Origin of the sequence: Legionella cardiaca, assembly GCF_029026145.1 — a bacterium.
GTDB lineage: Bacteria > Pseudomonadota > Gammaproteobacteria > Legionellales > Legionellaceae > Tatlockia > Tatlockia cardiaca.
Genome location: NZ_CP119078.1, coordinates 2,120,072 through 2,235,414, shown reverse-complemented (window position 1 = coordinate 2,235,414; position 115,343 = coordinate 2,120,072). Strand labels below are relative to the sequence as shown.

Sequence of the window (115,343 nt, the reverse complement as noted above, 5' to 3'; positions counted from 1 at the left end):
ACGCAGAAGGAAATACCCCTTTACTGCTAGCAACTCGCACACGTAATTTTGAGGCAATGACGTTTTTACTTAAAGCCGGAGTTAACATTCATGCAAAAAATAATAACGAGGATACGGTTGCTACAATAACCACACTTAGCTGTTTTCCAGATACTTTGCGAGAACAAATTCTGCAAGCTCATCAAATAGATCCGCATGAATTTTTATATAGACGCAGACTTTATTTTATTTTTGGAGGAGAAAAGTTGAATGAAGTACTCGCATTTCCACAAGCAAAAATAAAACTAGGTTCTGGCGGAGTTGAGGAAGGAATGAGTATTTTGCATTCTTATCTTAAAGATTTTCTTGCTGAGAAACGCCCTGATTTATTTGGGCAATTCCAGCCATTATTAAAAGTCATGGAGAATTTTAAATCCTACTATACCCCAGCGCATATCTTATCCAGCTTAAAATTTAATGGACTTGTGTTTCAATCAACTGGTTTTCAAGGACACGCAATTCTTGCAACGTTAAAAAATCTAGAAGATGGTAGTGTGAAATTATCACTTGCTGAACGCGGTGCAAGAGTTGGAAATGCCCCTTTCCATCATTCAAAAAATAAACGGTTTGCTTCATTGAGAACGATTATAATTCCTAAAGGGAAACTGGAAGAAATTGTGAACCTTCTTTTTACTGCAAAAGATGAATCGCTCGGTGTGGCTATGGATATCCTCTTTAAGAAAATTCCAATGATTCTTGAACAGCCTTATAAATTTTTAAATATTTATCAAAAGAAATTTGTAGATATTTGTTTTTATAGTAATCCTAAAACAGGATTGTATGAGCAATTTATTGATATTTTGGGAACAGAGAGTAAATTATTTTATAAGCAATTTGAGCGCTATGTCCGTGAGAAAGAATTACAAAAATACGAAATATTTTGGCAAAAAAATCTTAAAGATGGCGACGTTGTGTCAAATCCCATTATTGTTGAGGCCCGTCACTTAATTGCGAAAAGAGAGGAAGAAATAAAAATAATGCAGCATAGTTAGTACTGTATAATTTTCCATAAATGCAATCGGTTTAATATTTTGTTAATAAAATTTGCATAAAATACGGACTTTAAGATGAATTTTTGATTATTTTGTTAAACACATATAGGTGAATTATGCAATTTGAAGGCAAGATGGAAAGCAGTTACAACGCATATTGGAATGGGGTTGTGGTGAGAACTTATAAAGCAATTAAATCTTATTACCAATCTGGTAATCAAGGTTTTTTTAAGGATACTTTCCCTATTACTCATCTGGTAAATAAATACTGTGACAGTGCGGAGTCAATACTTGGCAACCTTGCTCGACAAATGCCGGATATCGATGATGCCAAATACGCTAAAGATTATCTAGATCAGACAAAAACTGCTATTGTCGCAGATTTGAAAAAATTTAAAGCAAATTTAACTAATCAAGAAGCCCTTGCAAGAGTTACTCAACTTTTAAATAAACTTACTCCTGAACCAGTTGCTATTCAGCACACAGTTGATCAAACAGGTCACATGATACCTGCGTTTACTCAGAGTAATTCAGTACCCGCTTCTGTGAGTTCAACTATCGATAATGAATGGAACAAGATGATGTTTGCATTAGACCAGCAACATGTCTACGATGCTTTTGATATCAATCAACTCTATGTTAATCATGCTTCCAACGTTGAATCTAACGAAACAATGATGGAATTTACTTCAATGATGTAAAAATTTCATGCATGAGCATATTGAATGTTCATGCATGAATTAGTCAAATTCTTTTTTTAGGGCGGAAGAGAGTTGAGGAAAGCGAAATTGGTAGCCTGCTTCAGGAAGCCTTTTACCGACAACTCGTTGCCCTTGTAAAAGTAAACAGTCCCCCATTTCGCCAAATAACATACGGATAATCAATGCCGGTGTTCTGAGCCACAAAGGACGATTCATTGCTTGGGCCAGAGTCTTGGCAAACTCTGCCTGACTAACTGGATTAGGTGCAGTGACATTAAATTCACCAGTTAATTGTGGATTGTTAAGTAAAAAAAGATAAGCCTGAATAACATCTTCAATATGTACCCAGGAAATAACCTGTTGACCATTGCCAATAATGCTACCTAATCCTAAATAAAAACTTGGCGCTAATTTCTTTAGCATGCCTTTCCCTTTTTTTAGCACTACACCAAAACGTGTGATGGTTACTTTCATTCCATGTTCAAGAGCAGGTTGTAGCGCTTCTTGCCATTTTATTCCTATCTCGCTCATAAAATCAGTTGGATGCGCAAAATTGATAGGCGTATTTTCATCAAAAGTTTGCGAGTCTCCATTTTTTTGTAAACCATAAATTCCCACTGCATTCGCACAATAAAAATGAGGTTTAGCATTTTGGGCAACTGCCCAAGTGATTAATGATGTAGTAGTGTTCACGCGTGAATCAATAAGTAATTGTTTTACTTTATGATTCCAACGTGAGTCGCCAATATTATGGCCGCTGAGATTAATGATGGCATCATAGTTGGATGCGTTCAGATCAGGTAAAGTATCCCAGGTAGTTTGAGTTACGTTGGCAGAGAAATTTTGCTGTAACTTTTTTGTAGATCGTCCTAAAACTGTAATCTTGTTATTAGGCAGTAAAGCATTAACTAACTCATGGCCAATAAATCCTGAAGCTCCAGCAATTAAAATGTTCATATCAGTATCCTTGATGTCGAAGGCTTAAATGGACGGCATCAGCCAAGGAGGTTAGATGAAATGATGATTGTAGACTATTATTTAATGCTTGAATTGACAAGCGTCTGGAGGCGCTCATGAATTCTTTTTTCATTGGGCTGGCTTTTTTCCAGGCATCTTCAAAGGACTCATAGGGAGCAGGGTTAAGGTGAAGTATTTCGGCAACTTGTTGTTGCAGAGCGCCAATGCGTGTGGGATTGCCATCTGCTATGTTATAAATTGATGTGTGATTTGTTTTCATGACAAGCTGCAAGACAATATTAACCAAATCACCAATATAGATGTGATTGGTGTAGGGAGCTTGGTCTGGAATGATAAGGGGCGTTTGTGCAATTGCCGCTTGCAGCGGAATACGATCGGGCCCATAAATGCCAGCAATACGTAACATCAGTGCAGGAATTGATTGTTGTTGACAGAAGGATAGCCATTGTTTTTCTGCATCAAGTCGCCGCTGTTGTCGTAGACTATGGATATTGCAATGGGAATCTTCATCCACCCATGCCCCTTGATGATCACCATAAACCCCACTTGAGCCAAAATAAATAACCTTCGTAACTGAGTGAAGATTATTGGTTAAAAATTGCTGTAACCCGTTATCTTTCTCCTGATCGCCGATTGGAGGGATGAGATAGTAAATTATCGTATCAGATTTTTCCCATATAAAGGGCTCAGCAATGTCGCGACAAAGATGATTGACTCCGGGTAATTCAAAGGCTTTATCTATATGACGAGATATTGTACTGACTTGCTGTTGTTTGTTAGCTAAATGGCAGGCAAGATGGTAACCACAATAGCCATAACCTACGATCAAATGGTGCATAATTTTATTCCTGGGTATTGAAACGACATAGGTTCTGATAATCACATTGTTGACAAATTGCAGGGCTACCTGGTTGTGGCGGGCTATGCCCTTTAAGGAATTCATGTGCTAATTCATTTAATTGATCCTGCCAATGTTGTCGTAGTTCAGTCCAACTTTGTCCTTTTTTTAAGGTACTTATTCCGGATACAGCCAGTTTATCTTCACTGAGCCCCTTTGGAGTCAATTGACCAGCTTTTAGTTGCGTAAATAATAGTGTGTTAATGGTGTCGTCGAGGAGAGCATAGAGCAACAATTGAGGTTCCTTCGGACGCTCCTCATTCCATGGAAGACTTTGTGGCAAACTGGTTTTGTAATCAATAACCCATTTTTGACCATTTTCCATTTTGTCTAATCTATCAACTCGTACCTTAAAATCCATGTCACCTAAATTAATTGTAAAAGCTTGTTCTATTGCTTCAACCGTGAATGGTGGGCGTTGTCGCTCCCAATCCAGGCAAGCATGCACTAACTGTTTCAGGCGATCCAATTCAACTTCCTGTATTAGCTCAGAAAAAGAGTAGCTTCTTTGAGTAATAATTGGTTCTAAAGCAACCTTAATTGCATTTTCGATATGTGCATTTAATTGCGACTCATTAAGTTGCAAAAGGTACGCTTGAGTTTTTAATGTGCCCCATAATAATTCCATGACTTTATGAATTAGTTGTCCCCTTTCTTTGGCGTCAGGGCCATCGGCAGCTGCGACTGATGATTTGGCATGCAAACGATGAGCAGCAAAAGCACGAAAGGGGCATTTGGCTTGATTGGCTAAAATTGCTGTTCCGCCAACGATCCTTTCTTCGGAGATAAGCGGTAGCGAATAGTTTTCTGAAAAACATTCTAATTTAGAATGTTGCAAAGGCGTACTCTGTTCTCGTCTTGAGAAAGACATAAACTCCGCAATTAAGGGGCTTGCCATATTCGGTTTATCATCGCTTAATTGGGGATAGCTAAAAATAGTAAGATCACTGGCATTTTGTAAACGAGTCAGTGTTTTTTCCGCGAGATAAAGCTCTCTGGTTGGATCTGCGTGGGGCATAAGATATTCACGCTGTAAGGATACTGGGATGAAAGCCGAGAGTTTGGCATTTTTAGGTAAGCATTGATCAGTTAAACCTGTAACCCATAAACTTTCAAACGTACAACCAGATGCTTCAAGCAGGCCTAAAATTTGTATTGGAGTCGATGATTTTTGTGCCTGGAAAATGATCGATTCCGCTAACTCTTTAAAGGCAGTAAGTGCGTCGGTTTTATTCATCCGTTCTGTAATCAATGCAAATTGTTTAAATTCATCAAACAGCATCAAGAAGCGCTGATAGCATTGGTACATTTCTGAATTTAAAGAACGCTCTCCAGGAAAGCCTAACGTTAGAAGTCTTTCATAAAAATGTCGAATCCAAGTCTCTACACTTGCTTCTTCGGGATAACTCACTATCTTTTGCAGCAAATTAGCAAGCTTAGGTGCTTTGCTTTTTAATGCCTGGATAAAGGTCAACTGTGAAAAATGTGTTTCTTTTAGTGTGGCGTTATTCTCCATAAACTCTGCTCTGGCTAATAATTCTGTTTGAGAATAAGCAAGATAAGGCGAGTGAAGTAATAAACGAGCCTGGTGAAGATTTAATATTTTCCCATCCAGATAAAGCCACTCAAGAGCATGAGCTACTAAAGGATATTCGGCTAATGGTTTCCCCAGAGAAATATTGAATTGCGTTGGAGAAATATGACGTTGTAAATTGCGTTGTAATATTGAGGATTGCGCCTGTAAATCAGGTATGACAACGCCAATGCGTGTTTTCCCTTTATCCAGACACTCCTGTAACCAATATAAAAGCTGTTCATATTCATCTATTTCATTTTGCGCGGCATAATGATAAACACGATTTTGTTTTTTACTTAAATCATAATGATAGTTCTTACAGTCTTGGGCAGATAAATAGTGTTGTAACTTTTTTTGTTGGGGTGTGTAGTCATCAAAACATGCCCAAATTATTGTTTTACTGTCGAAACTATTTTTTTGCGCACATAAATAAGGCACTAGCTGAACTTCAGTTATTGCTCCAAGTCGCTGCAATTCTTGAGTTAGCTGTTGAACCCACTGTTGGAAACGTCGGGTTTGCTGGGTATAAGCAAAAGCGGGATGATCAAAATCAAGCAGCCATAAATGACTTCGAGTCCACGCCTCTTCAACTGCTTGTAATAAGCCACGATTCACGGTTACTTCAGATGACAGAATTTGCCGCCATAAATGATGTAATTGCTGAGTGGTTAATAGAATAGGGTGCGAAGCAAGCGCCTCGCGATGACAAAACTTTTGGAAAGAATTCAATAAAAAAGCACTATAAGGCAAGCAGCTTGGTTTTTCTTGAACGGTTTGGGGGAATGCATGTAAAAAATCCTTTAACAATTCATTACTTAGGCGATTATTGGGGGTAATAACGACAGCACCTGCCTGCATTAATTTTAGAAGTTCGTCTTTATTCATGGGTTACATCAGTATTATTTTTATTTGTTTGTTTTTTTCCTACTGCAACAAGCCCTGGCCAAAAACGTTTATTGAAATAGAGAGAAGCCAAGCCTGTTAAGGGGATAACCCATATGCCGAGAGTAATAGCTAGCGTCAACAAAATGGTCCCATAAAAGATAAAATAGTCCTGCCAATGTTGAAAACGGAGAATTAGCGACGAATCATTAAAATAATAGTGAGCAAAGAGCAAAAAACTTAAGAGTATAAGCATGAAGCAGGCAATCAACATCCCAATTAAAAAAGAACGTATTCCTGAGCCTTTTTGAGCTAAAATTTTCCCGAAGATGCTGCCTATTAAAATACCAAGAATTATGGAAACAAGTAATGCAGGTAAAAGTGGAATAAGGTTGCTGTCTTTTATAGATAACAAGGTATATTTAGTAAATAAGAGTAATAATAAATTAAAAACAATAAAAAAAATAACAGCAGCAAATCGGGGTGGCATGGATACTTGTTTATGTTCACTAGTCATCATGTTCATCACTTATTAAAGGATGTGTACCCAGTAATTACTTTCTGAGGAAGTTCAGGGACCTAAATGGGTACGTTGCCTTGCGTATTTTGAATGTAGTATGTCGTAAACTAAATGTCCACGCAAATACATTGCTGCAAATCCTGCTGCAATTGCAAGCCATAATCCGGCTAGTATGAAGCTATAAAACAGAGTAAATAGGAAATTAGCAAATATTTGTTGGAAATTATTATCTTTAAGAAGAAGTAAGCCCACATTATAAAACGGCAATGCTACAATCACCATTAAAAATCCATAGAGAAAGGCTTTCCTGCGATAAGGCTTTTTACTATGTATAATTAGCTTTCCAAAAATTGCACCAAAGCAACTGGCAATTACCACGGCCAAAAAAATCGCTTTAAATAGAGGTAAAAAAGGACCTGCACCCAATAAATGAAGAATAACATCAATAATGCAGGTCACAATAACAGCCAGCAAAGCAAAATAAATTGCTGCAAGTAAACGTGGGTTAGAAATAGTAAGGGCTTTATCTTCATGACTCATGATAGAACTCCTCATAAACAAGTATTTAAACCAGCCCTATGATTGCTTTTATGGGTCCAATCAAACACGATCCTTCTTATAATTTTAGACCATATTTGTGGTTGAGAAATAAGCCTGGACGGTTGTGTTAGGTCATTCTTCACTAGGTTCGGAATAAAAGTCGTCATATTTTTCTGAACAACTCATCGATTTTTTTATAGTTATACTCTTTATATGTAGTGGCAAATTATTTATGTACAAAAAACTGACGATACCTCAGACTCGAATGACGAAAGGAACCGTTTTGAATTTTTTAAGGATTGTTTTTCCTATTAATTAACCTTAAAAAGCTGCAATTTGAAGACGTTGACTCTTATTGATTTGTTGTTAAAATTATGCACATTAAGTTTTTATTTTAAATGCAATGGGCGCGTACTATCAAGAAAATGAAATAGATAGAGGAGAAGAGAGTCATTCAGGCCATATTGTTTTTAAAAAAGCCAAAATCAAATCGACCAATAAAAAAGTTATTTTTAAGCTAAACAAATATAATGTGCCTTTTTTATCCTTATACGAAGTTGCCTTAAGTGATGTACTCGATCTATTTTTAGGATCTTACTTAACCCCAAAACAAACATTGGTTAGGAACGATAGGGGTGAGATTATTGGTTTAACCTCTGATCATTTTTGCTATTCCGTTGCTCTTCGTGAAACACTGGAGTCTAATTTTTATTCTCTTGCCTATGATGTTAAAACCGGACGGTTGTTAACAGACTCAAAAAAACGAGAAAAGGCGGAAGATATTCCCATCTATTTTTTTAATGAATTTGCTCCAGGTTTTTTTGCCGACTTATATAAAGCTTCTAAAGAAGGCCAATTTGATTTGGATATGGATTCTTTAGCGAACGTTTTATGTAGCTCTTATACATTAGAAGAGGATGATTTACACAAAGGGAACTGGGGATTTTATATAGTAGAAAAGTCGGGGCGTAAGTGTGTTGTATTTTTTAAAATCGATAATGATCTTTTGATGTCCGATAGCGTTATTTCACATTATGACTCTCGAATTTTAAATTGGGGGCATGGTGAACACGCATTTAAAATTACTGCGCGAGATTTAAGAGCATTTCCTAAACTACAAGACTCTAGTAACCATTATTGGCCAACTAGTAGACGTTACTTTGTCAACTATAGTGATCCTAAAGTTTATGCGAGCTCAGCTGAAATTGAAGCCTTTGTTGAGCTTGGTAAATCTCCTAAGTTTCAACAGGCAAAGTGGAAAGCATGGTATAAACATATTCTTATTCAGTCTTCAATGATCAATGCATGCTTAGCAAATTCTCTTAATGAGATGGACGCGAATGAAAGGGCACAAATTGCCTTAATTTCTCAAGCAACTATCGCTCGTCTTTCTTATTTGAAAGCTGTTCTTTTTTCATTACCTGAATTTCGCAACTATGTGAAAACAGCAAACCATCAAACGGTATTAGAAGAGATCCAATGCAGTTTTAAAGGATCACAGAGTGCAGATTTATTTGAAAATATTAATGAACAAATGAAACAGTATCAGGACTTATGTCGATTACCTGAAGGAGGTTTTGTAGAGGGGGATACACCACTTCATGCCGCTATTCGCCTAGGTGATTATCGTTATCATGAAACATGGGGGCATTTTAAAGAATTTGCCAATCAAACTAATGCAAACCATGAAAGTCCCCTTGATATTGCGATGAAATTAGCACAAAACAAAGTAAAGAGCGACCTTCAATTTAAAATAGAGGATGTCAGACAACATCCTCTATTCATTGCTAAACATTTATTGGCTGGTGGGGTGAATAAGACCGCGAGTTATAGAGAGTTTTTATCTCAGCATCCAAAAGTCAAGGTTATGTCTTATCGCTTTTGCACATCTTACTTAGATAAATCAAAAAAAGCGCAGACAGCTGAAGATTTAATTGAGATACTGCGTGATCTTGGTGAAGACTCAAGCTTTAGTCTTAAAATGAAAAAAGAGATTTCTGTTAGTTGTCTACGCTATTTTCTTAAAAATAAAAAGCACAACACTTCTTTGAGAGTACAACTCACCAAATTATATCAAGCTCTAAATGGAGATCATGGCAAAGAACCCAGACCGGAATTGCAGTTTATTAGGCAATTGCGAAGTACGCTTTGGATAGTACGAATTATTCGAGGATTATTAGGAGGAACAAGTACACAAGTTCAGCTGAATGAAATCATTGATAATACCAAAAAGAAAATCCCTCCATCTCCTGCAACTTCCTGCTGTTCCTGCTTTTTTGTAACAAATAAACGTAGTCGCGTTCCTGACTTATTTTCTTCAGAATCAGAAGTTGCCTTTAATCTTTAATCTATTAAAGATACTATCTGTGGGAGTCTTAACATTTTTTGGGAAATGATTAATGTTAATCTTGTCGAATGTAATTGCACGACTCCGGTTTTTATTTCTATTTATTGTTTTAGTATTATTTTGTTTTTCAAAAGCGGTTAGTGCGCAATTTGGATTAGGGCAATTAGATGAGTTTGTCCTTTTTGTTGTTATTATTTATAGCTTGGTTATCATTGGAGATAGGGCCAAAATATTTCTGCTTGTTTTATTCTTTCTTGCAGGGCTAGAACTACTCTTTTTATTTCTCAGTGTGCTGTTTGCTTTTCCCATTTTGCAGGTAATTAAAGCTTTTTTTATTATGCTTTATTTTGCATTGATGGTAGCAGCATGTTTACGTTATACCTTCGCTGATAAAACGATTGATATAACCACGTTATTTGGTTCATTATCAGCCTATTTGTTTATAGGATTAGCTTATGCTTATCTTTATTTATGGTTAAGTTTTCTTGATCCCAACGCCTTTACGAATATTAAATATGACGCTGATGCTATCTATTATTCATTTATTACATTAACAACGGTGGGTTTTGGAGATATTGTTCCTAAAAAACCTATCGCACAAACTTTTTCATGGATGGAGTCTTTTATTGGTCAAGCGTACCTTGCAATTATCATGGCGCAATTAGTAGGTCGTTATATGGCTGGCAAGTTAAACAGGTAGGATGAAAGTTAATGGCAAACCAAAGTGAAAAAAGCTGTATCATTGATTCAATCGTAAAAAAAGAAGAGAAGGCTTATATTGTCTTTGAAAATAAGCAGTTTATTGCTTTTTTAGATCATCGTCCTTTATTTCCTGGACATACTTTGTTAGCTCCTAAGGAGCATTTCCAAACCCTTTATGATTTGCCAACCGTCATGGTAGCGCCTTTTTTTCAGTTAGTGCAATCTATTGGCAGGGCTGTTGAGCTGGCGATGAAGGCGCAAGGAAGCTTCATTGCAATGAATAATATCGTTAGCCAAAGTATACCGCATTTACATGCGCATATTGTACCAAGAAATAAAGGAGATGGATTAAAAGGATTTTTTTGGCCACGAACAAAATACCAAAATGAGGAACATATGTTAGAAATACAAGAAAAAATAAGGTGTTATTTCGGGGAAAATATCTAAGTTAAAGTTTCGAACTGAACTTTGAATTGAAAAAATTGTTTAACCTTATTAAGCTATTGATCCCGCCGAACTTATTAAATAAGGAAGTTTTATGACAACAATGGCTAAGGGGCAAATTTGTTGGAATGAATTAGCAACATCTGATGTTAAGAAAGCTAAGGATTTCTACGGTAAAGTGTTTGGTTGGCAGTTTATAGACCATGATATGGGCGAAATGACTTATACCATTGCTAAAGCTCAGGATAAGGAATTTGCAGGGATATGGACCATACCTGAAGAGCAACGTGCGCACATTCCTCCTCATTGGATGGCTTATATTTTAGTTTCAGATGTTGCTTCTGCATTAGAAAATGCCAAACGTCACGGCGCAAATGTAATTAAAGAGGTAACCCAAGCGGGAGACATGGGGCATTTTGCTATTATTACTGATCCCACAGGTGCGTACATTGCTCTTTGGGAACCCACAAAAAAATAATAAATTCCTGAGATAGATTGTCAATTCATTCCTCCTGGAGCAAAGGACGAATTGTCAATCTATAAAATACACTGAGGAAAGGGATGATTAAGCTGATAATGTTTTTGTGGATTCAGGTTCCTTCCTACTCAGCTCGCCTTTTTCACCACAATTAAATTCTTTTGGGTTTTTAAGATAGGCGTCAACATCGGCTTTTGTTCCTTGCACAAAAGTTCCCTTACCATCAGAATAAATTCTATGATCTATTGCTGCATTATAGGCGTCAAATCCTTGACCTTTTTTGGCTTGATCTTGAAAAAACGCCACGGCATCCTCTGGCGAGTCAAACTCAAACCTCATTGTACCTTCTGAGTCTACACTGGCATCTTTGCCTGTTTTTTTCTTATAATCATCAAGCATCATTTGGGCGTTTGGCGTCTTTTTCCCCACTTGATAAGTTTCTTGAGGTTTTGCTTCCTCTAAAATTTTAGGATTAGCAAGGATATTATCCTTATATGCATCCATAAGGGCTTTATAGCGTTTTTCTTCCTCTTCATTGCGTTTTTTTAAGTGGTGTAACTCTTTAAGCTCATTCAATTCTTTTGCCATTTGCTCTTTTAATTTATCTTGTGGTGTGCCCATTTTAAACTCCAGTGAGATCTCGAAACGACAAGAAGCAATTAGAAATTATTTATATCATACTTTTTTTTCTTCTTACTATTTTCGCATTTTATTTACTGTTTGTTTGCAATTTAAAAAGATACACTAAGTATAGGAAATCTTTATCTCTAGTCGCTCCGCCATGACAGTTTTCTTGTTTAGAACTTGAGCTTTAAACAACAGCCATTTTGCTTATTGACGGTTAGAACGGCAAAACACTTGTTCAGTACAAAAAAAAAATTTTCTATTTGTTAAAAATTAAGAATCCCTTAATTATTTGTATATACAATGAGCCATTTGTAATTTTATTTGGCTTTTATATGAAGATAAATAATGCTTCTTTTGATTTACTAAAGATTTTTGAAAAGGCGTTAAATAAAAAAGTTACGATTCATTATGTTCGAGCTTCTGATGTTGATGCTTATTCTCATGTGCGATTGCATCAGGATGAGCGTTTAGATTTTTACGCTGAAACACTTGCTTCGATCTTTATTAGCTATCCACGTGCCTATAATTATGAGCTATTGTTAAATTGGCAAATTTTAGAGACTTACCGCATCCTTAACACCGCATTGGCTTCTACTTTAGTTGACGAGACAGTAAAGCTTGAACTGTTAACATTTAAAAACAGGCTTGAGAAAACTCCTTATCTTAAGTCATTGCTATACTGCATTGAAATGAAAATTATTGTTCCGTCCTTAGTTTGTTCTGGTCATGGTACTTGGTATCAAAATGATGGTTTTATTGATCTTAAAGCAATTAATAGTACGGTGATGCTTGTATCGGGTTCTGGTGCCAGCCTTAGTGATTCTTTGGCTACTGATCTGGAAAATGACCAATTTAATCCGACAGAAGTGACGGTGGTGAAAAAAGAAGATGATGAGCAGCCTGTAGACAATATTAATCCATATCCAAGATTTTTCGGTGCATATACTACTGCACAACAAGTTCCTGATCTGTGTCTTATTCGAGGAAGTAATTTGCCAGTGCCTCGTGTGATAGAACCACTTACTGGTAGAACGGTATTGGATTTGAATACGTTGCAAACAAGTAAAAATTATTTCTCATTATCTACTGTATTAAAACACTTTGGTAATAGAGGCAGCCTCATTTCATGGGCTGGTTGTACTGGGGTGCGAGATGATGATGGTAATAAATCAGGAGAATTTTTAGGCTATCGTTGGGCTAAGAAGCAGGAAGTACTCGGTAAAAGAAAGCGTCAGCAGAAAAATCAGGATGGGGTGTTACCAGAAGAAAATCATACCGAACAAGAGCAAGAAAATAAAGAAAGTCCTGCAGTACAGACTAAAACAACGACTAGTGAACCTGGTATTAATGAGTTTGGTACCAGGTTCTATAATCCTTAGGAGTCAGGTGTTGTATTTTCGTCTTTATCACTAAGTCTAAGCTCAAGCCACATAGCGTTTAAAACTGCGAAGGTACAGGCCAATCCTGTACCTAATATCCACGAAAAATACCACATAAAATGTCTCCTAATACGCTGTATGCTCGTTAATTTGAATAGAGGATGCCGTAACCTTACCACGTAATACCCGATATACCCAGGAGGTATAAATTACAACAATTGGTAAAAAAATAGCTGTAGCTAACAACATAATAAATAAAGTAAATTGACTGGATGAGCTATCCCAAACAATCAAGCTGTGATTTGGATAAGATGAAGAGGGGAGGATAAAAGGAAATAAACTAAGACCTACAGTGGCAATAATTCCTGTGACTGAGAGTGCACTGCAGATAAAGGCTAGAAGTGCTCTTTTCGTCAGTAATATAGCTAATAAGGCCGCAATAATGCTTCCTATTGGTGCCAGTAAGGTTAGCGGGTAAATTTCATAATTCATAAACCACGCTTTGCTTTGAGAAACCACAATTTTGAAAAGAGGATTTGAAGGACCATTATGGGCAAGATTGCCAACAATGCTATAGCCATTTATTGCAGAATAAAGCCAAAATCCTGCCAGACAGAAAATCAGAATGCTTAAAAAAGCGCAAGTTTTTGCAGCAATAATTGCTCGTTTTTGAATGTAACCTTCCGTTTTTAGATTAATAAAAAAGGCTCCATGCATTGCTAACATAATGACTGATAGTAAACCGCAGAGCAGTGCGAAAGGATTCAATAACTGCAAAAAGGTCCCTGTATAGAATGGTCGTAAACTATCATCAAAATGAAAAGGAACCCCTTGCAAAACATTACCAACAGCAACCCCAAATATTAAAGCGGGAATAAAACCACTAATAAACAAGGCAAGATCCCAAAGTTGACGCCATCTGGCGTGAGGTAATTTGGAGCGATATTTAAAACCAACCGGGCGTAAAATTAAAGCAAGCAACACAACAAGCATTGCCAGGTAAAACCCGGAAAAAGAGAGCGCATACAGAGCAGGCCAAGCAGCAAAGATAGCACCTCCACCCAAAATAAACCAAACTTGATTACCTTCCCACACTGGACCGACTGTGTTGATTATAATACGTCTTTCAAGATCAGTTTTGGTGAGCCAGGGCAGCCACATTGCTACGCCTAAATCGAAGCCATCCATCACTGCAAAACCAATGAGCAAAACACCTAATAATGCCCACCAGATAATACGTAAGGTTTCATAATCTAAAGGCATAATATTTCCTCCTTAGTGGGCTAGGCCATCGGGGCCTAGACGAACGTATTTGACCATCAAATAAATTTCAACAATAGCTAAAATTGTGTAAAAGATGACGAAACCGGAAAGTGATGTTAAAACCTGTGAGGCATTTACTGAGGAGGTACCTAGCGCAGTTGGGAGTACTCCTTGGACTGCCCAAGGCTGACGTCCATATTCTGCAATAATCCATCCCAGTTCAGCTGCAAGCCAGGGTAGGGGGAGTGACCAAAAGGCAAGATGGAGATACCAATTTGTTGTATGTAGTTTTCTTCTTATGGATAAATAAAAGCCAATTGCAAATAATAAAATGAAGAAAAAGCCACAAGCGACCATAATACGGAATGAAAAGAATAGGGGTTTTACGTGAGGAGCCAAATCATTTGCAGCCTTATTAATTTGCTCTTCACTGGCGTCTACCACATTCTCGGTATATTTTTTTAATAACAGACCATACCCCAGATAATTACCATGGGCTGTAAAATCATTTTTAGCTTGAGCGTCCAAAGGATTTTGCTTAAGGCGTACTAATGCGTCATAGGCGAGCATTCCCTCACGAATTTTTTCCTTCCCTTGCTCTATAAGTTCTACAATACCTTCTAATTGTTCATCGAAAGAGCGTGTTGCAATTATTCCCAAGACCCAAGGAATTTCAATCGCAAAATCAGTTTTCATGGTTTTCTCATTGGGAATCCCAATCAGTGTTAAGCCTGCAGGAGCTTTTTCGGTATGCCACATGGCCTCAATGGCTGCCAATTTCATTTTTTGGTTAGTATTGGCTACATAGCCACTTTCATCGCCCAAGACTACAACAGATAAAGCTGAAGCTAAACCAAAAGAAACTGCTACAGTCATGGAGCGCTTGGCAAAAGCTTGATTACGCCCGCGTAAAAGGAAATAAGCACTAAGCGATAAAACAAAAATGGCTCCTGTAACATAGCCAGCACTAATTGTATGGACGAATTTTGCTTGGGCAACAGGATTAAACATAACATCTGCAAAGCTACTTACTTCCATACGCATCGTCTGATAATCAAACCTTGCGCCTACGGGATTTTGCATCCAGCCGTTTGCGATAAGAATCCATAGTGCCGATAAATTTGTCCCCAGGGCAAGAAGCCAGGTACAAGAAAGATGTTGTAACTTGGTGAGTTTATCCCAGCCGAAAAAGAACAAACCCACAAAAGTAGCCTCTAAAAAAAAGGCCATTAAGCCTTCAAGGGCTAAAGGTGCACCAAATACATCGCCCACATAGTGCGAATAGTAGGCCCAGTTAGTTCCAAATTGAAACTCCATTGTTAAACCTGTCGCAACGCCTAGCGCAAAATTAATCCCAAATAAAATTCCCCAGTATTTAACCATTTGACGCCAAATCTCACGGCCAGTCATGACGTAAACCGTTTCCATGATTGCCAGTAAAATAGATAAACCTAACGTTAAAGGGACAAATAGAAAATGATAAAGCGCGGTTAATGCAAACTGGAGACGGGATAAATCAACCACATCACTGCCTGGAATCATAGATCACCTCACATGGCTGGAGTAACAAATTGAAAATCAATTTTTAGTTCGAGTTGCTGTCATATCAGAGTGCAAACTAGAACCCAACAACCATTGTTGTGTATTTTTTACAGGTTTTTGTACATCCTTGAAACAAATGAACCATAGAAGAAAAAATAAGGTGAATTTGACGGATAATGTTAAAAGAATATCACGAGTCAGGGGTTTCATAGTTGCTGTCCGGTAAACATGCCATTGTATTTTAACGCAAATTCAGCGATTAAACTAGTAAATATCATCATTTAAGTACTATTTAAAATACGGCAAGTTTAGGCATGCTTTTATCATTTATTGCTCTTGATGGCGCTGAATTAAACAGCTTCTAAAATAGCAGCAACCCCCATACCTCCTGCTGTGCAGATTGAAATAAGACCTCTTCCTTTTCCATTTTGATGTAAAATTTTAGCAAGGTTGCTGACGATGCGAGTCCCTGTCGCCGCAAAAGGATGACCGAGGGCTAAACTACCCCCTTTAATATTCATTTGCTCTCTATTAATTGAACCTAATGCACCGTTACGTTTGAGAACTTTTTTGCAGTATTCCTCTGACTCCCAGGCTTTTAATGTGCAAAGAACTTGACCTGCAAATGCTTCGTGGATTTCATAGAAGTCAAAATCCTGAAGTTCTAATTTATTCCGTTTCAACAGCTCGTTGACTGCAAATGTTGGAGCCATTAGTAAACCTTCACCATGTACAAAATCTACAGCGGCTACTTGCGCATCGACAAAACGAGCAAGAAGGGGGTAACCATACTGACTTGCAATTTCTTCACTGACTAAATAAATAGCCGAGGAGCCATCTGTAAGCGGAGTACTATTGCCTGCTGTTAAACTACCTGCACCGCTGGTATCAAAAGCTGGTTTTAATTTTGCCAATTTTTCAATTGTTGTATCAGGACGTAATATTCCATCACGTTTCAAACCCATATATTCAAAAACAAGATCGTCATAAAATCCTTCTTCATAAGCCTTGGAGGCCGTTTGATGACTTGCCAAGGCTAATTTATCTTGCTCAAGTCGTGAAACATGCCATTCTTTGACCATTTTTTCTGTATGTTCTCCCATTGATAACCCTGTACGTGGCTCAACAACAGAGGGAACTTCTGGTTTTAAATCCTTCAGGCGAAAGGCGGCAATCGATTTTAATTTTTCTAAGAAATTTTTTGCCTGATTTAAGTTAATGAGTTTACGGGCGAAACTTCTACGAAACATGACAGGTACGTCGCTATTGGTATCTACACCAGCAGCAATACCATCATCAATTTGATAATTGGCAATTTTAAGGGCAATTTGCAAAGTAGTTTCCAAACTAGTACCGCAGGCTCGTTGTAAAGTATAAGCTGGCGTATGGGGATTAAGCTTAGTTCCCAAGATACTCTCACGGGCCAAGTTCCAGTTAAAAGAACTATTGATAACAGCCCCTAAACCCACATCACCTACAAGCCTGTCTTCAAGTTTCATTTTTTTTACCAATGCTTGCAGTGAAGCAGTCATTAACTCTTGGGTGGAAACTTGTTTATAAACGGTCATGGATTTAGCAAAGGGAGTACGCATACCCCCAGCCACATAAACTGGTCTTGTTTTCATCAAGATGTCCTTATCTTCCATTAGACAATAGTCAAATAATTCACACGGTATTTTAAGCTTTGACGAAAAGCAAGTCTTTTAGGAACGGTTTCTGCACGCAGAGGGTTTGGACCTCAATTCAAAACCGGACTGATGCTTAAAAAGTATTTTATTTGCTATAGGATAAAATCATGAAAAAATCGTCTAAATTCTCTTCAAAAAAGCAAACCAAAGAAAAAGTCAAAAAAGATGACTAGAAAATATTTCCGGTGGTCGCTTTACCCCGAGAGATAATCGTGGATTTGATGATCGCGATAATCACCCCATGATAAATCAATTGATTATTCGCCTACAAAAAAAATTTAGTAGTAAGATAGAGTTTGACTTGAGGTATTTTCTCTAACGGTCTGCTTGCCTATTTTTAAGTTTACCCTTAATAAAATTCACATTTAGGGATTGATCCAGAACAAACTACTTCCTCATAAGAAAGATTGGATTGGGGCGGTTGTATATCGCCTAAAATAAGATTGATACTTTCGGACGAATAAATGCGTCTAGGATTACTCGGAGCAAATAAACCATTAGCAAAAAAGATTTTATGATACTCTGGATCTTCAGGATTACCGTAATCAAAAACAATAGGTTGTTTGCCATAGGCTACCTGTAACTGAGCGGCTATATAAGCCTCTAAAATCTGTGTTTGTTCCTTATTCAAATCGCTACGATCAAAACGTCCAGAAACAAGATAAACCTGTAAAAATTTTTCTCGTTGACATAAGTAGCCTGCATAGAAAACGGAGCCATCGTAATCTTTTTCCACCAAAGCTAAAGATGGATGCCCTGATCTATCCTTCCAATTTAAGAAGGGATGCACAGATTTACTGAAACTATCTTCTAAGCCGTAATAGCCATACTCTTTTTGATAGGCATTTTTAACTCCCAATGCCAAAATAAAATCTGTTCTTAGAACCCAGATGCGTTTTTCCAAAGGTTGCAAAGGGAAATTGACCTGTTGAATATTTTGAAATCCTGGATTTATATTGCCTTCATCATCGTAGCTGTATTTAGGTTTAATGGGCGGAATATTCTTGGCAATATAGTGCTCAGCATCGGCATAATGTAAATGCTTTAAAGCATTTTGTCCTGCTTTTATAATTAATTTTTCATTGTAAATTCGACAAATCTTACTTTTAGGAAAGGGTGTATCTGAAAAAAAAAGTGCGGAATCGTCATCATCCTGCTTTCCTGGAAAGGTATCATAAAAATGAACCGCCTGCTTACCGTAGGTTTGTCTTAGTTTTAAAGAAAGATAGCTTTCAACAATTAATTGCTGTTCGGTTAATAAAGGAGCAGTGTTTTCGGCAGTTCTTTCATAACGATTAAAACGCCCCGAAGATAGAAATACTTCTAAATAAGTGAAACGCTGACAAATAAACCCGGCGTAAAGAACTCCTCCATCATATAGATGATGAGGGATTGCCAATGAAGGATGCCCATATCTATCATCCCAATTAATAAACTGATGATTTTTGTCATCAAAGGCATTTTTTAAACCTTGGTATCCATACTCCTGGTACGCATTTTTAATCCCAGTGACAAATAGGAGGTCACTTCTTAGGACAAATAAACGTTTTTCATGGATATCAAGAGGTGTTTTAATTTCTTCTATAGCTTGAAATGCAGGATTTACTCCCGTTTCATTAACATAAGTGTACTTTGAAGGAACCGCGTCGATATATTTTTGAATGTAAGACTTTAAAATAAACTCAAGATAGACGAAATCCACTTGGCCGTTAGGGTTTACTATTTTCATGGTTACAGCTCTTTTATCAGACACTCGCCCAAACTTTGCTTAGTTTTGTGTGGAGTGGATCAATAGCAGGCTGCCTTATAACTACAGGCGATTACTATTAAGATTGTTTAAAGCGCTTATTGGCAGGAAGCCAGTGTTTAATACACCTGGACACTGATGTTGGTGGCTGATAAGTAGATTAGCGCTGATTCCCTATCTTTTCTGCCCAACCTGGAGAACAGTGCCAGGTGACGCATCATAGAATATCTAAGGTTTTGTTGGTCCATAATTTATATTTTCCGCAACAAAAATGCTGCTTCAGGAGTAATTATGAACAGTATGTCTGTTTATTTAAGTCAAAGTCAATAGTATCTGAGATCTACAAAGAATATAACCAGGCGTCCTAAAGAGGGATCGAATATTATTCGATATTTGCAATTCTTTAATTGGTCTGGTTAATTATTTTGAATAATTTTTGCCTCAGCATCTTTTTTCATCACAATAATCGTAATACGACGATTGCCAGGATTTAAGGGATTTTTCTTATCAAGCAAGACCGTTGAAGCGTAACCAATCACTTGAACAACTTTATCTTCAGGTATCCCTGCCTTGACTAGCGCCCGCCTTGCTGTATTGGCACGCTGTGTTGATAATTCCCAATTGCTTTGGTTCAAATCTTCTGGATTATGGTAGGGGTGGGCATCCGTATGACCCTGGATACTAATTTTATTAGGGACATTGTTTAAAATTTTTGCTATTTTGTCGAGAGCCTGTAGCATCTCAGGATCAATTTCATCGCTCCCAATACCAAACATGGGCTTATTTTTATTATCAATTAATTGAATGCGCAGGCCCTCAGAAACCACATCCATCAGCAGACGATTCTTTAACTCAGCTAAGGCCGGATCGCTTGTAATGGTTGATAGTACCTTTTCTTTTAATTGTTCTAATTGCTGCACTTCTTTTTTTTCTGCGATACTTTGATCTCCCGCTCGAACTTGGCCATCTTTTTGTTTGAGATCAGTACCACCACCATTCACTGTTTTCTTTCTGGCTCCCATGCTATCACCGCCAATAAGAGCAATTCGTAATGGTTGCTTAAAATACTCAGCTAAACCATCTTTTTGTGCCTTATTAAGCGAAGCAATAAGCCACATTAATAAGAAAAAGGCCATCATGGCAGTTACAAAGTCGGCATAAGCAATCTTCCACGAACCCCCATGATGACCGTTATGATGTTTATTAGTTTTTTTAATAATTACCAAATTTTTGTCATTCATATTAATTCTCTAAGCAGCTTCAGGGGCTTCCTGTTTGACAGGCTTTATTTCGTCATTTAGTTCGTTAAAGGAGGGTCTTGCTGTGGAGAATAAAACTTTGCGCCCAAATTCAGTAGCAATAATTGGTGGATAATTATGAGCGCTGGCCAATAAGGTAACTTTTATGCAGTTTAACATTAAGATAGATTCATTGGCGCGTTGCTCTAAAGTGGTGGCAAGTGGACCAATAAAACCATACCCTAATAAAATACCTAAAAATGTTCCAACCAAGGCTTGAGCGATTAGCACACCTAATTCAGAGGGCGGTAAATTAATTGATTCCATTGAATGCACAACCCCAAGAACTGCTGCAACAATCCCGAATGCTGGCATGCTATCGGCCAATTTAGTGATCGCATTAATGGGGATGGCTTCCTCTTGATGATAGGTTTCAATTTCACTTTCCATTAGTGACTCAAGTTGGAAAGGTTGCATGTTAGAGGTAATCATTAAACGAAGATAATCACAAATAAATTCAACAAGATGAGGTTTGGCTAAGATGCGCGGATAATTGCTAAAAACAGGACTGGCCGCTGGGTCTTCAATATCGGCTTCTAGCGACATAAAACCCTCTTGACGTCCTTTATTAAGCAATGCGTAAGAAAGACCTAGTAAATCTTTATATAAAATTTTAGAAGATTTTGGACTAATAAATAGCCCGGGGATGGCTTTGCCAATTGCTTTTAAAACATTCAAACTATTACCTACAACCAACGAGCCAATAGCTGCACCAGCAATAATTAAAAATTCAACTGGTTGAATAATTGCTGCCAGATGACCTCCAGCTAAAGCAAATCCACCAAAAACTGAAGCTAGTATTATGAGATATCCTAACAAAATGAGCATTTACGTTCCTATAAGTAGAGCAAAATATAAAAAACAAAGCGTTCTTATATAAGAACGCTTAAACCTTTTATGTTTATTTCAAATAGTCATGAACAACTCGTCCATAAGGTAATGTTAAATCTGAAACGAAATGAACACCACTAATGACTTTTTTGACTGGTAGTTTGGCCACGGGTGCCAATGCGTGATGAAACAGTTCAATTTGGGCGGGTCCCGTCCAGGCACCTTTTATTGTTATATCTTGCAGATGATATTCAACTAACTCACAGATACGTGTTGTGCCATCAACATGAGGGATTATTTTTAATAGATAAGTTGGAGCACCCAAGGCTTCGGCCACTTTTTTAGAATCCAATGTTTTATATTTATACCCCATGGTGAGCGTAGCAATACGACTTTGACCATAATCCAGAGTACCTAAAAGCGTTTCTTTTTCTACCTTAAGAGAGGGTTGCGCAAGCTTTTTAGGAAACCCCCAAATTTCACGACCACCTGCTATTGGTGGATGATCATCAAGATACATTGCATGCGTATATCCACCTTCTTTGCCTTGATAACGAACGGGAATAACCTGGCCTGACTCTGTGTAATCACCAAAACCAGTAGAGTCTGGCATGCGAATCACTTCGAATTTTACTACGGGTTCAGTGACCTCTAGTGGGGCTGGTACTATTTCACGAAGCAAATCAATATCAGTTTCGTAGGTAATAATCAGATATTCACGATTTATAAACCGATAGGGACCATGCGGGTAAGAAGGACTACAAAAAGGCATAGCAAATGCATTTTCTTTAATTTCTGATTCCTTCATTATTTAAAACTCCTGTATTTGATATAAATTTATCAGATCATATAATTCTAAGTCATTAAATCTTAGATTAACTCATGCAAAAAAGTACTAGTTTTAAAAACTAGTACTTTAACTTTTCATGAGTTATTGCATGAACCAACCATGTGAAACAATTAGAGATTGTCCCGTCAATGCGTTTGATTCAAAGGAAGCAAAAAATAAGGCTGTTTCGGCTACATCATCTATAGTAGTGAATTCACCATCTACAGTTTCCTTAAGCATTATCTTTTTGATAACGTCTTCTTCACTCATGTGTAATTCTTGCGCTTGTTCTGGAATTTGCTTATCTACAAGGGGGGTGCGAACAAACCCCGGGCAAATCACATTGGCTCTTACGCCGTAAGCTGCTCCTTCTTTCGCAACAACTTTGCAAAGACCAATTAAACCGTGCTTAGCTGTCACATAAGGTGCCTTTAAGACAGACGCTTCTTTGGAGTGAACAGAGCCCATGTAAATAATACTGCCGCCTTTTTTGGCAGAATACATATGTTTGAGGCAGGCTTTTGTTGTGAGAAAGGCTCCATCCAGGTGAATGGCCAGCATTTTTTTCCAATCAGAAAAGGGTAATTTATCCACAGAGTTAATAATTTGAATCCCGGCATTACTAACTAAAGTATCAACACCACCGAAATTGCTGACTACTTTATCCACACCCGTATTGACTTGTTCTTCATCGGTGACATTCATTTCTACAGCCATGGCTTGACCACCCTTAGACTGGATTTCTTCAGCGGCTTCTTGAGCTTGAGAGAGATTAAGGTCCGCTATAGCTACCTTTGCGCCTTCGCGGGCATAAACCAGGGCAATTTCTTTGCCGATTCCACTGGCAGCACCAGTCACAATTGCTACTTTATTTTTTAATCGCATGGCTACATTCCTTGTATAGTTTTTTATTCAGTATAACAGTGAGTTTTCCATTTTGCCTCAATAACTTCATAGTAGTCCTATAATCAAGACAAAATGGAATGATGTGAATCTAGAGATGGTTATTTGAGGCATTAGTAATAATAGTAATAGCCATTTCGATAATACCAATTTCTCCTATCTTGTTCTCGACCTATTTGATTACCGATTAATGCACCAGCTCCTGCACCAATAGCAGTTCCTAATGCATCACCACCACTAACCGCATAACCAATACCTGCGCCTGCAGCAGCACCAGTTGCAGTACCAACTTGAGTAGCGGTACAAGAAACTAATCCGGTGGTCGATAACCCCAAGAAAAACATAACAGAAATGAATCTTTTCATGGTTAAGCTCCTCTTGATAGTTGTTCCTTCACTAGAGATATTAGTACAAAAAAAGATCATTTGCTTGAAAATTAATCAGTTGTAATAACCACTATCTATAGGAAAAATTTTATTTATATTGCAGCTGTCAGTGAGAGGCTCGAGATGACGTGAGATGCTCGGGATGACATAGCAAGCATAGTAATCTGCTTGCTATGCTTATTTACCCTGGTTTATCGATGTTATCTACATAGTCATTAGCATCTATTCCGGCCAATAGCCGCGGCATGTTATTTTGGGATTAAAGAAAATTAATTCTTTGGGATGGATTAAGCGCGATGATGTGCTGAGGTATGGCATTTAAAAATGCCTTGCGATCTTTCTGGATTAAAAAACACAAAAAATGTTTAGAGAGGTCTACTTGTATTGCAGATTTTCAGGAGGTGTTAGTCTCTTCCAGCTAAAAATAAATGGAATTATTTTCTTTCTTTTATTTCATTTTGGAATAAAACGAGAGAATTATTGAATAAAAGATAGTAAGCATCACTAGGATGCACAAATGTAGGTTGATCACCTACATTTGTGAAGCGAATAATCCTGATTAACGCACTACGTTTTTTACTCCAGTACCCACTGCTTTAACAGTTTTTGCTCCGGCATTAACCACATAACCTGTACCAGTTGCGACGCCTGTCCCCACTGTTTTGACTACCTTTGTTCCCGTTGTTGCTACATAGCCCACACTCGTGCCGACGGCTTCTCCTCCCGCTCTAAGTGCTCCGCAATTGGTTAAACCAAATGTTAGTATACTAAGAGTAAAAACCATCAATAGTTGTTTTCTCATTGCAGTTCCCTCCACATCGATCCATGTTGAACTATTTATTAAATATAGTACAAAATGTGTTCATTTTGGGGCTATAGACAATGATTAGGCATCATTCTCTCATTTTAAAGAAGCAACGAGAAGTTCATAATGTCGTATTATTTGATGAGGCGTTTTGATGTTATGAAAAAAAACCGATCACTAGCTTTCTGCTTTCAAGATAATAAAATGAATATCACATTTATTCAGTGTCTGAGTTTTTTTGAGAATTACAGCGTCCATAAAGATCATCAATTCGCACAATGTCATCTTCACCTAAATAGGAACCTGATTGTATTTCAATCAATTCCAATGGCAAAATTCCTGGATTTTCCAGAGAATGAATTGTACCCACAGGAATATAAGTGGATTCGTTTTCAGTTAACAAGAATGTTTTGTTACCTTTGGTAACCTTGGCAGAACCAGAAATTAAAACCCAGTGTTCTGCTCTATGATGATGAAGTTGGGTTGAGATTTTTTCTCCCGGTTTGATAGTTATATGTTTAACTTGGTAGCGTTTGCCCCGCTCAAGAGAATCAAATTTGCCCCAAGGTCGATATACTTCGCGATGCACAATCGCTTCACTGCGTTTATCCTCAGTTAATTTTTCCACAATTTGCTTCACTTTATGGACGGAAATTTTATCTGCTATTAATAGTGCGTCTTTTGTGTTCACAACAACTATATCCTTTAATCCTACTGCCACTACCAGTTTATCTTCAGAGTGAACATAAGTATCAGTCGTATCTACATTTACCACCTCACCCACATGCACATTTCCTTGTAGATCTTTTTCTGAGATAGACCAAAGGGAAGACCAATTGCCAATGTCACTCCAATCCACTTCCATCGGGACGACAACAGCATTGGTTGTTTTTTCCATTACAGCATAATCCACAGATTCAGATGGGCAGTTTAAAAAGCTTTCTTTATCAACATAGAGAAAGTCTCGGTTTTTCACAGCCCCATTAACTGCTTTGACACAGTTGATATAAATATCCTCTCGATATTTTTTTAACTCATGAAGATAGTCACGAGCAGTAAACATAAAAATTCCACTATTCCAATAGTAGTTCCCAGTTTCTAAAAATGTCTGCGCTGTTTTTAAATCAGGTTTTTCAGTAAAGCCCACTATTTTGATGATCTCATCATTATTTTTTTCTTTGGGTGCATGGATATATCCATAACCAATTTCTGGTTTATCAGGGGGTATACCAAAAGTTACTAATCTACCATTTTCAGCGTAAGGCAAACCTTTTTCTAGAGCCTGTTGAAATTGCTTTTCGTCCATAATGATATGATCGGCGGGGAGTACAAGCAGGGTAGGATTATCCTCTGATTGCAAAGATAGTAATGCTGCTAATGTAATTGATGGCGCCGTTCCTCGTCCCTCGGGTTCAAGAATAATTGTGCTCTCAGAAAGATTTATTTCCCTTAGCTGTTCTGCGGCGAGGAAACGATGTTCTTCATTACAAAGTACCATAGGGAGCTGATGACTTAATTCATTTAAGCGAGTAATGGTTGCTTGTAGCATAGTTTGGGAACCATAAAGCTTTAAGAATTGCTTAGGGTATAATTTACGAGATAATGGCCATAGACGGCTACCGCAACCACCCGCCAGGATTATAGGTAGTATCATTTCAAACCTCCATATTATACCTGTTTAGGATGTTGCTCGAAAATTACTCTTTAGGTTTGAAGATGCTGAGACACTTTAAAATCATCAGGGACTTTAAATTTTCAAGAATAAAACCAACGTGCAACATCAGTAATTATTATAGGCTATACTCAATAGAGCAAAAAATGACCAAAAAAATCCCACATGACGGAAAAATTAACCATTCTAATTTCTGCTGATACTTATCCTCCCGATATTAATGGGGCAGCACGGTTTGGAGGGCGTTTAGCTGAGGGTTTATTGAAATTAGGTCATAAAGTGCATGTCATTGCTCCTCGTAGCAGCCCAGGAGAGAGTTTTACAGGCAACAAAAATGGAATAATAGAACATCGTCTAAGATCGCATGCAATACCTACACATCTTTCATTTCGTATGTGTTTTCCCTGGCAAATTAAAAATGAAATACGCAAAATTTTTGATAAAGTGAAACCTGATGTGGTTCATGTCCAATGTCATTTCATGATTGGTCGATATGTAATCAATGAAGCAATTCGTCGTCGAATACCCATCGTAGCCACAAACCATGTCATGCCAGAAAATGTCACTCCTTACGTTCCTTTGCCTAATATTTTTATTAAATTACTGGTGAAGTATTTATGGCATGATGCGTATAAAGTCCTAAAGAAAGTAACCATTATTACCACACCTACCGATTTGGCAACAGAAACCTTCACTAAAAAATTAAAGTTACCAGGAATAGTAACTGTTTCAAATGGGATTAATTCAAGTATTTATGAGCTAAAACCTGATGAATGTATTGAAAAGCCTGCATATCCAATTGTTCTTTTCGTTGGAAGGTTAGCTAAAGAGAAACATATTGATGAACTTATTAAGGCTATCGCTAAAACTAAACCGTCACTGAACGTACATGCTGAAATAGTTGGAGAAGGTGAAATCCTTGAAAAATTGAAAAAACTGGCTGCTTCTTTAAATGTTTCTGGGCGTATTCATTTTTTAGGAGCGATTTCTGATGAGAAGTTACGAAAAGTTTACCTTAGAGCCACACTATTTTGTATGCCAGGAACAGCCGAATTACAATCTTTGGCTACTCTAGAGGCTATGTCAGCGTCATTACCTGTCATTTTGGCCGATGCCTTGGCGCTACCTCATTTAGTCATCGAAGGCAAAAATGGTTATCTTTTCCAGCCAGGAAATACTAATGAGCTGGCAAAAAAAATTAATAAAATATTAGTATTACCAGAGGATGAACGGTTAAAAATGGGAAGGGAGGGGCATGCAATGGCGAAAAAGCATGATATCCAAAAAACATTGTCAACTTTTGAGTTACTTTACGTAAAGGGCCTTAATACAAAAGCTAGTGAAAGCTAAAAACAAGTTTTAATGGTAATTGTTTATTTTTCAAGCCAACTATTTACCATTTTGATATCATCTATAGATAAAGTTCCTAGATTCTTTTTAAATTTTAGTATTTCTATAATGTAATTAAATCTATCTTTATTCAGTTCAATCTGGGAATGTATCAATCTATCTTGTTGATTGATAACTTGCATTAAATCAGTTGCTCCTAAGGCGTAGCGCTCTTTCAATCTATTCAACGAATTTTGATTCGATGCAATAGTTTGTTGATCACTCTTTATTTTGTGAATATCAGATAAAATTCTTAGGTAATTTTGCTTAACTGAATAGGTAGTTTTCCGGCAGGAGGCGTCTAGCTGCTGTTCTGCTATGCGAAAAAGGTATTGTGCTTTCTTGGTATTGGCAGCAACTAATCCTCCAGAATAAATAGGTACATTGATATTCACCGCGGCTGCCAGATTATTTACTCTACTTGAACCTGCTGCCACAAGCAGGCTACCGTTTTGAATATGAAAGGGTAACACATCATAGTAAACTTCTACATTCGCATTGGGGAGATGTCCTGCAAATGCCTGTTTAATTCGTTCTCTCGCGGCTTTAACCCGTAATTGGTTAGTTTTTATACTCCAGTTTTGTCTAACTGCTGCATCAACCCAATTCTGTAAATTGCCAGGTTTAAGATTTTCTCTAGGAAAATTATCTTTTAAGCGAGCTAAATAGGGATATTCTATAGCACTAATCTCTGCTAAATGTAATTTCTGCTCTGCCAGTTCTGATTGTGCAGTGATATAGTTTGATTCGGCAAGACTAAATGCAGACATTGCCATATCTAAATCATTCCGATTCGCTTTACCAATACGATATTTCTCCTTTACTTGTGACAGTTGTTTGGCCATAGTAATTTTATTGGATTTATAGTAATTAAGATTATTTTCATAATACAAAGTATTAAAATAAGCCTCCGCCACTCGTACGATGAGATCTTGAAATTTTGCATTTAAATTGGCACTGGCAATTTGATAGGATAATTTCGAAGCAGATAAACGCTTAAAATTTGCCCAATTAAAAACGGGTTGAGTAAGTGACAGGCGATTATCAAAGGCCTTTATTTTATTATTTCTAGGAAAAAGGCCGCTTGAAACCATGGCTCCCGAACTCGATTGTTTATCTCCCAGGACTTGTGACGTAAATCCAACATGAGGTAATAAAAGGGATTGATCAATACCGATATTTGCTTTAGATACTAAAGTTTTTAGGACTTCATTTTGATAAATAGGTTCATTAACAAGCGCTTGTTGAAATACTTCCATTAAATCTGCTGACCAACTTCCTCTACCGAATAAAAAAATTATAATTATTATAAATTTTTTTATGACTAATTTGGATAATTTGCTCAATACAATGTCCATTTTAAGCTAACAATATGATGAAGTGTCTTGCCATAGATTGAATTTAACGGGCAAATCGCCGCTGCATCTTGCCCTACCGAACGTAAATAATGAATGCTGATGACTATAACATATCTACTGAACTCTTCCATCCTCGAAATAAGAAAACCCTAATCCAAGGTTTTGCGGTAAAAATGATGACTAACAAAAATAACGATAAAGGTAAAGATGAGCAAAGGCCACAGATTGGGCCAGATATTGGTTAGACTTGCATCCTTCAGCATGATGTCGCTGGTTATTCGCAGAAAGTAAGTAGAAGGGAACAAATGGCCTATCCATTGAGCCCATTCTGGCATCGCTGCAAATGGAAACATAAATCCTGAAAGAAGAAGAGCCGGCAGGGCGTAAGTATTTGCAATATTTGCGGCCTGAAACTGTGATTTAGATATGCTTGAAGTCAGGATTCCAACTCCTAGATTAGCGATAAAGAATGGGAATGCGACTAGCGTTAATAGCCAAAAGCTACCATAAAATGGCACATGAAATAGCCATCGCGAAATAACCAAAATTAGGAAAAATAAAATATACCCTAAGACTATGTTGGGGATAATTTTACCAAAAATAACTTCCAATGGATGAATCGGTGTGATGAGTAGCATTTCCATTGTGCCTGTTTCATATTCCGTGGTAATGGAAATAGCAGTAAGCATGGTGAGCGATATAGTTATAACAGAAACTAGTAATCCCGGAAGAGTGTGGTACTGTGCTTTTGCGGCAGGATTATATTTGGCATGTGTATCAACAGTAAAAACAGGGTCTTTTGATTTTAGATACTGAATAGGACCTACCGCATCATGGCGAAGAGCTTCCTCAACAATTCGCTGAGTAGCATGAAATGCATTTCCGACCACCATAGGATCAGTTGCCTCACCTTCCAGCAAAAGATGCGGCTTCTTTTTCTTGATAAGATCGCGAGAAAAATTTTCAGGTATGTAAAGGATGAATTTTATTTTACCCACGTCCATTAATTTTTCTGCTTCATGCTCATCGGCAGTAATCGTTTTAATATCAAAGTACCCGGAATTTTTAAAGGACTGGATAATACTATTGGTAAATTGAGATGAATCCTTGGCTACAACAATAGAAGGAAGGTTCCTGGCGTCGGTGTTTATAATGTAACCAAATAAAATAACCTGAATTAAAGGAATTAAAATAAGAAAAAAATAGGTATTAGCATCTCGCATCATTGCGATGAATTCTTTCTTTTGTATGGCAAAAAGTCGTAATGTGATATCGCTTATATTAGACATGCAATCCCTTAGTCAGATATTCAGTTGAATTGATCAGTACCCATCCTATGACTTTTAGTCAACCATATAAAGGCATCGTCTAATACGGGTTCAATTTTTTTCCAAGAAAAATCGGGACTACTCCTAAAAGGTTCAATAGCATGTTCGAGAGCAACAGGATCTTTACCACTAACATGCAATGAATCGAAATGTATAATTACTTGATCCACACCTGGTATATTTTCTAACTGCTTCTCCAAAATAACAACATTGTCTCCTCTAACTTGCCAAGTGGATAAATTAACCCGATTTATAATTTCACTGATTTTACCATCCATAATCATTTCGCCATCGCACATATAAGCAATTCGATGACAACGCTCGACTTCATCCATGTTATGAGAGCTGAGTAATATTGTAATTCCTTCAGACGATAAACGGCGCATCAGCCGCAAAAATTTTTGCCTTGAGTCAGGGTCAACATTGGCTGTGGGTTCATCAAGTAATAATAGAAGGGGATTATGAATAATAGCGGCAGCAAGAGCGAGGCGTTGTTTCCATCCCCCTGACAGAGTTCCTGCTATTTGGTTTCTATGGGAATCTAGCTCGAGTTGATGCATTACTACTTCAATGCGTTCAGCGCGGTTTGCTACACCATATAATTCCGCTGCGAGTCGAATATTTTGATAGATAGTCAATTGTTTGTATAAACTAAAAAACTGAGGAATATAGCCCATGCGTTTTTTTATTCTGGCGGTTTCTGTGCGAATGTCGTAGCCGAGGCAAGTTCCAAAGCCTTCATCGGGTGTTAACAAACCGCATAGCATCCTTAAAACGGTAGTTTTTCCTGAGCCATTTGGGCCTAAAAATCCAAAAATTTCTCCTTTCCTAACTTTTAACGTGACATTTTTTACAGTGGGTATGCCGGAGAAACTTTTACATAAATTATTCGCATCAATGATTAAATTTGATTCTTCCATAGGCGATTTCCTAATTATTCAATGTAATGCTAACAGGCTGGCCGGGATGGATTATGGAAAATACTGCATCTAAATCGGGTTTTGCCTCCACGCGAAAAACCAGTTTTTGTCTTTCTTCAATACTGTATATGACAGGTGGTGTATATTCGACTCTATCAGCAATATAACTGATTTTAGCTTTAATGGGTGTTTTACTGGCATCAAAGCTAACATTCACTACTTGATTAATTTTTATGCGTCCAAGCAAATTTTGGGGCACAAAAAAGATAATTTTAACTTGTTTAGGATCAAGTAATGACAATACAGGGCTATCAGCCTGTAGGTTTTCACCTACCGTATAAAAAGTATTATGAACAAGGGCATCGACAGGAGCAGTAACTGTTTTTTGACTCATTTCCCACAGGATTTCTTTTTCATTGGCCTGTACTGAAATCAATCTTGCTTCAGCTACTTTTTTATCTTCGAGAGCTTGCTCGTAGGCAGATTTTCCATTTTCAAATTCTTCTTTTGAAATAATGTCTTTTTTTAATAACATTGTATTTCTAAGATTATTTTTTTTTTGTAATTCAAAATAGAGGTTCGCTTTTTGCAACTGATTAGTCGCTTCTTGAATCTTTGCCTTCGCAATCGCCAACTTTTGATTGGATGGAGACAATTCTAAAGTAAATAAAATTTGTCCTGCTTGTACTTTCATTCCTGGTATTACGTTTAAAGATTTAAGCGTTCCTGCAAATAAAGATGAGAGGTAAATGTACCGTCCCTCAACGTATCCAGGCATACTAATTATCGGTTGTTGATTACAACCACTTAATCCTAATGTTAATAACACAAAAAAAATCACAGAAAAGCTGAAGAGCAAATTTTTAAATGTTATTAAAATGTGTTGAGGTCTCGTCATATTCTCAAGGGTTCTCCATATAGATGGGTATACTTGACGCTGAGATACGTTTTAATTCTATGATAAATATAGCTTATCTTTATTAAATGCTCTCTCAACCACAGTGATTCTTGCTCAATAATGAGGCCAGCGCTGTATAGAATCAACTGTATTAAGAAAACTAGGGATCATGATCTTTTTCTGATTTATGGATGCAAAATTCATGACAAGGACAGAGTAAAAACGGTGTTTCTTCAGGAAAATTAAAATTAATGCACTATAATAATTCAGTAATAGGCAATTAATGGAACGCCTTTTCAATAAAATTTTTTGAATTTTCAAGTGATTGGATTTTTTTCTGCAATGTAGAGGATATTTACTTGAATAATCATAGTTTAAATAGCCCCATGTCATGCGTTAAATATAAAAATTTATGTGAAATTCTTGATTTTCGAAATACAAATCTCCCTGATGTAATCGCCTATCGCTTCTTAGAGGATGGTATTCATGCCAAGACACTGACCTCAAAAGAGCTCTACTTAGAAGTCAACAAGTTAGCCAATCTTATCAGTGGGTATATTAAACCCCAGGATCGAGTAATTTTGGCGGCAAAGCCTGGCTTGGAATACATCATCGGATTTTTTGCATGTTTACGAGCCGGTGCAATTGCGGTTCCTGTTTTCCCCCCAGCCAATACTCAGATGGCTTTTCGCTTATTCCATATTATTCAAGATGCAAATCCAAGTCTCATGCTATGTGATAAAACTACGACAGGAGCGTTAAAGAAGGGAATAATTGCGAATCGCTTTCTGCCATCGAAATTTAAAAGGATGGCAGGCTTGAATGAAACCTATATCAATTTATTTGATATGCTAAGAAAAGCGCATATCCCTCTTGTGTCAACAGAACAGCGTAAAAAATATCCTGCACAACTGGCTCGGGCCAATCATCGTTCTCCACAAGATATCGCCTTTCTGCAATATACCTCAGGTTCAACAGGAAACCCTAAAGGAGTCATTTTAACGCATGGTAATCTGCTCAATAATGTAGAAATTATAAAAACTGCAATGAGTCATACCGAAGACAGTCATGTTTTTTCATGGCTTCCTCCTTATCATGATTTAGGATTGATTGGCTGCATCATGGAGCCACTGTATGCCAATATTACGGCAACACATATGTCTCCAGTTGATTTTATTAAAAAACCATTTCTTTGGATGATTAATGTTTCTAAATATCAATGTACGACAATCGCAGCACCAAATTTTGCTTTCGATCTTTGTGCCCGCAAAACAGAGGATGCTGTCGTCAAGGAACTTGATTTGACTTGTCTTGATACCGTCGTTAATGGAGCTGAACCTATTTCTATACAAACCATGGATCTGTTTTATGAGAAATTTAAATCAGCAGGCTATAGAAAAAAGACGTTGCATCCTTGTTATGGATTGGCTGAGGCAACACTCATGGTATCTTCAAAACTGTTTCTATTAGAAGCCAAAGTTATCAATGTCGACCCTTACCATTTTGGTAAAAATAAGATTACCGTAACTGCCGATAGTTCTGCAGGAGTTTCTTTAGTAAGTTGCGGTATTCCCCGCACGAATGTCAAAATAATTCATCCTAAAGCTCATACTTTATGTCAGGAAGATGAAGTTGGTGAAATTTGGGTACAGGGGGCATCAATTGGTCAAGGCTATTACAATAATGAAGCGGAAACCAGGAAAACATTTAAAAACCAAATTAAAGATTATGAAGATAACCAATATTATTTAAAGACAGGAGATTTGGGTTTTATCCATCAAGGTGAGCTTTTCGTTTGTGGTCGCATAAAAGATTTAATTATTATCAATGGTCAAAATTATTATCCTCACGATTTTGAATTTGCAGCGATGTCTGCAAACCCTCATATTCAAAAAGGATGTGTAATTGCCTTTTCTGAAAAAACAGCGGTTACTGAGCAATTGGTTTTAGTTGCTGATTTGAAAAAGAATACACCGGCTGAGGCCTATCCCGAGATCGTGGCGGATATGCAAAAAGCTATCTCATCAGGCTTTAATTTGACTGCCAATGCCATTTACTTAACGCCACCTAAAACCATACCTAAAACAACCAGTGGTAAATTACAACGTAAAAAATGTGCAGAATTGATTGAAAATAATCAGATTAAATATCTTTATTGTCATCGCGCTCCAATAACGGAGGTAGGGGCTGCTGATCAAAAAGAAAACTGGTTACTCGAGGTGCTTAAAGAGCGCCCTGACAATAGAAAAACGCTACTTATCAGTCATGTAAAAGAATTAATCGCTAATGTACTGAATGTACCAGACTCGACGGTTATAAACGCTAATAGTAACTTTTTTGAATTAGGGTTGGATTCGTTAATGCTTACCGATTTGGTTAGTAGACTTAATGAGAGATTAGGACCTTCTGCAGAAATTAGTTTAAAAGTTCTTATGGAGTATCACACCCCAAATCTTTTAGGGAAGTATCTTAATAAAGAAATGGCTCCTTTGCAGGTAACTGAGATTCAAAGGATATCTTCACAAATCTTATCTAATAAGGTTTTTAATTTAGATAAAAAAATATATCCAATCACTCACCAACAATTAAATTTTTATTTGAGTGATAAATTAGCACCAAATAAAGGGGCTTATAATGTATCGCTGGCATTTAAATTAAATTTTTCTTTCGATGCTAAAAAAATCCAGAGAGCGTTATTAAACGTGGTAAATACTCATCCGATTCTTCAATCTCACTTTGAAATTAAAGAGTCGCAGATTCTAAGCTCGGAGTTTTCTGAGCTATTTCCTGAGGCATTTTATACCAAAATAAAAGCGCAAAATAAAAATCTCAATCACATACTAGATGAAAATGCATTGGTACCTTTCAATTTGGAGAAAGGACCACTATTTAGAGTTAATTTGATAGAGAGTAATGATGAATGGTTAATGCAGTTAATATTTCATCACACGATCTGTGATGGCATATCTCTAAAGATATTTATTGAACATTTTCTAGCCTTTTATCATGAAAAAAATATTCAACAATCATTGCCTTATTCAGAATACTCAAAATGGCTAGGTTCTTACAATCAGTCTGTTGAATACAAGACAGCTGTGGAATACTGGAAAAATTTAATTTCTACTGCAAATCTGAGAAGTTATTTAACCAAGAATGTTAATTTAGAGATAGCATGCACATCAGAAACGATCGAAGAAGATACAATAAATAACATTAAATCATTTTGCGGCATAAACTCCATTAGCCTGCAAAACTTTTTTCTGTTTATTTATTATCTCGTTTTAAGTAAAAAACTTGATACTTTAAAACTTAATATTGGTACGCTTTTTTCCGGTAGAAATTCCAGTGATTGGAATAAAACTTTAGGCGTATTCGTAAACTTATTACCCGTGGTTTTTAATTATGACAATTATCCCAATGTCCTAACCGGAATTAAAGCTCTGCAAAATCAAATCGTAGAGTCCATAGAGTTTTCTGATTACAACATTCATGATCTAGCACCACAATTAAGTAGTCAAAAAATTGAAGCATTTTTTGAGTTTATATTCGTTTATCAACTATTTTTAGATGAAAAAAATAAAGACCAAAAAATTGATATTATTTATAAAAATAATGGGTTGGGACTAGATCCATTTGTATTTGAGGTAAGACATGGTTCAAAGATAGAGTTACTAGTGAAATATAACACCAATTTATTTTCTTCTACTGATATAAAAAAATTTGTAAAAGAAGTAAAAAGTTTGAGTGAGGCAATTGTTAATAATAATTTATTGGATACTGAACAACTATCAGTAAGTAAATTTGAATATCTAATTTCAGAACCAGAAGAAAAAAGAATTAGTTTAGTATCCACATTTACCATCGAACCAATTATATCCTTTATGGAATATTGGTTTAAACAAATAAATACTACATATTGTTTAGAGGTTGGTGAGTATAATCAAGTGATTCAGTGTTTTTTGAATAACCAGAGTATTCTTTATAAAAATAAGAATAATTTTGTTTTTATCTCCTTATATGATTGGTTTAAAGATGAAAATAAAATTGATCAATCAATAATTAAGGATTTGATTAATGCTATTGAATACTATGTAAGTAGCAGCAGCAATTTAGTCTTTTTATTTTTTACACCACCACCACCCAATCGAGAAAAGTCGAATAATTTTATCAAAACTGAATCTCAGATTAAGCTGCATTTTTCTAATGTGCCATCGATCTATATTAAGACTCATAATGAATTATTGAACTGCTATCACATTCATAGTTATTTTGATGAAATTACCTACAGGCAAGGTGGTATCCCCTATAATGATGAGCTGTTTATGGCCTTGGCAACCTATGCGGTTAGGCAGCTTGATTCTCTACGCCGAAACCCCAAAAAAGTGATTATACTAGATTGCGATAATACGCTATGGAAAGGAGTGGTTGGTGAAGATGGGATTCAAGGTATTCAAATTAACCAAAATCATATTCAATTGCAATCAAAAGTTAAGGAATTAAAAGACCAGGGCTTCCTGCTGGCTTTATGTAGTAAAAATATACTCGAAGATGTGAAGGCTGTTTTTGAGCAAAGAGACGATATGATATTAAGTTGGGACGATATCCTCTCAACTAAAATTAATTGGGATAATAAGGCAAGTAACCTTCATCAATTAGCAAAAGAACTTAATTTAGGACTCGATTCTTTTATTTTTATCGATGATAACCTCTTAGAATGTGCTGAGATTGAAGCATTATGTCCTGGAATTGAAGTGATCCCTTTTCCCTATGAGGAAAATGATGTTGCTGTATTTTTGGATAATATTTGGAGTTTTGACAGACCAAAAACGACAAAAGAAGATGTGCATCGCGCTGATTTTTATAAGCAAAATGAACACAGAGAAAACTTGCAGCAGTCGACTAAATCTTTGGACGAATTTATTCAGCAGCTTAATTTGCAGGTTGATATTAAACCAGCTACCGAGATGGATGTTCCAAGAGTATCGCAGTTATCTATGCGAACAAATCAATTTAATACAACATCAATTCGTTACGACGAAAGTCAAATATTCGGTTTTATTAAAAAAGATTGTTTTGAAGTCTATACTGTAACGGTCTCGGATAAATTTGGAGATTATGGTTTAGTAGGAGTACTAATAGTTAATTTTGAGGATAAAAAACTTATTGTTGACAGTATGTTGTTGAGTTGTCGCGCCTTAGGACGAGGCGTAGAGAAGATAATGTATCAAAAATTAATAGATTTATGTTGGGCAAAAAAAATAGAGAAAATCGAATTTAAATTCAAAAAAACAGAGAGAAATATTCCAGCAGAGTTTTTTTTGAAATCTATCTATACCGAAATAAATCATGAGGGATATGTTGTATGTCTAAAGCAGGTGTAAATTATGGATAATAAAAAAATTCTTGAATTGCAGAAAATGACTCCTGCCGAGCTTTTAAAGGCAGTGCGAGAAAGTAAGATAAATCAAACAAAAAATATAGTCACTCACGATGAATACGAACACTATATTTCAAATTTGTGGCGTGAAATATTTCCTGATGCAGACATGGATGTTCACACGAACTTTTTCTCATTAGGCGGTACTTCACTGCAAGCTGTATTGATGTTGTCAAAATTTAAAGCTAAATATGATATTGAATTTGATTTGGTTGAATTATTTAAGGCTACAACAATTGAAGCACAAGCCCAATTAGTGAAGGGTAGATTAACTAATAATTCACAAAAAACTGCCGAATTTGATTATCAAAAAGATCTCCAATTGGTCGAGCAGCTTGTATTAAACAACCCAAAACCATTTACTAATGACATTCACTCTATTTTGCTGACCGGTGCTTCTGGCTTCTTGGGAGTGCATTTGCTGAAAGAATGTCTTGTTCAAACCCACGCCGAAATTTTTTGCATTATTCGCAGTTCGTCTAAAGATGAAGCAAAAGCCAGGTTAATGCATTGTGCAAAAGAGAAAAAAATTAATATTAGTACTGCGGAAGAAAAAAGAATTCATTGCCTTTGCGGTGATATATCAAGACAAAAATTAGGGTTATCTGATGATGATTATGCTTATGTAACTCACTCTATGGATTTAATTATTCATTCGGCGGCCGTAGTCAATTTTGTCTATCCTTATGAAAATTTGCGTGATGCTAATGTTCTAAGTCTGTATGAATTAATCAAAGTTGCCTCTGTTGGTAAAATTAAACCACTACATTTTGTCTCCACAATAGGTGTATTTAATAGTCAATTTGATAAACAGGTAGAAATTTATGAGAACATGGGGTTGCCTGCGGAGGCCCCTACAAATGGTTATTTTCAAACCAAGTGGGTTTGTGAAAAGATGTGCGAGATAGGTATACAAAAAGGATTGCCAATATCAGTATACAGACCAAGTGGCATTACGATAAATACCAAATCGCAAGTAATGAGTGATGATGATTTAACTTTTTTATTTATGAAGTTATCTATGAAAATTGGCGGATTTGTCAATTTAAATTCTATTGTCGATGTAGTCCCGGTGGATTTTGTTGCTCGCTCGATAGTTGATTTGTGCGTCAACCATCCTTCTGAAAGCAATAAATATCATCTTGTTTCTGGTGAAGAATTAAGCCCGAAAGATTTAATTAATAAATTGCCCAAGTCACAATCAATTAAACTACTTTCTGCTGAAGATTATATTAAGAAGGCAATGCAGATCATTGCTGAGACAAACGATATTCATCTTAAAAATTTAGCTCCTTTATTTATTAGTAATTTTTTATCAAAAAATATGATGGCAAATATTCCGGTTTTTAAATCTACAACAACCCAAAAGTTAACTAAGATTGAGATACCTCATATTAGAAATACATTGCTATTAATTATTTATAAATTAGCCCATATGAAGCAATAAATTAATCTTTAAAGAGGATTGGTATCTCCCATTGATTTGGTGGTAAAAAAATAGAAATGTTGCACTATAATCAGAATGGCTGATTTTGGATTTTAATTCAATTACTAGGCGCCAGGGAGTAGTGGCCTAGTCCGAAGTAGAGTGAGTTAATTATTTCATAGGGATATTCAAATTTAGCTCGCGGAGCCAGTGTGAGATTTGTATGGAGCTCGAGCGAAGAGCGAATCCATCACAAAGCGAATAATTTAAGCAAGGAATGTTTAAATATCCATGAGATAGGGATACACGCTTGTTAGGGGGTGTTAATCTTGAATACTCATCATTTTAATGAAAAAAGCTCATCTATTGAATATAAAAATTTATGTGAAATTCTTGATTTTCGAAATACAAATCTCCCTGATGTAATCGCCTATCGCTTCTTAGAGGATGGTATTCATGCCAAGACACTGACCTCAAAAGAGCTCTACCTAGAAGTCAACAAGTTAGCCAATCTTATCAGCGGGTATATTAAACCCCAGGATCGAGTAATTTTGGCGGCAAAGCCTGGCTTGGAATACATCATCGGATTTTTTGCATGTTTACGAGCCGGTGCAATTGCGGTTCCTGTTTTCCCCCCAGCCAATACTCAGATGGCTTTTCGCTTATTCCATATTATTCAAGATGCAAATCCAAGTCTCGTGCTATGTGATAAAACTACGACAGGAGCGTTAAAGAAGGGAATAATTGCGAATCGCTTTCTGCCATCGAAATTTAAAAAGATGGCAGGCTTGAATGAAACCTATATCAATTTATTTGATATGCTAAGAAAAGCGCATATCCCTCTTGTGTCGACAGAACAGCGTAAAAAATATCCTGCACAACTGGCTCGAGCCGATCAACGTTCTCCACAAGACATCGCCTTTCTGCAATACACCTCAGGTTCAACAGGAAACCCTAAAGGAGTGGTATTAACACACAACAACCTACTTGATAATTTGAAAACCATGAAAAAAGCGGTTAATCATCAGGAAGACGGTCATGTTTTTTCCTGGCTTCCTCCCTATCATGACATGGGATTGATTGGCTGTATTATTGAGCCGCTGTATGCCAATATCACGGCAACACATATGTCTCCAGTTGATTTTATTACAAAACCTTTCCTGTGGATGCTCAATGTTTCTAAATATAAATGTAACACCATAGCAGGTCCCAATTTTTCCTTTGATCTTTGCGCTCGCAAGACAGATAGTTCCATTCTTCACGAGCTTGATTTGAGTTGTCTAGAAGTAGCTGTAAATGGAGCCGAACCTATTTCAATGAAAACGATGGATTTTTTTTATGAAAAATTTAAATCAGCAGGCTTGAAAAGGAATGTGCTTCATCCCTGTTATGGCTTGGCTGAGGCAACACTCATGGTATCTTCTAAAATGTATTTATCAGAAGTCAAAGTAATTAATGCTAAACCCGATCCATTTAGCCAAAATAGAGTCGAGTTAATAGACGATGTGATCTCCGGAATGAAGTTGATTAGTTCGGGCGTGCCGCAAACAAATGTCAAAATAGTTGATCCAGAAGGGCATACACTCCGCCAGGAAGATGAAGTTGGTGAAATTTGGGTACAGGGGGCATCAATTGGCCAAGGCTATTACAATAATGAAGCGGAAACCAGGAAAACATTTAAAAACCAAATTAAAGATTATGAAGATAACCAATATTATTTAAAGACAGGAGATTTGGGTTTTATCCATCAAGGTGAGCTTTTCGTTTGTGGTCGCATAAAGGATTTAATTATTATCAATGGTCAAAACTATTATCCTCACGATTTTGAATTTGCAGCGATGTCTGCAAACCCCCATATTCAAAAAGGATGTGTAATTGCCTTTTCTGAAAAAACAGCGGTTACTGAGCAATTGGTTTTAGTTGCTGATTTGAAAAAGAATACACCGGCTGAGGCCTATCCCGAGATCGTGGCGGATATGCAAAAAGCTATCTCATCAGGCTTTAATTTGACTGCCAATGCCATTTACTTAACGCCACCTAAAACCATACCTAAAACAACCAGTGGTAAATTACAACGTAAAAAATGTGCAGAATTGATTGAAAATAATCAGATTAAATATCTTTATTGTCATCGCGCTCCAATAACGGAGGTAGGGGCTGCTGATCAAAACTGGCTACTTAATATTTTGGATGAGCCTGATAATCGAAAAATACTGCTTATCGAGAAAGTTAAAAATTTAGTTGCAGACATTTTAAATTTACCTGATTTAGCTACCATGGATGACCAGACTAGCCTATTTGAATTAGGAATAGATTCATTAAATGCAGCGCAGCTAGCCGATAAATTACAGAATAAATTGCAAATTATTATCACTATGGGGGAATTATATTCCAACCATAAGATTGATAAACTAGTCAACCTTTTATTAAAGAAAATTGAACTGACATCAATTCAAAAAAAATCTGCCAAGAATTACGATGATTTTTCTGAGGAAGAGAAGGAACATGAATGCTCTGTCTTGCAAGAGGCTATCTTAAACCATTACTCCATTAATGCTGAACTATCGAAGTATAATTTATTCTCTTCCGTATTGTTCGGAAGTGATATCAAACGCGAGGAAGTTTTAAAGAACATTATTAATTTTATTGATAATAATGACACATTGAGAATAAAATTTTTCAAAAAAAAGGATACTTTCAAGTTTGTTTATACAACGCTTTCAAATTATGATGAATATATTCGTTGGATTAAAGTAGATGCTAAAGATTCGAGAAATACATTAATAAGGAATGAAGTTTTAAAACCAATTGATTTAACGAAAGACTTATTATTCAAGGTGGTAATTTTTGAATATAAAACAGGAGAGCATGAAGTTCTCTATATAGCAAATCATATTATCTCAGATCTGAGCTCAATGCTAATGGCTCAACAAGAGCTCCAATATCCTGATAACAAAATAAAAGAAAATTATTGCCAAGTGATATTTAATAACGAACAAAAAATGGAGTATGGCGAAAACTTTAGCAAGAAAATAAAAGAAATATGGACAAAAAAACTGGAAGGTTTGAACTATCTTAAGCTTCAGCAAAAAGATGCTAAACGGACTGAAATTTTTGCTACTAAAAAAATATCATTATGTACTAAAGAGGCAATGATGGCTTTAACAAGTACTTATCATACGACGGGATTTATAATATGCATGGGATTAATGAGCTTAATATTAAATGCATTATCCGCCAATGAAAAGATTCAACTATTGATTCCTTTAAACAAGCGCCAAAAGCATTTAGGAGGTCGTGCTCAAGGATTGTTTGTAAACAACTTACTAATCTGTCCTTTAATAGACTGGAATTTACATTTTAAAGAGTTATGCCACTCTCTTCAGCAAGAGTTTATCGATGCTCAAGCTAACTATTTTCCTGTTGAAAAAGTGATAACTGAAATGGGCATAACTCATAATTATTTTAATCTACCCATTGTTATTGGTTACTTAGGAGAAGATTCATCGGCCCACTTGCAATTGAACAATATTGGCTCAACAAATATGGGGCTTGATTTAATGATTTATTACACTATAGATAAGGACTCACAGTGGAATATGTTCATTAATTATGTTGACGAAATGTTCGATCAAGAAGTTATTTCTCAAATCAGTTTCTGCTTCAGTAAGATGCTAAATAAACTATTAGCGAATCCTAGAATAATTAATCGTGATTTATATCTGATTTTTTCTGCTAATAAATTATTACATAACCACTCAAAATTAATGCAAGAAAAATCAATTGAAGTGAAAACGAATATTGAAAGTAGTATTATTGATGATTGCCTTAAACTATTAATTAATTTAAAGGATAATTTATTAAAAATAAGAAGAGTAAATAATGAAAATATCCTGCTTTCATTGGGGAATTTAGGGGGCAATAAATCAAATATTTCGATTATTAATATTAATGAAATTATTAAGGATAGTCCGGAGAAAAAAGAGAAAATTTTGTTGCGATTGAAATTGGCTATCGAGCGTATTGTTGACCATGATAATTCTCTATTTAAGATTGGTCTTATTGGAAGCAAAGAGTTAATGAACTCTGATTTAATCATTAACTTAAAAGAAAAAGTTATGAACTCAAACAAGGCTAAGACAATATTTTTCCAAACAACAGCGCTTGGTGAGGAATATGAGCTCGATTTAATTAATTTAATTAAAGATATGGTGCTCGAAATTTTGACCGAAGTTGAGGTCTGAGGCTCCTCTATGTTGTTTACCTTGCATAGTTGCCACTAAAACGACTCGCACTAAAGGGTAACGGGTTAGTTATTACGTTATCCCCAGTTATCATTTCCGCAAGCAGGCGACCGGTAACTGGACCTAAAGTTAAACCGTGATGAGCGTGACCCAACGCAAACCAAAGTCCATCATGACGAGGAGCCTGGCCTATAATAGGAAGCATATCTGGTGTACAAGGACGGCACCCCATCCAGGGAGTTTCTTCAAGGCGCTTTGTAATTGGAAAAAGTTTACGTGCCAGAGGTTCCACTGAATTAAGCTGTACAGGTGTTTTTCGTGAATCGCGATGGGCGAATTCAGCGCCTGTTGTTAAGCGGATTCCACGCACCATTGGTGCCAGGACGTAACCATTTTCAATATCGAGCACTGGATGAACAAGTCTTGCATTTGGCTTTGTATTATAGTGCATATGGTATCCGCGCTTAACCGCTAATGGAAAACGATAGCCAAGTTTTTTGCTTAGCACATCCGCCCAGGGACCTAAGGTAATAACCGCAGAATTCGCTTTAATGTCACCTTCCTCTGTCTTAAGCGTCCATCCTGTTGCTAAGGTATTTGCGTTACCAAAGAAAAAACGACCACCAAGGCGTTCAAAGTAGTTGGCATAGCCTCTAACGAGGGCACAAGGGTCACTGACAGATTCTGCTTCAGTATAACGAAGTGCACCTATAAGCGAATGATCAAGGTCAGGTTCAAGTTGACGAAGTGAAGTTATATCGAGGGCGTCAAATTTAATTCCATACTCGGCCTGGCATTTTTCTGCGAAGCGTGTCTCTATATCTTGTTTTTTTGTGGTTCTGAAAACTTTAAGCCATCCTCCTTGACGAAATAGATGTCTTACTTCTGCTGCATCAGCTAGTCGATGATGTTCACTAACACTATGTTCAATTAGTGTTGAATAAGAGGAGGCGATCGTTTCATGGCGCGATGGATGGGAATTGAACCAATATTTCCAGAGAAAAGGAGCAAGTTTGAAGATTGATTTTAGATGATATCTGGCGTCTGGTGAGCGATTGAAAGCATATTTGATTAGAGAGCTAACATCCCTGGGGAATGCGTAAGGATATACGCCCTCTCGCTGAATTAATCCAGCATTACCAAAAGAAGTTTCACTTCCAGGGGCTTTTAGATCGACGAGCGCAACCGAGTGTCCGCGCATTTGGAGATGCGTTGCAACTGAAACACCAATAATTCCGCCACCTAATACAAAAGTATCAAATTTCATAGACATAGAACTTGCTTAGGATAAATAAATATTAATTTGAGCTTACAGTTTTTTATAGGGTGAATAAAGTAAAGGGCAAATTTTTCATGATGAAGTGATTAAAAATAATGAAAGAGTTTGTCTATACTTAAAAAGAATGGAAGCAGATAAACTAGATAGGGAATTCGCATGAAAGGAACATATCATGGAATTGATTTTGAATGTTCTTCTCGTAAGCGTAATGGCAAGTATGCGGGAGAATATCAACTCATTGTCCATCATGATCAATATACCTATATAATAAAAAAATCAGTAGGAAAAACTTTTCCTACTCCCAGGGAAGCAGAAATAGAAGCCATGGAGCTTGCTAAGAATCAAATTGAAAAGGCACTCTTTTAATTGCTGATTACTTGGATAGTTGCTGAAAGATTCTGCTAAGAGTGATGGGTAGAGATTTGCTTTGATAAAAATAGGTTGGATACGTTGATTTAAAATTTTTAGGAATAGCATTAAGTTTCTTCCTTTGCGCTTGAGAAATTAGTAGTATTGGCAAATTAATTAAGAAAAAGAGGCCGCTATGTTTCGTGGTAGTATTGTAGCCTTAGCTACACCAATGAAGGATGATACGGTTGACCTTAAGTGCTTGCGCGAGTTAGTTGAATTTCATATTTCTGCCGGAACACACGCGATTGTTGCTGCTGGAACTACCGGTGAAGCAGGAACACTCTCTCATCAAGAAAAATTGTTAGTAATTAGAACAGTTATTGAACAAGCTCACGAACGAATTCCTGTGATTGCAGGAACTGCAGTAAATTCAACAAAAGAATGTATCGCTTTAACCCAGGAAGCAATGGAATGTGGTGCTCATGCAGCACTCATTATGACGCCAGCCTATATTAAACCGACTCAAGAAGGGCTTTATCAACACTATAGCCATATTGCCCAGTCAGTTGCGATCCCCATAATCTTGTATAATGTACCAAGTCGTACTGCCTGTGATTTAATGCCTGAAACTGTTGCCCGACTTGCGAAGATTTCAAATATCATTGGTATTAAAGAAGCCACAGGGCAAATGACTCGGTTGCAGCAAATTTTGCGTCTATGCGATGGTATTGATGTTTATAGTGGTGATGATTTAACAGCAGCTCAATGGCTTTTAGCTGGAGCGAAAGGAGTTATCTCTGTTACTGCAAACGTGGCGGCCAGACAAATGGCAAAGTTATCAGACGCTGCATTTGATGATGATCATGCGGGTTGCTTACGCATTAATGAGCAATTAATGCCACTACATGAATTATTATTCGTAGAGTCAAATCCTATTCCAGTAAAATGGGCTTTAAGTAAAATGGGTTTAATGCAGGATGAACTACGATTACCATTAACATCGTTATCTGCTGAACATCATCAGTCATTAGAGCAAGCCTTACGAAACTTGCAGCTTATTTAATGAGGTAAAATTGTTGTGAAAAAATTTGGTTTTATAATTCTTTCGATGTCTCTTCTATCTGCATGTTCAAATTATGCCAGTAATGGGGAGTCTCAATATTTACGAAGTAAAAATGGCCCAATGGTGATGGTGCCTCCTCCATTAACCGATAGTAATATTAGTCATTTTTATGATTTGCCTCCGCAAAATCAAAATGCACGAGTAAGCATTGCACCGCCTGCGGATCCTGCAATTAAAGAGCAAGCTACATAAAAAAATTAAAGGTTGATGTTATGGAAATCGAATCAGACGAGTTAATTGTTATCCAGGAATTGTCTACGCGCATGGTCGAAGCACAAAGGACAATACGTATTTTGGACAGCATTAAGTGGGATGATTCAATAAAGCAAGATTTTTTTGCTAAGAAAGCACAATCCTTACCCAAAATTGATAGAGATTATTATCTTAAAAAGCCTTTGCCTTTTGATGCAAATGAAAAACAGGATGAATTTCGTTTAATTTTGCGTGATGCTCAAAATCAGCTTGGGCAATACTCACCTGTTACTCGTTTAATTAAAAGGCAGTGTGAAGAATATACCCGGGCCGTGCAAATGCTGGATTCTCGTGGTACAGCGGCTTTTTGTGAACTGGCAATGGAGCTTTATGGTAGTCCTCATGATGCCTTTTATTCTGGTGGTCCTCGATTGTCCGAGTTAGGAACTTTGTTATTTGATGTATTAACGGCATTGGAAGTACAACTAAAATCAGATGCGGATATAAAACGTTATACCCCGCAGATGGCACAAGAGTTATTGCAAGAGCGTCTTAGCCAATTTTTTGATCAACATCCGGGTAAAGTTACCGTTATGGTGAGCGATGATATGGTGGCTGATGCTTCTGCAGGAGCTGATTCAATTAAGCTAAGCCAGCAAGCCATGTTTAGTGATCGTGATTTAAAATATCTCGAAGTCCATGAAGGTTGGGTTCATGTAGGTACTACATTAAATGGGGCCATGCAGCCTTATTGCTTTTTTCTATCAAAGGGCTCTCCTTCAAGCAGTGTGCTGCAAGAAGGGCTTGCAGTAATTACAGAGATAGTTACTTTCTCATCGTACCCCTCACGTGTGCGTAAAATTACCAATCGCGTTATTGCTCTCGATAAAGTCAGACAAGGAGCAAATTTTATCGATATTTATCGCTACTTCATCGAGTGTGGTTTAACAGAAGATGATAGCTATAATCATACCGTTCGCGTGTTTAGAGGGAGTACTCCCGAAGGAGGACCCTTCACGAAAGATTTATCCTATGCTAAGGGATTTTTGCTGATTTATAATTACATGCGCTTTGCAATTAGCCAGCGTCGTATTGATTCAATTCCTCTTCTATTTACTGGCAAGCTAGTTCTTGATGATTTGCCTTTACTGGGTGAATTAAAAGAGAGAGGGATTTTAGCACCACCGATTTATTTGCCACCTCCATTTCGTGATCTGGCAGCATTGAGCGCATGGATGAGCTTTTCTCTATTCTTGAATAAATTTAGTCTTACAGAGATTCAAAAAAATTTCCGCTTTTTGCTAGTATAAATGCATGATTGCGTGAATTTACCAGGTAAGCCCCTGTCATTTGGATGACTTAGTCTTGTTATCTGCAAAGGGAAGATTGCACCATAAACCAGGAGAAAGATAATGGGCTTGTTAATTGACGGTCATTGGCATGATCAATGGTATGATACCAGCAAAACAGGGGGGGCATTTAAAAGAGAGCCTACTCAATTTAGAAATACCATTACCAACGATGTAAATGCTTTATTCCCTGCTGAGAAGGGACGATATCACTTGTATGTCTCTCTCGCTTGTCCATGGGCTCATCGAACCCTCATCTTTAGAAAACTTAAAAAATTAGAACATTATATCGACATTTCAATTGTTCATCCGCATATGCTTGCTAATGGATGGGAGTTTAAAGTAGGTATGGGGGCAACCGGTGATAATCTCTATGGCTTAAATTATTTATATGAAATTTATACTAAGGCTAATAGCCAATATACAGGCAGAGTAACTGTTCCTGTCTTATGGGACAAAAAGAAAAAAACGATCGTTAATAATGAGTCTGCTGAAATTATTCGTCAATTTAATCAAGCTTTTAATGAATTAACAGGAGATAAACAAGATTTTTACCCAGAAGCTTTGCGTGCTGAAATTGATGAAGCGAATGATAAAATATATAACGCGGTAAATAATGGTGTTTATAAATGTGGTTTTGCCACCACGCAGGAGGCTTATGAAGTCGCTTATGGTGAGTTATTTGCCATGCTCGATAGCCTGGAGCTTCATTTGAGTCAGCATGAATATCTTGTTGGAGATGTATTGACGGAAGCTGATTGGCGCCTGTTTACGACACTCATTCGTTTTGATGCTGTGTATTACAGCCATTTCAAAGCAAATCAGCAAAGAATTGCTGATTATCAATCTCTACAGCGTTACCTAAAAAAGCTGTATCACCATCCTGGCGTTAGTGACACCGTAAATTTTCTACATATAAAAGAACATTATTATTTCAGTCATACAAGTATTAATCCAACACAAATTGTCCCTATTGGACCAAGGTTATCTTTTGATTAAAAAAATATTAGGGCGGCATAATACAGTAAACTCGCATAAAGCCAAAATGGCCTTGAAATTGCATAATATGTTTAATATTTGCCTATTTTGGGTCGGAAATATGCCACTATTTTTCAAGAAAAAGGCTTTGGTTAATCCTGTGCTAATTGAAAAATTAATGGTAGAGCATCCCGATAAATCCTTTGCAACTTTTATAAATTCTTACGGTGAAAATCCCGCTCAATCACCGGAATTACAATCTCATTCCGGATTTTTATTAGATGCTTTATTAAAACAGAAAAAAAATCCCTTTATAAAAATATTCCTGGAAAATTTGGAGATTAATAATCCTCATCAATTTATTACTGTTGAGGTTTATCGAAAAATGATTGCTACAGGAGATAGAGAACTAATCGCTTGTTGTAATAAAGTATTAAAAAACTGTTCCAGTGAAAAGCATAAGGCCTTGGTCTTGTATCCGCTGACGACAGATTTATTAAACCAGGCACTCAGTCAGTTTGATGCTGGCTTACATGAAAAAGTGATGAGGGCATGGAAAAATGTCAATCTCGATGAGCTGGTTTCTTTAAATCTTTTTCTTCAATTAAACCCCAATAACCGTGATATTGCCCATTATTTTAAAGGTGGGCTTTTTGCTGTACAAGACGGCGGAGCATTGAAAAAGTTTTTCCAAAATAATTTAGCTGTGCGCGATCGTTCACATAATTGTAGCCATGTTTCAATTACACCTGTTCATTCAACACAAGGTGAATTTATTCCCGAATTTCTTTTTGGTGATCGCAACATTACTTTTGTGGGAGAAAAGCAGCGCTATAATCGTGATGAACTAACTGTCGACTCCTTCTCATGGTTTCAAACTGAATATGCCTCGATATTTGGTGAATCAGTATGGAAAAAAATAATCAATTATATTGTTCATAATGTTTGTTTTGTCATTTATTGGCTCACCAATAAAAATGTGGGGCCTTATGGCATGTCTGAATATAGGGAAAAAAACATACGGATTCTTGATGGAGCGGCAACAAATAATTATGCAGTGGCAGTAGATGAAGTACACCTGCAACAGATTAATCCCGTTAAATAAAAGAAGCTAGAGTGATTTATTTAACTCTAAGAAGTTGACCAAATTTGTTACTTTTTGATAAAATAATGAAATTTTATAGATTCTCTAATAGGATATTCCCATGGCTTTTTATCTATTTCCATCACTAATGTATCACCGCTATAAACGAATGTTAGCCGTTGCTCCATATCAATACGGCGATGAAGCAAGAGAAGAGTTAAGCTTAAGCCTAAAAAATTCCTATAAGATTTATAACTTATGTATCAAACAGTATTTAGGTTTTGGAGCATTTTTACAATTCATTCCGGGGACAAACGCAGCGAAAGCACGTAAGCAATTGACTAATGAATTAGAGCCTAAACTTTCAAAGCTTAAAGAGCTATTTAAACTCGAGCCTAGTGCAGCGTTCGTAAAAGAACAGTTTCCAAATACCTATTTTGCAAGACGATTTATACGTGCAAGTTTGACTTCCTATTATAATTTTGACGCATCGATATCAAATTTTTTATTTGAAAGTGCTCTGGCATTTAAACATCCAATGATTTCCTATACAAGAAATCTACACCTACCATTTTTAAAAATTATGAATTCAACACCTATTTTAAAATATTGTATTCATCCTTTTAAAGATAAGTGGTTATCTCCGTGGAAAATTATACAAGTCATTATCTTAAATTTGCTAAATCCTTTTCACTTAGCAATAGATACCCTAAGATTTGTACACGCTCTTATCAATAGAGTGATAGAAATAGGAACCTGGCCTGGTTCGAGTTCCTCTGTTCCAAGGTTATTACTTAAAGGTCTGGTCGGTTTTGTATTTGGCCTTGTTCAACTACCACTGCAAGTATTACAATTTCCTTTTGAAGTTCTTAACATATTTGTTTTTAGTCCTATGCTAAAGTTAGCTTCACACTTGGGGAAAAGTGTTCAGAATGCCTATCGTGATGGCAGGGAGAATAAAGCAGTAATCATAGAAACCGCTGAAGCGTTTCGGGATATGAAAGAGTTAAGACAAGCAGCTAAAGACAAAGATGCAAGCTATTCTATTATTGGTAAACAGACCGGTTATTCAGCGGAATATATTGGCACGACAAAAGAAAAACTTTATACCGATGAAGAAGGCGAGCGATTAGTAGCCATTCGTTCGTCGAGAAAAAAAATAGCATCCACTACCTCATTGCTTTCAATTACAAGCCTGTTTAGCAAGGAAGGAACAAAGGCGAAAGAGAATGAGCTTGCCATTCACGAAGCAAAAAATGTCCTGGGTCTTAATTAACAGAAAAAATTTATTATTTGTTGCAGAAAGATTTCTTTACCTGGCATGGATCCCCCTAGCAGACAGAAGGGGATTTATGGTTTAATAAGACCATTATTTTAATAAATTAAATGGTTTTGTCATGACCTTTGTTGTTACTGAAAGTTGCATTAAATGTAAATATACGGATTGTGTAGAAGTTTGTCCGGTAGATTGCTTTTATGAAGGGCCTAATTTTTTAGTCATTCATCCGGATGAATGTATTGACTGTGCTTTATGCGAGCCAGAATGTCCAGTTCAGGCGATCGTTTCTGAAGATGACCTCACAGAGGATCAAAAGCAATTTCAAGAGCTTAATGCTGAGCTGGCAAAAACCTGGCCCAATATTACTGCTAAAAAAGATGCTCCCGAGGATGCAAAAACTTGGGAAGATGTTAAAGATAAACTGCAATATCTTGAAAAAGAGTGGAAGTAAATTCGCTTGCTGATGATGTTATTACGCATTGTCAGCGTGTATTAAGCGAAAAGGGAAGGTTAGCTACCGCTATTCCCGGGTTTATTGCTCGCGCGCCACAAATTGCATTATCAACCGCCATTGCCAAAGCAATTACTGAGCAGGCAATGCTAGTTGCCGAAGCAGGTACAGGAACTGGCAAAACCTTCGCCTACCTTATTCCTTGTCTATTAAGTAATAAAAAAACACTGATCTCGACTGCAACCAAAACTCTGCAAGATCAACTTTTTCAAAAAGATCTGCCCATGCTGGTTCGGGCTCTTGGCCTTTCAATCCGCATGCAAAATCTTAAGGGACGGGCTAATTATCTTTGTCGTTATCGAATTGAGTTGCATGCCCAGGAAGGTCGTTTTATGAATCCGCAATCTGTCCATGAACTTTTGCATATTCGTGAGAAACTGCCGCAACTTCATGAGGGAGAACGTTCAGAATTACCAGAAATTCAGGAAGATTCTCCTGTTTGGCCTTATGTTACGTCTACCACAGAAAATTGCCTTGGCAGCGAATGTGAATACCACGAGACGTGTTTTTTAATAAAAGCTCGAAAACGAGCTCATGATGCTGATATTGTGATTATTAATCACCATTTATTTTTTGCAGATTCGCGTTTAAAAGAGAATGGTTTTGGAGAGCTTCTACCCGATATTGATGCAGTTGTTTTTGATGAGGCACATCAATTGGCAGAGATTGCAGCAAATTTTCATGGTGAACGTGTAGGGACGCGCCAGATACGTGATTTAATAGATGATTTACTGCGCGAATGGCCTATTCTTGATTTGGCAAATCAGCCATTAAAAGAATTAAGTTTAAAAGCCGACCGTATTGTTGATCAATTATTATTAGCATTACCTGCATACGAAGAGCGCATTGCTTGGAATTTATTAGACAGGAATAAGAATTTTTGCAGTGCCTGGGAAGAGTTATTAGCTTTAATTGATACCTTGCTCGATTGCCTAAAAAATGCAGATTTTGAAAGAAGTGCCGGATTTACACGTTGTTTAAAGCGATTAGAAGATTTAAAGCAACGACTGTTGACCTTTACCAGCACTGATAAAGTGCAGATTAGATGGCTTGAGCGTTTTAAACATAGTCTGGTTTTTCAGGCTACTCCTTTTGATATTGCAGATTCTTTTAGTGCCTTACTTGCAAGGCAACAGTGTGCCTATATTTTTACCTCTGCAACCCTGACTATGGCTTCTTCATTTGATTGTTTCACCAAGCCCTTGGGAATATCGAATGCTCAAACCATGACGTTGGCAAGTCCATTTAATTATCAAGAGCAGGCATTACTTTATTTGCCGCGTGATTTACCTGATCCTAAGGACGGGCAATACTACGATGCCTTATTGGAAAAAGCACTGCCTATTATAAATGCCTTCGGAGGGCGTTGTTTTTTCCTGTTTACAAGCCATAAAGCATTAAAATTGGTTGCTCAGAAGCTAGCCAATACTTTAAACTACCCCCTTTTAGTTCAGGGTGAGGAAGCGAAGCCAATCTTACTGGCACGTTTTCGTCAATTAGGTAATGCGGTATTATTAGGCACGGCAACCTTTTGGGAAGGGGTGGATGTTAAAGGCGCCGCTTTATCTTGTGTCATTATTGATAAGCTACCTTTCGCAAGCCCTATGGATCCTGTTGTGCGTGGCAAAATGGCTTATCTTAAATCTCGTGGTTTATCAGGCTTTGATGAATTATCGTTGCCGAATGCCGTATTGGCTTTAAAGCAAGGTGTAGGACGACTTATCCGAGATATTACCGATCGAGGGGTATTAATGATTGGAGATCCCCGTTTAACTGGAAGGGAATATGGACGTCTTATTTTTGCGAGTTTACCGTCGTTGCGCAAAACTCGTGAAGAAAAGACTGTATTAACTTTTATTAATGAATTAGCTCTAGAAAATGAACCTGTTAGCCATTGATACATCAACCGAATGTGCATCTGTTGCTTTAAGCTTAAATGGTGAAGTGAGAAGCATGGAGCAGGGGGCTCAACGTCAGCATGCTCGTTTACTATTGCCTATGGTTGAGCAATTATTAGCTGATTCTGGCTGCAAATTAAACCAGCTTGACGCTCTTGTATATGGTAGAGGCCCAGGAAGTTTTACTGGTCTTCGTATTGCTTGTAGCATTGCCAAAGGTTTGGCTTATGCGAATGATTTACCCTTATATCCAGTAGGGAGTCTTGCGGCCATTGCAGCAGATGCTTTTGCTCAATGTCAGGATAAAATCTCGGATAGTAGCGTTTTAGCTATGATTGATGCCCGAATGAATCAGGTTTACTGGGCACATTATACTAAAAACCAACATGAAGCTGATGAATTTGTCACCGATGCTTCTACATTAAATTTTCTTGAAGATTGTCCGCTAGTTATCGCAGGAGTTGGCTTGGAACCTTATTTGGGGCAATTACCAAAATCGATTCAAACAAGGGTTGTGAAGCAGCTCGTTATCCATCCACACGCCCGAACCATGATTCGCTTAGCATTAAGTGGTAATATAAACGCCATTAGTGCGGATCAAGCGCTACCCGTCTATGTGCGCAATCAAATAACGCAAGGAGAGTTTCGTGGATAAGCGATTGCTTGAAATTTTGGTTTGTCCGTTATGTAAAGGCAAATTAATTTTTAAAGAAAATGAATTAATTTGCGCGTTTGATCGTTTGGCTTACCCCATCCGTGATGGTATACCCATTATGCTTGAACAAGAAGCACGCTTGATTCCTTTAGAGGAAAAAGAAAAATTATGAATCAAGAATTTCATGTAATTATTCCCGCACGTTATCAATCAACACGCTTGCCAGGTAAGCTGATGATGGAAATTGAGGGTCTTACTGTCATTCAGCGTGTTTATCAACAAGCGCTCAAGGCTAATCCGAAATCCATTATCATTGCCACGGATAGTTCGGTGATTGCCGAACATGCAACAAGCTTTGGCGCATCAGTTAAAATGACTGCAGCCAGTCATCAAACGGGAACAGATAGAATTGCAGAAGTTATTGTTAATGGCCAATTCGAAGCCCATGAAGTTATCGTAAATGTGCAAGGCGATGAACCTTTTATTGCTCCTGAATTAATCTCGCAGGTTGCAAAAAGTTTACATCACTCACAAACGTTTATTGCCACATTATGTTGGCCACTGGAGAATACTCAACAACTTCATAATCCTAATATTGTTAAGGTAGTGCGTGATCATGAGCAAAATGCGCTTTATTTTTCTAGAAGTGCTATTCCAGTCAATCGCGACAATCCTAAGAATATTCAACTGGCTTTTCGCCATATTGGTTTATATGCCTATCGTGCTGGTTTTTTACTTGATTTTGTAAAATGGCCCGTATGTGAGTTAGAACGTTGTGAAGCCTTGGAGCAGCTTCGCGTTCTATGGGCTGGCCATAAAATTAAAGTGGAAGAGGCTTGTACCGAGCCTTTGCAAGATATTAATACCCAAGAAGATCTGCTCTTGGCTCGAAAGTTAATTTCCCAGCTATCGCCAGTCTAGAGCACAGCAAATTACAAAATCTGTCATGCCCGTGCTATCTCTTTGCTTTCGGACTAACCGAAAAATGGTTACCCCCTTCGCAGGTATGACAGATTTTTATTCTTACAAGTGCTTTGACAAACAAAACCGGGTGCGCATTAAATAGTTAAAATAATCGGCTCTTTTCCTATGTCATACCCGCCAGCGGGACATGATAGGAAAGAGTAGATTTTAACTATTTGATGAACACTTTTGTTCCGGATAAAACGCACAAGCAAACAATTTCTAACCTATCGCCTGAGGATAGGAGCCTAATAAGGTCATCATGACGGACTTACTAGCTAATTCATTTAATGCAGCTTGAATATGAGGGTCAGATTGATGACCTTCGAAATCGATGAAAAAGAGATAGCTCCAGTTTCTATGACGATAGGGTCGTGATTCTATTGAGGTCATATTAATCTTGTAAGTGTCAAAAGGGGACAGCAACTGGATGAGGCTTCCTGGTTCATGAGGCGTTGAGATAACAAGAGAAGTTTTATCATAACCGCTGGGTGCAGGCAGTTGTTTGCCTAGAATAATAAAGCGCGTAGTATTGTTGGGATAATCTTCAATATGTTGATGTGATTTATGAAGTTTATAAATTTCTACTGCTTTATCACCACAAATTGCAGCTGATTTGGGGTCTTGCGCGGCAAGTTTTGCTGCTTGGCCATTACTACTCACTTCTTTCAAGATAATATGAGGATAATGTACTGCGAGCCAATGTTGACATTGTGCTAATGTTTGTTGGTGTGCATAAATAACCTCTAAAGTCTCGTCAGGAGCGATTCGAGCCAAGTGGTGACGAATGCGTAGGTTAATCTCACCACAAATCTGGACTTCACTATTGATAAGATTATCAAGGGTGGTATTGATCATTCCTTCGGTACTGTTTTCAATAGGTACAACACCATAATGAACATTACCACTTTCCACTTGTTTGAATACTTCTTTAATCGATAGCTCAGACACCATGTTAATACTTTCACCAAAGTGTTTTTCCACGGCTTGTTGGGTGAACGTGCCCTCTGGGCCAAGATACGCGATTGACAATGGTTGTTGTAAGGCAAGGCAGGCAGTCATAATATCTCTGAAAATGCGTGCTACTTCGCTATCTGGCAGAAGGCTATTGTTATTTGCAATAATCGAGCGCAAAATCTGTGCTTCGCGCTCAGGGCGATAGTAGACAGGGGATTGCTGCTGTTGTTTAATTTTTGCAACCTCTGCTGCTAAGACTGCCCGCTCTCGTAACAAATTAAAAAATTGCTTATCAATCTTATCGATTTGGTTCCGAATATTTGCAAGCTTGTCGTTATCATTCATGACCCTGTTCCAATCGGTGAGTTTTATCGAGTCTTTTTTTACGCAAATACAATAACAGCGCAGGAAAAACCATCAGCAAAATGCCGCTTGCAAACACCAGGCGGAAGTGACCGGCACCTCCCATATCCATGCTGCTTTCTGGCGGTATAAAGCCAACAAATAAAGTAATTAAACAGCCAGCTAATCCTAATAGGCAAGTTAAATAATAACCCAGTGTTTGGCCGGGAATCATAAAGGCACGAGGCAAATGGGCAAATTTCTTTTTTGAATGCCAGGCAGCCAGAAACATAAGAACATACATCATAATATACAGTTCAGTACTTAAATCAGTAAATAGCCAATAAATAGCGTTGACGCTAGGAAATAATAAAAATCCACTACAAAGTAAGGTCACTAGAATTGCCTGTAAAATTAAAATTCTTGAAGCAATGCCATGTTTATTTAAACGATAAAGCCAGTGGGGTAAGAATCCATTATCTGCCGCAAGTAATAAGCCTTTGGCAGGCGAAATAATCCAATTAACCATACTTCCCAAGCTGCCTAATAAGAGCAAAATAACAATTACGGGCATCAATGCTGTTAGATGGTAGGCTTGAAAAAAGTTAGTAAAGGCCTGCATAACACCATCAACTAAACTAATTTTTTCCTGAGGTAGAACAAAGGCAATGGCCAATGAACCTAAAATCATGGTAGTCAAAATTAATAAGACAGAAAAAAACATGGCTCGAGGAAAATTGCGTTGAGGATCGCGAACATTACGAACATGGACTGCCGCAAGTTCCATTCCCAGAAAAGAAGTCATAATAGCGGTTAGCGACACCCAAGATTGACTGTCTTGCCAATGAGGAATCAATGTATGGAAACTCAAATCAATGGCCAGGGGATGTCCTTTAACAAGCCAAATCACCGCAAGGGCAATAATAAAGCCCATGGGTAAGATCATACCAACTACAGCACAAAAACTGGCAAAAGCCGCCGAGGCACGAAGTCCTGCTAACCCTAGAAAAGTAAGAGACCAAAAGACAATGAGAATGACACTGATTAAGTAATATTTATTTTGTGCAAGGGCAGGATTAATCAAATAAGCTAAGGTTCCGGCAATAAATGATAAAATTGTCGGATACCAGACCATGGTATTAATCCATTGTAACCAGATTGTAATAAATGCCATGCCTTCACCAAAAGCGTGTTTAACCCAGCTATAAACACCCCCTTCCTCCTCAGGCCAGGTTGAGGAAAGTTCGGCAGAAACCAAGGCAACGGGAATAAGAAATACAAGGGCTGAAAAAGCAAAAAAGAAAATCAAAGAGGAGCCAAAAAGTGCCGTAGCAGGTAGATTACGGATACTGTCGATGGCTCCAGTAATTAATAAAACTAAAGCGAGTACTGAGATTTTTTCTGAAGACCATGCTTTCATAAAACAGTTCCGATGAGGTAATTGGCAAAAAGATAGACATTATAAGGGAATGAAGGAAACTATGGGAAGTACTTCGATCGTAATTTCCTAAATTTGCGAGATTTCTTTTTATTTAAATAGGATATTGAATTATTAGAGAATTTTAATTTGTTTGACAACGTGTTCATTCTTAACAACTTGTAAGTAGTATTATATTTCTGTTAAATAATAAATGGTCTAAAAATATATAAGGAAATATAAATGTATAGACTTTTTACAAGCTCATTTAATCGCAACAGCATTGTCAAAGGAAGTTTGCAAGTTGTAAATCTAATTGCCTTTGGAGCGGCCACTTATAACTTATTAACCAACCCCGATGCAGGTATAGCAGAATTTGGTCTGGATTTGTTTGTTCATGGAGCGAGTTATTTTGCATTAAGCGATTCTGTATCGCTTTTAGGTAAAACAAGCAATGGATTTATTAATGCTGTCAGATTAGGAGCAATATACACAGGTTTGACATCCGTGGGTTGTTCGGAGGTGCCATTGGCTGCGGCTGCTGCTGATTCGGTTGTTCATTTTGCAAATATGGTTGCCCCAATTCTTAATGCAAGACCCAAAGAAACTATGGAGCATATAGCACTACAACATTAAAATTTATATCCCATGCACGGTGATTACAATATGCCGTGCTGTTGCTTCATTGCGATGCTCACATAAATAAATCCCTTGCCATTGTCCTAGTGCCAATTTACCTTTTTTAATTGGGATGGTAAGGCTTGAGCCAAGCAAGACATTTTTAATATGCGCCGGCATATCATCTTCGCCTTCCAACGTATGGGTATAGAGGCGGTTATCATCCGGGATTGCGTTGTTGAAATAAGATTCCAGATCCTGGCGTACGTCTGGACAGGTATTTTCACTAATAGCTAAAGAAGCCGATGTGTGTTGCAGAAAAAAATGAGCTAAACCTACCTGTATCATGGGCATTGAGCTTAAAGCTGGGGATAGTTCTTGGGTAATAAGATGAAAGCCTCTTGATTTTTTAGGCAAGACATATTCGATTTGCCAGTAAATGGGGTACTGTTTATCCATGGTGGTAACCATCGCGACAAGCAGGAGAGGTTTGCGTTTTATGCTGACGGCGCTCCCATTCTGCTTCAGTGTAAAGGTGTAAAGTTAAGGCATGTAAGTCAGATGCTAATTCATCGGCTAATAAAGCATTCAGCTTGCGATGACGGTTAATCAATGACATTCCATTAAACTCCTCCGAGACAATTAGCAGTTTAAAATGTGTTTCGGAGCCTTTAGGTACATGGTGATGATGCGATTCATTTTCCACTGACAAATGCGTGGTAACCATATTCGCAGCTATTAACTGCATAATTCTTTCTTCTCGGGACATTTAAACTCTCATTCTTTCCTGCCAGTGTATGTCCTAAAGTATATCTAATAAATGTGGTGAGTTGTTATTTTTCTCACATTTATCTCAAGTAAGTTGATTGATTTATTTTTGCAAACTAATTTTGTTGCTCCAATCGTTACAATTTCAATGAATTCTCTTCGAAGCTATGCTATCTTTTTTAAATTTTCTGGGCGACATGCCCTAGCAGCCAACCTAAGGAGAATAAATGAAGGAGAGAGGTTTTACATTGATTGAACTAATGATTGTTATCGCTATTTTAGGAGTTTTAATTTCCCTTGCTGTACCAGCTTATAGAGATCATATCGTCAGAGCAAAAGTTGTTGAAGGATTAAGTTTGGCATCCCCTGCAAAAGTTGCGGTGAGTGAATCAGCTATTGCGACTCACACCTTACCGCCAAATCAAGCGGCAACGGGATATACTAGTCCAGAACCTACCGCAAATGTGAAATCTATCACCATTGGTGACAAAGGGGTTATCACCATTACCTATACGCCTGAAGCAGGTGATGGCACTCTGCTGTTAACACCCACAATGAGAACGAATGGGCAATTAAACTGGAGTTGTGTTGGAGGATCCTTAGAGGCAAAATATCGTCCAGCAGGTTGTAAATAGTTTAGATTGTTGTAATTAGATAAATTAAAAAAACTTTGATTTATTGTCATTCCTGATCGTGGAATGACAATAAGAGTAAATTACCGATTCTTAAAGTTTCTGTTCTACAAGTTGATTCTTAAGACGGACGTAATCTGGTAAGCCATTTTTATAAGGAGGGTAGGCTTCACCCTCAATTAAAGGAGCCAGATAGCGACGACAGTCATCCGTAATACCCATACCATCATCACTGATGAAATTAGTCGGCATGGTTTTTTCCTGGTTAGCTACTTCAGATAACGGTACGTGACTGATAGACCAACGATAAGGAGAGTCTTGTTCTCGTTTGATAATTGGCATAATAGCATTATGGCCACTTAACGCTAATTCAACAGCGGCTTTACCCAAGGCATAGGCTTGCTCGAGATCAACTTGAGAAGCAATATGTCTTGCGGCACGTTGTAGATAATCGGCTACTGCCCAATGGTATTTATAACCCAACTCGCTTTTAATTAATTGCGCAATGACTGGGGCTACACCGCCTAATTGTGCATGACCAAAGGCATCTCTTAATCCTGCGTCACTTAAAAATTTACCTTCTTCATTGCGAATGCCTTCAGAAACAACGACAACACAATAGCCATATTTTTTAACACATTCGTCAACTTTGCTTAGGAAGTTTTGCTGTCTAAAAGGCACTTCCGGAAATAAAATGACATGAGGGGGTTCTTCTGCTGTTTTCCCAGCCAAACCACTGGCCGCAGCAATCCAGCCGGCATGACGACCCATAACCTCGAGGATAAAAACCTTCGTTGAGGAGGCTGCCATGGAGGCGACATCAAAACCTGCTTCCAATGTAGAGATTGCTACGTATTTAGCAACAGAACCAAAACCTGGACAAGTATCGGTAAAAGGTAAATCGTTATCTACGGTTTTAGGAATACCAATACAGGTGATTGGATAGCCCATTTCACTACCTAGTTTTGATATTTTATGAGCAGTATCTTGAGAATCACCGCCACCATTATAAAAGAAATAGCCAATATTATGAGCCTTAAAAACTTCAATTAAACGCTCATATTCAGGTCCACTGTCTTTTAACTTGTAGCGACATGAACCAAAAGCTCCTGAAGGTGTATGCAAAAGCCTGGCAATATCTTCACTTGTTTCTATTGAGGTATCGATTAATTGTTCATTTAATGCACCGATAATGCCGTTTTTTGCAGCATAGACTTTGCCGATTTTTTCTGGGTGCAGGCGCGCTGTTTGAATTACTCCACAAGCCGAAGCATTAATTACAGCGGTGACTCCACCAGACTGGGCATAGATTGCATTTTTAAGGGACATGATTTCTCCGTGATTTAAACTCAGTCAGAAGGGCTGGTTTGGTATAAATTGTCAAACTCATCAATTACTTCGTCAATACTTTGAATCAGTTCAGCAAAAGTATCTTTCAGTTCATCAACCTGCTTTGCTGTTTTTGCTTGTTTCTCTAAGCGTATTACTTGTGTTTGAAGATGAGGGACGCCACAGAAACAACAAGCTCCATGTAATTTATGGGCGGCATTTTCCAATCCTTTAATATCTTTGTCATGCAAGAGCTGAATAAATTCTTCACGATTTTTTCGTAATTCCTGCACAAAACGATTAAGAAACTCTTCCGCTAACGCCTGATTTCCGGATACTTTTTGTACACATAGTTGCCAGTCAATGGCTGCGGATTTGCTTCTTTTAACAATACGTAACAAATAGCTAAGTAATTGTTTTTCATCAATGGGTTTTTGTAAGCAAAAATCAACACCGGCTTTTTTTAATTTATCTTTACTTAAGTTACTACTGTCAGCACTTATCACTATAATGGGCGTTTGCTTGTTTAACATGGATTCTTTACGAATAAGACTGGCTGCATCAAGACCATTAAGCTTTGGCATTTGTAGATCAAGCAGGATTGCACTATAGCGTTTGCTTTGACAGATTTTGACAGCTTCCTCACCGTTATCTACGGCTTCGATATTAGAGTTTTCCTGTAATAGAGAGGTCAGAAGCATGCGATTTACAGGATTATCTTCAGCAATTAATACATCGGGATGAGATATTCTAAGTTGGGCTCTTAAATTATCTAATTCTTGATCGGTTGTGACTGCTTGAGATGCTTCATTCAAAACAGATTCAATAATTTCATGGAGTTTCTGAATACTAATTGGTTTAAATAAGAAAGCTTTGGCTCCCAGAATCTGAGGGTTGTGGATTATCCATTTAGAGACCAGAATACAGGGAATCGTGTTTTTACGTAAAACCTGCGCAACTTGTTTTTCACAACCTTCATTAACGTTAATAAATGCTAAAGAGCAATCACTGTGCTCTTTGAACGCTTGTTCAAGCTGATTAAATGCAGAAATACGTATGCATTGCATTCCCCAATAACCTAAGCCATTACACATCGCTTCCATATACAGGGGGTTATCGTCATAACAAAGAACCTTAAGTCCTTCAAAACGCTGACTTTGTTCTTTTTCCACCTCATAAGCAGCTAATTTTTCAAGCTTTATACGTACTGAAAAAGTAGAACCCTTATTAATTTCGCTGGTAAAAGAAATCCGACCCTGCATTTGTTCAGTTAGTTTTTTACAAATTACTAAACCTAATCCGGATCCTCCAAAGCGACGGGTAATCGTAGTATCAGCCTGGTTAAAGGCATTAAATAATTTAGGTTGATCTTCTGTTGAAATACCAATGCCTGTATCTGTAACTGATAAACAAACGGTATAGTCCTTTTCTGACTCTTGCTCGATAGTGGTGCGGATGAGAACATAGCCGTGATCAGTAAATTTAATCGCATTACTCACTAAGTTGGTAATGATCTGTTTGATACGAATAGGATCACCTAGTACTTTTCTTGGAACGTTTATTTCAGTAGCAGGAATAAGATCGAGCCTTTTTTATGGGCATTTGGTGCTGCTAAAGCCAGCACTTCATCAATACAGGCGCGGATGTCTAAAGGAATACAGTCCAAGTGTAATTTTCCTGCATCCATTTTGGAATAATCAAGGATGTCATTAATAATAGTGAGCAAGTCTTGAGCAGATGATTTAATCGTTTTTACGTAGTCGAGTTGTAAGCTATCAAGTTTGGATTCTAACAATACATTGGTGAAACCAATGACTCCGTTCATAGGATTACGAATTTCATGACTCATATTGGCAATGAACTCTGATTTCTGCCGACTCTTCTCTTCACATTTTTTCTTTTCTAATGATAATTCAATATTTTTTTCTTCCAATAACTCCAAACTTTGTTGTAAATCGGCAGTAGCTACTTCGATATGTGTATTTAAATCTCTTATTGTATTGAGATAAGCTTTTTGCAGATGGGAACAACCTTTTTCAATAATTCCTAATTCGCCAGGACTTGTTTTACTGATATGGGTTTCAAATTCATTACTTAGAATTTGCTTCATACTTCGACGAAGACGTGAGATGGGAAGATAAATTCGTCTGGATAAAAAGAAATGAATGGTTAGACTGATTAATAAACCTAATAAAGTGATAAAAATTGTTACAATATACATTTGGTAACGTTTAATAAGGATGGATTGCGTATCGATATCAAGAGAGAGCCAACCCAGAATGTCGTCTGCCTGTATAGCAACGTCAGAAGATTTTTTTAAAGAGCTTGAGGAGTAGAGGTTAAATTTGGGAATAGTAATTGGGGCGGTAAAATTAATAGTATATGGTTCTATTTGTTTACTCTCAATATAATCACCGGTAAATTCTGGTGGTCTAAACGGCTTGTGGATGGAGTGTTTTCCACCACGATATGCCAATAGCTGTCCTTTTGCATCATAGAAAGCTAGTGCTTTGACTTCGGGGTTAATTGTCGAAGCATTAATTAATCCTTGCAAGGTTCTACTATCGTTACGCATCATTGCAAATTGCACTGCAGGTAAGAGTTGGCGAATATAAGCCTCACCTAATCTTGACATATGTTGGTTTAGATCTTTATTAAATTGGCCGTTATAAAATACCGCAAACAGAAGGGCGACCAAAAAAACTGGAATTAAAGTTGTAATGCGAAGCTGATATTTGATGCCAAGTCTTTTCATAGAGGGCACCTGCTGTAAGTCCTTGTAAACTTAACTATTATTGGCACGTTGTTTCCCTATGAAATGACTCTGCGTTGCATTGTATTAATATTGGGCTGTTTCTTATTATTGATGTATGCATTGGTTTGCAATCTTCAAAGACATTTTGGTTAAGCTTAGCAAGTGGCAAAGTAAGCTTTATAAAATGCATAGAAAAGGCCCTCATGGGTTTATTAAACTTCTTGCAAACTTTTACTGCAAAAAAGCCATTGGGTCGTCTGTGCTGCAGGAGGCTATTTTGCGTTACCTATAAAGTCGGCTATTATAGCTCGATTATTTACCCGCTTACAACGGAGCTTTTTGATGGTTGTTAGAACACGTTTTGCCCCTAGTCCTACTGGTTTTTTACACGTTGGTGGTGTCCGTACTGCTTTATTTTCATGGCTGTATGCAAAACATCACCAGGGTGAGTTTATATTGCGTATTGAGGATACGGATCAAGAGCGTTCGACCCAAGAGTCCGTGCAGGCAATTTTAGATGGGATGGCATGGCTGGGATTAGAGTATGACGAAGGACCTTTTTATCAGACTAAACGTTATGATCGTTATCGGGAAATTGCTCAAAAGTTATTAGATGAAGGCAAGGCCTATCGCTGTGAATGCAGCAAAGAGCGCTTGGAGGCACTGCGAGAAGCACAATTAGCGGCGAAAGAAAAACCTCGCTATGACGGTCATTGTCGTGATAAAAATTTGCCACTAAGCGGTTCACCCCATGTCATACGATTTAAAAATCCGCAACATGGTACAGTCTCATTTACCGACCACGTCTATGGCGACATTCATATTGATAATAGCGAATTAGATGATTTGATATTGGTGCGCTCTGATGGCCATCCAACTTATAATTTTGCCGTAGTAATTGATGATTGGGATATGAATATCACGCATGTAATTCGTGGGGATGATCATATCAATAACACACCAAGACAAATTAATTTATTTAAAGCCCTTAATGCACCTATTCCAGAATTTGCTCATTTACCTATGATACTTGGTGATGATGGTAAACGTCTTTCTAAACGTCATGGTGCAGTCAGTGTTTTACAATTTAAAGAGCTGGGATTTTTGCCACATGCGCTGCTTAATTATTTAGTACGCTTAGGGTGGTCTTACGGGGATCAAGAGATTTTTAGTGTCGCTGAGATGATTGACTGTTTTGATTTGAAAAATGTCAGTCGCGGGGTGTCGAGTTTTAATTATGAAAAGTTAAATTGGTTAAATCAGCATTATCAAAAAAGCGATTCCCCCGAAGAGGTAGCAAAGGCATTACAGTGGCATTTTGAGCAGCAAGGAATTGACTTTAAGCGTGGCCCCAAATTAGCAGACTTGGTAATTATTCAAGCGGAACGTTGTAAAACTCTAGCGGAAATTTGCGAGAAAAGTCTTTATTTCTACCAGGATGAGTTGAGCTATGATGAAGATGCGGTAAAAAAACATCTGCGACCCGTGATTTTAGAACCTCTTGAGGCGCTTTATCAACGATTAACTCAGGTACAGAATTGGGATAAAGATGTCTTACAAACCTGTATTAATGATGTTAGCGCAGAATTCGATATGAACATGGGGAAAATAGCCCAACCATTACGAGTTGCTGTAACAGGAAGCAGTATGTCACCGGCCATTGATATGACTTTAACTTTATTAGGTAAAGAGCGGACCTTGACTCGATTACAACAAGGACTGGAGCGTATTCGAGAGCGCGCTGCGAATAATGTCCAATAGGGTAAAGAATGAGTCATTTTTAATTTGATCATTTTTGCAGACCGCAAGCAAGTGGCGACATTCACAATTAATCCTTCAAACGGCTAAGCCGGTTGAAGGATTTTTTAATGTAGATAATAACCGCTTACATGCCGCGACATCTTAACGATCTTAATTCGTTATAACAAATCCTGACAGCCTATGCACACTTTTATCCACAGATTTTGTGGATAAAATAAAAGATGGAATTAACAGTGTAGGTGGTTTTTAACCTTAGTTCACAAGAGTTTCGTTAAGAAGAATTGGAAGGATATTGAATAAAATACAAGAAGAAAGAAACTTACCCACAGGAGAAAGGAATACTCCCTAGGATTTAGCATAATAGCAAAAGAAAAAATAAAAAACACTCCTGATTTCTAAATTTTCTTATTAAAGATTAAGCCAATATTATTGAGGACCAATGTGAGAGGCTTCGGTTTCAACTTCTGGGTGCGTTTTTTCAGTAATAGACTTTTTTGTTTCCTCTGTTCTATTTGCTTTACTGTAGAAGAAACAGCTTTCAGTTTTTGCATAGTTAACAGGTTTAGCAACTGTATTGTTTGTAATACCTTCGCGAATAGCCATAGAGAGATTGTTTATGATCGATTTAAGTCCATAAAAACGACGATCATCAAAGGCGTCATCGTGCTGATGAAGAATTTGCAACAATTGTTTTTGGACTTTACTATTAGATTTGTCAGAGAGATTAATTTGTTGTTCTAATTCTTTTGCTAAAGAAATGGCTAATTGCCCATTATTTCGCCCTGCTTCAGAATTTGATTTGGATAATATTTTTCCATAGGTACTAAGCTGATTAAGATAATCAATCGCCTTTTCTTTCTTTGCTTGTGCCCTGGAGGTAGTTAACTGCATTTTACTGACATCAGCTGGCTGTTGAGGTATTTCTTTTGATGATTTGGGAACGGTGGCGAGAGGCGTTGTTAGTACCGAGGACGACTTCCTGGTTCCCTTGGTTTGCGTAGTAATTCTGTGGTTTGCAAAGTGCTCATAAAGCGTGTTGAATTTTTTAGTCATACAGATTCCAAAAAATCAAACTTGTAAAAATATAACACATTTTGGTTGTCATATACAACCTTTCATAAAGTTTACACAGGAGAAAATGGTGTTTTTATAATCATTTTGCTGTATTTTAGTGAAATTTAATTGAGATTTATTAAGCGATTAAAAACAAGTCAAATTTAATAAAGTAGTAAAAAATTCAAAAAGTTACCTCTTAATATTACGTTAATGCGCATAGGGTAAAATAAGGGCAATTTGTTAAATATGTGAAAATTTATGTTTAGAGCATCTTTTATTGGTTCTCCGACCGTTGCGGACGTCAAAAAAAATGAAAAAAAGTATCATCGCTGCGATATTAATATGGAAATTATGTTAGCGGACTTATTGGATTTAACCGATGATATTTATGACGGGTTACTTCGTACAATTAAAAAACCTGCTAGTGTCTCTGCTGAACGCTTTAAGAAAATCCTTTACGTCAAAGCAACCATTTTTAACTTATTCATTGGTGGAAAAATAATAATCGATAAGCTATTTGACGATTTAGAAAAAGAATGTGCTGCCAACATGCTTAGTATCCCTGTGTCCCAAGATGAATTGTTAAAGCTTGGTTTATGTCCTCAATTCTATAAAAGTGTTGTTGGTAAACATAAAGTTGATGAGGAAGATGAAGTTGAAGAAGTATACTATTCACCCATCATTTCAAAAGAAATCCTTGAGATAAAATATCCAGATGAAATTTTGGCTCAAGTGTTGAAACAGCAATTGCAAAAGCATGATGTTAATATTGCTTCTGAAAAGAGAGCAACGTTCCTTAAAACTCAGGGGTGGTTATCATTTTTTGGTGTGGTTCCGCCAGAAACTGCAATTAAAATTTTAAAAAAGGGCATGATTTTTATTGATGCCCCTGATTATCCTGATTCTGACTCTCGTTTGCATGGTGCCTACAGTCATGCCATACAGGAATATTTAATTTCCAAACTTTTGGAAGGGGGATATCTCGGTGATCTTTCCGTTAAGGGGGAGCCTGATATAACTGAACTTGAACTGGTTCAAGCTGATGCTTGGCTAGTTAAACACGGTGGAGTAGAGGGTGTCCATTGTTTGTTTGACATTATGCGTGAAAGAAGACCCAATAAACTGTCATTATTAAATGTTTACCCTGATGAGGTTTACGGGTTTACCAGTCCTGATTTTGTTAATCAATATTTGATGCTCAATCCCTTTCGTTTCCCATGTCTATCGACCCTTCTATATAATCAATATGCCCACGCAACGCAAAATTATTTTAATCTGTTGCCTGGTTTTAATACATTGAGTAAAGAAGAACAACTACACATCATGAATATTCACGATAGACATAATGTTTTGAAAAATGATATTGAGAAATTTGTTAATAACTCCAACTACATTGAGTATCAACAAACAGACCGCAGCCGTATTATGTTAAAACGTCATGAGAAACCGCTATTTCGATTTCCATACACTCAAGATGATAGCAAGTCTTATATTAGAGCAAGAAAAATAACCGAGACTAATACTGCGACATTAAGCAAAAAATTCCATGCTGCAGAAGTTTTGTTAGATGATTATATACCACGAGAAAAAGATGACAGTGAGAATGATCAGGAAAAATTATCATTATAAATGCTTTTTTCTATCGTTGAATAGTGAGAGTTCTCAGGGTGATAGCTTGCTCTAACCGTAAAGCGTGATTTAAGGAGCCGGATAGCGTACATCTCGCAGAGTTTAAAGTTTCTCCATTGAGGTAAACCACCAGAGTCACTGTCTCCTTTGTATTGAAAGCAGTGCAATTGCTCATCACCGCCTAAATTTCCATAGTGATAAGGTTCAATAAATCTTTTTTTGCCATGATAGAGGCATTCTATCGGACGTTTAGTAGTGATAGCGTGAGATAATTTCTTTTTAATATCCATAAATTCCGATTAATTAATTGCTTAAATATATTGTAGCTAATGGAATGAGATCGTAAGCTCAACAAGATTGCTATAATGTTGAATAATTGCCTATTCACTAAATCGATATTTATCGAGAAAATTTGAGATATCTATGGCCAAAAATTTGAATCAAAGTATTGAATCGTTTAATCAGGAAGCACTGAGATTAGAATTGACTGCGGCACTAATTATTGAGCATCAGATAAAAGCAATAACAAATGATCTCATCGATAAAAATTCTTCTGCAGAAACAAAACAATTGCAGCAAAAAATTCTTATAGCGGTTCAAGAGTCGATCAAGGGTATGCTGCATGCCGATTCTAAAGAAATATTTCTTCTGCAGCAGCAACGATTTAATCAATTAATGACAAATTTAAAAGCAAAATTAGCTCTGGAAGGTGATTTGGAGAAACCATTGGAGGATTTTCGTTTCTTCCATTACCTTCACGGTTTATTGCTGGAGGTAACGACTAACGAGGTTAAATCCTTACAAGATTTGCCTGCATGGTTCGTAGAACATCCTTACTTTGAGCAGTGGAGGAAACAATTAGATTCTTTAAAGAATGAAACGGATCCAAAACAATTTGAAGCGCAGAGAACGTTATTAATTGAGGATTTATTAATTAGGGAGTCTTATCAAGATTTAGCAAATCTTGCTTCAGTGACTCTTATAGAACAAAATGCTCAATTGTTGGCTGATACTCGTTTGTCTTATCTGAAAGAAACCGATAGGCGTAAAAAACTCTTGACTGATGTGTTATGGATGGGATTGGGAACATTGCTTGTAGTTGGTGCAGCAGTGCTAAGTATTGCTTTCCCACCATTGATTATTCCAGGCTTGGTTTTGGGAGCAGCAGTCTTAGGGTATGGCGCTATTGATTTTGCCAAACAAAGCGCCGGCCTTTACGAAGAGTTTCATGCAAAGTCTTTGGGGGAGCGTCAGGTTTCTCCAGCCACTATGGAAGAAGTTGAGCAACTAGAAAGCATTCTCAATGATCCGGCAAAAAGTGATTTTGTTGGGCGCCAGCAGTTGGATAAAAAATATTGGTCTACTGAAGAAAAATGGGTAAAAGGCGCAGGCTATGTTGCTTCTTTAACTGGTTTTGCTTTAGCAATTGCAGCTTTTGCTTTAATAGTGCCAGGCGTTGGTGTTCCTATTGCAGCGGTTATTGCTGTCGCTGCTCTATCGTTAGCTGTAGCTGCATTTGCAGGCGGTCTTTTGGGGTTTAAGATTTTTCGTGAACAACAGCATCAGCAAAAAATGCAGTCACAGATTGAAGAAAAAATGACAAATGATGAAGAAATGGTGGCTCAAATCGCTAAGGTATATAGTGACCGCGTTGCCAGTGTTAATATCCCTGGTCTTGTTGAACAACACGAGCAAGATATTCATGCACAAACATTAAATAAAACTGCTGCTATTAAGCGTGAACAACAAGTTAAAGAACCAGAAGAGAGCGTTGATAAAAAGGGCAAAGTTAAAAAGATTGAAAACATACCCGTTGAGATGTTGGATCTTAATGCTGCCCCCACATTATTTGCTAATAAAATGGAGAAAACTAATTCTCTAGATTGGAAAAAGCGCTTACAACAAGAAGAACATAGTGATGATGAAGAAGACGAAGGAATTAGGACTACTGAGGAAGGGGAAGATGATGAAGGACAAACCCCAGATAATCGCTAGTAATAATGAATGCCATCAAAAAGTTAGATAGTTAATAGGGCACGTAGACGATGGGATGACAACACGCCCCAGAGAAAAAATGGAATGACAGGGACTCTAAAGGCCTGTTGTTTTCTAGATTTTCTTAAGTGAACACCAATCCAGTTTTGTTTCATTGCCGTGCCTGATTAATATACAATGTCGCTCTAATTTGTTATTGCAGGACTTCGGTATGACTTTCCAGCAGCTCCTCGATTTAATACGGTGGCTTACGACAAGTGGCGGTGTATTTCCCTTGTCCTCAGAGATGCAATGTTTCTCAGAAATCCTCGCTGAACTGCAAAAAGAGTGTCTGAAGCAATTGGACAATAGTTCCCAGCAGTCTGTATTGGACGAGGCTGTAAAATTTTTAGCATTCTGTGCAAAACATCAAGATTTATCGCAAAATATCTACAAAGCGATTATTTTGTGGCTCGCCGAAAAGCACCAGGAGAAAGGCAAATCGAAGGCAGAACAATTTGTATTTCAGCAGAAAATTGGCACAGTATTTACTGTTTTTCTTGATAAAGAAGAGAGCAATGCAATTTCTTTTTATGGACAAGAGGAAAAATTGCGCTCTATCTATACAAAGGGTGCTGCGTTAATTGAACTTAGAAAATCTCAATCAGCGTCTCAGCAGCAACCTACATTAGAAACTTTAGTAGAAGAGATCTCCGTAAAATTAAAAAAAATCAAAAAACCAGCAATTATACTTACCTTGTTAAAAGATTATTTTGATAAACCCCATCAACTTGCTGCTTTCGTTATCTGGCTATGTCAGCAGAATATAACCCATGAAGCAATTCTTAAATCGGGTTTATTACATGCATTTTTGGGATTTAATCTACATATTCTTGATGATGAAAATAATCCAGTAAACGTATTTTATAATTTATTAGCTTCTCATGAGAATACCAAAGACTTAGCTAAGGCAGCTGTTAAATGTCGAGCTCAACATGAGGCGTTTCAAAATTTTAATCTGCAAGGCAAAATCTCTAAAGAGGATCTTAAGTCTGTTGATATTGTTGAAATCGAATTATCGGGTGCTAGCTTGGATGCTGAAACATTTAAAGCGTTATATGAATTATTTGGAGCAGAATTTCTGTTTCAAGTTTTTTTATGGTACTACGATGAATATTATTATGATGAAAGCTCAGATGAAGAACCAGATGAAGAAGAGCAAATTTACACCACGCTTTTACAAAAAGTCTTGAATAGAGATGGTATTGCATCCTCTGGGTTACCTCTTTTAATTAATCAGTTACTCACTTCTTATGAAGATATTAAACTTATTAAAAGATTAAGATATTTATCGAGTTTTATTTCTTCACGATCGCTTTTACAACAGTTGCTAGATAAAGATGAAGCAATCGCGATGTATTTGCTTTTAGAACGTGACGATATGGAGGAGTTTTTTAGTCAGAATGTTTTCGTTGGTTATATCGAGAAGTTGCTTGCAGATAATAAAATAGATTTACACAGGAAATTTCATCTTCTATACCACGTGCAAGTGTGGTGCAGGGAGGAGGGCAGATTTATTTTGGCCCATTATCTTTATAAGCAGTTGATTAATCTGTTGTTATTACCACCTTATGATTTACTCACAGAAGAAAATGAAGCCATCGTAAGGCAAGAGTATCAATTTTTACAATTTCCTGACGAAAGTGATGAAGATAAGAGCAGCAGCGAGGATGAGAGTAGTGAGTCAGCGGATGAGAGTGCACAAGAGGAACTGGTGGAGCAGGCTATTGTTCGCTTTCAAACACTTGATTATTTAGACAAGCTACAACTTCAAGTTGAGCAAGAGTTGGAACAATTATACCAATTGAGTCTCAGTAAACCAGATTTTGATCATGCCGATTTTCATGAATTGCAAGAAAATTGGCCAATTTTTGATCGCAAATTAAGATTCATTCATTACATTCGTAAAGGTGAAAAAGATAATTTAAATACTCGAGATACTTATTTCAAAGAAACATTAATCAAAAAACGTTTTTCCTTATTGAAGGAACAGTTCAATTTGAAAGCTATGTTAGCAATCTTGTTCGATTTATCTCAGGAAAAGGGTATTTTTGAATGCCAGCAAACTTTGGTTAATTTGTTAATTGAACATGATGGATGGTTAGCTAGGCAAATTATTGAAATTCTAAGTCAGAATAATCGTCATTGGTATCTGATTCAATGGAACCCTGAGATAGATTCACTTCTTGAAGAAGCTGTAGATTATAGCAATAAAGAACTGGTTACTTATCTTCTTAGTCAACATAGTTATCTCCGACTTATTAATGGTGATATCTTTTATATGGCTTTTGTTACTGCAATAGAGGAAGGTGATTCTGCTATTGTGAAACTATTTTTAGTCCCTGAGATTATCGCAAAATTCAGAAGCATAGAGATAGAAGCGATTATCGTGACGGTTATTGACACTGGAGACAGGACTCTATTTCGTTTGCTTATCGAGCATCGAGAACTCTTAACTATACCAAACAGCCTGTGTTCCTCTTTAATTTACAAAGCCGCAGAAATTGGTTTTTCTGAAGGGATTAGTTTGCTTTGTGGATTAAGGTTTACTCCGGAAAGGGAGCATATTAATAAGGCCTTTAAAACAGCTGTTGAAGCGCAACACTGGGATTGTGTTAAAGTTTTATGTGATGTACCTAAAGACAGGGTGCCTGTTGAGCAAGTCTGTCTCTCTACCTGGCGCAATGTTCTAGCAACCTCGTCTTGGGAAATACAACAAAATTTTATTAATTCCACCGGCAAATGTTTCACCTATGCACTGGCTCGTTATGGCGCGGATTATTTTTTCCGGAACGAAAATTACGAAGGCTTATCTTTATTAATTAATTTAACCGGAGAGAGTCAACTCAAAAAATCAGATCTTAGAATTTTGTTTCATAGAGCATTGATAAGTCCCTCGTGGTTTATGGTTGCACATTGTATCGCACAATTGTCAGGAGACCGCGCATTAGAGCAGGCGGATGTAGCAAACGTAATTCTTGAGACGATTGTACCAGAAGGTAGTAGTATGCTACTTAGGAAAATTTATGAATCGTTTGATCAACGCTTACATCCTGATGCTGAAACGGTAAGAAAAATTTTTCAAAATGCCTTCCAAAAGAAAGATTCTACTATGATTGCTGAGATATGTAACAAGGGTTTAATCCATCTTGATGAAGAAGCATTATTACTTAGTTTGGCAGAAGTATGGGGAAGCACTCAATACAAAGATATTGCAACCTGTCTTCACGAAACTTGTAAGTTAAAAAATCTTGGGTCGGCGAATGTTGATTCTTTATTTGCAGATTTTTTACAGAAAAATAACTGTAAAGCGGTCGAACAACTTGTTCACCTTGAGGGGGAGTTTGCTCCTCAGAATGAAAAAATAAAGGAGGGTGTTTTTGCCGCGGTTCGAAGTGGCAATTTAGCGATGGCTTCAGCGCTATTAAGTACTCCAGGCCTTAGAAATAATTCTGATATTATCGATAGTGCTGCATCATTAGCATTCACTACTAATCAAACAGCCCTGTTTCCCTTGTTTGATAAACCAGAATATTCCCCATTTGTATCATCCGATAATAAGAAAAAAATGGCTCCTTTTGTAGAGAAAAAACACTCTTTGCAATTGGATGCTGCAGGGAACGAGGAATTGTCATCGGAGATGCCGTCAAAACAATCAGATAAAAGACCTACGTTGACTGCGTCTAAAAACCTAATGGTTGCAAGATCAGAGCGATTAAAGAAAGCAGTACATCAAGGAAATGTTTCACTGGTCAAAACAATCGTTTGTTCTATGGTTCATGAAAAAAATCCTCCAGATATTTCAGTTTTAACTGAAATTGCTAAAGAAAAAGGGCATAGCGAGTTAATTGACTGGTTTGCAAAAATTCATACACTGTCAGCTTATAGACGTATTGCTACTGTCAGTTCCGATAAAGCTATGCGAAATGAAGAAATCTCAAGTGAAACAGTTTTGCATGATGCTTTGGCCTTACTTTATGATTATACAAAATCGAATCGATTGATAAGATTTTTTACAGGTCATTGGAATCGTCATCACATTGCTGAGGTAAAAAATATACTTAACTCGTCGCCTCAAACAATGAGTGATTTATTAAATGAATTACGTAAAATTCCGCTAATTAACTTGCAAGGCTCATTGGCAAGACGCATTACCTATATGTCTGATTTTTTAATGCCACTGCTTAATGATGAAGAAATGGTATCGAGTTACGCAAGCAATTTAGAAGAAAAAAATGTAAGTCACGTATTTTAAATGTCGAAATCAGCAAGCTAAATTTGATTCTTAATAAATTATTAAGAAAAAAATAGTAAGCTTGTCGCACAATCTTTTTGTTAATTTTGTAAATGATAATTCTATATATTCCTTTTCTAAAGGATAAGGCGGGTGATTTATCCAATCTTGCCCAAATTTGGGTTAATAATCATAAAAATAATTCCCAAGAAGAAATTTTAGTTATCTATTTTGGCGACAGGTATTCTCAAAAGTTTGTAAAGGCTAAAAGCAATATCTACATTCTTGGCCATGGATACGAAAATAAACCAGGGCAAATAGCCAATCATAGTCAAGAAGAATTGGCTACTTTTATCGATATGGCAACGCTTAGTATGCGTTTTAATTACGATATGCTAAGTATTGCTCATCTATTTGGTTCTATTCATATATATTGCTGTGGCTCCAACGAAATCAATCAGCAAAGAGCATGGGTTTTTTCTAAGAATTATCTGCGATCAGATGGGCTCCCAATTTTTTACTATTCTGCTTCAGTGTTTTCTCCTGATGAGCACAACGTGCGTTGGGCTTGCAAAGATAATAGATGGTTCAACATTGAGGAACATAAATGGCAACTTCCCATAAAAGAGAGTATTGAGTCAGTCGAGCCTCGCCTCTCGGTCAAATTGCAATCGAAGTTAGGAATGTTTAATGGAACAGAAAAAAGAAGGGAAAATTATTTTAAAATAAATAAAGAAAAAAGATTGGGTTTGTTTATGAAAATTCGGAATACTCCAAAGAAAAAACAAGAAGTTCAAAATATTGAAGTCCCTGAGGCGAGTATAACCTACCGAGATTAGATCTTGCCTATTGATTGACTCGCCTCTTGAATTTTTATTTAAAGACGCTATTCTGTAAGAAGCTGTGGGCCGTTAGCTCAGTTGGTAGAGCAGGAGGCTCTTAACCTCTGTGTCATAGGTTCGACCCCTATACGGCCCACCATTTGTTTTACCTCAACTTTTCACCTACGTGTACCTTTGAAGTAAAATTTGGAATGTAACTATCTTATTGTTCTGACAAAATGTAAATTATGAACGAAACTGCTGTTAATAATAAAATGAAAAAACTTCCCTATCTCATTAGTCAATTAATTTTTATGGGGCGTTGGTTACAAGCTCCTTTATATATAGGTTTACTCGTAATTTTAACGGCCTATGCTTATCGATTCATTACAGAATTATTCCATTTGGTGCTACATATCAACAGCGCTGATAACACACAAATTATGCTCGGTGTTTTGGATTTAATTGATGTTGTTATGATCGCCAATTTATTAATTATGGTCATTATGGGCGGTTATGAAACATTTGTTTCCCGACTTAATCTACGGGATCATCCAGATCAACCTGAATGGTTAGATCATATTGATGCTGGAGCAATGAAAATTAAGCTGGCACTTGCTCTAATCGGTATCTCCTCAATTCATTTGCTACGAACCTTTATCGATCCGAGTAAGCAATCATTTGATACTGTAATGTGGCAAGTTGTTATTCATATTACTTTACTAACCTCTGCTTTAGCGATTGCATACACTAATAAATTACTTGCCCAAACAGATTGAAATTTCTCGATTGGAGTAGATAGGCTTTTCTTCATCTACTCCAACATAATTGATTATTTTGGCTTGTCTAAAGGTCCTAATTGTCCGGTACATACTCGTGAACCATTTGGATAAACAGTACAGGAGGTTTGAGTTTGTGGGCCGTTACCGCCATTTACTTTTTCTAATTCTTCCTGGTGAATTTGCTTTGCTTCTTTCTTGGTGCTTATCTTTTTTACTCGTTTCATTGAACTCTCCACAGCTTATAGTATGTTTTAAGCATAGATTCTTATTTAACTGAGCGCCAATTTTTGAATAGCAATTTGACCAATGGAAAAATGACTTATTCGCTAATTCTGGTTATCATCGTTACTCACAAAAACTATTTATCAAATAGGCATATAATTTTTGATAAAGATAAAATTCACTAAATTTAAATTTTTAAAGAATAAAAATATAACTATCTTTTAAGGTTTTTCATCAAGGGATTTGAAATGAGCCAAGTTAAAATTTTATTGTTATTCTTTTGTCTTTTTACTTCTTTTTCTGGATATAGCAATATTAAAATCGGTACTCTCACTTATGATCCGCCATTTATTATATCCGCAACACAAGGGTTCGATATTGAATTGTCGGGCTTACTTTGCAAATACTTACAAGAAGAGTGTCAGTTAATCCCAAAGAAAAATTCCACCCGACTCTATAAAGCATTACAAAATCAAGAGGTCGATCTTGCGATTGCTGGAATTACTATTTCCCAAAGTCGGAAGAGCGATTTTATTTTTAGTTTGCCTTATCTGTTGACCAAGAGTCAGTTTTTAACATTGAAAAACAGCAATATTGATTCGATAGAGGATTTAAAAAACACCACCGTAGGTGTTATACGCGACGAACTGAGTGGTGGTGTTTTGTATCATTATCTCGTGAATAATTACCAGGGACAATTTAAAATCAATCAATATGATGATGTTGAGGATTTGCTGGACGCTTTAAATAATAAAACCCTCTCTGCTGTATTTCTATATCGCTCTGATGTGGTTTATTGGCATGAAAATGGTGGAAATTCATTTAAGCCTATGGCACCTGTCGTTATGCTTGGCGAAGGAATAGCTATCATGGCTTTGCCTCAAAAAATAAAATTAATTGAACGTATTAATAAAGTACTATTACAAATGGAAAAAGATGATATTTATTTGAGGTTATATAAAACCTATTTTTCTAATAATTAATGGAGCCATTAGTTTGAGCAGCAATTCTTAAATTTTTTCTGACTTCCACAAGGACAAGGTGCATTGCGTGAAACTTTCTGTTGAGGTTTCGCATTTTGTTTTTCAGGTGCATGACCTGCAATATAAAACCATGTTCCATTATCACATTCAAATTCACTTAATTCATGAAGTGTTAATAGTTGATTATTCTCTTTAAAACGTGCAATAAATTCCACATACCCTTTGACTTGATTAGTACTATCAAGATAGGCCTTTACAATGCGTAAATTAAGCCAAACGACGCGTTTAGCCCAGGCTACTGCGTCAATTTCATTGAAGCCTGTCAAGGGTTTGCCACGCATTGTTTTTTTAATGTAATCAATATTGGCTTGGCTGTAGGCTGTATAACGGGAGCGCATTAAAGCTTCCGGTGTCGGCGCGGTAGTAATGTCATTAATGTATAAACCACAGCAGGTTGCATAATCGCTGGATGAACCACAAGGGCATTTATTCATAGTTAATTCCTGCCTATTTATATCTTATTACTTTCGAAGAAAAGAGTACCTGAGTATAATCTCGCCCCAAAAATAATAGATAAAAGAGATAGTAACGATGATTATATTGTACCAATTTCCTGGTGTTTGGGGATTACCGAATGCGAGTCCTTTTTGCTTAAAAATAGAAACCTATTTGCGTATGGCGGAAATCCCTTATGAAATTAGATTTGTTATGAACCCTAAAAAAGCACCAAAAGGGAAGTTGCCATTTATTAAGATTGATGACAAAGTAATCCCAGACAGTGAATTTATTATTGATTATCTTGTTAGCAAATTTGGTGATCCTCTGGATAGGAATTTAACGAAAGAAGAAAAAGCTTTAACAATATTATTAGACAATACTTTTGCAGAGCGCTTGTATTGGATTATGCTTTATTTGCGCTGGCAAGATGAGTTTGGCTGGTCGCATTTGCGAGAACCATTTTTTACTAAATTACCTAAGTTTGCAAAATTATTCGTTCCTAATGCTGTCCGTAAAGCGACAAAAAAAGCACTCTATTTGCAAGGCATAGGACGTCATAATTTGGATGAGGTCAAACAAATGGGGTATAAAACTTTGGATGCACTTGCTGTTACTCTTGGCGAAAAAAAATATTTTCATGGTGATGAGCTAACTAGTATTGACGCAACAGCTTTTGGTTTCTTAGCAAATATCGCTTGGTTACCTTTCGCAGACCCATTAAAAGTTTGTTTGCAAACACACATTAATTTGCTTAATTATTGCGATAGAATATGGAGTAGTTTTTACCCTGAAATTCCTAAACCATTTGGTATTACTTCGACTTAAAAGGAGTAAACTAGTTCTTATTTGGACTATAAAGAATCTCGATCGGAACTGGCTTTGCAATCATAGTTTTATTTGTTAAGATTTATTCGTTTAAATAACATTTGAGGTCAGATATGCCAATTATTAACAGTACTCGTGTACAAAAAAAAGAAAAAATCAAAGCTGAAATTAGCAGTGAAACCTTTGAAATGATTAATGAGTATTGCGCTTGGGCAAATATTGATGATATCGGATTTTTTATTGAAGAAGCTGCAAGTTTTGTTTTTGCTAAAGATCGCGATTGGAAACAGCATAAAAAAGCAGCAAAAAAGCGCACTGAAACTACCGCCTAAAAATAATAAAGGCGCCTAAGTCTTTAGCCGCCTTTTACTTTCTTTAAAACATATTCAATTAAGTAATATCTCCCATTAATCTTGAGTCATGTGCATGAATTTCACGGTAAGAAGCAGGATTACCAAAATTAATTTTTGCAAAATTTAGCCAAAATATTCCGGGCACTTGAGTAGATTTAAAATAATAGTTGTGATTTTTGAAATCAATATAAGTACGCCACCATGTCGCTTCTGTTTGTGACATTCCATAGGCCACAGAAACATTTTCAGCAATGGATGCTAGTAAGGCTACTGCGTGTCTACTATCGCTAATGGTTGGTAGTGAACGGAGGTAGCAGGAAGCGCGAACAAAACGTGATTGCGATTTATCATCGAGAGGAAGTTCTTTGCGCATACAATTTTTTTGTTCATAGCGCCATAAATTTTCTAATTGCTGCTCATAGGTTGGTTCGTTGGTCATTACGCGATAAGCGCTATTGTGATGAATGCTTAGGTTTCCGGCGATAAATTCAATAATTGCTGAATCGCCCGAGCTGTCTTCAATGGCTACATGCAAAGAAAGATTATCAAATTTGGCAAAACCAGCAGGAACAATTTGAATATTATCTATATTATTAATAACTTCATTTACTGAGGCAAAATTATCTAGATAGTATTGCAACCATTGACGAATGCTAACTCCGGGTCTTTTTATGTCGCGTGATTGATATTGCCCATCTTCAAACACTAGTAAATGGGCGGCTAAACCAGCTTCGTTGACCCCATCGGTAATTGCTCGTTGCGTCATATAGTTTTCTTGAACAACGATACTACCAAATTTTGAATGCCAGACTGCTTCATTAATGGTCGTATCCCCAGTATGTAATCTATTGCGCGGTAAGATAAGAAGCGTTTCATTATAATCATTATCCCAATCAAATGTTCTAGCCACAGTCACAACATTTTTTTCATTCCAAAAGATACGAGTGCAAGCGACTGTAACCTGCGTACTAAAGAAAGTAATCAAAACGAAAATTAGCTTATTCATTGCTACTCTGAAGAATAGTTTTGAAAATTAATTTATACTTAGAGGTTGAGTTTGTGCAAGATGCTTGCAGGGGTGGGAGCATCACTAAATTCAGCGTCCATACCCTAATGATTTTAATGGAATTAATATCATTGCTAGAAGGAATAACAGGCTGAACACGGTATAAAATAATTTGGAATTTAGATGCAAAATAGAAGGCGGAATTAGGCTAACTATTAAAACGAGGCCAATACCTAAAAGTCCCAGTGAAGCCCAAATTAGAATGGTCCAGGTTATTTTTTTATCATTAAAAACAATTTTTATAGCACTTACAAAAAGCATGATGTACATCAATAAGTACACCTGGGTTGCACAATTAAGCATTATTGAATAAGAGCCATTGATTGTTGGAAAGGCTAAAAATAAAGTGCTAATTATCGACACGATAATGGCTTGGGTAATTAAAAGCCTGTTAGGATTAATTTTAGCCTTTGCTTTAATCAGTCTTGTAGGTAGAAATCCTTCATCAATGGCAAAACTTAATCCCTTAATTGGCGCTATAACCCAATTATTCGCTGTACCAATACAGCCAATTGCAATGAGACCATTTATTAAAAAAGCGAATTGGCCACAATGAAGTTCATTAAAAAATAAATCAATTAATTGGGGGATACTACTAATAAAATTTAATTGTTGTAATGGAATAATCATAGCTAAAGTAATCGCACCAAAGAGCATGGTACAAAAGATAACGCCAACCGAAATAAAAATTGCTCTGGCAAAAGAACCAGGTTGACTCTCTTTAGCATGAACAGCAGCAATTTCAATTCCACAAAATGATAGCATGATGGCAACTAGTGACGTCCACGAATAGGATGTGGCAATTGGAAGTAGAGAGCTACCAGGAGCTCTATGGGTAAAAGACCAGATCCCACCCATAATAAGAATCAGCAAAAAAGGCAATAGTAGACCGAAAACAGTACAAAAACTATTAAAGCAACTTGATAAATGAATTCCTTTTAAATTAATCCAGGTCAATGTCCAGATAAGACAGAGAATAGTAATAAAAATAAAATGCTTGTTGGTTGCTAATTGCGGGGAACAGCTATACAACAATGCCCCCGCAATAAAGCTTAAAAAAGTAGGGTAGATCAAAATATTTTGAATACATTGAAACCATATGGCAGCAAAGGCTGATTGCTTCCCTAATCCTTGTTTAACCCAGCCATACACACCTTGTTGAGACTGCTCTGAAAACCAGGCAGCAATCATTGCAGAAGGTAGCAGGAAAAACAGTAAAGCCAAGAAAAAATAGTTCAATAGTTGGCTTCCGGCTAATGCTGCAACAGGTAAGTTACGGATGCTGTCTACTGAACAAATGGTGATTAAACTGAGGCTCCCTATTGATAATTGCTTCTTCATTAAAATCTCAATGACAGGCAACTTAGACCGCCATCGAGTTTTTTAAATTCACTCAGGTCTACAGTAAGGGTTTGAAAGCCATGATCTTCAATGGCTTTTTTAGTCTTGGGAAATCCTTGGGGTATTAATACCGTACCATTCACCATGATGCAGTTAGCGGCATAAGCTTCCTCAACCGCAAGAGGAATTTGTTTGAATGATTGAAATTGCGGATGATTGATTAATTCGCCACTTACTAATAAATAGCCTCTGCCTAAGTAACTGACGCCTGTTTTAAGATGAAGGAATTCTTTTAGTTGAATACAGGATGCCGTATAGCCGTTTGTCGTTAAGCTTTGTATCATTTGCTCAGCACCCGCAAGATTAGTTCTTTTCGACAAACCAATATAAAAATGATTGTCAACTTTGAGAATATCACCGGCTTCTAAAGTAGCAGGGGGGCTGATATGCGTTAAATTATTGGGAAAAAATTTTTGAATTGTCGCCTGTATTTCCGTGACCTCACCTTGTCTTGGCTTTGCACCGGGGCGAGTAAGTACCGCAATGGTTTCTGTTAATAGGGCAACATCCTCAACAAAGCATGAATCCGGATAATCTTCAAGAGGAGGTAATTGGGTCACTTCAACTCCGCAACTAATTAACGCTTTAATATAGTTCTGATGTTGGATGTGCGCTAACCTATAATCTGGCTTATCTGGATTGGGGGAGGATGTTAAACCATGAATAATGGAGAGCCCGGGGATTCTGACAATCGCATTTTTAAAAAACATACCAATCCTTCAGTAATAAATCCTTGAAAAATGTTTAGGCAGTTTCTCTTTTGATGAACTTGAAGTCAATATGGAACAGCGAATAAAGAGGATTTGTATTGGGAAAGAAATGAGACAGGATAAATGCTTTCCTGCCTCATTAGCAAAACCAGGTAATTAACTCATGTTTGCGTTCTGTTTTTGCGTCAGGCGACGGGTTGCAGCCGTAAGCGTGTTATAAAAAGCACCTTTAATCAGGTCATAATCAGTTGTAGTGCATTGAGATGCTAAAACAGAAAACGTGTCTCTGATTATTGCATTAACATCTTGTCTTGTACTTATAAGACTAGGTAGTCGCTCTTTAATAATCTGGCGATTAAGATGCTGCAGGTAAGCATGCGGCTCCAAGTTTCTACCTAAAGAATGATTGATAAAAGGTGCTAATAATTCGGCGTATGCTTGGGATAGCTCTTCCATTTTGGGTGCTGGATTCGATGTAGTGACTAACTCTGTTGATTTCATAAAAAATTGAACTGCCAATCGAAGTGCAGGATTCATTTTTTGTCCTCTAAAAAGAGTACTGTCTCTTTGTAGTTGGATTGCAGCGAATAGCAGGGCATGTGCCAATTTTTCGAGGATTAAGGATTTCTCTTCTTGTCCAGAAACAGTATGTCTTAATCTGCTAAAATAAACTGATTTCCACTCATTTAATAAGCGGTAACCTTCTTCACTGTCTCTCTCATGATTGGGAAGAGGTGTCCAAAAGGTTGAGCGAGCGAGAGTACTAGTCTCTGACAATACAGTTGGTTCACTTGACGGGATACTCGGTTGAGAGATAGGTTGCGGTGAGAATGTACTTGCGATAAAACTTAAGTACACTAGCTCTTCTGGACGATTAGGAGAACTACTCAATTCCATACGTGTTGGTGTTATTGTTTTCGTAGAAATTTCCATGTCTGTTGGAATGACTTCTTCCTCTTCTTCAGTTTGAAGTCCAAATCCAGTGGCCGTATAGTCTATGCTTGATAAGTCTCTTTCCATGCTGATGGATTGCTCTTTTTGACTCGTAATGACTGGTGTTTCTTCCTTTTTCTCTTTTTCTGCAATGCCAATTTCCGGAACGCTGTCCAGTTCTGCTGTTGGAGGAAGTGCTCTATGTTTCTTAAGTCTGCGAGTTTTTTCTTTTGTACCGTTTCTATCGTCGTTTCTATTTATCGTAGAATTGATTCCAGACAGTTCACGTTGATCGATTTGTGATAAGAGCGCTTTTGCTTGCTCAAGGCCTTCGGCGATGGAAGACTGCAGCCTTTCATCAAGGTTAAATTTTTGTTGATAAACTTGGTCTTTATAACTTCTTGCAAGCACTTGTCTAAAGGTAGAATAAGCTCTAGTTACATTCTGCAAGGCTTGGCGCATTTCTCTTGCATCATAAGGCGTTTGCATTTGCTCTTTAATAAAATGTAGCTGCATCTGCGCTTGTTGGAATTTAATTTTATGTTTATAAAGTTCGGCTTCTGTATTTTGCCAAACTAGCTCACGGCTTACACTAAAGGGAGGAAGCATACCTGTATACTGGGTTACATAGTGATAGCATTGTTCAGCTTTAGACAAATATTCTTGGGCTTTATCAGATGAAAGGGCTTGAATGTGTGCAAATGCATAATTTGTATAGCTTTGAGCAACCAACAATAATACTTCATTACATTCCGTCATTTCGAAACTAGTCGCTGTTTTTAGAATTCCTTTTAGTGCGCGCTCTGAAATTTTTTCAAATTTTTCAATATTGGCTAATAAAGCTTCAACCTTACCTGAGGTATGATAGATTTCCCAGTTGCGACGAGTAGACTCTAATAAGTTGGTTAATTTAGACATAAAAATCTCGTAGTTATAAAAAATTTTAGCAATTATAGTTAGGTTATATTAACGTAAGATTAACGCAATGGGTAAAAATTAATCATTACTTAAGTTTTGATGCATTTTCTTTTATTTAGCTGGTAGGAGTAATAATATTTATTAAAATTTGCTTGACAGCTTTAAGGTCGATCATTAAACTGCGATTCTTAATTTCGGGGCTATAGCTCAGCTGGGAGAGCGCTTGCATGGCATGCAAGAGGTCGGCGGTTCGATCCCGCCTAGCTCCACCATCATCAACCTCGGTTGTTGATGGGAAAATGTTTTAGGGTCCCCATCGTCTAGAGGCCTAGGACATCGCCCTTTCACGGCGGTAACAGGGGTTCGAATCCCCTTGGGGACGCCATTTGGTGTTAGTGTTTTATTGTTGTAATTTAAGTTCCAGGTCCCCATCGTCTAGAGGCCTAGGACATCGCCCTTTCACGGCGGTAACGGGGGTTCGAATCCCCCTGGGGACGCCATATTTCGATATGGTTTTTCAGTTGTTTTTTTAAGTTTCAGCCAAAAGCCAGTCAATAATAGCAGTCTTTGTTTGTGTTAGAACAGCATCCAGCTGATGATAAAGTTTTTCCCGATAATGAGAATGTCCTGCTTTTAAATAGCGTTCCAGATATTGGCAAGCATACTGTAATTTTATAGTTCCACAATACAGCGCTCCGCTTTTCATTTTATGCGCAATTTTTTCAATTTTATCCCAATTTTTTTCTTTATAGGCTTGCTTGATTTCATATTCCTCTTGAGGTAAGTCAGTGTTTACCATCAAATTGAGTAATTCTTTAACAGTGTCTTGCGAGCCGAGATTGGTTAATGCAGTATGGAGATTGAAGAGAGGAAATTTATCGAGCCGAAACAACTCTTCTTCTGTGTCGGGTAAATCAGCGCCCAAAGGAGTCTGAATCGCAGAACTGTTTTTATCGCTCGTTGTTAAGTAAGTGGTTAATGTCTCCTGCAAAATTCTAAATGAAAGCGGTTTGGTAAGTACTTTATTCATTCCTGCTTGAATACATGTTTCTTCAACTTTTGCAACAGCATGAGCAGTTAAGCCAATAATGGGAATAGAAGGAAGATTGTTATTTTTTTCTAAAATACGAATTGATTCGGTTAATTCTTGCCCTGAAATGCCAGGTAAACCTATATCTGTTAGAATTAAATCAAATTTTTTCCTTTTAAGAAGTTTCAAAGCTTCTTCGCCATTGGCTGCTGATACGCAACGACTGCCAATTTGTCTAAGCATCGATTCGGCGATACGAAGGGCAATAGGATTATCTTCAACCAACAAAACGGCAGGCGTTTCTTCAAATATTTTAAAAGATCCAATGATATTATCCTCTGCTTTAACCGGATGTGTTTCTGTAAGGATAGATTGATGACCGCGTTTGACGTTTAAGTTAAATATAACTTTTGTACCTACTTGGGGTTCGCTTTCTAATTTGAGTTCACTTTTTAAAACGGTTAAATAATTTTGGACAATGTGTAAACCCACACCATGACCTTCATATTGTCCCTTGTAAGAGGGCGTAATGCGATAAAATCTATCGAAAACTTTGGGCTGCAATTCAGAGGGAATACCAATGCCGGTATCAGCAATGGTAAACTCAAGCAATTGCTGGTCAGGCTCTTCTTTAAGATTGAGCACTTTGATAGTAATTGCTCCTTTATCCGTAAATTTAATAGCATTACCCACAAGGTTAAGCAGTATACGTACTAATTTTGTGCGGTCAGTAATGATGGTGTTGGCAATGGTTTTATCAAAGTCAATTTTTAATTCCAGCTGCTTAAGTTTTACTGTTGGTAATTCAAGAGTAACGAGGTTTTTCAAGGTTTGGTATAAATCAAACTCTTCTTCGATTAATTGATTTTCAATGCTATGACTGGCAGAAATAATGTCTAAAACACTGTTTAATAAACCCAATAATTGCTCCCCACTCTCATTAATCCATTGAGCATATTGTTTTTCTTCAGAGTCAACAACGCGTTCTTCTAATAATTTTGAAATACCAATAATTCCACTTACTGGCGTACGAATATCATGACTCATATTAGTAATAAATTCAGTTTTTGCTCTATTGGAAATCTCCGCTTCTTCCTTAGCTTTCGCTAAAATGCGCTCCATTTTAATGCGCTCGGTAATGTCAATATAAATACCCAAGACACCATAGACTTCACCTTGTTCATTGATAAGGGGAACTTTGCTTGTACTTAATATTCGCTCTGTACCATCAGTTAAAATTTGACACTCTTCGATATTAAGTTTGGGTTTTTTTGATTCGATAATTTTGCGATCATCAGCACGATAAGTAATACTACTTTTTTCTGATACCGGTAAGTCAAAATCAGATTTCCCGATAATGTCTTTTTTTGACTGTAAACCCAGCGATTTAACGAACGCCATATTACAACCTACATATAACAGGTTTTTATCTTTCCAAAAGATTTGTGCTGGAAGATGGTCAATAATCGTGTTCGTCAGTTGTTCTTCCATCGGCAGAGATTGTCCATTTTTTGCAGAGGAGGTCATTACTGTCCTTAGGTCAAATTTCCGCTATTGACAACAAGAAGGCATCCTCATATCACTTGGAGCCTGTGCCTTTGACTTGTTAAAAAATGCATAAGAATAAATGTCAGACGCATTCGGGTTTTCCGTTAACTCCACCGTAGTCGTTTTTTGCGAATCAGATGGGTCTTGAGTCGAAAGCAAAGACACTTTTTTGGTCGAGCCGTCTTTTGTTAACAGAGTCTTTTTAATACTAAAAAAAGTAGTTGGTGGCGTCAAAGCTGTTTTTTTCAAATCACTGCGGGTTAAATCAGCGTAAGTATTTAAAGTACAAGTATTTGGTTCACCGATGGCTGGTTTTGTTGCAATTTCACTACGTGCTTGATCAAGCACACCATTTTGCATAAAACGAACCCCCTTTTCCTGTAGACAATTTACGTCGTTTAATAATGCCATCACTTCATCTCCAACCGTCATGACATTGCTGATTTTCCCTGGGATAACATGAATAACCTTATCGGAGGCAAATGTAACCGCACTTCTGAATTCAGTTTTAGTTTTAATTTTAGCAAGGACAGTTGATTTCCACCCCTGATATTTAAAGCGTTTTTCAAATTCCGGCCAAAAACGAATCATTTCGCTTGCTGAACGGGCTCGTATTTCTTTATCAACAAACTCATCTTTTAACTCGCTAAGGACTTTAGAAGCTTCTTCAGGAGTTTTGCAAGATGCCAGGATGGTGTAGGCACCGTGCGTTAAAATATATTGATGCTTAAAAGGGTTGTCTTTAACACAAGGCATTATACAAGGATACCAGCCATCCATTACGATAAAGGAGAAAGGAGCCTCCTGAGGTTTGGTATCTTGATATTCTAAAGCGAGACAAGGTTGATAGACGACCTCCATTTCAACGGGAAAATTTTTCTCAATGTCAGGGGGGAAGAAGGATTGATAGCCCGTAGCATTAATTGCGTAGTCAACAGAAATACTATGGCCCTTTTTATCAACCAGAATACATTTATCGTTCTGGGAGGAGTAAATGTTATCAATGGTGCAATTAGTAACAATGTTAACGCCGGCAGATTCTAATTTTTCTCTAAACCCCTTCCTTAATCTTTCTCCAATGACAGCACTTGGTTCATCAAGATTCATTGCCGCATCTAATTGCTGATAAGGTGATTTACTTAAATCAACGGGTTTAGCGTCGGGAGTCTCTTCACAAACGGTTATAAAATGTTCTTTATTAACTTTAGAGGGATTGCCAAATGCATCCGTTTTTCCTAATCCATAGATAGACTCTCGGTGTGGAACTACAAATTCTGGGTAAGCAGTACAGAATCTTTCAAAGTCTGCCTGACAGCTCGCTCGTGTCTTTGGGGAACTCTGATAATGAGGACCTTTGTGAATGCGAATACCAAAATTACCAGAAACACCACTTAAAATATCACTATTTTTTTCATAAATTGTTACATCATAGCCGGCTTTTCGTAATTCTAATGCTAAATGGCAGCCATACCAGCCAGCGCCAATGATTGCAATTTTCATATTCATATACTTTTTTTATAGCTGAGTTAGTTATCCAACAAGGTGTAGATATATTATACAGCAATTAGCGCGAATTGTATGCACTAAAATTGATAAAAATACAAAGAGTATTAAAATAAAAAGATCAATAAGATAGACAAAAGGAGTTGATAGCAATTTACAATTTTCTCATTATATAAGAAGTATGCTGAATATAGCTACTGAGAACATTGGCGAAGTCACGATTGGTAGTAATCTACACGTGAATAAATTGATTGAGAGGAAGTAAAAATTTATAGTGGGGTTTCCCCACATTAATTTTTGGCTTAATACCGCTTAGGATGACAATGAACAATAATATTACCCCCGGTACGTATTTCTTATATTAACAAAGCAATGTCTTTTCATTAGGCTCAATTTTTTCTTCACAAAATTGTACCAAACCGTTAAGGTTATATTGGTCAAACAAGCGAGAAAATGAAGGGTCAAGGACATTAATGTTCTGTTCTATTATAAAATCGTGTACTGCTTGTCCAAGTTGCTTCATTTTACGTTCAATACGCATATTCCAATCACGTGTGATATTTGAGTTAGAGGTTGAAGGATGTTGTTGTATATCGTTGCGAATCGCTTTTTCTGCGGTTTCCCCTTTTTTATTTACAATAGTAGCTTTTTCCGGCGAATTAAAAATTAATGAATTTAGTCCTCTAAAAGGGAGATCATCATCAATATAATGCAATCCTCTGGTTAATCTTGTTGGCAATGTAGGCGATCGCTTGTATTTAACATTTTCTTCCTTAAATGGATGAGGCAATTCTTTACCATGTTTGTTCATATGTTCCATAACGCTTGAAACGTAGTCTCGCTCGCTTGGAGTGGATAATGTCATGGCACCATCAACAGAAAAGAAAGTGCAACTGGCTCCTTTTTGCATCATTAAATCAGATTCCAAAATTTCAATATTAGCCAATGGGGAAATTTTTCTTACAAAATCATTGGTAATTAAAACGTTATATTTAATTAGTTGTGGGAAGGGATCAATATGAGCATACCTGACGGTTGGTGGATTATTGGTTTTATCAATTTCAAATTCACCAAAACAGCCGTGTCCCTGATAGTAGATGACTTGGAATTTAATGATGTCCTCAGAAGTTTCAGATTCCAAAATTTTCTTGATCTGGTCCGCTATTATACCTAAATTGTCCCCTTTTTTAATGACAAAAATAGAGTTTGGATAAGGTTTTTTACTCATCTTCGCGGCTAATATTAATGCCATATCCTCGCTTTCGATCAATCCTAATTGAGTAAATAAATAATCTATTCTTTCTTCAGCAATTTGCTTTAAAAGCAAATAGTTTTCACTATTTTCAAAATTCGGAAAAGTCTTAATTATACTTTCATAATATTTATTGAATTTGTCAGTACGTATTTTAGAAAGAAGAGTAGGAGCATTTTTTAATATCCAAGAGAGTATCTCTTCGTTTTTTTTATCTAAAGCAACATCAAGTAAACTTTTTCCTGAGTAGGCATTATAAAAAGAGCCATAAACATTCTTTGCTTCTCTTAAGAGAAGATAAGTTGCTTCATAATTTTTTTCCTGAAGTGCGATATCGATTAATTCATCATATTTGTTAGGAGTTTTCTCCATTGTTGAGCCGATTTTATTAACTTTAGCCCCCTTAGTGATCAAATAGGAGGCTAGCCTTACTTTAGTATATGAGCTGATTTCATCATGAGTCATTGCTGCATAGAAAAGAGTTTGATCGTTGAATTTACTATTGGGGTTATCATAAGGAGCATCAACATTATTCTCATGAGCCGCTATATAGTGAGCAATTTCTTCCTCATTAATGCTGCCATCAGGTTTGACAAGAATATCTTTAATATCTTTAAACATTTTATATGGATAGTTTTTATTCAAATTGAATTATATTATATGACTTTGAGTAAAATTATTCCAATTGGGGCCGTGAATTTTCAGAAAATAAGTCAATAAATGACTTTCATAATTAATTGTCTTATAAGAAAGGATAGGAATGCGCTGGATATGCAAGCTTCCCTGTTGCGATAAAATGGGTATAAAATCAAAGCCTTTCAAAAATAGTTCGCGTATTAAAACCGAATAATCGCTCGTGCATGCGATAAGCATATTCGTCGGTCATATTGGCAATATAGTCACAAACTATGCGAAAAGCGGCTATTTCACTTTCTGCTTGATGAAAGCGCTCTCGATTTTTACTATCTAGTAAGCTGCCTGGATTAGAACTAATCGCTTCAAAAAGACGAAGAACAACGGTTTGCCCGCCATATTCAAAAGTCCGAGCCTCTTGTGAATCGATAACGTAGCGATAAATGCGATCTTTGAAGTATTCAAGTAAAGCGGCTGCTTCTGGCAAGAGCACAATATTATGCTTAAGTAGGCTGTTTTCAAAATTTTCATTGGTAATGGTAATTTGCGTGGCGGTTATAAAATAGTTAACCATTTCACCGATGGTTTGCTTACGTTGACATAATTCTTGACTAAATAAAGAATCAATCAGCTGTTCTTGATTTTTGGCTAACGGTGTAGCAGAAAGAAGTGAGCGAAAAAATTCATTATCAAGTTGTTCACGATTTATTAATCGCAAATGAATGGCATCTTCCAGATCATGAACACCATAGGCAATATCATCAGCAACGTCCATGATTGAACAATCAAAATTATGGTAAGCTGATTTTCCATGTTGTTTTTCCGCAGGAAATTTGATTAATGATTGGAATAAACACCTGTCATCTTCGTTAAATGGTGATAAGAGCCAGTCAACTTCAGCTTGTTCGCTTGCAAAATAAGCTTTTGGAGGTAGCCAGTCATTAACGCGAATGGTTTTATGAAGCGACTCAAGTGTTTTAGGCAGGGCAGTTGCAACAACTTGTTCTCGATTAACGGGATACTTGAGTATTCCTAATAAAGAGCGTCTGGTCAAATCCATCCCATAAGTGCCATAGCTGTCTTCTATTTTTGTTAAAAGCCTTAGCGTTTGTCCATTACCTTCAAAGCCACCATGCTCTCTCATCATATAATTTAGAGCAACTTCTCCTCCATGCCCAAAAGGGGGATGGCCTATGTCGTGTAACAAACAAATAACAGAAATTAAATCATCATTAGGTAACAAGCCAGGGAGAATACTTTGCTGATGATTCGTAGCCAGATTGCGGACAATACTGCGACCAATGGACGCTACTTCAAGAGAATGGGTTAGGCGAGTCCGATGAAAATCTCCTTCATCTGTCCCTAAAATTTGTGTTTTACGCTGTAATCGACGAAAAGCGGGGCAATGAATCACCCGGGTTCTATCTCTTTCATAAGGATTACGGTGATCCTGATGGCCTCGTTGATGAGTTTGTCCAGAGCGTCTATGAGTCCACATTTCAACTTACAAGATGCAAATCCCATACTTTATGCGATTGTTTAAATTGAAACAACATAAATAGCTAAAGTTTTTCAGCATTTTGAAGATAACAAGGTCAGAGGGTAAATTATTAAGTGGATAAAATTACATCCCATATAAGAATAAGAGGTTATCAACGCAGAAAGGTCTGCATAAAGATAATTCTCGGCAAAAGGGAGAAAGTCATGAAAAAGGTAAAATTTCTAACGCTTTGTTTTTCTGCAGGCTGTCTCTCGGCTTGTGCGACCTATCAGGAAACCAGTTATACAACTTACTCAAATTATCAACCTTATGTTTACGAGAATGCCTATTACCAAACCTATGATGGCGGGGTTGATTATCGCTATTCGAATCGAGAGGTGAATGTGCCGAATTCATACCATGTAGGTTATGACCATTCGCCAGCTTCACATAAAGATGTGGATAAAAATTGGGTGAACAGTCAAAACCCTCAAGGATACACCATTGAGGTCGCTGAGGGTGACAAAGCTTCACAAGTAGCAGGAAAACTTTATAAAGTTCCTAAAAATAATCGAACTGCCCAAATTAAATCCTATCGTGGAGACGGTTCAGCGTATTATAAAGGAGTGTATGGAAGCTACAATTCTTATGAAGAGGCACAAAAAGCATATAATGATCTACCAGAAAATATCAAACAAGGTGCTGATATTAAAAATTGGAGTAAAATTCAGGAAAATTCCGGGAATTAACGGGAGTTGTACTATTTGAGACGTCGGGTTTATTTAGGGGCAATGATTATGGTCACTTTAACCACGCCTGGTATGTCAGTACGTTCGACACTGAGTTGTTTCAGAATGACAGTGTAATCATTGCTTAATGCCCATAGCCAAGATAGAAATGGTTGCATTGGTACTTGCTCAAACGAGAGTTGAATGTCTCCTGAGCCAGTTTGTTGTAATTGATAAACAAATTTCCGCAAAGCGCCACTATTTAACTGACTTCCTATTAACGCAAGCAGTTTTGCATTCGTTATTGATTGAGGTACTCTTTTATTTTTGGGTTGTTGGCGAACTTGCTGCATCCAGGTGAGGGTTTCTTTCTTTTCCTGTAGTTGGGCTGCTTTGCTACTTACTGCAGTTACTAAAGGTGAGTAAACCAAAAGATAAAATAAATAGGCACCGATGCAAACTGCTGCAATGCTAACCATCCAACGTTCTCGTTCATTAAGATTATTCCAGTAATTAATCACAAACTTAGCTCCAAAGTACCTAGGACTTTTTTATTCTCGGTTGAGGCTTGGGTTTGTCGAACTTTGATATTCATTTTTTGTAAATGAGTTTGTAAACTCTCCAACTCCTCAAAATTTTTAGTGGTTAAAGTGACTAAGAGAGTTTGATTTTGGAATCGAACTTGCTCCACATTCATAGGACTATTTTTCGAAGCTTTTGCCAATATATTTAATAATGTCCAAAAGCTCATATCCGAGTTATTTTGATTTGCTTTAAGTAATTGAGTAATGCGAAATTTAGGACTAATAACTTGTTGAGCTTGTGGAAAAAATTCATGATAAATCGCCGCAATTTGGGTTTCAACTGTGGCTGCCTCTTTATTAAGGTAATAAAGCCTGATGGCATTAGTGCCAAGCAATGCAATAACCCATAGGAGGCTCATTAGTATGGCTGCCTGGTACCAACGTTTTGTGCTACTTTGCGAACCGCCATGCTCTAACTCACCCTGACAAAGATTAATTAGCTTAGTTGCTTTCAGTCGTTGAGCTAGCCATACATGAGAGTCATCGCTGATTTCTTTTATCAAGCCCTGTTGCGGAGGGAGGAAGGTTTGGTTACTGTCGGGGAAAACATAAAAGGAATATTCTTCCGAAGTAGTGCCTGGTTGATTTAAAAAAAAGTCAGCCAAATCGCTACTTACCGCACCTTGGAAATCGCTCTTATTTACCAGTAAACAGGAATTAAGAACAGCAATTTCCTGCTGATTAAGAGCAAACCAATCGAGTGTGATGCTATCAAAATTAATTTCCAGCGCATCAAATCTGGCAATTAGCTCTTCGAGATAAGTTTTGTCCCCTACAACAACCAGGTATTGCCCATCCTGATAGTGGTTACGATCAAAGGCAAAGTGAAGTGAGTTGACATTTTGTGCCAGTTTATCTTCCAAAGCAAAAGGGAGTGCAGCACGTGCTTTTTTTTCGGCAAGCCAGGGTAAGGTGATGCGATGCAGACTAAAACGTTGTGTCGGTAGTACAAGAATTGTTTGGCAATTTTTTTGTAGTGTTTTAATTTCATTAAAATCGCGTTCTAAAAGTGGGGCTGCTACTTTCCCTTGCTGGTCCAGGCTTAAGCTTAGACAGCTAGTTTCTGTGAGATGCTGAACATATAGAAAGCATGTGGCCACCTGGCGTCCCTTAATGATATCACTTTCTGCTTTTACAGCTCCGAACTAGGTTAAGTTCGGAGCAAACAAAATTGTTATTGCTAAACAGCTTACACGTATGCGTATTTTTTGCCAACATTTGCGGCAGCCGCCCATTGCATTTTTAATTGTTGAGATAGTAAATAAACAACCATTGCATATTGTGGGCTAGAGTTGTAGCGAGTAATCACATAAAAATTTGGATAGGCTAACCAGTACTCTGCGCCAGTTTGTGTGGTTAACTCGATTAAGCCTACTTTTGCTGGAGTGTGCAGTGAAGCAGTTAATGGTTTAACTCCTGCTGCAGCCATTTGATTCCAATGGTAAGCTGCTGTTTTGTAATTGGTATTAATTTTTTTATAACGATTGCCCTGAACTTTCGCGGGTTGAGCTATTCCTTGATTGGTTTTCCAGCCATGTTTGTGGAAATAATTAGCAACACTGGCAATAACGGCCTGATCGTCATTCATTAAATCTTTTTTGGCATTCCCAGTAAAGTCTGCTGCGTAATAGCGATAACTGCTGGGCATGAATTGTGGTTTACCCATTGCACCTGCGTAAGAACCTAAGTTTTGCGTCGGTGAAATTTTTTGTTCACGACAAAGTAAAAGATATTCACCTAATTCTTTAGTAAAAAAGGCGGAACGTTTAGGGTAATTAAACGCTAAAGTAGACAGTGCATCAATAACGCGATAGTTACCTTGATTTTTACCATAAATGGTTTCAACGCCAAGAATTGCCACAATAATATTGGCAGGAACACCGTATTTTTTTTCAGCTTTGGCGAGGGTTTCCCGGTTAGCAGACCAAAACGCAAGTCCTCCTTGTACTCTCTCTGGTGTTAAAAATAACTGTTTATAAACATCCCAGGTTTTTTTTTCGTAAGGCTTCTCCATTGACTCAATAATCTGCGGTTGCAGCTGAACATTATCCATAATAAGAGTCAGTTCTTTTTTGTTAAAGCCGTGTTGTTGAACCATATTATTAATAAAACGCTGTACGTCTTTGCGTTGTGTAAATGCTGTATCGGCTTGAGTAATTCCACAAATTAAAAATGTTACTAGGGCGAAACAAAACGTGGTTAATCGTCGCATTGGCCATCCTTTATCATCGAAAAATTGAGTTTAGTATAAAAAAAAATCGAAATTGTCATTAAATTGGGTAAAAATCAATTAACAATTTCATTGTAAGAAAAAAATTTCAATATCTTTAGGGTTTGCCCTAAGCTATGAACTGAAGCTTATGATCCTAATTTTCATTGTAATTTGCAAATGCAATTTAGCGCTTGATTATTCACAGAAAGATTGCGATGGATTATATAAATATCAATTTGTTTTAAATGTGGACGATTTGGGTGCTGCTACATAAGGATTCGTAACATCTGTAAAAGCAAGAGGACAGCAATTAGAGTCTTATTGTTATCCCCTTATTTCAAAGGCTATTTATCCCTTATATCTCAACAGTAATCTGTTTTTTTGTAGACTGAGCATTCGTGATTTCATCATTTAACTCAGCAATACTGGTAATAACGTTTACCCCAGACTTCTCCTGGATAAAATTGATCCTTTTAGCTAAGCTGCCATCTTTCTCTAACGTGTTTCCTTTCTCTATTAATTGCTTCTTTAACTCTTCAAGAAGCGTTGTAGGATCATAAGATTTGGTATTTTTAAGAGCTTGCCTTACAGCAGACACATGGTGGCGATTCCAATGACCTGTAAGAATTCTTTTCAAAGTTGAAAAAAAACGATGCTCATGAACTGTATCTGCTTTACAATAATCCCGCAAGAGTTCACTTGCTCCGTCTTTCATCCACATCCGTGTATAACTATCAGGATATGATCCCATAGTTTTAATGTCTTTATTATCTTCATCATCCTTAGGAGTATGAGCGGAAGTAACATTTAATCCTAACATTTCATTAGGAAACTTAAATAATCCCTCTTTCAATACATCGATATTTGTATTTTCTTTTGCAGAAGTCACAATAGCACCATTCACCTGCTGTAATTGGGCTTTTATTGCTTCTAATTTATCATCAGCTTGTTCGACGCTATCACTTTTTGTGCCGACTAAAACCACGCAAGAATCTATACTTGCTTGCTTGCAAAGATCAATATCCTCTTGATAAGACTTAATTAAGTCTGGAGTCTGCTCTTTAGATAGGTCAATACAATAGATTAAAATCTTATTATTTTTCATATAACTTGGTACAATTGAACGATACTTGGGATCTCCTGTAATATCCCAAAATTGGAGCTTTTCTACGCTGTCCTCATTGTCAGAGTCTGGTGCTCGCAGCACTCCAAAATCAATACCTATGGTGGGTTCATAACTACCTTGGTATGTGTTGTTTACCAGTCGATCCATAAGCGCAGACTTACCAGAACCCTTCATACCCCATAAGGCTATTTTTACGACGTGTCCCATGTTGATCCTTTTACTTAATTTATAACTATTATAAATGTGAATTATTAACAGCCGATTAAGGATTGAAATCTCTGATTGCATTTCTAAGTGTCTCTTTGTTTTGGCCATTGAATCTCAGAGCTTATTCTTCTTTAAAACCTCCATCTTGGGTTAATAGCCGTAAGTCAGTCTTTATACAAAATTTGCCGGGTGATAGATAGTTGAACATATTTTTCATTATATGGACAAAATTAGATTTTTCCCTGCTGCCATCATACTGAGTACTTTCTGGATGCTAATAATTCAGCTAGAATAGCCCAATTTATTACTAGGTTTTTTCAGTTGAGCGATTTAACGCGAATTCGTAATTTTTCTATTATTGCCCATATTGATCATGGTAAATCTACTTTGGCTGATCGGTTCATCCAGCTGTGTGGAGGATTATCTGATCGAGAAATGGCTGATCAAGTGCTTGATTCCATGGATATTGAGCGCGAACGTGGTATTACTATTAAGGCTCAAAGTGTTTCTTTGAATTATAAAGCCCGTGATGGTAAAACCTATTTACTCAATTTTATTGATACCCCTGGTCATGTTGATTTCAGTTATGAGGTATCACGTTCTCTTGCTGCGTGTGAGGGGGCGATTCTTGTGGTTGATGCCGCTCAAGGAGTAGAGGCACAGACAGTTGCTGTATGTTACACAGCCATTGATCAATCTTTGGAAATTTTACCCGTCTTAAATAAAATTGATTTACCGCAAGCTGAACCCGAACGGGTTATTGCTGAAATTGAAGATATTATTGGCCTTGAAGCGCATAATGCTATTCGTGTTAGTGCCAAAAGCGGTTTGGGGGTTGAAGATGTACTGGAGGCCTTGGTTGCACGAATTCCTCCACCTCAAGGCGACATTGAAGCACCTTTACAAGCCCTGATCATTGATTCTTGGTTTGATAGTTATCTTGGAGTTGTGTCCTTGGTTCGTATCGCTAATGGTTCCCTTAAAAAAGGCGATAAAATGCGAGTGATGTCTACTGGCAGAACTTATGAAGTGGATCAGGTTGGTATTTTTACACCCAAACGAACAAAACTTGATACGCTTCAAGCCGGTGAAGTGGGGTATGTAGTTGCAGGCATTAAAGAGATTCAGGGCGCTCCAGTAGGGGATACGTTGACTCTTGAAAAACATCAGGCGTCTTCACCTCTACCCGGTTTCCAAAAAGTTAAACCACAGGTTTATGCAGGTCTTTTTCCTATTAGTGCGGATGATTTTGAAGCATTTCGTGAGGCATTGGCAAAATTAAGTTTAAACGATGCCTCCTTATTTTATGAGCCTGAGTCTTCTGAGGCATTAGGTTTTGGTTTTCGTTGTGGCTTTCTTGGTATGCTCCACATGGAGATTATCCAGGAGAGGCTTGAGCGCGAATACAATTTGGATTTAATCTCAACAGCGCCTACGGTTGTCTATCAAGTTGTCTCGACTAAAGGAGACACCATGATGATTGATAACCCATCACAATTGCCGCCTCCACAGCAAATTAAGCAAATGTTTGAACCTATTGTGCGTGCAAATATTCTTGTGCCTCAGGATTATTTGGGACAAATCATCACTCTGTGTGTTGAGCGTCGCGGCATACAAGTCAATATGACTTATAGTGGTCGCCAGGTTTCCGTGACTTACGATTTACCGATGAGTGAAGTAGTATCCGATTTTTTTGATCGTTTAAAGTCTGTCAGTCGTGGCTATGCCTCACTTGATTATAACTTTTTGCGGTTTGAGGAAGCTGATTTAGTAAAAATGGACGTATTAATTAACAGCGAACGCGTTGATGCACTTGCAGTGATTGTCCATAAAAGCGATGCTTTCAGTCGTGGAAAAGCTTTGGTTGATAAAATGCGCGAATTAATACCACGCCAGATGTTTGATGTAGCCATTCAAGCAGCATTAGGAAACCACATCATTGCGCGCCAAACAGTAAAAGCTCTACGCAAGAATGTTACCGCAAAATGCTATGGCGGTGACGTTACACGTAAACGAAAATTGCTGGAAAAGCAGAAAGCAGGTAAAAAACGCATGAAACAAGTAGGGCATGTTGAAATTCCACAAGAAGCATTCATGGCAGTTTTTCAAACTGAGAGAAAAAAATAATCTATTACTATTTTTCAAATTCAATTGTTGTTATTCCCTTGTAAGTAACCGGGTGAATAACAACTGAATTGCACAGCCCTGGGCAATGTGATTCTTCTATTTGAGGATTTCTGATTGTTCCTTTATTTGCAAATAGGACCACAAAACGGAATTAATAAGACATTGAACTGGATTTTTTATAATAAGTTAGTGGGAAGTGTGAAACTATGAATTTTGCTCTGTTATTGGTCATTCTTTCTTTAGTGAGTGGAGTAATCTATTTACTTGATGTTCTTTTCTTTGCGAAAAAAAGAAAAGCTGATCAAAAACCTGGTCGTATTATTGAGTATTCTCGTTCTTTTTTCCCTGTATTTATTCTTGTTTTGCTCCTACGCTCATTTTTGGTAGAGCCATTTCGTATTCCTTCTGGTTCGCTTGAGCCCACATTACATGTCGGTGATTTTGTAGCGGTCAATAAGTTTGCCTATGGATTAAGACTTCCTGTTTTGGAAACAAAGATATTAAAAATAGCAAACCCTAAAACAGGGGATGTGGCAGTATTTCGTTGGCCACCTGATCCTAGTTATGATTACATTAAACGCGTTATTGGCGTTCCTGGAGATAAAATCAGTTATCACAACAAGGTTCTGACCATTAATGGCAAGGAAATGAAACAAACCTTTATTGAGTACACCACCGATGAAAGTTCTGGCCATGCCGTTGCCAAATATCGTGAAAATTTAAACGGTGTTGAGCATGAGATCTATATCCGTCCAGATGTTCATGCCGATGATTTTGATGTTGTCGTTCCTCAAGGTCAATATTTTATGATGGGAGATAACAGGGATGATAGCGCTGATAGTCGTTTTTGGGGCTTTACGCCAGACGAGTATTTGCGTGGGAAGGCATTTCTGGTATGGATGAGCTGGAATGGGAAAACTGACAGTGTCCGCTGGGGACGAATAGGTCGTTTAATTCGTTAACCAAGATCGGGCTAAATTCAAGGCAAACAAATTGCTGGAAGGTCCTATAATATAAGTATTTAAATTAATCATTATAGAATGATTTATTAAATTGAGGTTAAGATTGGTTTCTTATGATTTACAGCGTCTATACAGACGATTAGGGTATGAGTTTAAAAACCCTGCTTTTCTAAAACAGGCTCTTACTCATTGTAGTGCTGGTAGTGTCAATAATGAGCGCTATGAGTTTCTAGGTGATTCTATCTTAAGTTTTGTTATTGCCAATGCATTGTTTCTAACTTTTCCTGAGCAAACTGAAGGGCAATTAAGTCGACTTCGTGCCTTTTTAGTTAAAGGTGAAATGCTTGCTGAGATTGCTGCGGAAATTGAGTTAGGTGATTATCTTTTCCTTGGTCAAGGGGAATTGAAAAGTGGTGGATTTCGCCGCGCCTCTATTCTGGCTGATGCTCTGGAAGCGGTTATTGCCGCGGTTTTTCTGGATGGCGGGATTGAGGCTAGCAAAGAGCTGGTTCTTCGACTGTATCGTTCACGTCTGGAAGATGAAACATTGCACGATAATTTAAAAGATGCAAAAACCCAGTTACAAGAATACCTGCAAGCCCACAAGAAACCTCTTCCTGAATATTCATTAATTAAGGTTGAAGGGGAGGAGCATGAGCAAACATTTTATATTAATTGCAAAGTAAGTGGTATTAAAACTCCTACGGTGGGGCATGGTCCCAATCGACGCAAAGCTGAACAGGATGCTGCCAAACAATTGCTGCAAGCACTCCAACTTCGGGGAAATTCTCAATAAAGCTCACAGATTATTATAAACTATCATTAATATTGAATATTCTTTGATTCCCATTCGAATGCTGGCTTGCTGTATGTCATTAATATGTACAATAACTATCCATAACTTAAACAGCGATGTTTAGGGATATGTTTATCCATAGACGATTCCAGATACTCCGACCAGCATGCTTAGCAAACAGAAGAAGGGAGAGTATCGCAAAACAAAAATAAGTGATTAACTAGGATAAACGTCTATAGCAAACTCAAGTTATGAAAAAAGTTAAAGTGACTTTATTGGCAGTAATCATTGTAATAATTGTTGCTGTCATTCTTGGATGGTGGGAATTTTTAGGTAAGCGAATAGATGCTTTACCAATGACAACTCCAGAAAATTCAAAAAAAGAAAATTCATTGCTCTCTGCCAATAAACCTCTTGTTTCAGTACTGGCCAAGCAATTAGAAATTCCTTGGGCAATCGATTTTTTACCGGATCAGCAATTGCTGGTTACGGAAAGACCGGGAAGAATACGTTTAATTGATTTGAAAAAAGTAAATCCCAGTGCGCAGTTGCTTTTAGAGGTTAATGATGTGGCTGCCTTCGGTGAGGGAGGATTGTTAGGAATTGCTGTACATCCTAATTTCCAACTCAATCATTATGTGTATATTTATTACACTTATCAGGCCGAGGGTCATTATTTTAATAAAGTTGTTCGTTTTCAATTGGAAAATAATAAATTAGGAAAGGCCACGACTATCATTGATAAAATACCGGGGGCTTCAATACATGATGGCGGCAGAGTTCGTTTTGGTCCTGATGGTTATCTTTACATCACAACAGGCGATGCACAGATACCAGAAGAGGCGCAAAATCTAAATTCGCTTGCAGGAAAAATCTTAAGAATTTCCGATAATGGAGCAATTCCCCCAGATAATCCATTTACCAATTCAGCAATTTATTCCTATGGTCACCGAAATCCTCAAGGGATAGCCTGGGATGAACACGGGAATCTTTGGGCGACCGAACATGGACAGTCACAGCATGATGAAATTAATTTAATCAAGCCAGGGAAAAACTATGGCTGGCCAATGGTGACTGGTAAAGAAAAGAAAGAGGGAACACAAGCTCCTATACTGGAAAGTGGCAATACCACCTGGGCTCCTTCAGGTGCTGAGATATTTCAGGGAAAATTATATTTTTGTGGCTTACGTGGGCGAACACTGTATGGTTTTAATTTGCAAACAAGGGAACTTAAAGAGTATTTTGCCGGTAAATTGGGACGATTGCGTGAGATTAAGTTAGGGCCTAATAAATTCTTCTATCTAACGACCAGCAACAGAGATGGAAGAGGTGTCCCCAGTAACGACGATGATATGATTATCGTCGTTAATCCTGAAAAAATGACCGCAGATAATCATTAAGTCGAGTTTGAATTACTGCAGGAACTGGTAGTTTGTAATGCCATTTCTTTCTTGGTGAATATCGTTATTTTTTTCTGTATCTTTGTTCAGGATGGGTATATCAGCTTTTCTGGGTGGAAGCTTGATTGGAGCTGGAAAATTTGCACCTGTTCCAGAGCCAATATCTGTATTTACGGTAGCATCGAATCCTGTATTGGTAGTATTCGTATTTGCGCTGGCTGATATATTTAACAGTAAACCTATGCTTGCAATGAATAAGCCAGCAAATAATTTTCTCATGAAAGGCTACCCTGTTTAGTTACTATAAAGTATAGCTAACCCAGCCTTAAGTAATATTGTTTTCGATTCGCTTAATCATATAAGGAAAGAATGGGTTGGATGAAATACGGAGTATGGCATCGAGGCTAATAATAAGAACGTTGCGTTCTCCACGGGTAGCTGTTGCTCCCAATTGAATGCCATAGTTTTCTGTTGGATCCGGTTGCAAACCATATAAACCATCAGTGATTGGGAAGGGTATGGCAACATGGGATAAAGAATAGACATCACTGGGATATGACAATCCCAAGGGATGAGAGCTTTCGCTAATAGTATTGGCTTCAACAATTCGTTCTACAACATCATTATTATTAGTATTGACGTTTGTAATCACTGTGCTGCGAAATTTCCTGGGAGGGGCATCGAGAAGCTGTGTCACTGCGGTGTTAGCGCTAGGGCGTAATAAAAGGCCAAATTTGGCTGCTCTATTAATATCAAATAATACCAATTCGCTACCATTTGCGGGAAGGTAAGCATAAAAGGCAGAAATAATAGCTCGTGTACTCACGGTAAAATCAACCACAGATTGGAAGGTCAGCACTGGAGGAAGTGCTGTCAAACGATTCTCTTTGGCCAGACGTGAGATTTGTTGTTGCAAGGCTCTCGTTAAGCGATAGGATTGTCGTGCGCCATTAACCGGGAAAGAGTTGTATTTAAAAGGATTGAATTCAGGAAGTATACTGAGCCAGGCTGCCTTTGCAAATGGAGGTAATATTGCAGGTAAACCTGCAAATCCTGCAAACCGGGCAAAACGGGTAATGCCAACCATTGGCGAAATCAAAATAATTTTATCGGCTCGGGTTAATTGATTATTTTCAATGGCGTCGAGTGCATATTTTATTGCTAGTGCACCACCATTAGAAAATCCCACCAGATGTAAAGGCTTTGAGGGACCTATGCGTTTTCGTGCTTCCCTGATAGCTAATCGCGTGGCCGCCAACCAATCTTCCCATTCAATATCCGTCAGGGCAGCAGGTACTGTGCCATGAGCAGGTAAGCGTATAGCAATTGCTATGTATCCTTTGGCTACATAGCGTCTGGCAATGTGACGAAGACTATAGGGGGAATCAGTTAATCCATGCAACAAGACAACCGCTCCTCTAGGATTCCCCTGCGGTTCCATCATGTACGAACGGTTCCAATCGTGTGAAAGATTGCCAGGATAAACGGGACTTCCGGCGAAATAGCGATTAAATGGGACTTGCTCCTTTCGATTTAACTTTTCTGTGACCTCAATCTGCATCGTCACAAAAATTGCATTTTCAGCGTCTAAATATTGTTTCCAATTTAGTTTATCAAGTTCTTTTGCATGGAGCTCTTTGGGGACATAGATATGCCATCTTTCGAGGGGAGGACGACGTTGAGAATCGTATATCCTTATTCCAAGTAAAGTCACAGCCGCAATACAAAAAAAGATAGTTAGTGATTTTAATATCTTAAAAAGTCTGGTTTTCATTGCTTTTGCTATATAAGAAATTGACAATCCATTGAGCAAATAAGTTATCATCCACTTTTAAGTGCAATGATTCTATCCCTTGTTCTGACAGCTTTTCGCCTAAAATATCTTTACGATCTTCCATAAGCGCTTGCGAATAAGCCTTACTAAACTCTGGATGACCTTGAACAGTCAATAAATGATTACTGATTTGTAGCATATAAAAAGGACAAAATTCACTGTGAGCAAGCACTTCGGCACCAATGGGTAGTTCGACCACTTGTTCCTGGTGGCTTACCAGCAGATTGAGATCATTTTGCTGTGGGAACATCCAAGGTTTTTGTTGGGTTATCTTATTAATTGACATTCCTATTCCCCACCCCTTAGCTGCCACAACGACCTTGCCTCCTAAGGCTTTAGCGATGAGTTGATGACCGAAACAAATCCCAATTACTTTTTTTTGTGCATTGTGAAGACGTAATATGAAGTGCTCCAAATTGCTAATCCATGGCAATCCATCATTCACACCATGACGACTGCCGGAAATTAAGTAGGCGTCTGCTTCATCGATATCACTTGGAAATTTATCTTGTTTTACCTCATAGACTGAAAATGTCAACGTGGGATCGGCTTGGTGTAACAATTTTGCAACCATGTCTGGATACTGGCCATGTTCAGCAATGAATTTTTCTCCCACATGGTCACAGAGTAATATTCCAATGTGCATAGTAATTCCTGGTCAGGTTTCTAACTGTGCAGCAAAGAGTTTGATGTTCCATCTAATTGAGCATTAATCTCACCATCGATAGCAGCTTTTAAAATGGCTTGATACTGTAATTCATTAAAAATAATAGGATTTCCTTGAGATGATGGATCTTCAGTAGCCATTTTTGCAATGCGAGTTATTTGACTATCATCAATCCCAATCTCAGTTAAAGAATGCTCAATATCTAATTCATAGCGAAGTTTTAAAACCCAGTCAAGAAAGCCATCAAACCCATGATTAATTTGTAGATGCGCTGCAAGTCGTGAAATTTTATGTTCGATTGCCAAGCGATTAGCTTCGAGGACATAAGGCATCAAAATCGCATTCAAGCGCCCATGGTGAGAATCATAGACAGCACCCAGTGGATGAGCCAGAGCATGCATGGCACCTAAACCGCGCTGAAATGCTGTTGCTCCCATGGCAGAAGCTACAAGCATTTGTGTTCGTGCAGTTAAATCGTTTCCGTTTTGTACTGCGCGTGGTAAATATTCTTTTATTAACCTTATCCCTTCTAGTGCAATACTTTCTGCCATGGGGTGATAGTTTAAAGCACAATAGGCCTCAAGATTGTGAGATAGGGCATCCATACCGGTCGCAGCAGTAATAGAAGCTGGTAAAGCAACGGTCAGTTCAGGATCTAATATAACAAGGGCAGGTAGCATTTTAGGATGAAAGATAATTTTTTTGATTTGCTGCGTTGTATCGGTAATGACCGAGGCACGTCCAACCTCCGAACCAGTGCCAGCTGTAGTAGGTAAAGCGATAATAGGTGCAATACCTGAAGCATTCACACGACTCCAATTATCACCAATATCTTCAAAATCCCAGAGTGGGCGGTTTTGTCCCACCATTAAAGCAATTGCTTTAGCTGCATCTAGAGCAGAACCGCCACCAAAAGCAATTACACCATCATGATTACCGGCAAAATAGGCAGATACGCCTGCCATAACATTTTCCCCAGTGGGGTTGGCTTTGATTTGGCAAAATACCGCAATACCTAATCCAGCTGTTCGGCATTGTTGCAATGCTTTATCGATCATCGGTAACGTTGCCAAGGCCGTATCAGTGACCAAGAGGGGGGATTTCATGCCCAAGGTAGTACAGGCTGTGGCAAGTTCACTTGCGCGCCCGGCGCCAACCCTGATAGAGGTCGGATAATTCCAATTGGCCTTCAATGACGTACTCATGGGATTTCCTTAATCAATAATCGTTTTTATGTGAAAAGACTTAGGTCTGGTTAGAAATTCGTAACCGATGGATGATAACGTGCAGCCGCGCCCAGAATTTTTTACACCAGTCCAAGCCAGGGCTGGGTCAAGATAATCGCAGCGATTTATAAAAAATGTACCGGTATGTAGTTGTTCACCAATAGCTATGCCCGCATCAATATCTTTGGTAAAAACAGCCGCAGTTAATCCGTAGGCACTATCGTTCATTAAGGCAATTGCTTCATCATCACTGGCCACAGGCATGATTCCTACGACTGGTCCAAAAGATTCTTCTGTCATAATGCGCATTTGGTGATTTACCTGCGTTAAAATTTGCGGTGCCATATACGCTGAACCTGGTTTATCCATTGCAAAATCTTTACTGTCAATGTGAGGAATTGCTCCTTGGGCTATCGCTTCTTTTATTTGCTCACGAACAAATTCCGCTGCAGAGGCACGTACAAGTGGCCCTAGTGTTGTTTCAGGATTATCGGGACGTCCCAATTTATATTGTTTAACCAGGGCAATGGCTTTTAAGATAAAAGCGTCATAAATATCATGATGGACGTAGATGCGTTCAATGCCGCAACAAGATTGCCCCGAGTTAAAAAAAGCCCCATCGATAGTGGTTGCAACCGCATGGGAAAGGTCAGCATCCGCTCTGACATAAGCTGGATCTTTGCCACCTAGTTCTAGTCCAACATTGATAAAACGCCCCGCGGCAATTCGCTCAACCATTTCACCGCCGGCAACGGAACCGGTAAAAGCGACATGGTTAATTTGTGGTAAGCGGATGACTTTTTCTGTATCCGCGTGCGTTAAATGGAGATATTGAAATACCCCATCTGGTAATTCAGCTTGCATAAAAGCCTGCGCAAAACGTTCAGCGACTAAAGGCGTTTGAGCGGAATGTTTAAGTAATACCACATTCCCTGCCATAAGGGCGGGAATAATAGCATTAACAGCAGTAAGATAAGGATAATTCCAGGGAGCGATCACCAATGTTACGCCTATTGGTTCTCGCTTGATATAGCGTATAAACCCAGCTTTTTCAGATAATTGAATAGGTGCTAGCGCTGTGCTTGCTGCACTAATCATATAACGCGCACGTTCTTCCAAGCCTGAAAGTTCTCCTTCAGCATAACGAATAGGTCGTCCCATTTGCCAACAAATCTCATTGGCAATAGCGTTTTTATTCGCTATTAAGGCGTCAATAGCGGCCGTACAATAGTTTTCTCGCTCTGCAATGGTCGTGTTTCGCCAGTATTTTTGCGCAGCTTGCGCTCTGGCAAGCGCATCTTGAATATCAGTGTGACTGGCAAAAGAGCGTTCAACGTAAATTGAACCATCAATGGGAGAATATGTTTTTAATGAGTCATGCATTTTAAGCCCAGGTTAGATTATTTCAAAATAACGATCCAATTCCCAATCGGTGATATGACGACGGAATTCACGTTCTTCCCATTCGCGAGAAGCAGCAAAATGCTCAACAAATTCATTGCCAAATAAGGAGTAAGCAGCGTTTGAATTTTTCAGACGTTGGGCAGCTTCCCATAATGTATGCGGAAGAGCCAATTCGTCATTGTGAGGTTGTGTATAGGAGTTTCCTTTAATTTGAGACTCAGGTTCCATCTCATGTTCTATACCGTATAAGCCTGAACCGAGGGCTGCGGCCAGTGCCAGGTAAGGATTTGCGTCGGCAGATCCTAAACGATACTCAATACGTTGGGATTTCTCATTACCAGGAATGACCCGCAAAGCGGTAGTCCGATTTTCAACACCCCAAGTAGCATCCGTAGGCGCCCAAAACCCTGGAATCAAACGCGTATAGCTATTTACTGTAGGTGCTACCATGGCCAATAATTCCGGCATTAGCCTTTGTTGTCCTGCAAGAAAATGACGTTGGATCTTACTCATATTATTGGGCATTGACGGATCATAAAAAGCAGACCCTTGTCCGTCTCGATGTTGTAAGGAAAGATGAATATGTCCGCTTTGTCCTGGATAATTGGGTGACCATTTGGCCATAAAAGTTGCCATGATATTGTTTCGTTGCGCTAAAATTTTCATGAAGGTTTTAAATAAAGCTGCCTTATCGCCAGCCGCTTCAATTTGATCAACAGCAATGGCAGCCTCGATAACGCCAGGGCCAGTTTCTGTATGTAAACCTTCAATCGGAAAATCCATAACCTCACTCATATTGAGGATTTGATGATACAAATCAGCATGAACAGTATTACGAATAATTGAATAACCAAAAAAATCGGGTGTCAGGGTTTTTAAATTGCGAAAACCTTTAGCACGGACGCTGTCGGGGGTTTCATCAAACATGAAAAATTCATATTCTAAAGCTGCATAAGCATCAAACCCCATTGAGGCCGCTTTTTCCACTACTCGACGCAAAACAGCGCGGGGACATAACGCTTCAGCGGCACCGGCAAATTCCGCCATAAATAAGAGTTGATTATCTTCGAAAACCAGTTCTCGACAACTTTGCGGCAAAATGCGTACAGAAGCATCTGGGTAACCTGTATGCCAACCGGTGTATTTTCCATTGTCATAAAGTTTGTCTTTGGAATCCCAACCCAAAATGACATCACAAAATGCGAAACCACTTTCTAATGCAGAAAAGAATTTCCGTTTGCTCATGTACTTACCGAGCATGACACCGTCAATATCAAAAATTCCAACCTTAACGTGAGTGAGGTTACGTTCTTCTACGATTCGCTTCGCATCGTCGATTGTGGAGACATCTCTTGGATTTAACATCGCCTTTCCTTTTGCGTGAATATTCATACTGCATCATTGCAGAATGTCCCAACGGACAGAGTTTTTCCAACAACAAGAGTATCATTTTTCATTAATACCACAAGACTTATTGTAAACTCACAAATAAAGTAGCTCCCTGTCTGGTATCCTGAAAGACTATGTGTTTCAGGATAACGGGAGAAGGGAGTGAAAATTAATAGGGGAATTAATAAATTCAAACGGTACATGCTCTCAAAGTTATCCACATTTTTAGTGGATAACTTTGTTAACATCCTGTCGTAATGAAATAAATTTTCTGAAGGGCTGATCGATTTATTTGGGCTGCAGTTTGTTAGCGTGCTCTGCTTCTTCTTGTTCTGGTTGATTATAAGCTTTTGTTTCCAGAAAAGTGTCTTTGGGTCCAGGATTACGAAGTTGGGCATCAAGCTCTTCTACTGTATCAACTGGGCTACCCTTTTGTGTATTAAGATAAAGCTTTTGAATTCTTTCTGCATTGTTAACAGGAGCATTGTCATTGTCAGCTTCGGCTTGCTTTTTAAATTCATGCCATTTGGACATCGTATTTCTCTCCAAAAAAAGCCACATAGTACAATTATACAGCATTTTATTGAATTGCCCTATACCTGTTGCGCATTTTTTTTATCAGATAACACTCAATTAAGTATTATCTGATATGTTATTTTAACCTTCCAGACTTGCATCCATGGTAATGGTAGCTTTCATCAATTTTGAAACGGGGCAGCCTTCTTTGGCTTTCGTGGCAGCCCGTTGGAATGCTTCATTATTCATGTTGGGTATCTTGGCATTCACCTGTAAATGAATGGCCGGAATCGAAAAACCGTCCGCAGATTTCTCTAAAGAAACTGTCGCTGTAGTTTGAATTTTTTCGGCTTTCACACCCTCGCCCTCTAAGATGAGAGAAAAAGCCATGGAAAAACATCCAGCATGAGCTGCTGCAATGAGTTCTTCGGGGTTTGTGCCTTGCCCTTCTTCAAAGCGAGTTTTAAAAGAATACGGTGTCTTATTGAGCACACCACTTTCTGTAGAGACAACACCACTACCGTCTCTTAAACCTCCTCGCCATTCTGCAGATCCCTTACGTTGCATGATTTCTCCTGTGAATTAGACGCCTATATATTGCCTTAATTTTATAGCTTATTGGAATAAAAAAATTAATGCTGATGTTGCTTACACAATAGATGTTGGACATTGTTGTAAGATTTTATTAAGGGCATTGGGTTATAAAAGAATGATTTTTTGCTTTTTTGAGGCTTATATTTACAATTTATTGATAATTATATAATCATATTGTGTTATTATTTAATTATTAGTGTTTCAAGATTGTACTAAAGTCGGCAATACAAGTGTAAATATTCTTTACCTAAATAGAGGGCCATCCCATGCCTCAAAAACCTTATCAGCAAATGCTGTCATACAATTCTTTTTTAAAAAGAAAATTTGGACTTCATGGGAAAGATGGCGAAAAATTAATATTGTATGAGCCTACTCGAGCAATTGCCGTTCCAAAAGGAGGTATTTTTCCTTCATTTAATGGCCTTGGGAAAACTGTAACACCCACGGTGTTGGAAAAGAAAACACTTTATTCAAATAGTACTACTCATGCAAAACTTTCTGTAATCAACCAAGATAAGCAATATCAAACGTTAGTCTACGTCACTACCCCTCAAAAACTAAAAGAAGCATTGCGAAATGGCGTATTTGATGCCCATAGCATTCAAGATCCTCTGGCAAAAATGATTGCTGAGATTGGTTCTTATAAACGTATCGTTTTTGAGCGTTCCACAGAACTACAAGTAGCAGTAACAAAAAATCAAGAAAGACTTGCCGTTGCAGACCTAACTCAAACTTTGATAGAAATTTTGCAGCCACTCAATCAATGCATAAATAATTACGCTGCTGGAAAGACACCGGAAGAAAACCTCCGGAATATCTTGGACAAAACCAAGCAGTTGGATAAAGAAATAGAAAATATTATTAATGCAAATAAGGCACACAACGAAGAACCGTACCTTACGTTAATGTCTTGTGCTGCTACCTTGCGAAAGCAAACCCAACAATATCGTCAATTGTTAACAGCAATGAAAAATCCTTCAGAAGAACAAGTAAAAGCGATATTGGGTAGTTATGGTACCAGGGATAATCTACTGAAATACTTTCTCCAACAACAAATTAATGTCATTACTCAAAGCGCAATCGATGCCAATTATGCTGTGACAGGCTTATATCAAGATGCCAGTGGACTTTCTCAAGCCTTACTTAATGCTCAATTTACAGGGGAAGCATTTTCCAGCCAACGGGTGGATTATCACAATGCGATTAGTAAGGAGCATGGTCTTGATTTTTCTGCTAAAGAAAAAAATGGCTTGGTAGCGGTTGATTTGGCTGAATATGGATTTCAACCAAAGAGCAGCGTGGAATTGGCAAAACGCGTTGCCCTGATTCAGCAAATTGAAGAGGGAAAAAAACTATACAATGATACTGATGATACAGTAAGGTTAGTTAACTTCAGTGGAAAAAAGGGAACAATTCCAGGTTCCACTGCCGCAAAAAAAGTAGGATTTATTGCTGTTAATTTTATGCTTGACATTGGCACGACCGTCCTTGATCTAGCTTATTCTGTTTATGCCGCATCAGTGTGGCTAATTAATTTAGGCCTGCGCATAGCTGATCGTACCCCCTTTAAAATACCACCATTCCCAAGTGAACGATCAGTCTTCCAGAAATGGGATATAGCTGAGGATGCTTATAGTAAATTAGATGCTACTCAAGCGCTTTTTGGAAACAATGCCCTTACCCAAATTAATAATTCAGGTATTTTTGTTAAAGCATTTCAATTCATCGGCACCCAACTAATTAATCTTACTATAAAGCCATTGGTTGAAGTGGTAAAAGGCCTTACGGTCAATATCTGGGATGGTATAAAAAATATTTATTACGATGTAACAATAGGAAGAAAACCAATCAGTGATAACGAGATAGGCCGGTTGCTTCACTCGCGCTTACAAATAAACGCAGAAATAACCGAGCAGGATCAACAAGCAGTAGAGATGTTACTGCAAAAAAATAATATCTCTTATGATAGTGTAAAATTTGAGGAGGTTGGAGAAGCGGGGGTGGATTATCAGCTAAATCCAGATAAACCCGAAGATTTGGTTTCCTGGGCGAGCAATGATTTTATTAAAGGCATGGTGGAAGTATTCTCACAGGAAATTTATCGGGCACATCCTTTAGGTGGATTAGCCTTTACTTTAGCAGCAACTACAGCCACACCCATGCTAATGCCCTTTGCGGCAAAGTATGCTTTCTTGCATTTCATTTATACCAAGTTGAATATTCCCATTGCCAAATCGTTAGTAGGCGAAACCCATGGATTCATGTCGGCATTTTCTACCGCAATGATTGAGGGAAAAGCTGCCTTTTTCTTAACAGATCTTACAAATGGCAAGGAAAGCATTTTAGTCCGTGGTGTTGAATTACTCTTTGAAAATCCTGTATTAGCAGGCTTGATAGGTACCGCAGCAATTGGACTTGGTTATGAGATTGCATTTAAAGCAAATATTCCCTGGTTAAGTGAAGAAATTGCTTCAGAAGCTGGACATGCCTCCTTTCCATATCTTGAGCTCGGTTTATCAGGAGCAAAATTAGCAGCAATTGTTATTGAAAGTGGTATTCGCTACGAGGAGGGAGAAGAAGAGGCGGCACATATCCTTGGTATCGAAGCGAAGATGGAAGAGCTACGCCCTGAAATTAAAGAAGCCATGACTGTTGCTTATAAGAGACGCAATAACATAGAAAAAATCTCAGTCGAAGAAGAACAACAGATTGAGAGTCAGGTAACTCAATATTTAGATACATTTAAAAAAGCTTTGGAATCGGATTACAGCGATGTCATGGTAAACTCTGTTGCAGGTGTCATAGCAGAATACGCATCAAGATATACGGGCGCCCCATCCTCCTATGAAACGAATGCCCCAGTAACAAATAAGTTACAGGAAAATTTTAAACGCGCACATATTCGCGAGCAAATTTTGCAACTTGATACGAGCAATTTGCCTCAAGATGAAAAATACAAAATTATGCATTATGTTAATACACATTATGCTAATGATCCGGAATATGTTGCTGCTGTTAAATACAGATTTATGGATGGCCGTGAAAAAATAGGCGGTTTGGCTGGATCCATAAAAATGGTTCTTTCCTATATTCCTGCTGTAGCTCGTGCTGTTACATCGCTTATCACCAGTGCAATATTAGGGATTGGCTCCTTAAGAAATCCAAATCTAAAATCACAAGCTTTAATGGCATTGCAGCCTGCGAAGGATCTGCTTTCTAAAGTAAGAGCCGATGTGGGATTAATAGTAAAAGCGGGCTCAACTCTTGCCAGAGTGAGCTGGGGGCTAGTTGGCAGTATTCTACGGGTTCCCATAGTAGCTCTTTATTCTTTGTTTGCAAGCCCAGTGTTAGTTGGTCAGTATTTCGCTTCACGTCATTATCTTCCTACGCCTTTGGAAATGAATTCCAAGTTATCAGATTTCTTCTTTGCTCCAGGTAAGGTCAGTCAGTTTTTTAACGCTTTGAATGGATTTTTTCGCGAGGCAGCTTCTGCTAAAAATCTAGAATTGGCAACAAAAAATATCTCCGCCCAAGAAACTGCCGAAAATATTGTAGTTCTTGAGCCATTATTGACAAAAAAAATGGCGATTAAAAAAGAATCCGATACTATTTTGGCAGCGTTGGTTGCCTCTAATGAAGAAGAGGATTTCGGCGAAGAGAGTACTAAGCGGATGTTTCACGTTTTCAATTCTCAACTCGATAAATCGGCTAAAAAAGCAGAAGTAGTAAGCTTGTCCGCTGTGGATGTGACGCATGCGGATCATCCTCTTGCTTTCAATAAACCAAAGCCTCTGGACGATGACGGAGAGGAGATAGTCAATACGCCTCAGAATTAAATGCGGCGGAATTCTTTCATAGTCTACACTGTGGTGTATTGCCATCATATCAGCAGCCAGTTGTGAGATAGAGGTACCATTTTTATAGCGTCACCTATAATTATCATAAGTGAGTAAAATGGAAGCGTCTCATGAGATTGGATTTATATCACCAAAAAAGAAACTTTAAGAAAACACCGGAACCGAAGGGTGAAATTCATCACGATGAAAATTATTCTTTTGTTATTCAAAAACATGCTGCAAGCCATCTTCATTATGATTTTCGCCTTGAACTTGGTGGTGTACTTAAAAGTTGGGCTATTCCTAAAGGACCATGTTTAGATCCAAAAGTAAAACGATTGGCAATGCATGTTGAAGATCATCCTGTTGAATATGGGGCTTTTGAAGGCATTATCCCTAAAGGAGAATATGGGGGTGGTACTGTCATGCTGTGGGATGAAGGAACGTGGGAATCCTTGGACGATGATCCAGAAAAAGCTTATGAAAAAGGGCACTTGCGCTTTCAACTTCGAGCTAAAAAATTGCAGGGACGGTGGGATCTGATTCGTTTTCATAAAGAAGAAAAATCGTGGTTTTTGATTAAATATAAGGATGAATTTGCCAAATCTTTAAGTGATTATGATATTACTGTTGAAAAACCAAATAGTGTTGTGTCAAAGCAATCTCTGGATGAGATAGCTGAAAATTATGAAACTGTTTGGAGTAGTAAAAAAGGATTGAAAAAAATTGCCAGCCCGACACAAAAGAAAAAAACACTTAATAAATTGCTACCTGCAGATCTTGAAGAAAGCCCTTTCCCACAACGTGTTTCACCGCAGTTGGCTACACTCGTTGATAAACCACCAGTAGGTGCTGACTGGCTGCACGAAGTTAAATTTGATGGTTATCGGATCGTTGCATTCAAAAACGGTAAGTCAATACGCTTAATGTCGCGCAATCATATTGAATGGACAGAAAAATTTAAAAATATTGTCAATGCGCTTGAAGGACTACCCATTGAACGAGCAGTATTTGACGGCGAAGTGGTTCTATTGGATGAAAATCATCGATCTAATTTTCAACTACTGCAAAATGCTATGAAAGGAGATAAGGAATATCCCTTTATTTATTATATTTTTGATCTTATTTATTATGATAAATTTAGTCTGAAAACCTTACCTTTAAAACAGCGTAAAGAAATCCTGAAAGCACTATTCCCAATGACACATTTAAGTCTTAAGTACAGTGATCATATCCTTGGTAAAGGGAAGGATGTTTTTGAACAATCCTGTGAACTAGGGCTAGAGGGCATTATCTCTAAAAACATTCATAGCAAGTATGAATCAAGGCGCTCAAAATCCTGGGTTAAAGTAAAATGCATTAAACGTCAGGAATTCGTTATTGGTGGCTATTCAAAACCTAAAAAATCCCGGCAATATTTCGGATCGCTGTTCCTGGGTGTCTTTAATGAGAACAAAGAGCTGGTTTATTGCGGTAATGTAGGAACGGGTTTTACAGAGGCTTCATTAAAAGAGGTTTTTGCAGAACTAGAAAAGCATGTTCTTAAAGAAAATCCTTTTAATTCTCTTCCTCCGGATAGCAAAAATGCAACCTGGGTAAAACCGAAATTAGTTGCTGAAATTGAGTTTAGTGAATGGACATCAGATGGGAGATTAAGGCATCCAAGCTTTAAAGGTTTAAGAAAAGATAAAAAATCGACTTTAATTACCAGAGAAGAACAACTGCCCATAAAAAAAATTGTGACAGAGACTGCAAAATCTCAGAAACCTTCCATTTCAAATCCTGATAAAATTTTTTATAAGCAAGATAAGATTACCAAGCAGGATTTGTTCAATTACTATGATGAAATCAGTTCTTTTATTTTACCCTTTATTATAAATCGTCCTCTAACATTAGTGCGTTGTCCTAATGGTTATGAAAAGTGTTTTTATCAAAAACATTATTATAAGGCTACTCCAAAGTCTTTATGCGCCTTGCCAATTAAAAATGTGTCTGATGGAAAGGTGGAAGAATATATTTATTTAAAGGATAAGGAGGGGTTACTAAGTCTTGTGCAAATGGGGGTGTTGGAAATTCATCCGTGGGGAAGTCGAATTGAAAAAATTGAATACCCTGACATAATTACCTTCGATTTAGATCCCGCGCCTGATGTTTTGTGGAAAGAGGTTGTTAAGGCGGCTTTTGAAATTAAAAAACATTTAGAGGCATTTCATCTAACCTGTTTTGTAAAAACAACAGGAGGCAAGGGGTTGCACATTGTGATACCCATACAACCAGAATATGATTGGCCAGAGGTAAAAAATTTTACCGAAGTATTTGTCCACTTTTTAGAGAAAACAGATCCCAAGACTTATGTAAGCAATATGGCTAAATCCAAAAGAAAGGGTAAAATATTTGTCGATTATTTGCGAAATCAACGTGGAGCTACGGCCATTAGCGCCTATTCAACGCGGGCAAGATTACATGCACCGGTCGCAACCCCTCTTGATTGGGATGAGTTAACAGAAGATATTCAA

General features: G+C 37.6%; 94 protein-coding genes, 4 tRNA genes and 1 pseudogene (2 of these 99 running past the window's edge). 45 read left to right on the top strand and 54 right to left on the bottom strand.

Annotated features, from left to right (window positions below):
- On the top strand, positions 1-1,031 hold the final stretch of the coding sequence (locus PXX05_RS09515; RefSeq protein ID WP_275087991.1) for an ankyrin repeat domain-containing protein. 1,582 nt of this gene lie to the left of the window's left edge; only the last 1,031 of its 2,613 coding nucleotides appear in the window; its start codon lies off the left edge, out of view; its stop codon occupies positions 1,029-1,031.
- A gap of 173 nt (positions 1,032-1,204) precedes the next feature.
- Positions 1,205-1,732: a hypothetical protein gene (locus tag PXX05_RS09510; protein WP_275087990.1), complete on the top strand. Its 528-nt coding sequence runs from the start codon at positions 1,205-1,207 to the stop codon at positions 1,730-1,732.
- A gap of 39 nt (positions 1,733-1,771) precedes the next feature.
- Here PXX05_RS09510 and PXX05_RS09505 read toward each other — a convergent pair whose 3' ends face one another.
- From PXX05_RS09505 to PXX05_RS09485, 5 genes are read right to left on the bottom strand one after another with little or no spacing between them, the layout of a single operon-like run.
- The gene (locus PXX05_RS09505; protein ID WP_275087989.1) at positions 1,772-2,689 is read right to left on the bottom strand and encodes a TIGR01777 family oxidoreductase; all 918 of its coding nucleotides are present in this window, start codon (positions 2,687-2,689) and stop codon (positions 1,772-1,774) included.
- Between the two features lies 1 nt (position 2,690).
- Positions 2,691-3,548 (bottom strand): SDR family oxidoreductase, encoded by an 858-nt coding sequence (locus PXX05_RS09500; RefSeq protein WP_275087988.1) that lies wholly within the window; start codon positions 3,546-3,548, stop codon positions 2,691-2,693.
- A gap of 4 nt (positions 3,549-3,552) precedes the next feature.
- The gene (locus tag PXX05_RS09495; protein WP_275087987.1) at positions 3,553-6,069 is read right to left on the bottom strand and encodes a PD-(D/E)XK nuclease family protein; all 2,517 of its coding nucleotides are present in this window, start codon (positions 6,067-6,069) and stop codon (positions 3,553-3,555) included.
- On the bottom strand, positions 6,062-6,586 hold the full coding sequence (locus tag PXX05_RS09490; RefSeq protein WP_275087986.1) for a hypothetical protein: 525 nt from the start codon (positions 6,584-6,586) through the stop codon (positions 6,062-6,064). The genes PXX05_RS09495 and PXX05_RS09490 overlap by 8 nt, the downstream gene beginning before the upstream one ends.
- A 51-nt stretch (positions 6,587-6,637) precedes the next feature.
- Positions 6,638-7,126: a hypothetical protein gene (locus PXX05_RS09485; protein ID WP_275087985.1), complete on the bottom strand. Its 489-nt coding sequence runs from the start codon at positions 7,124-7,126 to the stop codon at positions 6,638-6,640.
- Between the two features lie 403 nt (positions 7,127-7,529).
- On the opposite strand from PXX05_RS09485, the gene ankK reads away from it, so the two are divergent.
- The 4 genes from ankK (at position 7,530) to PXX05_RS09465 (ending at position 11,097) form a co-directional block, all read left to right on the top strand.
- Positions 7,530-9,473 carry a Dot/Icm T4SS effector AnkK/LegA5 gene (ankK, locus tag PXX05_RS09480; RefSeq protein WP_275087984.1) on the top strand — a complete coding sequence of 648 codons (1,944 nt, stop codon included), beginning with the start codon at positions 7,530-7,532 and terminating at the stop codon, positions 9,471-9,473.
- Positions 9,474-9,525: 52 nt separating this feature from the next.
- Positions 9,526-10,173: a potassium channel family protein gene (locus tag PXX05_RS09475; protein ID WP_275087983.1), complete on the top strand. Its 648-nt coding sequence runs from the start codon at positions 9,526-9,528 to the stop codon at positions 10,171-10,173.
- A gap of 11 nt (positions 10,174-10,184) precedes the next feature.
- A complete protein-coding gene (locus PXX05_RS09470; protein ID WP_275087982.1) occupies positions 10,185-10,622 on the top strand; it encodes an HIT family protein in 438 nt (145 codons plus the stop codon).
- Positions 10,623-10,713: 91 nt separating this feature from the next.
- The gene (locus tag PXX05_RS09465) at positions 10,714-11,097 is read left to right on the top strand and encodes a VOC family protein (protein WP_275087981.1); all 384 of its coding nucleotides are present in this window, start codon (positions 10,714-10,716) and stop codon (positions 11,095-11,097) included.
- Between the two features lie 87 nt (positions 11,098-11,184).
- On the opposite strand, the gene PXX05_RS09460 is transcribed toward PXX05_RS09465, so the two are convergent.
- Positions 11,185-11,685: a hypothetical protein gene (locus tag PXX05_RS09460; protein WP_275087980.1), complete on the bottom strand. Its 501-nt coding sequence runs from the start codon at positions 11,683-11,685 to the stop codon at positions 11,185-11,187.
- A 371-nt stretch (positions 11,686-12,056) separates the two neighbouring features.
- Between PXX05_RS09460 and PXX05_RS09455 the strand changes: the two genes are divergently transcribed.
- A complete protein-coding gene (locus PXX05_RS09455) occupies positions 12,057-13,103 on the top strand; it encodes a DUF6863 domain-containing protein (protein ID WP_275087979.1) in 1,047 nt (348 codons plus the stop codon).
- Here PXX05_RS09455 and cydX read toward each other — a convergent pair.
- The 13 genes from cydX to PXX05_RS09395 all read right to left on the bottom strand — a co-directional run bounded on the left by cydX (position 13,100) and on the right by PXX05_RS09395 (position 26,049).
- Positions 13,100-13,219, bottom strand: coding sequence for a cytochrome bd-I oxidase subunit CydX (gene cydX / locus PXX05_RS09450; RefSeq protein WP_275087978.1), 120 nt, complete (start codon positions 13,217-13,219; stop codon positions 13,100-13,102). The genes PXX05_RS09455 and cydX overlap by 4 nt on opposite strands.
- Before the next feature lie 10 nt (positions 13,220-13,229).
- Positions 13,230-14,366, bottom strand: coding sequence for a cytochrome d ubiquinol oxidase subunit II (cydB, locus tag PXX05_RS09445; protein WP_275087977.1), 1,137 nt, complete (start codon positions 14,364-14,366; stop codon positions 13,230-13,232).
- A 12-nt stretch (positions 14,367-14,378) separates the two neighbouring features.
- Positions 14,379-15,908, bottom strand: a complete 1,530-nt coding sequence (locus PXX05_RS09440) for a cytochrome ubiquinol oxidase subunit I (RefSeq protein ID WP_275087976.1) — start codon at positions 15,906-15,908, stop codon at positions 14,379-14,381.
- A gap of 36 nt (positions 15,909-15,944) precedes the next feature.
- Positions 15,945-16,118: a cytochrome oxidase putative small subunit CydP gene (cydP, locus tag PXX05_RS15090; RefSeq protein WP_338034416.1), complete on the bottom strand. Its 174-nt coding sequence runs from the start codon at positions 16,116-16,118 to the stop codon at positions 15,945-15,947.
- Positions 16,119-16,258: 140 nt separating this feature from the next.
- A complete protein-coding gene (locus PXX05_RS09435; RefSeq protein WP_275087975.1) occupies positions 16,259-17,533 on the bottom strand; it encodes an acetyl-CoA C-acetyltransferase in 1,275 nt (424 codons plus the stop codon).
- A 412-nt stretch (positions 17,534-17,945) separates the two neighbouring features.
- A complete protein-coding gene (locus PXX05_RS09430) occupies positions 17,946-19,325 on the bottom strand; it encodes a hypothetical protein (protein WP_275087974.1) in 1,380 nt (459 codons plus the stop codon).
- A gap of 434 nt (positions 19,326-19,759) precedes the next feature.
- Positions 19,760-20,584: a flagellar motor protein MotB gene (gene motB, locus PXX05_RS09425; protein WP_275087973.1), complete on the bottom strand. Its 825-nt coding sequence runs from the start codon at positions 20,582-20,584 to the stop codon at positions 19,760-19,762.
- Positions 20,585-20,593: 9 nt separating this feature from the next.
- The gene (gene motA / locus PXX05_RS09420) at positions 20,594-21,469 is read right to left on the bottom strand and encodes a flagellar motor stator protein MotA (RefSeq protein WP_275087972.1); all 876 of its coding nucleotides are present in this window, start codon (positions 21,467-21,469) and stop codon (positions 20,594-20,596) included.
- Between the two features lie 73 nt (positions 21,470-21,542).
- On the bottom strand, positions 21,543-22,280 hold the full coding sequence (locus PXX05_RS09415; protein WP_275087971.1) for an acetoacetate decarboxylase: 738 nt from the start codon (positions 22,278-22,280) through the stop codon (positions 21,543-21,545).
- Positions 22,281-22,403: 123 nt separating this feature from the next.
- On the bottom strand, positions 22,404-23,186 hold the full coding sequence (locus PXX05_RS09410) for a 3-hydroxybutyrate dehydrogenase (protein ID WP_275087970.1): 783 nt from the start codon (positions 23,184-23,186) through the stop codon (positions 22,404-22,406).
- 131 nt (positions 23,187-23,317) lie between these two features.
- Positions 23,318-23,569 (bottom strand): glycine zipper domain-containing protein, encoded by a 252-nt coding sequence (locus tag PXX05_RS09405; protein WP_275087969.1) that lies wholly within the window; start codon positions 23,567-23,569, stop codon positions 23,318-23,320.
- Positions 23,570-24,149: 580 nt separating this feature from the next.
- Positions 24,150-24,392 carry a hypothetical protein gene (locus PXX05_RS09400; RefSeq protein ID WP_275087968.1) on the bottom strand — a complete coding sequence of 81 codons (243 nt, stop codon included), beginning with the start codon at positions 24,390-24,392 and terminating at the stop codon, positions 24,150-24,152.
- Between the two features lie 220 nt (positions 24,393-24,612).
- Positions 24,613-26,049: a mannose-1-phosphate guanylyltransferase/mannose-6-phosphate isomerase gene (locus PXX05_RS09395; RefSeq protein WP_275087967.1), complete on the bottom strand. Its 1,437-nt coding sequence runs from the start codon at positions 26,047-26,049 to the stop codon at positions 24,613-24,615.
- A gap of 183 nt (positions 26,050-26,232) precedes the next feature.
- Here PXX05_RS09395 and PXX05_RS09390 point away from each other — a divergent pair, with 183 nt between their 5' ends.
- On the top strand, positions 26,233-27,417 hold the full coding sequence (locus PXX05_RS09390) for a glycosyltransferase (RefSeq protein WP_275087966.1): 1,185 nt from the start codon (positions 26,233-26,235) through the stop codon (positions 27,415-27,417).
- Positions 27,418-27,440: 23 nt separating this feature from the next.
- Here the strand turns inward: PXX05_RS09390 and PXX05_RS09385 are convergent, their stop codons facing one another.
- The 4 genes from PXX05_RS09385 to PXX05_RS09370 form a co-directional block, all read right to left on the bottom strand.
- A complete protein-coding gene (locus PXX05_RS09385; RefSeq protein WP_275087965.1) occupies positions 27,441-28,715 on the bottom strand; it encodes a TolC family protein in 1,275 nt (424 codons plus the stop codon).
- 248 nt (positions 28,716-28,963) lie between these two features.
- Positions 28,964-30,103: an ABC transporter permease gene (locus PXX05_RS09380; RefSeq protein ID WP_275087964.1), complete on the bottom strand. Its 1,140-nt coding sequence runs from the start codon at positions 30,101-30,103 to the stop codon at positions 28,964-28,966.
- A gap of 20 nt (positions 30,104-30,123) precedes the next feature.
- Complete coding sequence (locus PXX05_RS09375; RefSeq protein ID WP_275087963.1) at positions 30,124-31,062, bottom strand: ABC transporter ATP-binding protein; 939 nt, start codon at positions 31,060-31,062, stop codon at positions 30,124-30,126.
- A gap of 10 nt (positions 31,063-31,072) precedes the next feature.
- Complete coding sequence (locus PXX05_RS09370; protein WP_275087962.1) at positions 31,073-31,891, bottom strand: HlyD family secretion protein; 819 nt, start codon at positions 31,889-31,891, stop codon at positions 31,073-31,075.
- 455 nt (positions 31,892-32,346) lie between these two features.
- Between PXX05_RS09370 and PXX05_RS09365 the strand changes: the two genes are divergently transcribed.
- The 3 genes from PXX05_RS09365 to PXX05_RS09355 all read left to right on the top strand — a co-directional run bounded on the left by PXX05_RS09365 (position 32,347) and on the right by PXX05_RS09355 (position 43,067).
- Positions 32,347-37,341 carry an HAD-IIIC family phosphatase gene (locus PXX05_RS09365; RefSeq protein ID WP_275087961.1) on the top strand — a complete coding sequence of 1,665 codons (4,995 nt, stop codon included), beginning with the start codon at positions 32,347-32,349 and terminating at the stop codon, positions 37,339-37,341.
- Between the two features lie 3 nt (positions 37,342-37,344).
- Positions 37,345-38,844, top strand: a complete 1,500-nt coding sequence (locus PXX05_RS09360; protein WP_275087960.1) for a thioester reductase domain-containing protein — start codon at positions 37,345-37,347, stop codon at positions 38,842-38,844.
- Positions 38,845-39,152: 308 nt separating this feature from the next.
- Entirely contained in the window at positions 39,153-43,067 is a 3,915-nt protein-coding gene (locus PXX05_RS09355; protein ID WP_275087959.1) for an AMP-binding protein, read from the top strand.
- Positions 43,068-43,083: 16 nt separating this feature from the next.
- On the opposite strand, the gene PXX05_RS09350 is transcribed toward PXX05_RS09355, so the two are convergent.
- Positions 43,084-44,340, bottom strand: a complete 1,257-nt coding sequence (locus PXX05_RS09350; protein ID WP_275087958.1) for an NAD(P)/FAD-dependent oxidoreductase — start codon at positions 44,338-44,340, stop codon at positions 43,084-43,086.
- Positions 44,341-44,502: 162 nt separating this feature from the next.
- Between PXX05_RS09350 and PXX05_RS09345 the strand changes: the two genes are divergently transcribed.
- The 12 genes from PXX05_RS09345 (at position 44,503) to kdsB (ending at position 54,687) form a co-directional block, all read left to right on the top strand.
- Positions 44,503-44,712, top strand: a complete 210-nt coding sequence (locus PXX05_RS09345; protein WP_275087957.1) for a hypothetical protein — start codon at positions 44,503-44,505, stop codon at positions 44,710-44,712.
- A gap of 178 nt (positions 44,713-44,890) precedes the next feature.
- Positions 44,891-45,760 carry a 4-hydroxy-tetrahydrodipicolinate synthase gene (dapA, locus tag PXX05_RS09340; protein ID WP_275087956.1) on the top strand — a complete coding sequence of 290 codons (870 nt, stop codon included), beginning with the start codon at positions 44,891-44,893 and terminating at the stop codon, positions 45,758-45,760.
- Positions 45,761-45,775: 15 nt separating this feature from the next.
- The gene (locus PXX05_RS09335) at positions 45,776-46,012 is read left to right on the top strand and encodes a hypothetical protein (protein ID WP_275087955.1); all 237 of its coding nucleotides are present in this window, start codon (positions 45,776-45,778) and stop codon (positions 46,010-46,012) included.
- Between the two features lie 20 nt (positions 46,013-46,032).
- Entirely contained in the window at positions 46,033-47,322 is a 1,290-nt protein-coding gene (locus tag PXX05_RS09330) for a flavohemoglobin expression-modulating QEGLA motif protein (protein ID WP_275087954.1), read from the top strand.
- 102 nt (positions 47,323-47,424) lie between these two features.
- Complete coding sequence (locus PXX05_RS09325) at positions 47,425-48,360, top strand: glutathione S-transferase family protein (RefSeq protein WP_275087953.1); 936 nt, start codon at positions 47,425-47,427, stop codon at positions 48,358-48,360.
- Between the two features lie 100 nt (positions 48,361-48,460).
- Positions 48,461-49,444 carry a hypothetical protein gene (locus PXX05_RS09320; RefSeq protein WP_275087952.1) on the top strand — a complete coding sequence of 328 codons (984 nt, stop codon included), beginning with the start codon at positions 48,461-48,463 and terminating at the stop codon, positions 49,442-49,444.
- 100 nt (positions 49,445-49,544) lie between these two features.
- Positions 49,545-50,699: a hypothetical protein gene (locus PXX05_RS09315; RefSeq protein WP_275087951.1), complete on the top strand. Its 1,155-nt coding sequence runs from the start codon at positions 49,545-49,547 to the stop codon at positions 50,697-50,699.
- Between the two features lie 121 nt (positions 50,700-50,820).
- Positions 50,821-51,153 carry a ferredoxin FdxA gene (gene fdxA, locus PXX05_RS09310; RefSeq protein WP_275087950.1) on the top strand — a complete coding sequence of 111 codons (333 nt, stop codon included), beginning with the start codon at positions 50,821-50,823 and terminating at the stop codon, positions 51,151-51,153.
- A complete protein-coding gene (locus PXX05_RS09305; RefSeq protein ID WP_476737575.1) occupies positions 51,144-53,111 on the top strand; it encodes a DNA repair helicase YoaA in 1,968 nt (655 codons plus the stop codon). The genes fdxA and PXX05_RS09305 overlap by 10 nt, the downstream gene beginning before the upstream one ends.
- Positions 53,092-53,766 carry a tRNA (adenosine(37)-N6)-threonylcarbamoyltransferase complex dimerization subunit type 1 TsaB gene (gene tsaB, locus PXX05_RS09300; protein ID WP_275087949.1) on the top strand — a complete coding sequence of 225 codons (675 nt, stop codon included), beginning with the start codon at positions 53,092-53,094 and terminating at the stop codon, positions 53,764-53,766. The genes PXX05_RS09305 and tsaB overlap by 20 nt, the downstream gene beginning before the upstream one ends.
- Positions 53,759-53,938: a Trm112 family protein gene (locus tag PXX05_RS09295; RefSeq protein WP_275087948.1), complete on the top strand. Its 180-nt coding sequence runs from the start codon at positions 53,759-53,761 to the stop codon at positions 53,936-53,938. The genes tsaB and PXX05_RS09295 overlap by 8 nt, the downstream gene beginning before the upstream one ends.
- Positions 53,935-54,687 carry a 3-deoxy-manno-octulosonate cytidylyltransferase gene (gene kdsB / locus PXX05_RS09290; RefSeq protein ID WP_275087947.1) on the top strand — a complete coding sequence of 251 codons (753 nt, stop codon included), beginning with the start codon at positions 53,935-53,937 and terminating at the stop codon, positions 54,685-54,687. Before PXX05_RS09295 ends, kdsB begins: the two co-directional genes overlap by 4 nt.
- Before the next feature lie 264 nt (positions 54,688-54,951).
- Here the strand turns inward: kdsB and pheA are convergent, their stop codons facing one another.
- Together pheA and PXX05_RS09280 are read right to left on the bottom strand one after the other, a co-directional pair.
- Positions 54,952-56,031: a prephenate dehydratase gene (gene pheA / locus PXX05_RS09285; protein WP_275087946.1), complete on the bottom strand. Its 1,080-nt coding sequence runs from the start codon at positions 56,029-56,031 to the stop codon at positions 54,952-54,954.
- Complete coding sequence (locus PXX05_RS09280; RefSeq protein WP_275087945.1) at positions 56,024-57,448, bottom strand: APC family permease; 1,425 nt, start codon at positions 57,446-57,448, stop codon at positions 56,024-56,026. Before PXX05_RS09280 ends, pheA begins: the two co-directional genes overlap by 8 nt.
- Before the next feature lie 240 nt (positions 57,449-57,688).
- Here PXX05_RS09280 and PXX05_RS09275 point away from each other — a divergent pair, with 240 nt between their 5' ends.
- Positions 57,689-58,081, top strand: a complete 393-nt coding sequence (locus PXX05_RS09275) for a hypothetical protein (protein WP_275087944.1) — start codon at positions 57,689-57,691, stop codon at positions 58,079-58,081.
- Between the two features lie 3 nt (positions 58,082-58,084).
- Here PXX05_RS09275 and PXX05_RS09270 read toward each other — a convergent pair whose 3' ends face one another.
- On the bottom strand, positions 58,085-58,522 hold the full coding sequence (locus tag PXX05_RS09270; RefSeq protein WP_275087943.1) for a secondary thiamine-phosphate synthase enzyme YjbQ: 438 nt from the start codon (positions 58,520-58,522) through the stop codon (positions 58,085-58,087).
- On the bottom strand, positions 58,515-58,832 hold the full coding sequence (locus tag PXX05_RS09265) for a BolA family protein (protein WP_275087942.1): 318 nt from the start codon (positions 58,830-58,832) through the stop codon (positions 58,515-58,517). Before PXX05_RS09265 ends, PXX05_RS09270 begins: the two co-directional genes overlap by 8 nt.
- 226 nt (positions 58,833-59,058) lie before the next feature.
- On the opposite strand from PXX05_RS09265, the gene PXX05_RS09260 reads away from it, so the two are divergent.
- Positions 59,059-59,466 carry a pilin gene (locus PXX05_RS09260; RefSeq protein WP_275087941.1) on the top strand — a complete coding sequence of 136 codons (408 nt, stop codon included), beginning with the start codon at positions 59,059-59,061 and terminating at the stop codon, positions 59,464-59,466.
- Positions 59,467-59,556: 90 nt separating this feature from the next.
- Here PXX05_RS09260 and PXX05_RS09255 read toward each other — a convergent pair whose 3' ends face one another.
- Positions 59,557-60,792, bottom strand: coding sequence for a 6-phosphofructokinase (locus tag PXX05_RS09255; RefSeq protein ID WP_275087940.1), 1,236 nt, complete (start codon positions 60,790-60,792; stop codon positions 59,557-59,559).
- A gap of 20 nt (positions 60,793-60,812) precedes the next feature.
- Positions 60,813-63,547 (bottom strand): annotated as a pseudogene (letS, locus tag PXX05_RS09250) (two-component system sensor histidine kinase LetS).
- A gap of 342 nt (positions 63,548-63,889) precedes the next feature.
- Between letS and gltX the strand changes: the two are divergent.
- Positions 63,890-65,308: a glutamate--tRNA ligase gene (gene gltX / locus PXX05_RS09245; protein ID WP_275087939.1), complete on the top strand. Its 1,419-nt coding sequence runs from the start codon at positions 63,890-63,892 to the stop codon at positions 65,306-65,308.
- Positions 65,309-65,734: 426 nt separating this feature from the next.
- Here gltX and PXX05_RS09240 read toward each other — a convergent pair whose 3' ends face one another.
- Positions 65,735-66,361, bottom strand: a complete 627-nt coding sequence (locus PXX05_RS09240) for a hypothetical protein (protein ID WP_275087938.1) — start codon at positions 66,359-66,361, stop codon at positions 65,735-65,737.
- Between the two features lie 261 nt (positions 66,362-66,622).
- On the opposite strand from PXX05_RS09240, the gene PXX05_RS09235 reads away from it, so the two are divergent.
- The gene (locus PXX05_RS09235; protein ID WP_275087937.1) at positions 66,623-67,993 is read left to right on the top strand and encodes a hypothetical protein; all 1,371 of its coding nucleotides are present in this window, start codon (positions 66,623-66,625) and stop codon (positions 67,991-67,993) included.
- On the opposite strand, the gene PXX05_RS09230 is transcribed toward PXX05_RS09235, so the two are convergent.
- On the bottom strand, positions 67,972-68,283 hold the full coding sequence (locus PXX05_RS09230; RefSeq protein WP_275087936.1) for a WYL domain-containing protein: 312 nt from the start codon (positions 68,281-68,283) through the stop codon (positions 67,972-67,974). The genes PXX05_RS09235 and PXX05_RS09230 overlap by 22 nt on opposite strands.
- A 133-nt stretch (positions 68,284-68,416) precedes the next feature.
- Here PXX05_RS09230 and PXX05_RS09225 point away from each other — a divergent pair, with 133 nt between their 5' ends.
- From PXX05_RS09225 to PXX05_RS09205, 5 genes are all read left to right on the top strand, one after another.
- On the top strand, positions 68,417-69,988 hold the full coding sequence (locus PXX05_RS09225) for a hypothetical protein (RefSeq protein WP_275087935.1): 1,572 nt from the start codon (positions 68,417-68,419) through the stop codon (positions 69,986-69,988).
- Between the two features lie 211 nt (positions 69,989-70,199).
- Entirely contained in the window at positions 70,200-74,282 is a 4,083-nt protein-coding gene (locus tag PXX05_RS09220) for a DUF5617 domain-containing protein (RefSeq protein ID WP_275087934.1), read from the top strand.
- Positions 74,283-74,374: 92 nt separating this feature from the next.
- Positions 74,375-75,100: a hypothetical protein gene (locus tag PXX05_RS09215; protein WP_275087933.1), complete on the top strand. Its 726-nt coding sequence runs from the start codon at positions 74,375-74,377 to the stop codon at positions 75,098-75,100.
- A gap of 66 nt (positions 75,101-75,166) precedes the next feature.
- Positions 75,167-75,242, top strand: a tRNA-Lys gene (locus tag PXX05_RS09210).
- An 88-nt stretch (positions 75,243-75,330) separates the two neighbouring features.
- The gene (locus PXX05_RS09205; protein WP_420844579.1) at positions 75,331-75,861 is read left to right on the top strand and encodes a TIGR00645 family protein; all 531 of its coding nucleotides are present in this window, start codon (positions 75,331-75,333) and stop codon (positions 75,859-75,861) included.
- Positions 75,862-75,914: 53 nt separating this feature from the next.
- On the opposite strand, the gene PXX05_RS09200 is transcribed toward PXX05_RS09205, so the two are convergent.
- Complete coding sequence (locus PXX05_RS09200) at positions 75,915-76,088, bottom strand: hypothetical protein (RefSeq protein ID WP_275087932.1); 174 nt, start codon at positions 76,086-76,088, stop codon at positions 75,915-75,917.
- 246 nt (positions 76,089-76,334) lie between these two features.
- Here PXX05_RS09200 and PXX05_RS09195 point away from each other — a divergent pair, with 246 nt between their 5' ends.
- On the top strand, positions 76,335-77,069 hold the full coding sequence (locus PXX05_RS09195) for a transporter substrate-binding domain-containing protein (protein WP_275087931.1): 735 nt from the start codon (positions 76,335-76,337) through the stop codon (positions 77,067-77,069).
- Between the two features lie 8 nt (positions 77,070-77,077).
- On the opposite strand, the gene PXX05_RS09190 is transcribed toward PXX05_RS09195, so the two are convergent.
- Positions 77,078-77,563 (bottom strand): YchJ family protein, encoded by a 486-nt coding sequence (locus PXX05_RS09190; RefSeq protein WP_275087930.1) that lies wholly within the window; start codon positions 77,561-77,563, stop codon positions 77,078-77,080.
- A 97-nt stretch (positions 77,564-77,660) separates the two neighbouring features.
- Here PXX05_RS09190 and PXX05_RS09185 point away from each other — a divergent pair, with 97 nt between their 5' ends.
- Both PXX05_RS09185 and PXX05_RS09180 read left to right on the top strand, forming a co-directional pair.
- Positions 77,661-78,392, top strand: a complete 732-nt coding sequence (locus PXX05_RS09185) for a glutathione S-transferase family protein (protein WP_275087929.1) — start codon at positions 77,661-77,663, stop codon at positions 78,390-78,392.
- 113 nt (positions 78,393-78,505) lie between these two features.
- Positions 78,506-78,724, top strand: a complete 219-nt coding sequence (locus PXX05_RS09180; RefSeq protein WP_275087928.1) for a hypothetical protein — start codon at positions 78,506-78,508, stop codon at positions 78,722-78,724.
- 58 nt (positions 78,725-78,782) lie between these two features.
- Here PXX05_RS09180 and PXX05_RS09175 read toward each other — a convergent pair whose 3' ends face one another.
- The 4 genes from PXX05_RS09175 to PXX05_RS09160 form a co-directional block, all read right to left on the bottom strand.
- On the bottom strand, positions 78,783-79,751 hold the full coding sequence (locus PXX05_RS09175; RefSeq protein ID WP_275087927.1) for a linear amide C-N hydrolase: 969 nt from the start codon (positions 79,749-79,751) through the stop codon (positions 78,783-78,785).
- A gap of 90 nt (positions 79,752-79,841) precedes the next feature.
- Complete coding sequence (locus PXX05_RS09170; RefSeq protein ID WP_275087926.1) at positions 79,842-81,152, bottom strand: APC family permease; 1,311 nt, start codon at positions 81,150-81,152, stop codon at positions 79,842-79,844.
- Positions 81,152-81,922, bottom strand: a complete 771-nt coding sequence (locus tag PXX05_RS09165; protein WP_275087925.1) for a dimethylarginine dimethylaminohydrolase family protein — start codon at positions 81,920-81,922, stop codon at positions 81,152-81,154. Before PXX05_RS09165 ends, PXX05_RS09170 begins: the two co-directional genes overlap by 1 nt.
- Before the next feature lie 156 nt (positions 81,923-82,078).
- Entirely contained in the window at positions 82,079-83,773 is a 1,695-nt protein-coding gene (locus PXX05_RS09160) for a hypothetical protein (protein WP_275087924.1), read from the bottom strand.
- A 196-nt stretch (positions 83,774-83,969) separates the two neighbouring features.
- Here PXX05_RS09160 and PXX05_RS09155 point away from each other — a divergent pair.
- The 3 genes from PXX05_RS09155 (at position 83,970) to PXX05_RS09145 (ending at position 84,273) form a co-directional block, all read left to right on the top strand.
- Positions 83,970-84,045 (top strand) — tRNA-Ala (locus PXX05_RS09155).
- A 37-nt stretch (positions 84,046-84,082) separates the two neighbouring features.
- A tRNA-Glu gene (locus PXX05_RS09150) sits at positions 84,083-84,158 on the top strand.
- A 39-nt stretch (positions 84,159-84,197) separates the two neighbouring features.
- A tRNA-Glu gene (locus tag PXX05_RS09145) sits at positions 84,198-84,273 on the top strand.
- 29 nt (positions 84,274-84,302) lie between these two features.
- Here the strand turns inward: PXX05_RS09145 and PXX05_RS09140 are convergent.
- The 4 genes from PXX05_RS09140 to PXX05_RS09125 form a co-directional block, all read right to left on the bottom strand.
- Positions 84,303-86,330, bottom strand: coding sequence for a PAS domain-containing hybrid sensor histidine kinase/response regulator (locus tag PXX05_RS09140; protein WP_275087923.1), 2,028 nt, complete (start codon positions 86,328-86,330; stop codon positions 84,303-84,305).
- A gap of 24 nt (positions 86,331-86,354) precedes the next feature.
- On the bottom strand, positions 86,355-87,857 hold the full coding sequence (locus PXX05_RS09135; protein WP_275087922.1) for an FAD-dependent oxidoreductase: 1,503 nt from the start codon (positions 87,855-87,857) through the stop codon (positions 86,355-86,357).
- A gap of 358 nt (positions 87,858-88,215) precedes the next feature.
- A complete protein-coding gene (locus tag PXX05_RS09130; RefSeq protein ID WP_275087921.1) occupies positions 88,216-89,727 on the bottom strand; it encodes a hypothetical protein in 1,512 nt (503 codons plus the stop codon).
- A 187-nt stretch (positions 89,728-89,914) separates the two neighbouring features.
- Positions 89,915-91,237 (bottom strand): anti-phage deoxyguanosine triphosphatase, encoded by a 1,323-nt coding sequence (locus PXX05_RS09125; RefSeq protein ID WP_275087920.1) that lies wholly within the window; start codon positions 91,235-91,237, stop codon positions 89,915-89,917.
- Between the two features lie 206 nt (positions 91,238-91,443).
- Between PXX05_RS09125 and PXX05_RS09120 the strand changes: the two genes are divergently transcribed.
- Positions 91,444-91,968 carry an SPOR domain-containing protein gene (locus PXX05_RS09120; RefSeq protein ID WP_275087919.1) on the top strand — a complete coding sequence of 175 codons (525 nt, stop codon included), beginning with the start codon at positions 91,444-91,446 and terminating at the stop codon, positions 91,966-91,968.
- Positions 91,969-91,997: 29 nt separating this feature from the next.
- Here PXX05_RS09120 and PXX05_RS09115 read toward each other — a convergent pair whose 3' ends face one another.
- From PXX05_RS09115 to PXX05_RS09100, 4 genes are all read right to left on the bottom strand, one after another.
- The gene (locus tag PXX05_RS09115; RefSeq protein ID WP_275087918.1) at positions 91,998-92,468 is read right to left on the bottom strand and encodes a type II secretion system protein M; all 471 of its coding nucleotides are present in this window, start codon (positions 92,466-92,468) and stop codon (positions 91,998-92,000) included.
- On the bottom strand, positions 92,465-93,631 hold the full coding sequence (gene gspL, locus PXX05_RS09110) for a type II secretion system protein GspL (RefSeq protein ID WP_275087917.1): 1,167 nt from the start codon (positions 93,629-93,631) through the stop codon (positions 92,465-92,467). The genes PXX05_RS09115 and gspL overlap by 4 nt, the downstream gene beginning before the upstream one ends.
- Positions 93,632-93,720: 89 nt before the next feature.
- Positions 93,721-94,743 (bottom strand): lytic murein transglycosylase B, encoded by a 1,023-nt coding sequence (mltB, locus tag PXX05_RS09105; protein ID WP_275087916.1) that lies wholly within the window; start codon positions 94,741-94,743, stop codon positions 93,721-93,723.
- A gap of 355 nt (positions 94,744-95,098) precedes the next feature.
- Positions 95,099-96,076 (bottom strand): DUF5617 domain-containing protein, encoded by a 978-nt coding sequence (locus PXX05_RS09100; protein ID WP_275087915.1) that lies wholly within the window; start codon positions 96,074-96,076, stop codon positions 95,099-95,101.
- Positions 96,077-96,397: 321 nt separating this feature from the next.
- Between PXX05_RS09100 and lepA the strand changes: the two genes are divergently transcribed.
- From lepA to PXX05_RS09080, 4 genes are all read left to right on the top strand, one after another.
- The gene (gene lepA, locus PXX05_RS09095) at positions 96,398-98,203 is read left to right on the top strand and encodes a translation elongation factor 4 (protein WP_275087914.1); all 1,806 of its coding nucleotides are present in this window, start codon (positions 96,398-96,400) and stop codon (positions 98,201-98,203) included.
- 206 nt (positions 98,204-98,409) lie between these two features.
- The gene (gene lepB, locus PXX05_RS09090) at positions 98,410-99,165 is read left to right on the top strand and encodes a signal peptidase I (RefSeq protein WP_275087913.1); all 756 of its coding nucleotides are present in this window, start codon (positions 98,410-98,412) and stop codon (positions 99,163-99,165) included.
- 91 nt (positions 99,166-99,256) lie between these two features.
- On the top strand, positions 99,257-99,961 hold the full coding sequence (gene rnc / locus PXX05_RS09085) for a ribonuclease III (RefSeq protein WP_275087912.1): 705 nt from the start codon (positions 99,257-99,259) through the stop codon (positions 99,959-99,961).
- A 251-nt stretch (positions 99,962-100,212) separates the two neighbouring features.
- Positions 100,213-101,361: a PQQ-dependent sugar dehydrogenase gene (locus PXX05_RS09080; protein ID WP_275087911.1), complete on the top strand. Its 1,149-nt coding sequence runs from the start codon at positions 100,213-100,215 to the stop codon at positions 101,359-101,361.
- Positions 101,362-101,373: 12 nt separating this feature from the next.
- On the opposite strand, the gene PXX05_RS09075 is transcribed toward PXX05_RS09080, so the two are convergent.
- The 8 genes from PXX05_RS09075 to PXX05_RS09040 form a co-directional block, all read right to left on the bottom strand.
- The gene (locus tag PXX05_RS09075) at positions 101,374-101,640 is read right to left on the bottom strand and encodes a hypothetical protein (RefSeq protein WP_275087910.1); all 267 of its coding nucleotides are present in this window, start codon (positions 101,638-101,640) and stop codon (positions 101,374-101,376) included.
- Between the two features lie 46 nt (positions 101,641-101,686).
- Complete coding sequence (locus tag PXX05_RS09070) at positions 101,687-103,135, bottom strand: alpha/beta hydrolase (RefSeq protein ID WP_275087909.1); 1,449 nt, start codon at positions 103,133-103,135, stop codon at positions 101,687-101,689.
- Positions 103,116-103,841, bottom strand: coding sequence for a glutamine amidotransferase-related protein (locus PXX05_RS09065; protein ID WP_275087908.1), 726 nt, complete (start codon positions 103,839-103,841; stop codon positions 103,116-103,118). The genes PXX05_RS09070 and PXX05_RS09065 overlap by 20 nt, the downstream gene beginning before the upstream one ends.
- 20 nt (positions 103,842-103,861) lie before the next feature.
- On the bottom strand, positions 103,862-105,067 hold the full coding sequence (locus PXX05_RS09060; protein WP_275087907.1) for an iron-containing alcohol dehydrogenase: 1,206 nt from the start codon (positions 105,065-105,067) through the stop codon (positions 103,862-103,864).
- A gap of 9 nt (positions 105,068-105,076) precedes the next feature.
- The gene (locus PXX05_RS09055) at positions 105,077-106,471 is read right to left on the bottom strand and encodes an aldehyde dehydrogenase family protein (RefSeq protein ID WP_275087906.1); all 1,395 of its coding nucleotides are present in this window, start codon (positions 106,469-106,471) and stop codon (positions 105,077-105,079) included.
- A 12-nt stretch (positions 106,472-106,483) separates the two neighbouring features.
- On the bottom strand, positions 106,484-107,857 hold the full coding sequence (locus tag PXX05_RS09050; RefSeq protein ID WP_275087905.1) for a glutamine synthetase family protein: 1,374 nt from the start codon (positions 107,855-107,857) through the stop codon (positions 106,484-106,486).
- Positions 107,858-108,169: 312 nt separating this feature from the next.
- Positions 108,170-108,415, bottom strand: coding sequence for a hypothetical protein (locus PXX05_RS09045; protein ID WP_275087904.1), 246 nt, complete (start codon positions 108,413-108,415; stop codon positions 108,170-108,172).
- 123 nt (positions 108,416-108,538) lie between these two features.
- Positions 108,539-108,964 (bottom strand): OsmC family protein, encoded by a 426-nt coding sequence (locus tag PXX05_RS09040; RefSeq protein WP_275087903.1) that lies wholly within the window; start codon positions 108,962-108,964, stop codon positions 108,539-108,541.
- A 293-nt stretch (positions 108,965-109,257) separates the two neighbouring features.
- Between PXX05_RS09040 and PXX05_RS09035 the strand changes: the two genes are divergently transcribed.
- Both PXX05_RS09035 and ligD read left to right on the top strand, forming a co-directional pair.
- Positions 109,258-112,827, top strand: a complete 3,570-nt coding sequence (locus PXX05_RS09035; RefSeq protein ID WP_275087902.1) for a hypothetical protein — start codon at positions 109,258-109,260, stop codon at positions 112,825-112,827.
- Between the two features lie 131 nt (positions 112,828-112,958).
- Positions 112,959-115,343, top strand: partial view of a DNA ligase D gene (gene ligD / locus PXX05_RS09030; RefSeq protein ID WP_275087901.1) — the 5' portion only. The gene runs 111 nt beyond the window's last position; the window shows 2,385 of its 2,496 coding nt (coding positions 1-2,385); its start codon is at positions 112,959-112,961; the stop codon falls past the right edge of the window.

What these genes read in the sequence shown, in the direction of transcription:
- PXX05_RS09410 (WP_275087970.1), bottom strand. Translation starts at nt 23,186, where the DNA reads ATGCGATTAAAAAATAAAGTAGCAATTGTGACTGGTGCTGCCAGTGGA.
- PXX05_RS09385 (WP_275087965.1), bottom strand. Translation starts at nt 28,715, where the DNA reads ATGGAAGTATTTCAACAAGCGCTTGTTAATGAACCTATTTATCAAAAT.
- lepB (WP_275087913.1), top strand. Translation starts at nt 98,410, where the DNA reads ATGAATTTTGCTCTGTTATTGGTCATTCTTTCTTTAGTGAGTGGAGTA.
- PXX05_RS09465 (WP_275087981.1), top strand. Translation starts at nt 10,714, where the DNA reads ATGACAACAATGGCTAAGGGGCAAATTTGTTGGAATGAATTAGCAACA.
- PXX05_RS09380 (WP_275087964.1), bottom strand. Translation starts at nt 30,103, where the DNA reads ATGTCTAATATAAGCGATATCACATTACGACTTTTTGCCATACAAAAG.
- PXX05_RS09180 (WP_275087928.1), top strand. Translation starts at nt 78,506, where the DNA reads ATGCCAATTATTAACAGTACTCGTGTACAAAAAAAAGAAAAAATCAAA.
- PXX05_RS09260 (WP_275087941.1), top strand. Translation starts at nt 59,059, where the DNA reads ATGAAGGAGAGAGGTTTTACATTGATTGAACTAATGATTGTTATCGCT.
- PXX05_RS09365 (WP_275087961.1), top strand. Translation starts at nt 32,347, where the DNA reads ATGTCATGCGTTAAATATAAAAATTTATGTGAAATTCTTGATTTTCGA.
- PXX05_RS09220 (WP_275087934.1), top strand. Translation starts at nt 70,200, where the DNA reads ATGACTTTCCAGCAGCTCCTCGATTTAATACGGTGGCTTACGACAAGT.
- PXX05_RS09270 (WP_275087943.1), bottom strand. Translation starts at nt 58,522, where the DNA reads ATGGATAAACAGTACCCCATTTACTGGCAAATCGAATATGTCTTGCCT.
- PXX05_RS09160 (WP_275087924.1), bottom strand. Translation starts at nt 83,773, where the DNA reads ATGTCTAAATTAACCAACTTATTAGAGTCTACTCGTCGCAACTGGGAA.
- PXX05_RS09200 (WP_275087932.1), bottom strand. Translation starts at nt 76,088, where the DNA reads ATGAAACGAGTAAAAAAGATAAGCACCAAGAAAGAAGCAAAGCAAATT.
- PXX05_RS09495 (WP_275087987.1), bottom strand. Translation starts at nt 6,069, where the DNA reads ATGAATAAAGACGAACTTCTAAAATTAATGCAGGCAGGTGCTGTCGTT.
- kdsB (WP_275087947.1), top strand. Translation starts at nt 53,935, where the DNA reads ATGAATCAAGAATTTCATGTAATTATTCCCGCACGTTATCAATCAACA.
- PXX05_RS09460 (WP_275087980.1), bottom strand. Translation starts at nt 11,685, where the DNA reads ATGGCAAAAGAATTGAATGAGCTTAAAGAGTTACACCACTTAAAAAAA.
- PXX05_RS09075 (WP_275087910.1), bottom strand. Translation starts at nt 101,640, where the DNA reads ATGAGAAAATTATTTGCTGGCTTATTCATTGCAAGCATAGGTTTACTG.
- gltX (WP_275087939.1), top strand. Translation starts at nt 63,890, where the DNA reads ATGGTTGTTAGAACACGTTTTGCCCCTAGTCCTACTGGTTTTTTACAC.
- PXX05_RS09185 (WP_275087929.1), top strand. Translation starts at nt 77,661, where the DNA reads ATGATTATATTGTACCAATTTCCTGGTGTTTGGGGATTACCGAATGCG.
- PXX05_RS09050 (WP_275087905.1), bottom strand. Translation starts at nt 107,857, where the DNA reads ATGTTAAATCCAAGAGATGTCTCCACAATCGACGATGCGAAGCGAATC.
- PXX05_RS09280 (WP_275087945.1), bottom strand. Translation starts at nt 57,448, where the DNA reads ATGAAAGCATGGTCTTCAGAAAAAATCTCAGTACTCGCTTTAGTTTTA.
- mltB (WP_275087916.1), bottom strand. Translation starts at nt 94,743, where the DNA reads ATGCGACGATTAACCACGTTTTGTTTCGCCCTAGTAACATTTTTAATT.
- PXX05_RS09205 (WP_420844579.1), top strand. Translation starts at nt 75,331, where the DNA reads ATGAACGAAACTGCTGTTAATAATAAAATGAAAAAACTTCCCTATCTC.
- cydB (WP_275087977.1), bottom strand. Translation starts at nt 14,366, where the DNA reads ATGCCTTTAGATTATGAAACCTTACGTATTATCTGGTGGGCATTATTA.
- PXX05_RS09275 (WP_275087944.1), top strand. Translation starts at nt 57,689, where the DNA reads ATGTATAGACTTTTTACAAGCTCATTTAATCGCAACAGCATTGTCAAA.
- PXX05_RS09195 (WP_275087931.1), top strand. Translation starts at nt 76,335, where the DNA reads ATGAGCCAAGTTAAAATTTTATTGTTATTCTTTTGTCTTTTTACTTCT.
- PXX05_RS09265 (WP_275087942.1), bottom strand. Translation starts at nt 58,832, where the DNA reads ATGTCCCGAGAAGAAAGAATTATGCAGTTAATAGCTGCGAATATGGTT.
- PXX05_RS09315 (WP_275087951.1), top strand. Translation starts at nt 49,545, where the DNA reads ATGGCTTTTTATCTATTTCCATCACTAATGTATCACCGCTATAAACGA.
- PXX05_RS09190 (WP_275087930.1), bottom strand. Translation starts at nt 77,563, where the DNA reads ATGAATAAATGCCCTTGTGGTTCATCCAGCGATTATGCAACCTGCTGT.
- PXX05_RS09165 (WP_275087925.1), bottom strand. Translation starts at nt 81,922, where the DNA reads ATGTTTTTTAAAAATGCGATTGTCAGAATCCCCGGGCTCTCCATTATT.
- PXX05_RS09470 (WP_275087982.1), top strand. Translation starts at nt 10,185, where the DNA reads ATGGCAAACCAAAGTGAAAAAAGCTGTATCATTGATTCAATCGTAAAA.
- PXX05_RS09035 (WP_275087902.1), top strand. Translation starts at nt 109,258, where the DNA reads ATGCCTCAAAAACCTTATCAGCAAATGCTGTCATACAATTCTTTTTTA.
- PXX05_RS09395 (WP_275087967.1), bottom strand. Translation starts at nt 26,049, where the DNA reads ATGATACTACCTATAATCCTGGCGGGTGGTTGCGGTAGCCGTCTATGG.
- PXX05_RS09440 (WP_275087976.1), bottom strand. Translation starts at nt 15,908, where the DNA reads ATGATTCCAGGCAGTGATGTGGTTGATTTATCCCGTCTCCAGTTTGCA.
- PXX05_RS09235 (WP_275087937.1), top strand. Translation starts at nt 66,623, where the DNA reads ATGTTTAGAGCATCTTTTATTGGTTCTCCGACCGTTGCGGACGTCAAA.
- PXX05_RS09225 (WP_275087935.1), top strand. Translation starts at nt 68,417, where the DNA reads ATGGCCAAAAATTTGAATCAAAGTATTGAATCGTTTAATCAGGAAGCA.
- PXX05_RS09390 (WP_275087966.1), top strand. Translation starts at nt 26,233, where the DNA reads ATGACGGAAAAATTAACCATTCTAATTTCTGCTGATACTTATCCTCCC.
- PXX05_RS09120 (WP_275087919.1), top strand. Translation starts at nt 91,444, where the DNA reads ATGAAAAAGGTAAAATTTCTAACGCTTTGTTTTTCTGCAGGCTGTCTC.
- PXX05_RS09055 (WP_275087906.1), bottom strand. Translation starts at nt 106,471, where the DNA reads ATGCATGACTCATTAAAAACATATTCTCCCATTGATGGTTCAATTTAC.
- motA (WP_275087972.1), bottom strand. Translation starts at nt 21,469, where the DNA reads ATGCTCATTTTGTTAGGATATCTCATAATACTAGCTTCAGTTTTTGGT.
- PXX05_RS09430 (WP_275087974.1), bottom strand. Translation starts at nt 19,325, where the DNA reads ATGAAAATAGTAAACCCTAACGGCCAAGTGGATTTCGTCTATCTTGAG.
- PXX05_RS09345 (WP_275087957.1), top strand. Translation starts at nt 44,503, where the DNA reads ATGAAAGGAACATATCATGGAATTGATTTTGAATGTTCTTCTCGTAAG.
- PXX05_RS09490 (WP_275087986.1), bottom strand. Translation starts at nt 6,586, where the DNA reads ATGATGACTAGTGAACATAAACAAGTATCCATGCCACCCCGATTTGCT.
- PXX05_RS09045 (WP_275087904.1), bottom strand. Translation starts at nt 108,415, where the DNA reads ATGTCCAAATGGCATGAATTTAAAAAGCAAGCCGAAGCTGACAATGAC.
- PXX05_RS09070 (WP_275087909.1), bottom strand. Translation starts at nt 103,135, where the DNA reads ATGAAAACCAGACTTTTTAAGATATTAAAATCACTAACTATCTTTTTT.
- PXX05_RS09350 (WP_275087958.1), bottom strand. Translation starts at nt 44,340, where the DNA reads ATGTCTATGAAATTTGATACTTTTGTATTAGGTGGCGGAATTATTGGT.
- PXX05_RS09500 (WP_275087988.1), bottom strand. Translation starts at nt 3,548, where the DNA reads ATGCACCATTTGATCGTAGGTTATGGCTATTGTGGTTACCATCTTGCC.
- PXX05_RS09140 (WP_275087923.1), bottom strand. Translation starts at nt 86,330, where the DNA reads ATGACCTCCTCTGCAAAAAATGGACAATCTCTGCCGATGGAAGAACAA.
- PXX05_RS09320 (WP_275087952.1), top strand. Translation starts at nt 48,461, where the DNA reads ATGCCACTATTTTTCAAGAAAAAGGCTTTGGTTAATCCTGTGCTAATT.
- cydP (WP_338034416.1), bottom strand. Translation starts at nt 16,118, where the DNA reads ATGAAACCCCTGACTCGTGATATTCTTTTAACATTATCCGTCAAATTC.
- tsaB (WP_275087949.1), top strand. Translation starts at nt 53,092, where the DNA reads ATGAACCTGTTAGCCATTGATACATCAACCGAATGTGCATCTGTTGCT.
- PXX05_RS09400 (WP_275087968.1), bottom strand. Translation starts at nt 24,392, where the DNA reads ATGAGAAAACAACTATTGATGGTTTTTACTCTTAGTATACTAACATTT.
- PXX05_RS09240 (WP_275087938.1), bottom strand. Translation starts at nt 66,361, where the DNA reads ATGACTAAAAAATTCAACACGCTTTATGAGCACTTTGCAAACCACAGA.
- motB (WP_275087973.1), bottom strand. Translation starts at nt 20,584, where the DNA reads ATGAATGACAAAAATTTGGTAATTATTAAAAAAACTAATAAACATCAT.
- PXX05_RS09125 (WP_275087920.1), bottom strand. Translation starts at nt 91,237, where the DNA reads ATGTGGACTCATAGACGCTCTGGACAAACTCATCAACGAGGCCATCAG.
- PXX05_RS09475 (WP_275087983.1), top strand. Translation starts at nt 9,526, where the DNA reads ATGTTAATCTTGTCGAATGTAATTGCACGACTCCGGTTTTTATTTCTA.
- PXX05_RS09415 (WP_275087971.1), bottom strand. Translation starts at nt 22,280, where the DNA reads ATGAAGGAATCAGAAATTAAAGAAAATGCATTTGCTATGCCTTTTTGT.
- PXX05_RS09065 (WP_275087908.1), bottom strand. Translation starts at nt 103,841, where the DNA reads ATGCACATTGGAATATTACTCTGTGACCATGTGGGAGAAAAATTCATT.
- PXX05_RS09080 (WP_275087911.1), top strand. Translation starts at nt 100,213, where the DNA reads ATGAAAAAAGTTAAAGTGACTTTATTGGCAGTAATCATTGTAATAATT.
- PXX05_RS09405 (WP_275087969.1), bottom strand. Translation starts at nt 23,569, where the DNA reads ATGAAAAGATTCATTTCTGTTATGTTTTTCTTGGGGTTATCGACCACC.
- dapA (WP_275087956.1), top strand. Translation starts at nt 44,891, where the DNA reads ATGTTTCGTGGTAGTATTGTAGCCTTAGCTACACCAATGAAGGATGAT.
- PXX05_RS09175 (WP_275087927.1), bottom strand. Translation starts at nt 79,751, where the DNA reads ATGAATAAGCTAATTTTCGTTTTGATTACTTTCTTTAGTACGCAGGTT.
- fdxA (WP_275087950.1), top strand. Translation starts at nt 50,821, where the DNA reads ATGACCTTTGTTGTTACTGAAAGTTGCATTAAATGTAAATATACGGAT.
- PXX05_RS09435 (WP_275087975.1), bottom strand. Translation starts at nt 17,533, where the DNA reads ATGAAAACAAGACCAGTTTATGTGGCTGGGGGTATGCGTACTCCCTTT.
- PXX05_RS09455 (WP_275087979.1), top strand. Translation starts at nt 12,057, where the DNA reads ATGAAGATAAATAATGCTTCTTTTGATTTACTAAAGATTTTTGAAAAG.
- PXX05_RS09255 (WP_275087940.1), bottom strand. Translation starts at nt 60,792, where the DNA reads ATGTCCCTTAAAAATGCAATCTATGCCCAGTCTGGTGGAGTCACCGCT.
- PXX05_RS09325 (WP_275087953.1), top strand. Translation starts at nt 47,425, where the DNA reads ATGGGCTTGTTAATTGACGGTCATTGGCATGATCAATGGTATGATACC.
- PXX05_RS09360 (WP_275087960.1), top strand. Translation starts at nt 37,345, where the DNA reads ATGGATAATAAAAAAATTCTTGAATTGCAGAAAATGACTCCTGCCGAG.
- PXX05_RS09230 (WP_275087936.1), bottom strand. Translation starts at nt 68,283, where the DNA reads ATGGATATTAAAAAGAAATTATCTCACGCTATCACTACTAAACGTCCG.
- ankK (WP_275087984.1), top strand. Translation starts at nt 7,530, where the DNA reads ATGGGCGCGTACTATCAAGAAAATGAAATAGATAGAGGAGAAGAGAGT.
- PXX05_RS09040 (WP_275087903.1), bottom strand. Translation starts at nt 108,964, where the DNA reads ATGCAACGTAAGGGATCTGCAGAATGGCGAGGAGGTTTAAGAGACGGT.
- PXX05_RS09485 (WP_275087985.1), bottom strand. Translation starts at nt 7,126, where the DNA reads ATGAGTCATGAAGATAAAGCCCTTACTATTTCTAACCCACGTTTACTT.
- PXX05_RS09505 (WP_275087989.1), bottom strand. Translation starts at nt 2,689, where the DNA reads ATGAACATTTTAATTGCTGGAGCTTCAGGATTTATTGGCCATGAGTTA.
- PXX05_RS09100 (WP_275087915.1), bottom strand. Translation starts at nt 96,076, where the DNA reads ATGGGACACGTCGTAAAAATAGCCTTATGGGGTATGAAGGGTTCTGGT.
- PXX05_RS09330 (WP_275087954.1), top strand. Translation starts at nt 46,033, where the DNA reads ATGGAAATCGAATCAGACGAGTTAATTGTTATCCAGGAATTGTCTACG.
- PXX05_RS09215 (WP_275087933.1), top strand. Translation starts at nt 74,375, where the DNA reads ATGATAATTCTATATATTCCTTTTCTAAAGGATAAGGCGGGTGATTTA.
- pheA (WP_275087946.1), bottom strand. Translation starts at nt 56,031, where the DNA reads ATGAATGATAACGACAAGCTTGCAAATATTCGGAACCAAATCGATAAG.
- PXX05_RS09130 (WP_275087921.1), bottom strand. Translation starts at nt 89,727, where the DNA reads ATGTTTAAAGATATTAAAGATATTCTTGTCAAACCTGATGGCAGCATT.
- PXX05_RS09060 (WP_275087907.1), bottom strand. Translation starts at nt 105,067, where the DNA reads ATGAGTACGTCATTGAAGGCCAATTGGAATTATCCGACCTCTATCAGG.
- PXX05_RS09170 (WP_275087926.1), bottom strand. Translation starts at nt 81,152, where the DNA reads ATGAAGAAGCAATTATCAATAGGGAGCCTCAGTTTAATCACCATTTGT.
- PXX05_RS09135 (WP_275087922.1), bottom strand. Translation starts at nt 87,857, where the DNA reads ATGAATATGAAAATTGCAATCATTGGCGCTGGCTGGTATGGCTGCCAT.
- PXX05_RS09375 (WP_275087963.1), bottom strand. Translation starts at nt 31,062, where the DNA reads ATGGAAGAATCAAATTTAATCATTGATGCGAATAATTTATGTAAAAGT.
- cydX (WP_275087978.1), bottom strand. Translation starts at nt 13,219, where the DNA reads ATGTGGTATTTTTCGTGGATATTAGGTACAGGATTGGCCTGTACCTTC.